Consider the following 109278-nt stretch of genomic DNA (forward strand, 5'->3'; position numbering starts at 1 on the left):
CGCGCCGGTGACCGTCCACAAGCTCGACGTGCGCGACCGCGCGGCCTGGGACGGTGCCTTGGCGGACTTCGCCGCGGAGAGCGGCGGGCGGCTCGATGTGCTGTTCAACAATGCCGGGGTTGGCGTGGGCGGCAATTTCGCGCAAACCACGGTCGAGGAGCTCGACCGCTGCGTCGACATCAACCTGATGGGCGTCGTCTATGGCGCGCATGCCGGGCACCGCTATTTGAAGGCTTCGGGCGGGTGCCTGCTCAACACCGCGTCGGCGGCGGGCATCTACGGCACCGCGGGGGTCGCGATCTACTCGGCGACCAAGTTCGCGGTGCGCGGCTTCACCGAAGCGCTCGATGCCGAATGGCATGGCGAGGGGATTCGCGTGCGCGCGCTGCTGCCGAGCTTCATCGACACCGCGATCCTCGACGGCACGCCGGTGGGCAGCAACGAGACGATGCGCGACCGCGTGCGCGCGGCGCGGCTCGAATTCACGCCCGTGGAGCAGGCGGCGCAGGCGGCATGGGATGCGGTGCATGGCGACACGCTCCACACCCTGGTCGGCAAGACCGCGCGCCACATGTGGTTCGCCGCGCGCTTCCTGCGCGGGTCGATGCGCAAGCAGGCGCGCGGCGGGGCGAAGTGACGCGCCCGCCGCGCTCCCGGGTCAGCGCGCCTGGACGCGCACCAGCGGCGGCAGCACGCCGCGCTGCAGCTTGGTGTAGGTGAGGTCGACGCTGCGCAGGTTGCGGTTGCGGCCGCGCAGGTCCTTGGCAACGGTGCAGGCCCCGCCGCGCAGGATCTGGCGGGTCTGGATGTCTTGCCGCGCGCCGTTGTTGAAGCGCACGCGGACATTCTGCAGCCCGATCGGGCGGTTGATCGAGCAGATGCGGATCTGGCGGTGCCGCTCGTTGCCGCGCACCTGGATTGAATCGCGATCGGAACCCGCGCCGACGGTGCGGAAGCCGATCGTCTCCCAGCCGCGCTGCGCCATGGCGCCGGTGGGAAGGGCAAGCATTGCGATTGCCGAAAGACCGATGAGACGCTTCATGACCGTTCCTCTCTTCTAGGCCGAGGCAGATGACAGCAAGATGCCCATCGTGCCGCGACCGCAACGAAAGACTCCGATGAAAGTTGCCCTCATTTTTTCGCTCGCTGCCACCGTCCTGTCGGGCTGCGCACCCCGCTCTGCGCCGGCCGCTCCGGCGGATGCCTTCATGGCGCGCCTCACGTCGCTGTGCAGTAAGGCGTTCGCCGGGCGCGCGGTCACCACCGACCCTGCCGACGCCGGCTTTACCGGCAAGCCGCTGGTGATGCATGTCGCGGCGTGCGAGCCGGGCCGCGTTCGCATCCCCTTCCATGTCGGGGAGGACCGCTCGCGTACCTGGGTACTGACCCGCACGCCCGCCGGCCTGCGCCTCAAGCACGATCACCGGCACGCGGACGGCACGTCCGACACGCTCACCATGTATGGCGGCGAGACTGCAGTGCCCGGCTCGGCGACGCGCCAGGAGTTCCCGGCTGATGCCGAATCGATCGCGCTGTTCCGCGCCAATGGCGCCGAGCGTTCGGTCACCAATGTCTGGGCGATGGAGGTCGACGACACCAGCTTCGCCTATGAACTGCGCCGCCCCGGCCGACACTTCCGCGTCGAGTTCGACCTCACCCGCCCGGTGGCCGCGCCGCCGTTGCCCTGGGGCTGGCGCGGCTAGGCGCGCTCGAGGCTGCCCGTCCAGGCATAGCCGCGCAACAGCGGCTCGAACGCCATCTCCAGCCCCCCGGCGGCAGCGGTATGCTTGAGCGCTACCGGCAGGTCGCGTCGCGGGGTGACGTGGAACCGCGCAAGCCAGGCGAACAGCACGCGCCGCCACCAGCCGGGCAGCCGCTCCTGTTGGCCGAAATCGACGACGCGCAGCGCCCCGCCCGGCGCCACCGCCTTGGCCGCCTGCTCGATCGCGCCAGTCCAGTCGGGGATCATCGACAGCGTGTAGCTCAGGAACACACGGTCGAACCCGTCGATGCCGAACAGGTCGCGTGCGTCGAACTTCGCCGCATCGCCCTGAACCAGCACGATGCGGTCGGACAGGCCGGCCGCCGCCACCTTGGCCCGCGCGGTCGTGAGCATGGCCTCGGAGATATCGAGCCCGTAGAAACGCGCCTGGGGCCAGCGCTTCGCCGCTGCGATCAGGTTGCGCGCGGTGCCGCAGCCGACCTCGAGCACCGTGCCTCCGACGGGTGGCGCAAGCTCTTCGATCAGCCGGTCGCGCCCCAGCAGGTAATATTTGCGCGTCAGGTCGTAGATATGCCGCTGCGCCGCATAGACGCCGTCCATGCGCTGGGCGTGCGTCTCGCTCACGGCTTCAGGCGATAGAGATGCACGCCGCCATAGATCGCCGAACGGTCGCGTGCAGTGAAGTCGAGCGACTCCGCTTCGGCATAGTCCCAGCGGTCGAGGATCGCATCGGCGACACGCCCGGGCAGCAGCGTCGGCGCGGCGGCAGTGCGGAACAGCACCCGCGCGCCCGGCTTGGCGGTGCGGGTGATCTCGCCCCACAGCCGGTTGAGCTGCGCGTCGGTCATCCAGTCCTGCGCGTCGAGCAGGATATAGCGGTCGAGCGAGGCGGCAGGCATCGACTCGAGATACTCGACGAAATTCTGGTGGCGCACCTCGACCCGCTCTGCGCGCGCGCGCACCGCGTCATAGTTGCCGACCTGCAGATAGGGCGGCAGCGGCGCGTCCGCGCCCTCGCCATAGCCGCGCCCGAACGCCTGCCATGCGAAATAATTGTCCGAAAGGTCGAAGTCGCAGGCCAGCTTCTCGAGCCGGCGGCGCAGCACTGCGCCGATCCCGCGCGGATCGTCCGCCGCCAGCGCCTCATACTGCGCAGGCGGGATGCCGAGCCCGAACAGCGAAGCGGGCTGGTCGATCAGCCAGCGCACGAATTTCTTGTCGAACACCGGAGCGAGCCGTGTCTCGAAGATCGCGCGCTGCTCCTCGGGGGTCTTCGCCGCGAGCAGCTCGCGCGGGTCGATGCGGTAGAGCTTGGCGAGCAGGTGCGCCGCGCCGATGAAGCCGCCGAGCAGCCCGCGCTTGTAGAAGCCGCCGGCAAAGCCCTTGATCCGCCGCCGCCCGGCCAGGTCGCGGCCCTCCCAGTAGCGCCGCGCCGTCTCGTCGAGATGCGGGGCGAGCAGGGCGCGATAGGCGGCGACATTCTCGGGCCGGTTCGCCTGGCCGAAGAAGCGGTGGAACGCGGCATGATCGGGCAGGTGCTGCGCGGCGGCGACCTTCAACTTGTTGAGCGCGATGTGCGCGGTGTTGAGATCGACCGCGGTGATCTTGGCGGGATCGGCGGTGAGGTAGGAGAGCACGTTGCAGCCGCCACTCGCGATCGTCACGACATGGCAGTCGGGGGTGATCGCCAGCGCCTCCATGTCCACCTCAGGGTCTTCCCAGATCTGGGCATAGACCAGGCCGCGAAAGGCGAAGGTGAAGGCGCGCTCGAGCAGGCCTTCCTTGCTCAGATGCTCGTGACGATGAACGGCGGTGCGCACCGCGCGGTTGCGCGGCTGGCTGGCAATCGAACCCATATGACGCTCCTGGGAATCCCGATCCGGGCCCATATTTCGGTCGCGTGTCAGTCCCGTGACGCCCGTTGTCACGAAACCGTCATCCTTCAGTCGCGGCAATAGCCCTCGCCGACCGTCGCGGTCAGGCAGTCCTTCTTGCCCTCGAGATATTTGAGACCCGTCGCCGCACCATCGGTGGCGCGCAGCACCCTGGCGCCGTCAGGGCGGGTGAAGGCGATGCCTTCCTCGGTCGCCACCCCGGCAAAGGTGCCCGTCGCGCCCGGATCGAGGCTGTAGGTGTTGGTCAGGCGATAGCGGCCCGGACCTGCCGGATCCTTCGCGATGGTCAGCACCAGCCCCTCGACGCCGACCCATTTACCGACCCAGCCGTCGCGATTGGGCGCCTCGGCCGCCTTCTCGGCCTTCTCCGCCTCCGCGGTCACATTCTCGGCGATCGCTTCGGCGTTCGCCACCGCATTCTGCACTAGCGCGGCCTGCTGCTCGTTGCTCATCTCGCCGCATCCCGACAGCGCCGCCAGCGCCGCGCTCACCGCCAAAAGCCGCATGATTGCCCCTCCAATTCGAACTTTCGCCGATCCGGTGTAGCCTTCCCCGCGCGAAACGCCTAGAGAGCCGCCATCCGCTCAGCTTAGGGAACGCACCGCTCTTCCAATGCGCATCGCCATCGCTTCGGATCACGCCGCCTACGAACTCAAGGCGGTCCTCGCCGAATGGCTCCGCGGCGAGGGGCACGAGGTGCTCGATCTCGGCACCGACGGACCCGCCAGCGTCGACTATCCCGATTTCGGCTTTGCGTTGGGCAAGGCGATCGCCGCGGGCGATGCCGAACGCGGCGTCGCCTTGTGCGGCTCCGGCATCGGCATCTCGATCGCGGTCAACCGCGTGCGCCACGCGCGCTGTGCGCTGGTCTCCGAGCCGCTCTCCGCCCGCCTCGCGCGCGAGCATAATGATGCGAACGTCCTCGCCATGGGCGCCCGGCTGATCGGCCCCGAAATGGCCAAGGCCTGCATCACCGCATTCCTCGCCACCGGCTTCGGCGGCGATCGACATCAGCGCCGGGTGGACAAGCTGACCGATCCGGCCCTCTGAAGGACTTAAGGCATGAGCACCAACCCGATCTCCGCCGTCCAGCCGGATGGTTTCTTCACCCGCAATCTCGCCGACGCCGATCCCGCGGTGTTTGCCGGCGTGACCCACGAGTTGGAGCGTGAACAGTATCAGATCGAGCTGATCGCCAGCGAGAACATCGTCTCCAAGGCGGTGCTCGAGGCGCAGGGCAGCGTCTTCACCAACAAATATGCCGAGGGCTATCCCGGCAAGCGCTATTATCAGGGCTGCCACCCTTCCGACGAGGTCGAGCAGCTCGCCATCGACCGGGCCAAGCAGCTGTTCGGTTGCAGCTTCGCCAACGTCCAGCCGCACTCGGGGGCGCAGGCCAATGGCGCGGTGATGCTCGCGCTGACCAAGCCGGGTGACACGATCATGGGCCTCAGCCTCGACTCGGGCGGCCACCTGACCCACGGCGCCAAGGCGGCGATGTCGGGCAAGTGGTTCAACGCGGTCCAGTATGGCGTCGACCCGGTGACGCACCTGATCGATTTCGACGAGGTCGCAGCCAAGGCGCGCGAGCATCAGCCCAAGCTGATCATCGCGGGTGGCTCGGCCTATCCGCGCATCATCGATTTCGCGAAGTTCCGCGCGATCGCGGACGAGGTTGGCGCGATCTTCATGGTCGACATGGCGCATTTCGCCGGCCTCGTCGCCGGCGGTGTGCACCCGACGCCCTTCGGCCACGCCCATGTTGTCACCACCACCACGCACAAGACGCTGCGCGGCCCGCGCGGCGGCGCGGTGTTCACCAATGACGAAGCGATTGCCAAGAAGATCAATTCGGCGGTGTTCCCCGGCCTTCAGGGCGGTCCGCTGATGCACGTCATCGCCGCCAAGGCGGTGGCGTTCGGCGAGGCGCTGCGTCCGGACTTCAAGGCCTATGCCGCGGCGATCGTCGAGAATGCCAAGGTGCTCGCCGCGACGCTGACCGAGCGCGGCGCCGCGGTCGTTTCGGGCGGCACCGACACGCATCTCGCGCTGATCGACCTGACCCCGCTCGGCGTCACCGGCAAGGACGCCGACGAGGCGCTTGAGCGCGCGGCGATCACCTGCAACAAGAACGGCATCCCCAACGACCCGCTGCCCCCGGTCAAGACCAGCGGCATCCGCGTCGGGTCGCCCGCCGGTACGACGCGCGGCTTCGGCCCGGCCGAGTTCCGCGAGATCGGCAACATGGTCGCCGACGTGCTCGACGGCCTGCGCAGCAAGGGCGAGGACGGCGATCCGGAAGTCGAGGCGAGCGTCCGCACTCGCGTCCGCGCGCTGTGCGAGCGCTTCCCGATCTACCCGGAGGCGTGAGGATTGCGCTGTCCCTTCTGCGGAAATGAAGACAGCCAGGTAAAGGACAGCCGCCCCACCGAGGATGGGGCGGCGATCCGCCGCCGCCGCCAGTGCGAGGCGTGCGCGGCGCGCTTCACCACCTTCGAGCGGATCCAGCTACGCGAGCTCACCGTCCTCAAGTCCGAGGGAACCGGCGACGCCCGGCGCGAGCCGTTCGAGCGCGACAAGCTGATCCGCTCCGTCTCGCTCGCCTGCCGCAAGCGCCCGATCACCGCCGGCCAGATCGAGAAGCTCGTCTCGGGCATCCAGCGCCAGCTCGAGACACAGGGCGAGACCGAGATTCCCTCACAGCGCATCGGCGAGCTGGTGATGGCGGGGCTCAAGGGCCTTGATTCGGTCGCCTATATTCGCTTCGCTAGCGTCTATCGCGACTTCCGCGAGGCCAAGGATTTCGAGGCGTTCGCGAGCAGCGTGAACGAGGTCGGCCATGAGAAGGCGAAGGGGGGATGACAGCGCCGGTCCCAGGGCCCGTCATCGTACTCGTCCGGCCCCAGCTCGGCGAGAATATCGGCAAGGCCGCCCGCGCGATGCTCAATTTCGGGCTGGCCGAGATGCGCCTCGTCGCCCCGCGTGATGGCTGGCCCAATCCCTCCGCCGGCCCGGCGGCGAGCGGCGCCAATATCGTGCTCGAACAGGCGCGCGTGTTCGACAGCGTCGCCGAGGCAGTGTCCGATTGCGAGCATGTCTATGCCACCACGGTGCGCAAGCGCGGTGTGACCAAGCCGGTGGTCACGCCGACCGAGGCCGCATCGGAAATCCACGCCGCGCCCGGCCGCAGCGCGATCCTGTTCGGTCCCGAACGCTCGGGACTGGAGACCGAGGATGTCGCGCTCGCCCGCGCGATCCTGACCGTTCCGATCAATCCCGAGTTCGGCTCGCTCAACCTGGCGCAGGCGGTGATCCTGGTGGCTTATGAATGGTCGAAAGGCCGCGATCTCGTCCAGCCGCCGCGCGTTGATCTCGATCCGCCTGCACCGCAGGCCGAGCTCGAAGGGCTGATCGGCCATCTCGAGGCGCTGCTCGAGGACAGCGGTTATTTCTATCCGCCCGACCGCGTGCCGACGACGAAGCTCACGCTGCGCAACCTGCTGACCAAGCCCGGCTGGACCGAGCAGGAATTGCGCACGCTCCGCGGTGTGCTCTCGGCGCTCGAGGGGAAAAAGCGCGTGCGCGGCTAGAACCGGCTTGTCGCGTGGGTTGGCGCGGCTAGAAGAACGCGTATCCAGTGGAGTTCTTCATGATCAGTCTGATTCTCGCGGTCGCCGCCTCGGTCGCGCCCATCGCCAACGATACGCCCGCCCCGGCTCCCACCCCGGCTCCCGAGCGCAAGATCTGCAAGGTCGAGAACTCGTCCGCCAGCCGTCTCGGCGCCAAGCGGATCTGCCGGACCGAGGCCGAGTGGAAGGCTGCACAGGACGCCGTCAGCCGCGACCTCGACAGGCGCGAGCGCCAGTAACCCGCGATTCCGGCCTAGCTCGCATGGCGCGCCGGGACTGCTATGCTTGACTCGCGCGTGCCACGCGGCTAGGCGCGCGCCTTCGCAATCGGCCTCGCACTCCGGTGAAGCGGCGGCCCTGCCTTGATGGCAGGCGATACCGGAATCGCGATCAGGTGAAGTTCCCGAAAGGGATTGGCGCCGGGTCAACGTCGTTAGCAGTTGTAAGGAAGTTCAAATGTCGAAGCGCTCCAGCGCCAAGTACAAGCTCGATCGCCGCATGGGCGAGAACATCTGGGGTCGTCCCAAGTCGCCGGTCAACAAGCGCGAATACGGCCCCGGCCAGCACGGCCAGCGCCGCAAGGGCAAGATGTCGGACTTCGGCATCCAGTTGCGCGCCAAGCAGAAGCTCAAGGGCTATTACGGCGACGTCACCGAGAAGCAGTTCAAGAAGGCCTATGAAGAGGCGTCGCGGATGAAGGGCGACACCGGCCAGAACCTGATCGGCCTGCTCGAGCAGCGCCTCGACATGATCGTCTATCGCGCCAAGTTCGCGCCGACGATCTTCGCCGCGCGCCAGCTGGTCAACCACGGCCACGTCAAGGTCAATGGCGAGAAGTGCAACATCGGCTCGCGCCGCATCAAGCCGGGCGAGACCGTCGAGCTGGGCGGCAAGGCGCAGGAGATGGCGCTGGTGATGGAGGCACAGAGCCTCGCCGAGCGCGACATCCCCGACTATGTCGCGCCCGACGGCGCGTCGAAGATCACCTTCACCCGCGTGCCGACCCTCGATGAGGTGCCGTATCCGGTGAAGATGGAACCGAACCTGGTGGTCGAATTCTACTCGCGCTGAGGCAAGGCATCAGCCGGACAAGCAAAAGGGCGGTCTCGCGGGGCCGCCCTTTTTCGTTGGTCCGTGCTCGGCACGTTCAATAGCCCGCGCGTGCGCAGAGCCGGTAAAGCTGCAGGACCCTCGGATCGCTCGCGCCGTAGCGCGCCCGGAACGCCGCTTTTCGCGCGCAATTGGCACGCGCACGCGTTGCGGAGCTGGCCTCGCTGGTCCTGCGGCTCGTTTGTCCAGGCGAACGCTTGCGCGCTTCGATCTCGGCAATCTGTCCCTGGGCGATTGCCGAGCCGACGATCGTCATGTCGCCCATCGCCCCGTCCTGGGCAATGGCGGGCGGCGCAAGCAGGATGCTGAGCAGGACGAGCGCTAGCTGCTTCATGCGGGGCTCCGATTCCAGCTGGATGCCGGCATCGTATAACGAGCACCGGAGCAGCCGGTTTCACGAACATGGGGCGGCCTTCAGCCCGCCCCATTCCCGTTTCAGGGGGCCTTCAGAAATGCCGCGCTCTTCTGCAGCATCTGCGTCCGCGCTTCGCTATCCTCGAGATAGTGATCGAGACCTGGGAAGATCACCAGTTCCGATTTGGCGCCGGCGGCCTTGAGCTTGTCGTGCATCAGCTGGGCGTGCCCGACCGCCACGTTGCGGTCCATGTCGCCATGGAAGATCAGCACCGGCGCCTTAATCGCGGCGGCGTGCCGCGCCGGCGATCCCTGCTCGATATGCGGTCCGCTGCCGACGAAGCGCTCGACCTCGCGATGGCTCGAATAGATCGCGCTGTCGCTCTTGAACCGGTCGAGATCGGTCACTGGCGCGACCGCGACGACGCGCTTGAACAGGCCGGGTTCGGTGGCGGCGGACTGGAGCGCCGCATAGCCGCCATAGGACCAGCCGAAGATGGCGAGCTTTGCGGGATCCGCGATGCCCTCGCTCACCAGCCAGCGTCCCGCGTCATTGACGTCCCCGATCGCGGTCTTCCAGCTCTGGAACCCGTTTTTCTGGAACCAGGCGTCGCCATAGCCGGTCGAGCCGCGGAAGTTGGGCTGGAGCACCGCGAATCCCTGGCTCGCGAAATATTGCGACAGCCAGTCGAAGCCCCAGTCGTCGCGCGCGCCCGGACCGCCATGCGGCAGCACGATGGCGCGGATCCCTTTCGTGCTCCCCTGTGTCGGCAGCGTCAGATAGGCCGGCACCATCGTACCGTCCGCGGCGCGATAGGTGATGTGCCGCATCTCGGCCAGCTTCGCCTTTTCGAGCTGGGGCCGCGCCAACGCGACCTCGTTCAGCGTCTTGGCCGTGCGGTCGAACAGATAGTAGCGGCCCGGATCGATGTCGCTCCCGGCCCAGATCAGCAGCCGGTTCTCGTCCTCGCTCGAATCGACCACGCGAATCAGCGGTAGCTTGGGCAATGCCTTGGCGAGCGATTTGACGAGCTTCGACACCGCCGGGTCGAAATATTCGACCGAGGGGATGTCGGTCGAGTAGGTCGCGCCGATGATGCGCCCGTTGCGCCCGATTCGAGCAAAGCCCGTCACATCCATCTGCGGATGGGCATAGACCAGTTTCTCGGCGCCGCTGCCGTCGAGCGCGCGGGTGTATGCCGCGAGCCTGCCGTCGACGCGCCGCAGACCATAGGCGACGTCGAGCGCGGGATCGATGCCATAGGGATCGAAGCCGGCCCGGTCGGGTCCGACGGTGCTGAGCGCCTCCCATGCCTTGCTGCCCTTGCGGCGATAGGAATAGGTGCGAACGCCGGTGGTGTATCCGTCGCGTGCCTGCACGCGCCCCATCATCCGCACATTGCCCTTGCCGTCGGTGAAGAACTCCGCGGCGTCGCGTGAGGCCAGTTCGACGGTACGCGACTGGAGCGTACGCGCGTCAACCAGGTCGACGCCGAGCCCTTCCTGCTTTTGCGCGAGCCGCGTGCCGGTGGTCGTCTCGGGAACATATTGGCGGATCATCATCACCTGCCCGTCGGTTCCCGGGTTCCAGTCGATCACCGATCCGCCGAACGTCGCATAGCCGAGCTGTTCGCCCGTCCCCCGCGTGTGGCTGAGCACCTTCATGTTGCTGCCGTCGTGATCCATCGTCGTCAGGCGCGTCGACACGATCAGCCCCTCGGGCAGGCGGACCACGCCATAGACGGTGCACAACAGCCGCGTGTTGCTCGCCCAGCGGCACCCGCTGACTCGCTCAGGCTTGCCGTCCGACGCGGCGATCGCCTTGGGTGCAGCCGATCCGTCGAGCGGAACCACGAATACGCCGGAGCCCTGTCCCTTCAGCGGCACGACATAAGCGAGCTTGGTCCCGTCGGGCGACAGGCTGGCCTGCTCGACATATTCGCGCGCGCCGAATGCGGCCGCGGCATCGAAATCCTGCGCGGCAGCTGGCGATGCGGCGGAAAGGCCGGCCAGACAAATCCAGTGCTTCACGTTGCTTCCCCCCGTTCTTCCGCAACCTGCAACGCCGGGGCGCGGTTCGCAAGCGCCGCCGCTTGCTCCCGTCGCCGCCCCCTGCCAGAAGGCGCGCAATGAAATTACCGGAGATGATGCCGATGCGCTTCGCCCTGCTGGCCCTGCTGGGGCTTGCCGCCTGCAATTCCGCGCCGTCCGCGCCGCCCGAACCCGAGCTGCCGGCAATGCCGATGGAGACGCTCAAGGAGGCGACGCGCATCCTTTCTTCCGACGAATTCGAGGGCCGCGCGCCGGGCACCGCGGGCGAGAAGAAGACGCTCGACTATCTCGTCCAGCAATTCCAGAAGGCGGGGCTCCAGCCCGGCAACCCAAATGGACCCAATGGCCCCAGCTGGTTCCAGGACGTGCCGCTGGTCGCAATCACCGCGAAGAATGTCTCGAACCTCGCCTTCGCCGGCGGCAGCCAGCCGATCAGCCTCAAATACGGCCCCGAGTTCGTCGCCGGCACCTATCGCGTGACGCCCAGGGTCGAGGTCAAGGACAGCCCTGTCGTATTCGTCGGCTACGGCATCAACGCGCCGGAAAAGGGGTGGAACGACTATGCCGGCCTCGACGTCAAGGGGAAGACCGTGGTCATCCTCGTCAACGATCCCGACTGGCAGACTCCCGAGGCCAAGGGCGAGTTCAACGGCCGCGCGATGACCTATTACGGCCGCTGGACCTACAAGTTCGAGGAAGCCGCACGTCAGGGCGCCGCCGCCGCGATCATCGTCCACCAGACCGAACCCGCCGCCTATGGGTGGAACGTTGTCCAGTCGAGCTGGACCGGTGAGCAGCAGGTCGCCGATGCCGCCAACGGCCATGCCGACCAGTCGGCCGCGATCGGCTGGATCCAGCTCGACAAGGCCAAGGCGCTGTTCGCCAGCGGCGGGCAGGATTTCGACAAGCTCGCCGCCGCGGCGAAGCAGAAGGGCTTCAAGCCGGTCGCGCTTGGCGACGTCAAAGCCTCGGTCAGCTTCGACAACGACATCCGCAAGCATGCCTCGAAGAACGTGATCGGCATCCTCCCCGGCAAGACTCGGCCGGACGAATATGTCCTCTACACCGCGCACTGGGACCATCTCGGCCGCTGCGAGGCGGCGCCCGACGGCGACGACATCTGCAACGGCGCGATCGACAACGCCACCGGCACCGCCGCTTTGGTCGCGCTGGCCGAGGCCAACGCCAAGGCCGGCGCGCCCGATCGCAGCCTCGTCTTCATCGCCGTCACCGCCGAGGAATCGGGCCTGCTCGGTTCCAAATATTATGGCGACAACCCGGTCTATCCGCTCGCCAAGACCGTGGGTGGCGTCAACATGGACGCGCTCAATCTGACGCCCCCGGCGAAGAATGTGATCGTCGTCGGCAAGGGCAAGTCGGGCCTCGACGCCTATCTCGATCGCGCGCTGGCCAAGCAGGGCCGCGTCGCCAGCAACGAGCCGACGCCGGAGAAGGGCTTCTACTACCGCTCGGACCACTTCATGCTCGCCAAGCACGGCGTGCCGATGCTCTATTTCGACGCGGGCGACGATCTGGTCGAGGGCGGCACCGCGGCGGGCAAGGCCGCGGCGCAGGATTATGAGAAGAACCGCTACCACGGCCCCAAGGACGAGTTCGACCCGAACTGGAACTGGGCGGGCGTGGAGAAGGATCTCCAGATCTACTATGCCGTCGGCCGCGCGCTGGCCTCGACCACCGACTGGCCCAACTGGGTCGAGGGCGACGAGTTCCGCGCCGCCCGCGACAAGAGCCGCCAGGGAGCCAAGTAAGCGCGATGAAGCCGACGCCGCCGCCCGAATGGTCCAGGCACAAGGCCGTATGGATCGGCTTTCCCAGCCATCCCGAGCTGTGGGAGTCGCTCGGCGCCGCGCGTGCCGAGGTCGCCGCCTTCGCGCGCGCGGTCCATGCCGGTGGCGCAGGCGAGCAGGTGCTGCTGGTCGCCGCGGACGAGGAAGCGGCGGCCGCGGCGCGGCTGCTCGCGGGGGACTCGGCGAAGGTGGTGGTCACGCCGTTCGGCGACATCTGGCTACGCGATACCGGGGTGATCCTCGACAATCAGGGTGTCGGCCACGACTTCGAGTTCAACGGCTGGGGCGGCAAGTATAATTACGAGGGCGACGAGGAGGTCGGCGCGCTGCTCGCCGAGAAGCGCCGGATCGAGGTGCAGCCTCACGACTGGGTGCTCGAGGGCGGCTCGATCGACTGGGACGGCACGGGCCTCGTCGTCACCACCGAGCAATGCCTGCTCAACCGCAACCGCAACCCCGCCATGTCGATGCGCGAGGCGGAGGAGCGGCTGTACGCGGATCTCGGTTTCGATCGCGTGCTGTGGCTCGGCAATGGCCTGGCGATGGATCACACCGACGGCCATGTCGACAATCTCGCGCGCTTCGTCGGGGAGAATCGCCTCGCGATCCCGGTGCCCGAGGAGAACGACCCCAACTGGCTGGTCTATGCTGACGCCAGGCGCCGCGCCGAGGCGTTCGGGGTGGAGGTCGTCCCGATCCCGTCACCCGGCCGCGTGATGCACGGCGACGAGGTGGTCCCGGCGAGCTACATGAACTTCTACATCGGCAATGCCGCAGTGGTGATCCCGGTCTACGGCCAGCCCAACGACCGCAAGGCGGTCGAGGTCATCGGCGCGCTCTTCCCGGGACGCGAGGCGGTCGGCCTGCGCGCCGACCATATCCTGACGGGTGGTGGGAGCTTCCACTGCATCTCGCAGCAGATTCCGAAGTAGCGACGTGCCGATGCCCTCATTCTTTACCGTCGCGCCTGAGAATGAAGCCGAGACCGTCGCCCATCTGACCGCGAAGGGATTCCCACCCTCTCGCATCGACAAAGATGAAGAAGGCGAGGTCGTCCTCGTCTTTGCGGACGTCCCCGACGAGCAAATGCACAAACTGGCGCAAGCGCTGCCAGTCCACCTGAGCACGAAGCTTGGAATCGTGATGGGCGATCGGCCGCCCTTCGGCACCTAAGCCCTTACCCTAGTCACCCCGGCCTTGTGCCGGGGTCCGCCGTGCCGCCGGCACTGACCCCTCCCCCTCATACCACATCGCTCGCCGATCCGTGGACCCCGGCAAAAGGCCGGGGTGACGGAGCGGAGCCGCTCCCCTAAATAGCGCCGCATGACCCAGATCACCGTCGCCGCGCTCCAGCTCGCGTTCACCAGCGACACCGCGCAGAACATCGCCAACGTCGCCGACCTCGTGCGCGAGGCGGCAGGGAAGGGCGCGCAGGTCGTGCTGCCGCCCGAGCTGTTCGAAGGCGAGTATTTTTGCCGGGTCGAGGATGAGGCGCTGTTCGCTTCGGCCAAGCCTGTCGCCAGCCACCCCGCGGTCACCGCGATGCAGGCGCTCGCCGCCGAGCTGCAAATCCACATCCCCACCAGCTTCTTCGAGGCCGACGGGCCGCATTTCTACAACAGCCTCGCGATGATCGGCCCCGACGGCAAGGTCGCAGGGGTCTATCGCAAGAGCCACATCCCCGATGGCCCTGGCTATGAGGAGAAATTCTACTTCCGCCCCGGCAACACCGGCTTCAAGGTGTGGGACGGCCCCGCGGCGGATGCGACGCTCGGCGTCGGCATCTGCTGGGACCAATGGTATCCCGAAACCGCGCGCACGATGATGCTGATGGGCGCGGAGCTGCTTTTCTACCCCACCGCGATCGGCTCGGAGCCCTATGACGCCGATCTCGACACCAGCCGCATGTGGCGCCGCGCGATGGTCGGCCATGCCGTGTCCAACGTCGTGCCCGTGATCGCATCGAACCGCATCGGCACCGAGGGCGGCCAGCTTTTCTACGGCCACAGCTTCATCTGCGACGAATGGGGCGACATCCTCGCCGAGTTTGGCGCGGAGGAGACTGGCGTGCTCACCGCCACGCTCGACCTCGATCGTGTGCGCAAGCACCGGGCCGGCATGGGCTTCTTCCGCGATCGCCGGCCCGAGCTTTACCGGCGGATGGTCGAGGACATCTGACGCGCCACGCGCGCGCCGGCGATCCCCAGCAACGGCGCGAGCCCGAACAGCAGCAACGCGCCCAGCAGCGCGGGCGACCCCAGGTCGTCCAGGCTGCTCAGATGCGCCAGCCGGTCGCCCGCCAGCGTGTAGAACAGGATCGACGGCGCGAGCCCGATCGCGGTCACCGGAACGAACGCGCGCAGCCGCATCCCCGAAAGCCCCGCGAGCAGGTTGGCCGACCAATAGGGGACAAAGGGAAGGAGGCGCAGCGCGAACAGATAGGCGGCGCCGTGCCGCGCGATCCCCGCTTCATGCCGCGCAAGCAGCGGCGCGAGCCTTGCGCGGACCGCTTCGCGCAGCATGTGCCGGGCCGCCAGCTGCGCGATCGTCGACCCGGCCACGCTTGCGGCGAGAGTGAGCACGAATCCGGTGACCGGCCCGAACAGGCTGCCCGCGGCGACGCCGATCAGCGGCGCGACGGGAAAGCAGAGCGCGGTCAGCACCAAGATGACGAGGAAGGCCAGCGCCAGCGCGGCCAGGGGGTGCGCCGCACTCGCCGCGTCCAGCGCGCCGTTGAGCCGCTGCACCGCATCGATCGACAGCCACCCCGCGGCAAAACCGGCAAGGCCCCCCGCGACCATGATGATCGCGAGCAGCAGCCACAGCCGTCCCAGCCGGTCGATCCCGCGCATCCCGCTTCCCGTCGCGTGTCCAGCGGGTGCCGAATAGGCGCGGCGTATGACAGCAGCGAGTCAGCGGCGCCGCTTGCAATGTTGGAACGGGTTTGCTCCACCCTGGTCGATGGAACGGCCTTCCCCGCCAGCCGCGCGCGCCTGCAACCGCCCGATCGCGGCCCCGGTGCGTCAACCTCGTCGACCGCCGCCGTTCGCGCGCGCGTGGCAGTGTGACTTTTGGGACTTTACGTCCCTCATACCGTCCCGCGCAGCTCGAGCGCCCGCGCGAACACTGCCTCGAACATCGCCGCGGTCAGCCGGCCGGTATTCTGGTTGTAGCGCGAGCAGTGATAGCTATCGATCAGCACGCGCCCGTCGGGCATGCGATGCTCGGCAAGATGCGCGAAGCGGCATTTGGGCAGCTTGCCGCCCAATATCTTGACCGCGCTCTGGTGCGCGATCTGGCCCAGCGCCATGAAGATGCGCGCGGGAATCACATTGGCCTGCGTGTCGGCGAAGGGGCGGCAGTTGCGCGCCTCCTCCGGGGTCGGCTTGTTCTCGGGCGGCAGGCATTTGACCGAGTTGATGATGATCGCGCCCTTGAGCTTGAGGCCATCGTCGGGCCGCGCCTCGTACATCCCCTCGGTCAGGCCGAACTTGGCGAGCGTCGCGAACAGGAGGTCCCCGGCATAGTCGCCGGTGAACGGCCGCCCGGTGCGGTTGGCGCCGTGCTTGCCCGGCGCAAGGCCGATGATGCCGAGCCAGGCCTCGGGGTCGCCGAACGCGGGCACTGGCGCATTCCACCAGCCGGGATGCTCGGCGCGCAGCTCGTGCCGCAGCGCCACCAGCCGCGGGCAGCGCGGGCAGTCGTGCGGCGGCTCGGTATCGGGCAACGGGCTTGGCGGGACCATGCGGGAGCGATAGGCCGTGCGGCGTGACAAGCTCAACCCCGGCGCAGCTCTATGTCGTCGCCCTCGGCTCGAACCGCCGCGGCCGCCACGGTGCGCCCGAGGCCGAGCTGCGCGCGGCGCTCGCCGCGATCGGCGGGGTGGTGAAAGCTTCGCCGATCATCGCCACCGCCCCGCTTGGTCCCGCGCGCCGCCGCTTCGCCAATGCCGCGGCGCTGGTCGAGAGCGCGGAGAGCCCGCCGGCGCTGCTTGCTCGCCTCAAACGAATCGAGCGTGATTTCGGCCGTCGGCGCGGCCGCCGGTGGGACATGCGGGTGATCGATCTCGACATCATCCTGTGGTCGGGCGGTGCATGGGCGAGTCCGGGGCTGGTGATCCCGCACCCGCAATTCCGCCGTCGCGGGTTCGTGCTCCAGCCGCTGAACGCGATCGTACCGGACTGGCGCGACCCGCTCAGCGGGCGCACGGTGCGCCAGCTCGCCGCGCGAGGGGCCATATAAGGAGAGTCCAATGCCACTGATCCTGTTGCCTCTCGCGTTGGTCACGTTGCAGACCGCCGAGACACCTCCGCCGCCGCAGGCCAGCGCCGGCATCTATCGTCTGCCCTATGCCGACGGCACGCAGCTTCGCGTGTTCGACGATACCCGCACGCACCGGCCGCGCGCGCGCATCGACCTCGTCGCCATGGGCCCGCGCAAACCCTACCGCATTGTCGCCGCGGCGGCGGGGACTGTGATGGCGATCCAGGACAGTTACGGCGAGCGCCAGAGCGGCCGCGCGGCGAGCGAATGCCGCAACAATTTCGTGTGGATCGCGCACCCCAATGGCGAGTGGACCGGCTATTCGCACATGGCCAAGGGCTCGGTGACCGGCCTCGCGAAGCTCAAGGTTGGTCAGAAGGTCCGCGCCGGGCAGCTCCTCGGGATTGAGGGCGATGTCGGCTGCGCGATGCTCGAGCATCTCCATTTCGAGGTCGCTGTGCCCGATCCGGCAAGGCCCGTCGATGCCGGCGGATTCCTCACCGGCAATGACGGGAGCAAGCGCAATCGTGAGCCGCGCTTCTGCGGCATTTCCGGAACGATCAACAAGGAGGAGGTCCATACCGCCAAACGCTGCGCCGGTTGACCGCAAGGGATCGCGCCCCTAGGTGCAGCGGCCTGACCCGCCCCGAACAAGGGCGGTACGGGCCCTTAGCTCAGTCGGTAGAGCAACTGACTTTTAATCAGTAGGTCGATGGTTCGAATCCATCAGGGCTCACCACTCCTTCAGGCCGGAACCAGCCCTGCCCGCGCCGCCGCGGCGAAATAGCCGCGCATTCCCGCCGCCGCCCGCTCGGTCAGCGTGATGTGCGCGCGGCGCTTGTCGGTCGGGTCGGGATCGCGGCCGAACAGCTCGGCGTCATGCATCGTCCCGATCCAGCGCAGCGCGGTGGTCGGCGGTACGGCGGCGGCGATGCACAGGCTGGAGACCGACACGCGCCGCCCCTCGAGCCGCGCAGCATAGAGGTCGAGCAGCATGTCCCAGGCCGGATCGGCGAACAGCTCGGCCGCGAAGAACTGGTCGCGCAGCCGCCGCGCGCGGATCGTGGCACGTACGGCGCGCGGATCGGCATCGGGCTCCTCCGCCGGCTCGCTGCGATAGCCGGGGGTACGGTCACGCACGGCGGGCTGCTCGGCGGTGAGCTGGCTCAGCACTTCGGCGAGCCGGGCAACCTCCTCGTTGAGCAGGCGCAGCCGCTCGGCCTCGCGCTCGCGGGTCGCGTCGTGCAGGCGCATGCTCGGCGGCAACAGCGCGTGCGCCACCGCTGCCGCCTGCTCTCCAGGGCTCGCGCCGCAGAGCAGCACGGCACCAGTGCCCAGCATCGGACCGGCGATCGCATCGATCGCCTCCGGGTCGAGCAGCACGACGGCCCGGCAATCGCGCTCCACGATCGGCCCGGCGAGCGATTCCGCCAGCTCCGCTGCCGCCTCCGGCGAAAGTCCGCCGGCATCGACGAGCAGCAGGTCGAGGCTGGCCTGGGCCGCGATCCGCGCCCCCGCATGGTCCGGGGTGACCAGCCCGAGCGCGCGGGCGCCCGTGGCTTCGATCAGCCGTTCGAGCGATGTGAGGCGCTCGGACGTACCCACGGCCAGCGCCCCGGGGGGACCGGCCAGGTCATTCAGGGAAGAGCGGGTGAGCGTCTCAAGCATCCGAAACCTCCGCTTTGCAGTGCATTGCGGATGTTTCCCCGGTTTGTGCCAAGGACGTAAGCAAAAGTGCCTCCGTTCTCAATCCGTTTCGGAGGAGTTATCTCCGGAACGGATCAAGAACGCAAGCGGTATCTCAGCCGAACACTTCTTCGGCGTCGTCGAACTCGTCCTCGACGAGCAGGCGCGCCGCGGCCGCGGCGCTGCCGCCGCTCAGCGCGACCCACACCGCCGCGACCACGGCGCCGCCGACCGACTGCAGGATCATCATGACGCTGAAGCTGCCCAGCCGCTCGGCCTGGCGCTCGGCGGCGAGCATGGTCGCGTCGGGATTGCCTGCGGCGGCCAGGATGTCGGCGAAATAGCTCCCCATCGAGAAGATGCCGACGATCATGCTCAGGATGAAGCCGATCACCACCACCACCAGCGCGGCGCCGAACAGCGTCCAGAAATGGCCGCGGCTCAGCCGCCATGCCTCGCCGATCACGAACTCGCCGCGATGCAGGGTGAGCGGGAAGGCGAGCGAGAAACGGATGATGAAATAAATGGCCAGCCCGAACACCACGAGGCCGATCAGGAGCGAGACGAGGAAGGTGAGCGCCGGCGATTCGCTGCCCATCGCGACCCCGGCGCCGAACAGGCCCAGCACCAGGCTGGCGAGGAAGAACAGGATCACGCTGCCGATGAAGAACAGAATCGTGAGGACGATCATGCGCAGTTCGTCCATCCCGACGCGCAGGAAGGCGAGGCCGCCCGCGTCGGGGCGCAGCACCGAGCGCATCGCCGCGGTGTAGAGCACCACGCCGACCAGCGCGAGCACCAGGTTGAGCAACCACACCGGCCCCATCGCCGCCATCACGGCGTTCGGATCCGCAGCCGTCGCCGGGTCCATCGCCGCCGTCATCATCGGCGCCATCGTCAGCAGCATCGCGATATTGCCGGCAAGGTAGATGCCCGCCCAGATCGCCACGGCGGTGAAATGCTCGCGGAACACGCCGAATGCGCCTTCCAGAATCCGTCCGACACTGATCATCGTCCAGCCCCCTATTTGGCTGGCCAGTCCCGCCGAATCAGTCGAGCGACTTGACGATTTCCTCGACCATCTTCTTGGCGTCGGCCAGCAGCATCATCGTGTTGTCCTGATAGAAGACGTCGTTGTCCACCCCTGCGTAACCGACGCCGCCCATCGAGCGCTTGATGAACAGCACGGTCTTGGCCTTATTCACGTCGAACACGGGCATGCCGTAGATCGGCGAGGACTTGTCGGTCTTGGCCGCCGGGTTCACCACGTCGTTGGCGCCGATGATGAAGGCGACGTCAGTCTGGCTGAACTCGCTATTGATGTCCTCGAGCTCGAACACCTCATCATAGGGGACGTTGGCCTCGGCGAGCAGCACGTTCATGTGCCCCGGCATGCGGCCCGCGACCGGATGGATCGCATATTTGACGCGCACGCCATGTTCCTTGAGCTTGTCGGCCATCTCGCGCAGCACGTGCTGCGCCTGCGCCACCGCCATGCCGTAGCCGGGAACGATGATGACCTGTTCGGCCTGCTGCATCAGGAACGCCGCGTCCTCGGCCGAGCCCCGCTTCCACGGCCGGTCGGTCACAGCCGCCGCCGCGCCGCTGCCGCTGTCGCCGCCGAAGCCGCCCGCGATCACGCTGATGAAGCTGCGATTCATCGCGCGGCACATGATGTACGAAAGGATCGCACCCGAGCTGCCGACCAGCGCGCCGGTGATGATCATCGCGGTGTTGCCGAGCGTGAAGCCCATCGCCGCCGCCGCCCAGCCCGAATAGCTGTTGAGCATCGACACTACGACCGGCATGTCCGCGCCGCCGATCGGGATGATCAGCAGGAAGCCGATCAGGAACGAAAGGCCGGTGACGGTCCAGAACACCCAAGGCGATTGGTCGGTCACCAAATAGCCGATCAGGCCGAGGATCGCGGCCAACGTGCCGAGGTTGATGAGATGCCGGCCGGGCAGCATGATCGGCTTGCCCGACATGTTGCCGTTGAGCTTGGCGAAGGCGATGACCGAGCCGGAGAAGGTGATCGCGCCGATCGCGACGCCCAGCCCCATCTCAATCAGGCTGACCGCGAAGATCTGCCCCGACGAGTCGGCGATGTGGAACGCCTCCGGGTTGAGGAAGGCGGCCGCCGCCACCAGCACTGCGGCGAGGCCGACAAGGCTGTGGAACGCCGCGACGAGCTGCGGCATTGCGGTCATCGCAATCTTGCGCGCGATGACGAAGCCGATGATCCCGCCGATTGCGATGGCGGCGCCGATCTCGGGCAGCGACGCGACCTCATGCGTGACCAGCGTCGTCACCACCGCGATCGCCATGCCGAACATGCCGAAACGGTTGCCGCGGCGGCTGGTCGCGGGCGAGGACAGGCCGCGCAGCGCGATGATGAAGCACACGCCCGCAATCAGATAGGCGAGCGCAACCCAGGGGTTCAGCGGAGCAAGCTCGTGCATCGGCTCAACCCTTCTTCTTGTACATGGCGAGCATGCGCTCGGTCACGGCGAACCCGCCGAAGATGTTCACGCTGGCGAGTGCGACCGCGATCAGGCCGAGCCATTTGGCGATCGGGCTGCCCGCCGCGGCCGCCGCGATCAGCGCGCCGACGATGATCACCGAGGAAATGGCATTGGTGACGGCCATCAGCGGCGTGTGCAGCGCCGGGGTGACCGACCACACGACATAATAGCCGACGAAGCACGCCAGCACGAAGATCGACAGGATCGAGATGAAGTCCATGTCAGCGCTCCCCTTTTCCGGCGCGTCGTGTCACCGCGCCAGCCGCTCGGTCAGCAAAGTGACGAGTCCGGGCACATCGGCGCCGCGGCTCAGTTGAAGCTCGATCGGCGGCGACCCCGAGATCGTCAGGGTGAGCTCGGAATCGAGGTCGAAATGCCCCGCGCTTTCGATCGTGAACGTGGTGATCGCGCGATAGGGAATGGTGAGATAGCGCTTCTTGGTGCCGGTCAGGCCCTGAACGTCGATCATCAGGATGCGTTTGTCGGTGAACAGGATCGTGTCGCGGATCAGCCGGAACGCGAAGCGCACCTGCTCGCCCTGCGCCAGCGCATGCGCGAAGTCGCTCGCGGCGTCGGCGGGGTCATGCACGGTGGCGTTGACGAACCCCATGCCTCAGCCCTCCAGCAGCCGCGGATTGACCACCTTGCCCTCGCGGGTCAGCCGGATCGCATCGCCGATCTCCTCGTCGAGCACCGGCTTGCCGGCTTCCTTGTCCCAGAAGGCGGAGAGGAAATTGTAGAGGTTGCGCGCGAACAGCGCCGAGGCGTCCGACGCGAGGCGCGAGGGCACATTCTTGTGCCCGACGATCTTCACGCCGTGCTTCTCGACCACTTCGCCCGCGACCGCGCCCTCGACATTGCCGCCGCTCTCGACCGCGAGGTCGACGATGACCGAGCCCGGCCGCATGGACGCGATCTGCGCGTCGCTGATCAGGCGCGGTGCAGGGCGCCCCGGGATCAGCGCGGTGGTGATGACGATGTCCTGCTTGGCGATGTGCGACGAGACGAGCTCGACCTGCGCCGCCTTGTACTCGTCGCTCATCTCGGTCGCGTAGCCGCCCGAGCCCTCGCCCTCGATCCCCGCGACCTTCTCGACGAAGATCGGCTTGGCGCCGAGCGAGAGGATCTGCTCCTTCGTGGCCGAGCGCACGTCGGTCGCCGAGACCTGCGCGCCGAGGCGCCGCGCGGTGGCGATCGCCTGAAGCCCGGCGACGCCGACGCCCATCACGAATACTTTGGCGGCCGAGACGGTGCCCGCCGCGGTCATCATCATCGGGAAGGCGCGGCCATATTCGCCCGCCGCGTCGAGCACTGCCTTGTAGCCAGACAGGTTTGACTGCGAGGAGAGGATGTCCATCGACTGCGCGCGGGTGATGCGCGGCATGAACTCCATCGCCAGCGCTTCGATCCCGAGCGCGGCATAGGCATCGACTCGCGCCCGCTCCCCGAACGGGTTGAGGCCCGCGGCGAGCCAAGCACCGGGCTTGATCCCCTTGAGGCTCGCCGGATCCGGCCCAGCCACGCCGAGCACGATGTCGGCGTCCGCCAGCACCTCGGCGCGCGAGCCGACCGTCGCGCCAACGGTGGAAAAGGCGCTGTCGTCCAAGGAAGCGGTGTCACCCGCCCCGCTCTCGACCGCCACTTCGGCGCCGAGCGAGACGAACTTCTTGACCGTTTCCGGCGTCGCGGAGACGCGCCGCTCGCCGGCGGCGGTCTCCTTGAGGACCGCGATCTTCACCTCAGGATGCGATCAGGAAGATCACGATTACGGCGATAATGACGGTGACCAGCGTGCCGATCTTCATCATCCGCATGAAGCCGCCATAGGTGTTTTCATGTGCCTTCATGTCGCCGGACTGGGCCATGCGTAGCTTCCCCTCTAACGCGTTGTTGGCCGCCTCATTAGACGCGACGCCCCCGCCTCTCAAGCCCCGCAGCCTTTCGAACGCTTAAGCCGGTCTTTACCGACTGGCGCTATCGCAGGTGACCGATTTAGGGACACTGGGGACAAAAGGATGACGCGCAACGGCCAGCGCCTCCTGATGCTGATCGATGACGAACCCGCGCAGCGGCGGCTGGTGGCGGCGATCGCCGCGCGCCGCGGCTGGCGCACGGTGTTCGCGGGCGACGGCGAGACCGCGCTGGCGACGCTCGGCACGCCCGACGGCATGGCGCTGGACGCGATCGTGCTCGATCACTGGGCGCCGGACTTCGACGCGGCACGGCTGATCGCCGAGCTGCGCGCCAACCGCCCGATGCTCCCCATCCTGTTGCTCACCGCCAATGGCTCGGTCGCCGCCGCGGTCGCCGCGATGCGCGCCGGGGCGACCGATTTCCTGGTCAAGCCGCTCGCGCCCGAACGCCTGCTCGCCGCGCTCGACACCGCAGTGGGCGCCAAGGTCGCGGGCGAATTGCGCCCGCTGACCGAAAAGATGGGCGCACACCTCGCCTTCGACGAGATCGTCGGCTCGGCGCCGCAGTTCCGCGCCGCGCTCGCCATCGCGGCGAAGGCGGCGCGCGCGCGCGTGCCCGTGCTGATCGAGGGCGAAAGCGGCGTCGGCAAGGAAGTGGTGGCCGAGGCGATCCACGCGGCCAGCCCGCGCCACGCCAAGCCGGTGGTGCGGGTCAATTGCGGCGCGATCCCCGCCAACCTCGTCGAATCCGAGCTGTTCGGGCACGAGAAGGGCGCCTTCACCGGCGCGTTCGAGCGCAAGATCGGCCGCTTCCAGGAGGCCGATGGCGGGACCATCCTGCTCGACGAGATCGGCGAGATGCCGCTCGAGGCGCAGGTCAAGCTGCTGCGCGTGCTGCAATCGGGCGAAGTCCACCCGATCGGCGCGCGGCATGTCAGCGAGGTCGACGTCCGCGTGATCGCCGCGACCAACAAGACGCTGGCGACCGAGGTCGAGGAAGGGCGCTTCCGCGAGGACCTCTATTACCGGCTCAACGTCGTGCAGGTGACGATCCCGCCGCTGCGCGAGCGCGCCGGCGACATCGCCCCGCTCGCCCGGCATCTGCTCGCGCGGATCGCCGAGCAGCCGGGCCTGCGCCCGCTCGGCATCACCGACGATGCGATCGCGCTGCTCGCCAGCTATGACTGGCCGGGCAATGTCCGCCAGCTCCAGAACGCGCTGTTCCGTGCCTCGGTGCTGTGCGACGGCGACGCGCTGACGCGAGCCGATTTCCCGCAGATCGCGCAGCTTTCGGGCGGACGTCCGGCGGGGAGCGGGGCAAATGGCGGCGCGGCATCGGGTGCCGGGATCACGCTGTTTCGCGCCGACGGCAATCTGCGTGCGCTCGACGAGATCGAGGCCGATGTGATCCGCCTCGCGATCGGCCATTATCGCGGGCGGATGACCGAGGTCGCGCGGCGGCTCGGCATCGGTCGCTCGACGCTCTACCGCAAGCTCGGCGAGCTCGGGATCGACCAGAACGCGGCCTGACGCCTGCTAGATCTCGTCGTCCAAATGGCTTTGCCGCAGGCTGGGCAGCATGCGGTGGAACACCACATCCTCGTCAAAGAATTGGTGCTTGAGCGCGCCACAGGCGTGGATGACGATCAGCAGCAGCAGGAGATAGACAGCCGCTTCGTGCACTGTGGCCAGCCAGTCCCGCAGTTCGGCGGACTTTCCGATCGGGAGGTCGAACCATTGGATGCTGCCGAAAATCTTGCCCGTGCCGCCCCCCGCCGACATCGTTGCCCAGCCGATCAGCGGGATTGCGAGCAGCAGAAAATAGAAACCAAAATACACGCTGCGCGCAAAGATGCGCTCCCACTTCGGCACGCTATCGGGAAAGCGTGGCCAGGGATGGGCGAGCCGCCAGCCGATCCACAGGATGGTGAGCAGCAGCACGGCGATGTTGATCGACTTGTACCATGGAAACAGATCGCGATCATTTGGCATGGTGACGGCGATCACGATGTTGGCGATCACCAGCACCGCCACGGTCCAGTGGATCAGGATCGATACGTTCGAATAACGGTCATAGGCTTCGCGCATGGCTCCTCTCCTGACGACCTTATGGTCGTCAAGCGCGCGAAACGGCGGATTGTTCCGGCGGCGGTACGCCTGATCTGGCGAAACCCGGACGGCTTCCCATATACTGTCCGCGATGCTTCGATTCCTGCTCGTGATCGCCGCGCTGGCGGCTCTCGCATTCGTCGCCGTCACGCTGTTCGCGGTCGGTGCGGCTGGCCTCGCCTTGTTCTTCGGGGCGCGCAAGCTGCGCCAGCGCATCGCCGGCGCCAAGCTCAAGCGGATGAAGCAGGCGCGGCCCGCCGATCCGCTCGAGGCGGCCTGGGCGAGCGCCGCGGGCGAGGCGGACTGGGCGGTCAGCCGGATTTCCGCCGCGCGCACCAGCTGCGCGCGGCTGATCGCGATTGCCGACGCCGAGCCGCTCGCCGCCGACGTGATCGACTGGGCCAATGTCGTGCGCCGCCGCGTGCCCGATCTGGTCACGGCCTGCCTGGCGGAAAGCCGCGACGCGACCGCAGCCGAGCGCCGTCGCAACCTCGAGGACCTGGTCGAGAGCCTCGAGAAGATCGGCGCCGAGGCCGAGCGCCGCCGCGACCGCTTCCGCGAGGCGCGGGTCAGCCCGTTCGCGGTGCAGCGCACCTATGTCGAGCAGCGCACCCGGCCCGATCCGCTGGGCTGATGATCCCGGTCCTCGCCCTGATCGCTGCGGCGATGTTCAGCGGGGCGGCAATCTATGTTCTGGTTGCGGAACACCCGGCGCGAGGCGTGCTCGCGCCGCGCGACCAGCTTGCCCAGTGGAAGCCTTCGTACGCGCGGGGCGCGGTCATGCAGGCGTCGCTCGCGCTTCTGGCGGCCGTCCTCGGCATTGTCGCCGGACTCGCGCAGGGACCAGCTAGCCTTGCTTCGAGCTGGCTCTGGCTCGCGGGCGGCGGATTCATGCTGGGGGCGATCGTCTGGACCTTCGCGCTGATGTGGACGCTCAATGGACGCATCAAGGCGACGCCGCTCGATCAGGCCTCGGACGAGACCGTGGCGATGCTTCGGCGCTGGGGCCATCTGCACGGCGGACGAACCGCATTGGGCGTCGCCGGATTGCTCTGCTACGCGATCGCGCTCGTCGGATTGCCGGGGTTCAGCGCGACGTAAGCGCCGCGTCGCGCATCCCGCGCCATACCCTCAACGCCTGCACTGTTTCCGGTACGTCGTGCACGCGCAGCAGCTGCACGCCGAGCTCGGCCCCCTTGAGCGCGAGCGCGAGCGAACCGCCGAGCCGCTGCTCCGCGGGCGCTTCGTTCGACAGCGCGCCGACGATGCGCTTGCGGCTTGCGCCGAGCAGCAGCGGTACGCCCAGGCCATGGAACAGCGCCAGGCCGTTGAGCAGCGCGAGATTGTCGGCGAGCGACTTGCCGAAGCCGATGCCGGGATCAGCGAGGATGCGGGTGCGGTCGACGCCGGCCGCGACCACCGTTTCGATCCGCGCCTCCAGCCAGTCATAGATCTCGACCAGCGGATCGCTATAGCCGCGCCCGCCATCGGCGCCCTGCTTGGGATCGCCGGCATGCATCAGCACCACCGGGCATTGCGCGCGGACCACGATATCGAGCGCGCGGTCGTCCCATAGCAGCGCCGAGACGTCGTTGACGAGATGCGCGCCAGCGGCGAGCGCTGCCTCCATCACGCTGGCCTTGCGCGTGTCGGCCGAGACCAAAGTGCCGCTGCGCGCCAGCCGCTCGATGACGGGGACGACGCGCTTGATCTCGTCGCCTTCCCACACTTCCTGCGCGCCCGGCCGGGTGGATTCGCCGCCGACGTCGATCAGCGCCGCGCCCGCTGCCGCCATATCGACCGCCGCGGCTGCCGCCGCCTCGGCATCGTCGAGATGCTTGCCGCCGTCGGAGAAACTGTCGGGCGTCATGTTGAGGATGCCCATCACCTGCGGCTGGTCGAAGCGCAGCACGCGCTCGCCGAGCTGGAGCGGCGGGCGGGGCGCGGTGATGCGCGCGGCGAGCGCCTGCAGCCGTGCGTCGTCCGGCAGATCGCCGACGGGGATGGTGCGCTGGAGCACGCGCTTGCCGTTCTCGACCGCGATCAACTCATAGGCCGAGAACCACAGCAGCCCGCCCGCCAGCCGCGCCACCTCGCCGTCGCGCTCGATCGGCGAATCGGCGAACTGGACCGGGCGGAGATAGAGCCGGGCGTTGGTGGGAAGCTGCACGAAAATTTCCTGCTCTGGTTTCGTATGCGCGCTCGATTCCACCTTCGTGATTCGGGTGGGAAAGCGGGAGCTAGTTTAACCTAATTGGTTCGCGTAGGAAAGCTGTGCGGGTTTTTGGCGGATTTGCGCGGGTTTCGAGCGACGGGGTGGCACGGCTCCGGGCGCCGGCGCGCCGTATCGGGGCGAGCCGAAGGGATGGCGCAACGGAACATGTCGCGTCCGATGTTCGCGATTGCGCTCGGCGCAATTCCGCTTGGCGGGCGGGGGTGGCGAACATGTCCTCGACTTGGATTTGATCGCTCTCGCCCCCTTTTCGTCACCCCGGCCTTGTGCCGGGGCACGGCTCCCCGCGCAACGGACGCGAGCCTTATGTCCAGCGCTCGCCTCCCGGTGGACCCCGGCACAAGGCCGGGGTGACGGCAGGTGGTTACGGCTGGGTCGCGAGAATATAGGTCTGGCGCAGCGCGTCGATCGGCTTGAGGCCGTCCTCCGCCTCGTAATGCCAGAAGGTCCAGCCGTTGCACGAGGGCGCGCCCTGCAGCGTCGCGCCGACCTTGTGGATCGAGCCGGCAGTGCCGCAGTCGCTGAGCAGCGAGCCGTCGGCCTTCACTACCGCGCGCCAGCGGCGCTTGGTGTCCGAAAGCACCGCGCCGGGCGTCAGATAACCGGTCTCGATCAGGGTGCCGAAGGCGACGCGCGGCGCCTGGCGCGGGGCCATCATCGTGGTGACGGCGCTCTCGTCGAGCGGCAGCGCCGCGGCGATGCGCTCCTGCGCCGCCTCGACATAATTGCCCTCGCGCTCGATGCCGATCCAGTGGCGGCGCAGGCGCTTGGCCACCGCGCCGGTGGTACCGGTGCCGAAGAAGGGGTCGAGGATGACGTCGCCGGGTTTGGTGCAGGCGAGCATCACGCGATAGAGCAACGCCTCGGGCTTCTGGGTCGGGTGGACCTTGGTGCCGTTCTTCTTCAAGCGCTCCTGCCCGCCGCAGATCGGGAATTCCCAGTCGCTGCGCATTTGCAGCTCGTCGTTGAGCGTCTTCATCGAGCGATAGTTGAAGGTGTATTTCGCCTTCTCGCCCATCGACGCCCAGATCAGCGTCTCGTGCGCGTTGGTGAAGCGCGTGCCCTTGAAATTGGGCATCGGGTTGGCCTTGCGCCAGATGATGTCGTTGAGGATCCAGAAGCCGAGGTCCTGGATCGCCGAGCCCACCTTGAAGATATTGTGGTAGCTGCCGATCACCCAGATCGTGCCGTTGGGCTTGAGGATGCGGTGCGCCTCGGCGAGCCAGGCGCGGGTGAAGGCGTCATAGGCATTGAGCGAATCGAACTTGTCCCAGTCGTCGGTCACCGCATCGACGAAGCTGCCGTCGGGGCGATTGAGGTCGCCGCCGAGCTGGAGGTTGTAGGGCGGATCGGCGAAGATCATGTCGATCGAGGCGGCCGGCAGGGCGCGCATCGCCTCGATGCAATCCTGCTGGATGATCGAATCGAGCGGCAGCACGTCGACCCAGCTGCGGGTGCGAACCTCCGTCCCCTCGCGCTGGCGCGCAATCTTTGGCGCGACCTTCTCGATGACCCCCATTAACTACTCCCGAACCCGTTGAGCGGGCGAAACGCCATGAAAGGGCGGACTCCGTCAAGCGAACAATAGTTAACGGAAAGCCTTGGGATTCCGTTAACTTGGCGGAACATTTCGCGACCGGCCCAGATGTTGAGTCTGCGGGTTATCCACAGGCCCAAGGGATGGGGTGTGGCGCGGAGGACTCATTTTGCAAGAACCGATGTGCGGCAGGTTGTCATAAATTTACATGATCACAGCATCGGAGTGCCTACTGCTAACCCATCAACCTCAGGGCTTCCCAGATTTAAGCGCCGGACGCGTGTAAACGTGAATAGATGCGCCTTATCGAAGCGAGGTGCCAATGACTTACCAGGACGAGATCGCCCGGGCCAATGCGCCCATCGCCGCCGAGAATGGCCGCTGGGACGGGATCGATGCCGAATCCGTGGTGCGGATGCGGCTGCAGAACCGCTTCCGCACCGGGCTCGATATCGCACGCTACACCGCCGGGATCATGCGCCGCGATATGGCGGCGTACGACGCCGATCCCGCGGCCTACACCCAGTCGCTGGGCTGCTGGCATGGTTTCATCGGCCAGCAGAAGCTGATCGCGATCAAGAAACATTTCGGCACCACCAAGGGGAAGTACCTCTACCTCTCGGGCTGGATGATCGCGGCGCTGCGCAGCGACTTCGGGCCGCTGCCCGATCAGTCGATGCACGAGAAGACCAGCGTCCCCGCGCTGATCGAGGAACTCTACACCTTCCTCAAGCAAGCCGACGCCCGCGAGCTCGGCATGATGTTCCGCGAGCTCGACGCCGCGCGCGATGCCGGCAACGCGGTCGAGGCGGCGCGCATCCAGAATGCGATCGACAATTACGAGACGCATGTCGTGCCGATCATCGCCGATATCGATGCGGGCTTCGGCAATGCCGAGGCGACCTATCTGCTGGCGAAGAAGATGATCGAGGCGGGCGCCTGCGCGCTGCAGATCGAGAACCAGGTCTCAGATGAGAAACAGTGCGGGCACCAGGACGGCAAGGTCACCGTGCCGCACGAGGACTTCCTGGCGAAGGTGCGGGCGTGCCGCTACGCCTTTCTCGAGCTCGGTATCGACGACGGGATCATCGTCACGCGGACCGATTCGCTGGGCGCGGGGCTGACCAAGCAGATCGCCTATTCGAAGGAACCGGGCGATCTCGGCGACCAGTACAACGCCTTCCTCGATTGCGAGGAGGTGACCGATCTCGCCAGCCTGCGCGGCGGCGTGCTGATCGAGCGCGACGGCAAGCTGGTGCGGCCTAAGCGGCTGCCCTCGAACCTGTTCCAGTTCCGCGAGGGCACCGGGGCGGACCGCTGCGTGCTCGACTGCATCACCTCGCTCCAGCACGGCGCCGACCTGCTGTGGATCGAGACCGAGAAGCCGCATATCGAGCAGATCGCGGCGATGGTCGACCGCATCCGCGCGGTGATCCCCAACGCCAAGCTGGTCTACAACAACTCGCCGAGCTTCAACTGGACGCTCAACTTCCGCCAGCAGGTGTTCGATGCCTGGGAAGCGGCGGGCAAGGACGTTTCGGCCTATGACCGGGCCAAGCTGATGAGCGTGGACTATGACGGCACCGAGCTCGCGGCGGAGGCGGACGAGAAGATCCGCACCTTCCAGAAGGACGCGGCGGCGCGCGCCGGCATCTTCCATCACCTGATCACGCTGCCGACCTATCACACCGCGGCGCTCTCGACCGACAATCTCGCCCGCGAGTATTTCGGCGAGGCCGGGATGCTGGGCTACGTCAGGAACGTGCAGCGGCAGGAAATCCGGCAGGGCATCGCGTGCGTCAAACACCAGAACATGTCGGGCAGCGACATCGGCGATGACCACAAGGAATATTTCGCGGGCGAGGCCGCGCTCAAGGCGGGCGGGGTCCACAACACGATGAACCAGTTCGCGGCCTAGGCCGCGCGGCAAGTTTCCTGGGGAGGAAAGGAGGCCCGTCGTCACGTTCCAGCGTGGCGGCGGGCCTTTTCCGTTCGATCCTCCCCCCGGCGGGGGAGGATAAACGCTTCTTATCCCTCGAACTCGATGCTCACGGACGGCGCGCTGCGCTTCGCCTCGCCGTGATAGACCGCCTCGATATTGTTGCCGTCGGGATCGAGCAGGAAGGCGGCGTAATAGCCCGGATGATAGGGCCGCTTGCCCGGCGCGCCATTGTCGCCGCCGCCAGCGTCGAGACCGGCCTGGTGGAACGCTTCGACCTGCGCGCGGCCGGCCGCCTGGAAGGCCAAGTGGTGACGGCCGGTGAGCTCGCCCAGCGCCGCCTCGCTGTCGGGGGTCGAGACGAACAGCTCGTCATACCAGAAGGCCTTGTCCATCTCGCCGCCGAGCGGGATGCCGAGCACCTCGAACACGGCGTCGTAGAAGCGGCGGCTGGCGTCGAGGTCGCGGACGACGAGCTGGATGTGATCGATCAGACGGCCGCGGTGAAGCTGCTGGGTTTCCATGGGGGCATCCTCCTATTCCGCAGCGGCAACCCCCGGGCCGAAATCGAGTTCCGCCTGCGCCACGCGCCAGAAGCTGCGGCGATGGTGCGGGGTGGGGCCATGGATGCGCAGCGCCTCCTGGTGGACCTTGGCCGAATAGCCCTTGTTCGAGCGCCAGCCATATTGGGGATGGAGCGCGTCGAGCTCGTCCATCATGCAGTCGCGGCGGTGCTTGGCGACGATCGAGGCGGCGGCGATCGACAGACACAGCGCGTCGCCGCCGACCACCGCCTGGCTCGCATGCGCCCAGTCGGGGCAGCGATTGCCGTCGACCAGCACGAAGGCGGGTGGCACGTCGAGCGCCGCGACCGCGCGGGTCATCGCCAGCATCGTCGCCCAGAAGATGTTTAGCTGATCGATCTCCTCGACGCTCGCCATCCCGACACCGACGCGCGCACATGCGAGAATCCTGGCGTGAAGGTCGGCGCGCTTGGCGGCGGTGAGCACCTTCGAATCGTCGATGCCGTCGGGGATGCAGCGCGGGTCGAGCACCACCGCGGCGGCGACCACCGGCCCGGCGAGCGGCCCGCGGCCCGCCTCGTCGACGCCCGCCACCGGCCCCTTGTGGAGGCGGGTGTAGCGGCGTTCATATTTGAGGTCGGGCATCCCCTTATCCCTCGATCTCGTCGAACGGCACGACGCCCAGCGCGTGTCCGATCGGGCCATGACCTTGGCCCAGACCGGGGGCGCTGAGCAAGGCGATGCGGACGAACCGGACCGCCTGTTCGAACGCTTCGGCGACGGACAAGCCCGCGCCGAGTCCGCAGGCGAGCGCGCTCGCGAAGGTGCAGCCGGTGCCATGGGTATCGTCGGTATCGAAGCGCTTGGCGATCAATTGGGTGACGCGCTCGCCATTGGGGGCGAAGAGCTGGTCGTGGATCTGCGGGCCCTCGGCATGGCCGCCCTTCTCGGCGAGGTGGCAGCCATGGGCGAGCACCGCCTCGCGGCCGCCCAGCACGGCGAGCTCGTCGAGATTGGGTGTGACCACCGAGGCGAGGTCCATCAGCCGCTCGAACGCCGCGATCGTCTCCGCATCCGCGAGCACGGAGCCGCTGGTCGCGACCATCACCGGATCGAACACGATCGGCACGTCGAGCGCTTCGAGCCGCCCGGCGACCGCGTGCGCGGTATCGGCCGAGCCGATCATGCCGATCTTCACCGCATCGACGCCGATGTCGGAGACCACCGCGTCGATCTGCGCCAGCACCATCTCGACCGGCACCGCGTGGACGCCGGTCACGCCGAGCGTGTTCTGCGCGGTGATCGCGGTGATCGCGGTCATGGCGTGGCCGCCGAGCATGGTGACCGTCTTGATGTCCGCCTGGATGCCCGCGCCGCCGCCCGAGTCGGACCCGGCGATGATGAGGATGCGGGGGATGCTCATTCCTTGAATCGCCGCTCCGTGCTCGCGGGATGTTTCTTCAGCGCCGCGCCTACCCGCGCCGGGCGATCGAGCAGCTCGCCGCCGCAATTGGGGCAGACCTCGTCCATGGCGTCAGCGCAGTCGGCGCAGAAGGTGCATTCGAACGAGCAGATGAACGCGCCGCCCTGATCAGCGGGCAGGTCCACGCCGCAGCGTTCGCAGTCAGGGCGCATTTCGAGCATCACGCCGCCGCCTTGCGCACCGCGTCACAGATGCGATCCACGACCGCCTCGACCTGTGCCTTGTCCTCGCCCTCGGCCATCACGCGGATCACCGGCTCGGTGCCCGAGGCGCGGATGAGGACGCGGCCGGTGCCATTGAGCTCGGCCTCGGCGGCGGCGATGACGTCCTTGACCGCGCCGTTCTCGAGCGGCTTGCCGCCGGCGAAGCGGACATTCTTGAGCAGCTGCGGCAGCGGGTCGAAATGGTGGAGCACCTCGCTTGCGGGCGCGCCGGCGCGGACCAGCTCGGCAAGCACCTGAAGCGCCGCGACCAGGCCGTCGCCGGTGGTGGCATAGTCCGAGAGGATGATGTGACCCGACTGCTCGCCGCCGACATTGTAGCCCGAAGTGCGCATCTTCTCGAGCACATAGCGGTCGCCGACGGCGGTGCGGACGAGGCCGAGGCCCTGGCTCGCGAGGTGGCGCTCGAGGCCGAGATTGGACATCACCGTGGCGACGAGGCCGTTGCCCTGCAGCCGCCCCTGGCGCGCCCAGCCGCCCGCGATCGTCGCCATCAGCTGGTCGCCGTCGACCACCTCGCCATGCTCGTCGACCACGATCAGCCGGTCGGCGTCGCCGTCGAGCGCGATGCCGATATGGGCGCCCGAGGCGACCACCGTCTCGCAGAGCGTCAGCGGCGCGGTCGAGCCGACCTGGTCGTTGATGTTCTTGCCGTTGGGATTGACGCCGATCGCGACAACTTCGGCGCCGAGCTCCCACAAGGCCGAGGGCGCGACCTGATAGGCGGCGCCATTGGCGCAATCGACCACGACCTTGAGCCCGTCGAGCCGCAGATCCTCGGGAAAGGTCGATTTGGCGAAGTGGATGTAGCGGCCGCGCGCATCCTCGATGCGCTTGGCGCGTCCGATATCGGCGGCGGGGGCGAGCGGGATCTCGCTGTCGATCAGCGCCTCGATCGCCAGCTCGTCGGCGTCGGACAGCTTGTAGCCGTCGGGGCCGAACAGCTTGATGCCATTGTCGGCATAGGGATTGTGGCTGGCCGAGATCATCACGCCCATGTCGGCGCGCATCGAATGGGTGAGCATCGCGACCGCCGGGGTGGGCATCGGGCCGAACAGCACCACGTCCATGCCGACGCTGGTGAAGCCGGCGACCAGCGCATTCTCGATCATATAGCCCGACAGGCGCGTGTCCTTGCCGATCACCACGCGGTGCCTGTGGTCGCCGCGGCGGAAATGCGCGCCCGCCGCCATGCCGACCTGCATCGCCATCGCCGCGGTCATCGGCGCGATGTTGGTCTTGCCGCGAATTCCGTCGGTGCCGAAATATTTTCTTGCCATATCCGTGCGCTTTGCGGCCTTGTCGCTGAATCCTGCGGGGCGTGATAGCGCCGCTTTCGAATAAGGGCGAGTATGTCGCAACCCGCAATCAATCTTCCGGCACGGATCGCCACCTTCCTGCTCGGGCCGGCGAACCGTGCCCAGCCGATGCGGATCCTCGTCGCGTTGGTCGCGGCGCTGGCGATCGGCGTCGCCGCGGCGGCCTCGGCGCCCGAACGCGCTCTCGCGGCGGCCGACTGGATCGCGCCGGTCGGGACGATCTGGCTGCACGCGCTGCAGATGACGATCATCCCGCTGGTCGTGTCGCTGCTCATCACCGGCATCTCGGCCACCGCGGAGAAGGCGCGCGCGGGGCGGCTGGCAGGGCGGGCGTTCGTCACCTTCATCGTGCTGCTGTGGGTCTCCTCGGCGCTCGGCGGGGCGCTGACGGTCTTCTATCTCGACCTGTTTCCGCTGGCTTCGAGTTCGGCGCAGGCGCTGCAGGGGGCGTTGGCCGAGAAGACGCCCGAGATCGGCACGGTGCCGCCGTTCATCGACTTCCTCGTCGCGATGGTCCCCTCGAACCCGGTGACCTCGGCGGCGAACGATGCGTTCCTGCCGCTGATCCTGTTCACCACGGTCTTCGCCTTCGCGCTCACCCGGCTCCCCCCGGAGCAGCGCGAGACGCTGACGCGCTTCTTCGAGGCGCTGGGCAATACGATGCTGGTGGTGATCAACTGGGTGCTGTGGCTGGGGCCGATCGGCGTCGCCGCGCTCGCCTATGTCGTCGGCGCACGCGCCGGGACGGCGGCGTTCGGCGCGCTGCTCCACTATGTCGCGATCCTGTGCGGTGTGGGGCTGGTGATGTGGCTGCTCGCCGCGCCGTTCGCGGTGGTCGCGGGCCGCGTCTCGCCGCTGCACTATATCCGCGCGGTGGCGCCGTCGCAGGCGGTGGCCTTCTCGACCCAGTCATCGCTCGCCAGCCTGCCGGCGATGCTCAAGGCGACCGAGAAGCTCGGCGTGCCCGCGGCACATTCGGGCGTGGCGCTGCCGATCGCGGTGGCGATCTTCCGCTGGACCGGGCCGGCGATGAACTTCGCGGTGGCGATCTATGTCGCGCACCTGCTCGGCATCGAGCTCGGGCCGAGCCAGCTCGCCGCGGGCTGGGTGGTGGCGGCGATCACCACGATGGGCGCGGTCGGCCTGCCCGGCACGATCAGCTTCGTGAGCTCGATCGCGCCGATCGCGACGGCGATGGGCGTGCCGATCCCGATGCTCGGGCTGCTCGTCGCGGTCGAGACGATCCCCGACCTGTTCCGCACGCTCGGCAACGTCGCGATGGACGTGAGTGCGACGCGCGTAGTGAGCCTGCGCACCGGCGGCGAGGAGGGGCTGGACGACGAGTCGGACCGGCTGCTCCGGGACGAGGGCTAGGTCCCGGGCGCGTCGACCCGCACCATGCCCGCGTCGCGATGCTCGAAGGTCAGATTGACGCTGCGGTCGCCGACCGGCGCGGTGCGATGCGGCACGCCACGCGGGACGGTATAGAGCTGACCCGGGGCGAGTTCGACGACATGATCGGCGAACTCGATCCGCAGCCCGCCTTCGAGCGAGAGGAAGCTTTCGTCGGAATCGGGATGCACATGCCAGTAGAAGGGCTCGAACATCGTCGAGATCCGGACGACATGGTCGTTGACGTCCGCAACCGGGTGATTGTTGTACGTGTCGCTACGGGCTTCGGCAGCAAGATCGATCGGTTCGCGGACAGGCATCGGACGGCTCCTATTTCATCAGGACGAGTTCCTCGGCCATCGAGGGGTGAAGCGCCACCGTCTGGTCGAAATCCGCCTTGGTCAGCCCCGCCTTCACCGCGACCGCGGCGGCCTGGAGGATCTCCGGCGCGTCGGGGCCGATCATGTGGAGGCCGAGCACCTTCCCCGTGTCCGGCGTGCACACCATCTTGTAGAGCGCGCGCTCGTTGCGGTTCGCCAGCACGTTCTTCATCGCCCGGAAATCCGAGGTGTAGACGCGCACCGATCCGTATTTCTGCTTGGCTTGGCTCTCGGTCAGCCCGACTCCAGCGATCGGCGGGTGGCTGAACACGGCCGAGGGGATGCAGTCATAGTCCACCGTCGTGGGCTTGCCGCCGAACACCGAGTCCGCGAACGCCTGCCCCTCGCGGATCGCGACGGGGGTGAGCTGGACACGGTTGGTGACGTCGCCCACGGCGTAGATCGTGTCGACCGAGGACTTGTTGTCGGCGCCGACCACCACCGCGCCCTTGGCGTCGAGCTCGACACCCGCCTCGGCGAGGCCGAGATCCCCGGTGTTGGGGACACGGCCGGTGGCGAACAGGACGCAGTCGACCTCGAGGTCCTCATGGTTGGTCGTCGACACCTTGAGGCTGCCATCGGGCTGCTTCTCGATGCCCTTGAACTCGGCGTGGAAGCGGAAGTCGATGCCCTTGGTCATGCTGATCTGGAGCAGCCGGTCGCGGATCTGCTCGTCATAGCCGCGCAGGATCACGTCGGTGCGGTTGATCAGGGTGACCTTCGAGCCGAACTCGTTGAAGATGCCGGCGAACTCGTTGGCGATATAGCCGGCGCCCGCGATCAGCACGCGCCTGGGCAGCGATTCGAGATGGAACACCTCGTTCGAGGTGATGCCATGCTCGCTGCCCGGGCAATGCGGCACCGCGGGGTGCGCGCCGGTCGCGATCAGGATTTTGCCCGCGCTGATCGTGCGGCCGCTCGCCAGTGTTATCTCGTTCGGGCCGGAGACGGTGGCGCGCTCGTGGATGATCTCGACGCCATGGCTGTCGAGCGTGCTGATATAGGCCTTGTTGAGCCGGTCGACCTCGGCGAGGACATTGTCGCGCAGCACGGCCCAGTCGAAGCCGCAATCGGGGACGTTCCAGCCGAAGCGGCGCGCGTCCTTCAAATCCTCGGCGAAATGCGCGCCATAGACGAGCAGCTTCTTGGGCACGCAGCCGCGGATCACGCAGGTGCCTCCGACGCGATACTCCTCGGCGATCGCGACCTTCGCCCCATGCGCCGCCGCCACGCGCGAGGCACGCACTCCGCCCGAGCCCGCGCCGATGACGAAGAGGTCGTAGTCGTACTCAGCCATTCACTTGCTCCCGCTCATCGCGCCGGAGCCGCAGATAGGCGTGCGCCGGCAAGATGCCAACGGAGCCGTTGCCGCGCCCCGGGCGTTGTCGTGCGAACAAGGAGAGACGCCATGCACATCATCCTTGGGGGCACGGGCAATGTCGGGTCGGCGGTGGCGGACACGCTGCTCGCCGCGGGGGAGCCGGTGACGATCGTGAGCCACGATCCGGCCAGGGCGGGCGAGTGGAAGGCGAAGGGCGCGACGGTGGCGATCGCCGACATCCTCGACGTGCGCGCGCTGACCGATGTGTTCTGCACCGGCACGCGCGCCTTCCTGCTCAATCCGCCCGCGGTGCCGCACACCGACACCGACGCGCAGGAGCGCCGCACGGTCGAGGCGATCCTGACCGCGGCCGAGGGCTCGGGGCTTGAGAAACTGGTCGCCGAGTCGACCTATGGCGCGCAGCCGGGCGACCGCTGCGGCGATCTCAACACGCTGTGGGAGCTGGAGCGCGGGCTGGCCGAGCAGCCGATCCCCTATGCGGTCAATCGCGGCGCCTATTATTTCAGCAACTGGGCGATGAACCTGGAGGAGGTGCGCGAGACCGGCGTGCTGCGCACGATGTTCGACCCCGATTTCGAGTTGCCGATGGTCGCGCCGGCGGATCTGGGGAAGCATGCGGCGGCGCTGATGACCGACGACCGTACCGGCATTTTCTTTGTCGAAGGGCCTGGCCGCTACACGCCGCAGGACGTCGCCAATGCCTTCGCCGCGGCGCTCGGCCGCAGCGTGCGAGTCGAGACCACGCCGCGCGAGCAATGGGTGCCCGCGTTCAATGCGATCGGCTTCTCGAGCCCCGCGGCGGAGAGCTATGCGCGGATGACTGGGGCGACCGTGGACGGCCCGGCTTTTCCGAGCGATCCGGTGCGCGGCGTGGTGCGTCTGGAGGATTATATCTCGGCGCTGGTGATGCGGGAGCCGGAGCCGGCCTAGGACACCGGTATCCACGCGCACTCCCCGTCACCCCGGCCTCCTCGTGCTGCCCGGCCGCTGCTAGCGCATCACCATCAGCGCAGAAGTGCTGGATCGCTTCACCGTTGAGGGCAGTTCCGTAGTGTCCATATTCAAATGATAGTCGGGAGCGTCCTCCGTCTCAACGCTTCCGGACGAACTCCGCGCGCAGCACCAGGCCCTTGATGCCTTCATACTTGCAGTCGATTTCCTGCGGGTCGCCGGTAAGTCGGATCGACTTGATGAGGGTGCCGCGCTTCAGCGTCTGGCCCGCGCCCTTGACGGTGAGGTCCTTGATCAGCGTAACCTGATCCCCGTCCGCGAGGAGGTTGCCGACCGAATCGCGAACCTCGACCACGTCGTCGGCCGGGGCGATGGCGAGCTGCGAGGCGGGAACCCACTCGCCGCTCGCTTCGTCATAGACATAGTCCTCGCCGGGCATCAGCCGAACGCTCGGCGGATGAGGTCGTCGGTCGAAGGATCGAAATCCTGCCCGCCCTTGTCCGCCGCCTTGGCCATCTCCTTGCCCAGCTCGACGCCGAACTGGTCGAACGGGTTGATGCCGAGCAGGGCGGCGTTCACGAAGGTGCGCTGCTCGTAGAAGGCGATCAGCGCGCCGAGCGTGCGCGGGTCGAGTTCGTCGAGCAGGATCGTGGTCGAGGGGCGGTCGCCGGGATAGGCGCGCGCGGCGTCGTCATTGGCGCGGCCGGCCATCAGCGCGGCGCCCTGGGCGAAGGCATTGATGAGGAGCTGACGGTGATGGTCCTCCGCCTGGCTGTCGCCGGGCTCGATCACCGCGACAAATTCGAGCGGGACGAGATGCGTGCCCTGATGGAGCAGCTGGAACACCGCATGCTGCGCATCGGTGCCGATCCCGCCCCAGGTGATCGGCGCGGTGGCGCGGCCGACCGGCTCGCCCGCGGCGGTGACGCCCTTGCCGTTCGATTCCATCTCGAGCTGCTGGAGATAGGGCGGGAGCAGCCGCAGCCGCTCGTCATAGGCGAACACCCCGCGCGTCTCGCAGCCGCGCACCTGCGTGTAGTAGAGGTCGGCGAAGGCGGCGAGGACCGGGGCGTTGCTCCTGAGATCGGTCAGGCGGAAATGGCGGTCCATCTCGGCCGCGCCGTCGAGCAGCGCTTCGAATGCGTCCCAGCCGAGCGCCAGCGCGGCGGGGAAGCCGATCGAGGACCACAAGGAATAGCGGCCGCCGACGCTCTCGGCGAAGGGCAGCACGCGCGTCTCGTCGACGCCCCACTCGATCGCCTTGTCGGGCGCGGCGGTGAGCGCGATCACCCGGCCATAGGGATCTTCGACGCCATGCTCGCGCATCCAGTCGAGCGCGCTTGTCGCATTGAGCAACGTTTCGGTGGTGGTGAAGGTCTTGGACGCGACCGCGATCAGCGTGGCGTGCGGGTCGAAGCTCGCGATCGCTTCCTCGAGCGCGCTGCCGTCGACATTGGAGACGATGGCGACGTCGTAGCGCGCGCCGTCACGGCCGAGCGCGTCGATCAGCAACTCGGGGCCGAGGGCCGAACCGCCGATGCCGATGTGCAGGATATGGGCGACGGGCCCCAGCGCCTCGGCCTCGATCGCGTCGATCAGGCCGCGCATGCGGGCGTGGAAGGCGGCGGCGCGGGCGACGCTGTCCCCGGCGCCCTCGCCGCGCTCGGCGGTGTGCTCGGCGGCGCGGCCTTCGGTGACGTTGACCGCCTCGCCCGCGAACAGCGCGTCGCGCTTGGCGGCGAGCCCCGCCGACTTGGCGAGCGCGGCGAAGGCGTCGAGCGCGCCGGCGTCGAGATGCGTCTTGGAGAAGTCGAAATGGATGCCGGCGACATCGGCGGTGAGCAGCGCCAGGCGGCTCGAGTCGGCGGCGAACAGCTGCTTGAGCGGGGTGCGGGGCAGGCTTTCGATCGCGGTCCAGTCGGGGGTGGTCATCGCCTGTCTCCTGTAATGTCGCGGGCCATGTAGCGTGCCGTTTCGGGCATCGCCAGCGGAGTAGGTCGCCATTTGCGCCATACGGGCCTGCAAAGCGCGATTCTCTGCGCTCCGGTGCTCACGTACCTTTAGTACGCTGCGCTCCGGTGCTCGATAATCACGCTTTTCGGCTCCGTCTGGCACAAATGGCGACCTACTCCGGCGCCGATCGCCTTGACGCTGCGACACGGCCCGCGCAGAGCAGGCGTCCATGGACGATACCGCCACCGCCGAGTCCGGCACCAGCCCCGCCCGCCCCAAGCCCCGCTCCGAATGGCGCGATACGCTGAGCTTCCTGGTCAAGCTCGCGATCCTGGTGTTCGTGGTGCGCAGCTTCGTGTTCGCGCCGTTCAGCATCCCCTCGGGGTCGATGCTGCCGCGGCTGCTGGTCGGGGACTATCTGTTCATCACCAAGTGGAATTACGGCTATTCCAAACACTCGCTGCCGTGGAGCCTGCCGCTGATCCCCGGCCGTATCTTCGCCGAGGACCCGACGCGCGGCGACGTGGTGGTGTTCAAGGCGCCGCCGAGCAACGACACCGACTGGATCAAGCGCGTGATCGGCCTGCCCGGCGACACGGTGCAGATGCGCGGCGGGCAGCTGATCCTCAACGGCCAGCCGATCGCCAAGCAGCGCATCGCCGACTTCGTGCTGCCGATCACCCCCAATTTCCCGGTCGAGGGGCTGGGCACCGGCGGCGGCTGCGACGTCGATTTCGTCGAGCAGGGGCCGAACGGCACGCAGGTCTGCCGCATCCCGCGCTATCGCGAGACGCTGCCGGGCGGCAAGACCTATGAGGTGCTCGACGAAGGCACGACCATCGCCGACGACACCGAGGTCTTCACCGTGCCGGCGGGCCATGTGTTCCTGATGGGCGACAACCGCGACGATTCGGCCGACAGCCGCTTCCCGCAGCCGCCCGAGGGCAACGGCATCCGTTTCGTGCCGATGGAGAACCTCCAGGGCAAGGCAGTGGTGAGCTTCTGGTCGACCGACGGCAGCGCGAGCTGGGTGCTGCCCTGGACCTGGTTCACCGCGGCGCGCTGGAGCCGCATCGGGGACGGTTTTTGAGCGAGGCGCTGGCCGACTGGCTGGCGCGGGTGCTCGGCGAGACCCCGGCGGCGCTGGCCGGCTATGAGCGCGCGCTGACCCATGGCAGCCAGGGCGCGGCCAATTACGAGCGGCTCGAATTCCTGGGCGACCGGGTGCTCGGGCTGACCGTCGCCGAATGGCTCTACCAGCGCTTCCCCGAAGAGCCCGAGGGCAAGCTGTCGCGCCGCTTCAACTCGCTGGTGACCGGGCAGGTCTGCGCCGAGGTGGCGCGCGAGATCGGTGTGCCGGCGCATCTGCGGCTCGGCAAGCAGGCGCGCGACGACGGCGCGGCGTCGAGCGACAATGTGCTGGGCGACGTGATGGAGGCGCTGATCGGCGCGTACTTCGTCGAGCGCGGGTTCGATGCCGCGAAGGCGCTGGTGCGGCGGCTGTGGGACAGCCGGATCGACGCGCAGGCGGCGGCGCCCAAGCATCCCAAGTCGGCGCTGCAGGAATGGGCCGCGGCGAACAACCGGCGCGCGCCTGAGTATGAGCTGCTCGACCGTTCGGGGCCGGGGCACGCGCCGCGCTTCAGGGTGCGCGCGGTGATCGGCAAGCTTGCCGAAGCCGAGGGCGAGGGCAGCTCGAAGCAGGAAGCAGAGACCGCGGCCGCGGCGGCGCTGCTGGAGAAGCTGGGCTAATCGACCAACTTGCGGCCGGGTTCGTCGCCAAACATCTGTCGCCAGCCGCTGCGCGTATCCATATATTCGCGCACCTGGGTGATGCGTCCTCCGGCAACCACGAAGACGAAGCAATAGGGCAGGTCGTAGCTGCGGCCGTTGACCAATGTGGCGCGCATCCGCTCCTCCACCGTGACGAGATCGCCGGCCGCGGCCATGGTGCGAAAGTCGATCACGACATCGGCGACGAACAGCCTGCCGAACTCGGTGGCGATGAACCGGGCGATCTCCTCCGCACCGCGCATGTGGTACGGATAGTCCAGCGCGACGGCAGTGGCGTTGCCCGGCGGGGCGATCCATTCGGCCTCCGGGGCGAAGCAGGCGGCGATCCGGTCCGCATCGCGCGAGGCGAACGCCTCCCATGCCGCGGCGACGATGGCTGCGTTGTCCATGAGCCTCCCTTTCGGGACCGGTCCTAGCGGGGTGCCGGGCGCCGTGCCTTCCGAAAGTTGCGGCCAAGGTTGCGCGCCGGTAGGAGCTGGCGATGAACATTGAACAACAACGCTGCGGCCTGGTCGCCGTGGTCGGCGCCCCCAATGCGGGCAAGTCGACGCTGGTGAACGCACTGGTCGGGCAGAAGGTGGCGATCGTCAGCCCCAAGGCACAGACGACGCGCGCGCGGCTGATGGGGATCGCGATTCAAGACGATGCGCAGCTGCTGCTGGTCGACACGCCGGGTATCTTCGATCCCGCGCGGCGGCTCGACCGGGCGATGGTCGCGGCGGCGTGGGAAGGCTCCGAGGGCGCTGACCTGATCGCTTTGGTGGTCGACGGCAAGGGCGGGATCGGGCCCAAGGTGCGTAGCGTTGCCGAAGGGCTCAAGGCGCGGCGCGAGAAGAAGCTGCTGGTGCTCAACAAGGTCGATGTCGCGGACAAGCCGCGGCTGCTCGGGCATGCCGCGACGCTCAACGAACTGGTCGAGTTCGACGACACCTATTTCGTCTCGGCGACCACCGGCGACGGGGTGGCGGAGCTCAAAGCGGCGCTGGCGAGCAAGATGCCCCCGGGGCCGTGGCATTTCCCCGAGGACCAGGTGTCCGACGCGACCGACCGCATGCTGGCGGCGGAGATCACGCGCGAGCAGCTCTACCACCAGCTCCATGCCGAGCTGCCCTATGCCACCGCGATCGAGACCGAGCAGTACAAGGAACGCGAGGACGGGTCGGTCGAGATCTACCAGCAGATCCTGGTCGGCCGCGAGAGCCAGCGCGCGATCGTGCTCGGCAAGGGCGGGACGCGGATCAAGCAGATCGGCGCGAATGCACGCGCCGAGCTGATCAAGCTGCTCGGCGTGAAGGTGCACCTCTACCTCCACGTCAAGGTGCGGCCGGGCTGGGAGGACGATCGCAGCCTCTATCGCGAGATCGGGCTGGACTGGGTCGACTAGTCGAGCAGTGAATCCACCCATTGCGGGACGAGCGTACCTGCGGGGCCGAGGCGGCTCTGCGCGAACCAGGCGCTGCCTTCGGAGCGCTCGAGGTTGAGCTCGAGCGTGTCGGCGCCGTGATAGCGCGCGGTGCGCACGAAGCCCGCGGCGGGATAGACCGCGCCCGAGGTGCCGATCGAGACAAACAGGTCAGCGCGGGAGATCGCGGCGTCGATCGCCTCCATCCGGTACGGCATCTCGCCGAAGAACACGATGTCGGGACGCAGCGACGGTGCGCCGCATCCCGTGCAGCGGGCGCGTGGCGGGAGTGAATCGGTCCAGGCTGCGCGCGCGTCGCAGTCGGCGCAGAGCGCGGACTTGAGCTCGCCATGCATATGGATCAGGCGTTTCGATCCCGCGCGCTCGTGCAGGTCGTCGACATTCTGGGTGACCAGCAGCAATTCGCCAGGCCATTCGGCATCGAGCCGGGCGAGCGCGTGGTGCGCGGCATTGGGCTCGACGGTGGCGAGCTTGGCGCGGCGTTCGTCGTAGAAACGGTGGACCAGCTCGGGGTCCCGGGCGAGCGCCTCGGGCGTGCAGACGTCCTCGACGCGATGGCCTTCCCAGAGGCCGCCCGGACCGCGGAAGGTGGCGACGCCGCTCTCGGCCGAGACGCCGGCGCCGGTGAGGATGACGATGCTGCGGATGTCAGGCACTGGCGCTCCTCGGCCCGAACAGGATGATCGCAGTGCCGGCGAGCGCGACCGCGCCGCCGATCAGGTCCCAGCGGTCGGGCCGCGCGCCCTCGACCGCCCAGAGCCACAGGATCGCGGCGGTGATGTAGACCCCGCCATAGGCGGCATAGGCACGGCCGGCATGGCTGGTCTCGATCCAGGTCAGTGCCCAGGCGAACAGGATCAGCGCGACGACGCCGGGGATCAGCCACAGGGGCGACTTGTCGAGCCGCAGCCACGCCCAGAAGGCGAAGCAGCCGGCGATCTCGGCAAGGGCAGCGACGATGTAGGCGAACAGGGTCATGCCGCGCGCCCGCCCTTGCGAAAGTTGACAAAGTTCCGCGAAACGCGCGCCAAACTGTCACCTTTGTCGCCTCCGTCCGACGCCGTCGAGGAGCAGCTGGGCGAGAGGATGCGCATGCCCGGAGGCAAGCAAATCAGTTCCAACATTACAAGGCGCTAATCGTCCTCGTCCTCATAGCCCGCGAGCTCCAGCGCACGGGCCTTGATCTGGTGCTCGCGGCACCAATGGACCAGCGCATCCTCGCGGCCGTGGGTGACCCAGACTTCGCGCGGGGCGATCTCGCGCAGCGTGCGGGTGAGCTCATCCCAGTCGGCATGGTCGGAGAGGATCAGCGGCAGCTCGACATTGCGCTGGCGCGCGCGCTGGCGGACGCGCATCCAGCCCGAGGCCATCGCGGTGACCGGATCGGGCAGGCGGCGCGACCAGCGATCGTTGAGCGCGCCGGGCGGGCAGAGGATGATGCGGCCCTGAAGCTCCTTCTTGGGCACCCCGGTGGCGGGGCGCAGCTCGCCGAGCGCGACGCCATGCTCGGCATAGAGGTCGCACAGCCGCTGGAGCGCGCCGTGGATGTAGATCGGATCGTCGAAGCCTTGTCCGCGCAGCTCGGCGATCACGCGCTGCGCCTTGCCCAGCGCATAGGCGCCGACCAGCACGCAGCGCTCGGGCTCGGCGCGCAGCGCAGCGAGCAGCTTGTCGATCTCGTCGCTGGTCTCGGGGTGGCGGAAGACGGGGAGCGCGAAGGTCGCTTCGGTGACGAACACGTCGCACTTGACCGGGCGGAAGGGCGCGCAGGTGGGATCGGGGCGGCGCTTATAGTCGCCAGAGACGACGATGCGCTCGTCGCGGTGATCGAGCACGATCTGCGCGGAACCCAAGACGTGGCCCGCGGGGACGAAGCCGATCTCGACTCCGTCCATTGTCACCGTCTCGCCATAGGCGACAGGGCGGCCGGTCTGCGGGCCGTAGCGCGTTTCCATGATCGCCAGCGTCTCGGGCGTCGCCCACACCTCGCCATGCCCGCCGCGCGCGTGGTCGGCATGGCCGTGGGTGACGAAGGCGCGGGGCTTGGGCTGCGAGGGGTCGATCCAGATATCGGCGGCGGGCACGTAAATGCCCTCGGGGTGCGGTTGCAGCCAGTCGCCGAGCTTCGCCATGCCGACTATATGAGCGGGATGGCCCATGGTTCCCACCCTGGATGAGCGAACTCCCTGAAATCCTTGCCGACTGGTTCGCCTCGCGCGGCTGGGCGCCGCGGCGGCACCAGCTCGACATGCTTGCGGCGGGGCGCGCGGGACGGCACGCGCTGCTGGTCGCGGCGACGGGAGCGGGCAAGACGCTGGCGGGGTTCCTGCCGACCTTGGCCGAGCTGACCCTTCGACAGGCTCAGGGCGATCGGGCCGAAGGATTGCACACGCTCTACATCTCGCCCTTGAAGGCGCTGGCGGTGGACGTGCAGCGCAATCTGCTGACCCCGATCGAGGAGATGGGGCTCGACATCCGGGTCGAGACCCGGACGGGAGATACCCCGCACGAGCGGAAAGTGCGGCAGCGCGCGCGGCCGCCGCAGATCCTGCTGACCACGCCCGAATCGCTCAGCCTGCTGCTGTCCTACGAGGACAGTTTCCTGATGTTCGCGGGGCTCAGAACGGTGGTGGTCGACGAGGTGCACGCCTTCGCCACCGGCAAGCGCGGCGACCTGCTGGCGCTGGCGCTGGCGCGGCTGCAGACGCTGGCGCCGGGGATGCGCCGGGTGGCGCTGTCGGCGACGGTGGCGGACCCCGACGGCTATCGCGCCTGGCTTGCGCCGCATGGCGAGATCGATGCGGTCGAACTGGTGACGGGCGAGAAGGGCGCCGATCCCGACATCGCGATCCTGCTGCCCGAAGGCCGCGTGCCGTGGTCGGGCCATTCGGGCATCTATGCGATCCCGCAGGTGATGGCCGAGATCGAGACGCACAAGACCACGATCATCTTCTGCAACACGCGCGGGCTCGCCGAGCTCGTCTTCCAGAATCTGTGGAAGGTGAACGAGCTCAAGCTGCCGATCGGGGTGCATCACGGGAGCCTCAGCCTCGAGGCGCGGCGGCGCGCCGAGCAGGCGATGGCCGACGGCAAGCTGCGCGGGCTGGTCGCGACCGCCAGCCTCGACCTGGGCGTCGACTGGGGCGATGTCGATTGCGTGATCCAGATGGGGGCGCCCAAGGGCTCGTCGCGATTGCTGCAGCGGATCGGGCGCGCCAACCACCGGCTCGACGAGCCTTCCGAGGCGGTGCTCGTGCCGGGCAACCGCTTCGAATATCTCGAGGCGCGCGCAGCATTGGATGCGGTCGAGGCGGGCGAGCTCGATCCCGATATCTTCCGGCCCGGCGCGCTCGACGTGCTGGCGCAGCATGTCATGGGGGTGGCGTGCGCGGCGCCGTTCGATGCTGCGCAATTGCTGCGCGAGGTGCAGGGCGCGCTGCCCTATTCGGCGCTCACCGAAGAGACGTTCGAGCGGGTTCTCAACTTCATTGCCGATGGCGGCTATGCGCTGCGGGCGTACGACCGGTTCAAGCGCCTGACGCGCGACAGGGATGGTCTCTGGCGGGTGACCAAGCCGGCGTTCGTCGCGCAGCATCGGCTCAACGCCGGAATCATCGTCGAGGCGCCGATGCTGGAGGTGCGCTTCAGGAACGGGCGGCGGCTGGGCAAGGTCGAGGAGGCGTTCGGCGCGACGCTCTCACCCGGCGACACCTTCACCTTCGCCGGCATGGCGCTTGAGGTCGAGCGGGTCGAGCTGACCGACATCATCGTCCGTGCGACGGCGAAGAATGCGCGCTTCGTCTCGTATATGGGCGCTCGGCTGGCGATCACCTCGACGCTCGCCGCGCGCGTGCGGCGCTTCTTCGCCGACCCGGCGGAGTGGGCGCGCTTCCCCGCGGATGTGCGCGAATGGCTGGAGGTGCAGGCCTATCGCTCGCGCCTGCCCGAGCCGGGCAGGCTGCTGGTCGAGACCTTCCCGCATGAGGGACGGCACCACATGGTCGTATACAGCTTCGAAGGGTGGAATGCGCACCAGTCGCTCGGCATGCTGGTGACGCGGCGGATGGAGGCGCTGGGGCTCAAGCCGATCGGGTTCGTCGCCAACGACTATGCGCTGGCGGTGTATGGGCTCGAGAAGATCACCGATCCCGCGCCGTTGTTCTCGCCCGATATCCTCGAGCATGAGTTCGTCGACTGGGTACAGGGCTCGGCGCTCTTGAAGCGCGCGTTCCGCGAGGTGGCGATCATCGGCGGGCTGGTCGAGCGCCAGCAGCCGGGCAAGAAGAAGACCGGGCGGCAGGTCACCTTCTCGACCGACCTGATCTATGACGTGCTGCGCAAATATGAGCCCGATCATCTGTTGCTGCGCGCCGCCTGGGCCGATGCGCGCGCGCGGATGACCGATGTCGGAAGGCTCGCGCACTTGCTCGACACCGCGGCGGACGCGATCGAGCATGTCGATCTGGCGCGCGTCAGCCCGATGGCGGTGCCGGTGCTGATCATGATCGGACGCGAGACAGTGGCGCAGGGCGCGGTCGAGGACGCGATGCTGATCGAGGCCGAGGCACTGGCGGCGGAGGCGATGCGGCTCGACTGATCGCAAATATGCTTCGATCAACAGCAATTGCTGCGCAGCATGAACAGGCGTATCATGGCTTTGCCATGCAGCTACGCCTGTTGACGCCCCTGCTCATCGCGCTCGCCGCGGCCCCTGCGGCGACACAGGAAACTGCGGCGCCACTCGCGGCGGGCGCGGTGGAGGATGGAACCGGTACGCTGGCACTGGGCGATGTTTCCGACCGGATGACCGTGCCGGTCTCGATCAATGGCGCCGCGCCGCAACCCTTCATCATCGATACCGGCGCCGAGCGCTCGGTGGTCTCGCGCCAGCTCGCCGGCAATCTGGGGCTTTCGCCGGGCCCGCAGATCACGCTGACGACGATGACGGGCAGCACCCGGGTACCGACCGTGGTGGTGCCTTCGCTCAGCATGGGGCCGCTGCGCGACCAGCGCGCGTTCAACGCGCCCGCGCTCGAAGCGCGGCATATGGGTGCGCACGGCCTGCTCGGCATCGAGCAACTGCGCACGCACATGGTTTCGATCGATTTCGACAAGAGCCAGATGGCGGTGCGCCCGTCGCGCCGCGCGGGTGGCAAGCGCAGTATCGTGCCGCTGGGCTCCGACGAGATCGTGATCACGGCCAAGAACCGTCTTGGACAGCTGATCGTCACCGAAGCGACGTTCGAGGGGGTGAAGATCACCGTGGTGCTCGACACCGGTTCGCAGATCAGCATCGGCAATCTCGCGCTGCAACGGAAGATGCGGCGCATCCGCCTCAAAGGGCCGATCGTGATGACGAGCGTGACCGGCGAGAAGATGACGGTGAACTATCATATCGCCAATCGCGTGCGGCTCGGCGGCGTCTCGCTGGGCAGCGTCCCCGTGGCGTTCGCCGACATTCCGCCGTTCGAGCATTTCGGCCTGTCCGGGGAGCCCGCGCTGATGCTGGGCATGGATGCGCTGCGCGCCTTCCGCCGGGTCGAGATCGATTTTCCGGACCGCAAGGTGCGCTTCTTGCTGCCGCGCCAATATGCGGTCGCGAGCCGGCTTAGTTGACCCGCGCGTCCCGCGCGGCGATAGCGAATGCATGGTTCCCTTTTCGTTCGCCGGCCGTGACCTGCGCGTGCTGCCCGAGGGCGCGCTCTACTGGCCTGCGCGGCGGGCGCTGATCGTCGCCGACCTGCATTTCGAGAAGGCGAGCTGGTTCGCACTCAAAGGCCAGATGCTGCCGCCCTATGATTCGATGGCGACGCTCGCCGCGCTGACGGTGCTGGTCGAGCGGACGGATGCGCGCGAGCTGTGGTGCCTGGGCGACAGCTTCCACGATTCGGAAGGGTGCGAGCGGCTGCACGAGTCGGCGCGCACGGCGCTGACGGCGCTCACAGGCGCGCTGCGCTGGGTGTGGATCACCGGCAATCACGATGCCGCCCTGAACGAACAGCTCCCCGACCATTGCGGCGGCGAGATCGTCGAGGAAGCCGAGGTCGACGGGCTGCTGCTGCGCCACGAGGCGATCCCGGGCGAACCGCGGCCCGAGCTGTCGGGCCATTTCCACCCCAAGCTGCGCGTGCGCCTGCGCGGGCGGCAGGTCGCGCGGCGCTGCTTCGTCGCGACCGGGACCAAGCTGATCCTGCCGGCGTTCGGCACGCTGACCGGGGGGCTCGACGCGCATCATCCGGAGATCGTCCGCGCGGTCGGCCGCGGGGCGGAAGCGCTGGTGGCGCTCGAGGACCGGCTGCTGCGCTTCCCGATCGCGGCCTAGGGTGTCTTGCTCCCGCAGCTCGCCGGGCCGGGGCCGGCGATCTTGCACGCCGCGTTGCCCGCGACGCGCACCGCGCCGGTGCCGAGCACCGAGAGCGAGGCGGTGAAGCGCGCGGTGAAGCTGCCGTCGCCCGCGCTTTGCGAATGCACGGTGAGGTCGTTGACGGCGAGGCCCGCGGCATCGATCGATCCGGCGCCGTAGTTCATGAAGCGGGCGTTGCGCGCGGTGCCACCGCCGAGCCGGATCAGGCCGGTGCCGGTCAGCGTGGTGACCAGTTGATCGGCGGTGACCTGCGCCACGCTGAGCGATCCCGCACCGTTGACGCCGAGCTCGACGCGCTGACCCTCGATCCGGTCGATGTCGAGCTTGCCTCCGCCGTTGATGTTAGCGGTGCGCAGCCGCGGTACCGCGACGGTGACGGTCGCCATCGCCTCGTTGCCGCGCCAGCCCTCGGAAGTCTGGGTGCTGCGCGAGACCACCAGCATGCCGCCCTGGTTGCGCACACTCACCCGCTCGACCGCGCGCCGGTCTCCGCTGACGATGGCGGACGGCGAACCCTCGACGACATGCACCGCGAACGGCCCGTCGACGCGGATCCGGTCGAAGCCAGTGAGCAGGACACGGCGCTCCTCGGGCGCGGGGGCGGCCCCGGCGGCGAGGAGGAAGGAGATCAGCAGAACACGCATGGGCTAGGCATCGCATCGATGCCCCATCCCGCGCAAGCATCCGCGGTCAGCTACAACGCGCCTCGCCCGACCCCATCTTGCTGACCGAGCATTTGGCGCCGCCGGTCAGCTCGACATTGCCCGAACCCACGATCGAGATGTCGGCCTCGCCGGTCACCTGCGCGCGGATATTGCCCGAGCCGGCGATCGACAGGTCGCCGCGGGCAGCGCGCACCGTGAATATGTCGATGTCGCCCGACCCGGCGATCGAGGCGTCGATCTCGCTCGCCTGGCCGGCCGCGATCCGCAGGTCGCCCGAGCCGGCGATCGACAGGTCCGCCTTGCCGCCGCGCAGCTGCGCGATGCTGAGATTACCCGACCCGGCGATCGAGCCGCCGAAATCGCCCTCGGCGCGATCGACGGTCATGTTGCCCGAGCCGGCAACGTCGGCGTTGACCAGCCGCGGCATGGTGACGGTGACCTTGGCGCCCTTGCCGCCGCCCCATTTCCAGTCGCCGTCCTTGCGCCCGACGCGCAGCGTGTTGCCGTCCTTGCGGATCTCGAGCCGGTCGAGCAGCGCGCTGTCGCCCTCTGCGGTGACGGTGAAGGTGGGGCCGGTCCTGACCTCGACATCGTCGGCGCCGCGCAGCGACACGCCGGTGAAATCGGCGACCTGGAAGCTGCGCGTGCCGCCCGATCCGCTCGGCTGGACGACGTCGCCGCTCATGCCGTTGGCAAAGTTGCATGCGGCGAGCGGCAGTACCGCGGCGGTGATCGCAAGAGCGAGTTTCATCACGACTCTCCTGTGTGTATTGGTTGTCTAATACACTTGTCGCGAAGCCGAGGCAAACAAAAAAGAGCGGCCGTTGCGGGCCGCCCTCTTCGCTTCGACGTGTCGCCGGACTCTGGGCCGGCTCAGGCGGTCACCTTGTCCTTGTTGTAGATCGCCGCGGCCTTGCGCAGGATGTCGAGCAGCTTCTCGAGCGCGGCCTTCTCGTCGATCTCCTCCATCGCGGCGAGCTCGCGCGCGAGGCGCGACGCCGCCGCTTCGAAGATCTGGCGCTCCGAATAGCTCTGCTCGGGCTGGTCGTCGGCGCGGAACAGGTCGCGCACCACCTCGGCGATCGACACGAGGTCGCCCGAGTTGATCTTCGCCTCATATTCCTGCGCGCGGCGCGACCACATGGTGCGCTTGACCTTGGGCTTGCCCTTGAGCGTGTCGAGCGCTTCCTTGAGCGTCTTGTCGCTCGACAGCTTGCGCATTCCCACGCTCTCCGCCTTGTTGGTCGGAACGCGGAGCGTCATCTTCTCTTTCTCGAAGCGGAGCACGTACAGCTCGAGCTGCATGCCCGCGATTTCCGATTTCTGGAGCTCGATCACACGGCCAACACCGTGCTTGGGGTAAACGACATAATCGCCGACATCGAAGGACAGCGCCTTGGCAGCCATGTGGGGGAAGCCTTTCTAATCACCATGGCCCCTTTGGGATTGCGTCAGCCGCCCGGTGCGTTTACCGGGGAGATGACGCCGATCGGGGCAAATCAACAACGGTCTCCAGTACCGAAACGCGAATCCTCGCGTCCGACGCGCTGTTTAACATAGATGAAATAAAATTACCACCCCGGAATACGTAGGATTCCGGATGCTGCGTTGCGGCAGATAACGTTGTCGATCGCGCCGCGGAAACCGGTTGCCGGGCCGGCTGCGAAACGAGCAACCGGTCAGTCGCCGGTGCCGGGCTCGGGCGAGAAATATTTGTCGTACTTGCCTTCCTCGCCCTTGTGCGCGTCGGCGTCTTCGGGAGTCTGGCCGGCGTTGCGCGTGACGTTGGGCCATTGCGCGGAGAAGGTGTTGTTGAGCTCGAGCCACTGTTCGAGGCCGCTCTCGGTGTCGGGCAGGATCGCCTCGGCCGGGCATTCGGGCTCGCACACGCCGCAATCGATGCACTCGCTGGGGTTGATGACGAGCATGTTCTCGCCCTCGTAGAAGCAATCGACCGGGCAGACCTCGACGCAATCCATATATTTGCAGCGGATGCAGGCGTCGGTGACGACATAGGTCATGGCAGATACGGCCCTTAGCAACGCCCTTCGCAGGCGGTGAACCCCTTCCTGCTATGCCCGCGTTCCGGGCGCGTCAATCAAGAGACGCTTTCTGCGATACATTCTCAATTTTCAGGCTTTTCCGCGGGCGCGGCGGGGCCGGGGAGCAATTCCTGGTAGAGCGCGGCGGCTTCGGGCGCCGGGCCGCGGCGGCGCGGCAGCGCCTCGACGCGCAGCACGCGCACGCGGCCGCGCAGCGGGAAGGCGATCACCGAGCCGATCCGGACTTGTGCCGAGGAGCGTTCGATCCGGCGCCCGTCGAGCCGCAACGTGCCCGCCTCGGCCATGTCCTGCGCGGCGCCCCGCGTCTTGACCAGGCGCGCGAACCACAGGAAGCGGTCGAGGCGCATCGCCCCATTTGCGCCATCAGCGCCCGGATCAGTCATCGACGAGCTCTGCGAGCCTGGCGAAGGCCCGGCCCATTGAGGTGTCGCGCGGCGGCGCCTTGGGCTTGGCGAGCGGAGTCAGGCCTTTCCACACCCAGCGCTGCGGCTCACCCTTGGGAGTGCGCACGCTCTGGAAGCCGATCTGCGCCATCAGCCGCGCCAGCGTGTCGGCGGTGAGCCCCATCGAGGTGGCGAGTGCGGGATCGGGGGTGAAGGGGGTGCGCCCCTTGCGAGCGTCGTGGGCGGCGCGGGCGATGCGCTCGGCAAGGTCGATGCGCACCGCCTGCGCGCCGAAGGGCCGGAAGCCATGCTCCAGCTCGGCGCCGGGCGCGGCGCGGGGGAGTACGGTCGCCCCCTCGGGCGGTGCGCCGTCGAGGCCGAGCAGAGCGCGGCGCGCGGCGGCGGGGCGCGGCTTGAGCAAGGCGGGCGCGAAGATATCGAGCGTGCCGATCGCGACCCCGGCCTTGCGCAACCGCTTGCGATCGTTCGGGTCGAGCGCCTCGACCAGCGCGCCGGCGGCCCGGCGCGGGACCAGCCCGCCTGCCTCGACCAGCAGCCCGGCGAGCGCGCGGACCCGGCCGCCCGCCGCGGCATCGCGGCTCAGCGCATCGAGCGTGGCGAGATCGGGAAGGCTGGCGGCGATGCGGTCGGCGAACCAGCGCTCGATCCGCTCCTGCGCGGCGGCGCGGACGCGGGCGTCAAGCACGTCGAGCGTGCGGTCGAGCCGGATGCGCGGACGGACGGGATTGCCGGTGGGTTCGAGCGTGGCGACGGGCACGCTGCGCCACGTCACGGCGGAATCGAGCGCGAATTCTTCGTCTGGCGCGGCGAGCAGTGCATCGCCACGCTGCCGCAACTCGCCTGCCAAGCCTCTCTCCGCAGCGGCGAGCAGCATGCGCTTGTCGGCGGCGCGCGCGTCGGGCTCGACCACGAAGCGGAAGCCGTGGAGATGGCCGAGCACATGTTCCTCGACGCTGACCTCGCCTTCCGGGCCGACCATGACGGGGAGGTGCGAGGCGCCGGCGCCGATCTGGCGCAGCAGCACGGTGGTGCGCTTGTCGACGAAGCGCTGCGTCAGGCTGGCATGGAGCGCGTCGGAGAGCTTTTCCTCGAGCGCCTGGGTGCGCTCGGCCCAATGCGCGGGATCGGCGAGCCAGTCGGCGCGCTGCGCGATATACGCCCAGCTGCGCGCCGCGGCGATGCGCCCGGCGATCGTCTCGACATCGCCGTCCATCCGGTCGAGCCGAGCGATCTCGTCGGCGAACCACTGGTGCGGGATATGCCCCGTGCCTTCGCTCAGGTGCCGGAACACGCGCGCGACGAAGCGCGCATGCGGATCGGCGCCGAGCTTGCGGAAATCGGGCAGGCCGCAAGCCGCCCAGAGCCGGCCGACCGCCTTGGGGGAGCGCACCCGCTCGCGCACCCAATCCTCGACCGCGAGGCGCTTGAGCACGCTGAGATCGACTGCTTCCGGCGCGGCTCGCAGCACGGGGGAATCGGGCTTGCGCTCGAGGCTCGCGATCAGCGCGTCGATGCTGGCTAGATCGGGCTCGCCCTCGCGCCAGAACAGGTGATCCAGCGCCGGGACGCTGTGATCTTCGATCGCCGCGATCTCCTCGGGCGTGAACGCGCCGGGGCCTTGCTCGACCAGCGCGCCGAACGTGCCGTCGCGCTGGTGGCGGCCGGCGCGGCCGGCGATCTGCGACATCTCGGCGATGGTCAGGCGGCGCTGGCGCTTGCCGTCGAACTTGGAGAGCGAGGCGAAGGCGACATGGCCGACATCGAGGTTGAGGCCCATGCCGATCGCGTCGGTGGCGACGAGATAGTCGACCTCGCCCGACTGGAACATCGCGACCTGCGCGTTGCGGGTGCGCGGGGAGAGCGCGCCCATCACCACCGCCGCCCCGCCGCGCAGCCGGCGCAGCGCCTCGGCCACGGCATAGACCTCCTCGGCCGAGAAGGCGACGATCGCCGAGCGCTTGGGCAGGCGCGAGAGCTTCTTGGCGCCGGCATAGCGCAAGGTCGAGAAGCGCGGGCGCGAGACGATCTCGGCCTCGGGCACCAGCTTGCGCAGCACCGGGCGGAGCGAATCCGAACCCAGGATCATCGTCTCGTCGCGGCCGCGTGCGCGTAAAATACGGTCGGTGAAGACATGGCCGCGCTCGGGATCGGCGCCAAGCTGGCCCTCGTCGATCGCCAAAAAACCTACTTCGCGATCGGTGGGCATGGACTCGGCGGTGCACAGGAACCAGCGTGCGCCGGGGGGCACGATGCGCTCCTCGCCGGTGACCAGCGCGACTTCCTTCGGGCCTTTCACTGCGACGACGCGGTCATAGACCTCGCGCGCCAGCAGGCGCAGCGGGAAGCCGATCATCCCGCTCGAATGGCCCATCAGCCGCTCGATCGCGAGATGCGTCTTGCCGGTGTTGGTTGGCCCGAGCACCGCAGTGACCGGGCTGTTGGAGAAACGGCTCATTTCGCTCTCCAAGATCGGGCGATGGCGCGACCGGCGCAAGTGCCTGCGTTAGTTGTTCCGGCACCGGTGCGCGAAGTCGAACGCTCCACCCCCGCCCCCGCACGACTCGCCGCAACTACCCATATCGAGCGGCCTGCTTAATTTGACTTTAGGGACTTGGTTCCACAACGATTCCTCCCGGTGCCGGGGGTCGGCGCACAGTATTGGCTTGGGGGGCAGCGCACCTTGTTCTTGCGCGGCGATCATGGGCTTGAGCAGGCGGGCGGCACCAGTGCGCGCTCGTTCGGTCGTGCGCTCGCCATCCGCAAGCCGACCATCGCCGACAAATTGCGCGAGCGCTTTCCCGATCTCGACCTCGTTCCCGATCTTGGATCGCGGATCGGCAGCGGCGAATGGTTCCGCGGCGCGGCGACCTGCGCGGGCCTGTGCGCGGCGGTGCTGTTGCTCGCGCCCGGCTTCGAACGCCCGATCTATGCCAGCGTGCCCGGCGCGCTGACCGGGACCGACGCCGATATCGCACGCGCGCAGGCGATCGCGCCGCTCGCCGCCGGATCGACCACGGGCACCAAGCTCGGCGCGACCAGCCTCGTCGCCAATCTCACCGACACGCCCGAACGCCCGATCCTGCAGCATACCGTGACCTTGGGCAGCGGCGGCGCGTTGCAGACTGCGCTGATGCGCTCGGGCGTCGGCAAGGGCGATGCGGCGCGCGCCGCCGACCTGGTGGCGGAGGCGGTGTCGCTCGGCGATCTCAAGTCGGGCACGCAGCTCGACCTGACGCTCGGCCGCCGCATCGACAAGTCGCAGCCGCGCCCGCTCGAGAAGCTGGCGTTCCGCGCGCGCTTTGACCTCAGCCTCGAACTGGTGCGCAGCGGTAGCGCGCTGGCGCTCAACGAGATTCCGATCGCGATCGACCACACCCCGCTGCGCGTGCGTGGCCGGGTGGGCGACAGCCTCTACCGCTCGGCGCGCGCCGCGGGCGTGCCGGCCAAGGCGGTCGAGGCCTATATCCGCTCGGTCGCGACGCGCGTGCCGATCGGCCGCGTCGGTGCCGACAGCGAGTTCGACATCATCGTCGAGCAGGCCAAGGCGGCGACCGGCGAGGTGCAGATGGGCAATCTCCTCTATGCCGGCCTCAATGGCGACGCGGGCAAGCTCCAGCTGGTGCGCTGGGAAGAGGATGGCCGCACCACCTGGTATGACGGCAAGGGCACCGGCGAGCGCAAGGGGCAGATGGCGATGCCCGCGTCGGGCCGGATCAGCTCGGGTTTCGGCCTGCGCCGGCATCCGGTGCTCGGCTTCTCGCGCATGCACAAGGGGCTCGACATCGCCGCGGGTTACGGCTCGCCGATCCGCGCGGCCAATGACGGCACGGTGGCGTTCGCCGGGCGCAATGGCGGCTATGGCAATTTCGTGCGCCTCAATCACAGCGCGGGCATGGGGTCGGGCTATGGCCATATGAGCCGGATCGCGGTGCGCTCGGGCCAGCGCGTCACGCGTGGCCAGGTGATCGGCTATGTCGGGTCGACCGGCATCTCGACCGGTCCGCATTTGCACTACGAGCTCTACCGCAACGGCGTCGCGATCAACCCGCGTTCGGTGTCCTTCTCGGTCGTCCAGGCGCTGAGCGGCGGTGACCTGCGCGAGTTCAAGGCGAAGCTCGCGCGGCTGCTCGCGGTGCCGGTGGGCGGCACGCGGGTGAAGAAGGCCGAGAGCGACGGCGCTGGTGAAGACTGACCGCCGCAGTTTGCTGATCGGCGGGAGTGCGTTGCTGGCCGGCCTGTCCCTCGCCCGGGCCAAAGGGCGCGATACCGAAATCTGGACCTTCGATTCACTGACGCGGATCGGCGGTTTGACGCCGCTGATCGAAGGCGCGCCGAAGCTGATCGACGGCCCGCTGGGCAAGGCGGTCGCGTTCGACGGCGCGAACGATGTGCTGTTCCTCGACCGGCACCCGCTTGCGGGCGCGGCACGCTTCACCTTCGAGGCGTTGTTCCGCCCGGATGGCGGTGCGTTCGAGCAGCGCTGGTTCCATCTTGAAAGTGGCGAGGACCCGGATCCGACCGCGAAGACCGGGACGCGGATGCTGTTCGAGATCCGGGTGGTCGAGCGCGAATGGTATCTCGACACCTTCATCCTCGGCCCCGGCTATCGCCAGCCGCTGATCGTGCCGGAGAAGCGCTTTCCGGTCGGCCGCTGGCACCATGTCGCGCAAAGCTATGACGGAACGACCTATTGTGCCTTCGTCAACGGCGCGCTGCAGGCCGAAGCGGCGCTGGCGTTCACGCCGCAAGGGCCGGGCCGCGCTTCGGTCGGCATGCGGATGAACAAGGTCAGCCCGTTCCGCGGCGCGGTGCGGCAGGTGGCGTTCACCCGGGGCGAAGCGCTGGCACCGGACCGTTTCGCGCTGAAGATTCCCCGCTAACGTCCCTGTGCGCGCCAGCGGCGGATGGTGCGCTCGAGGCTCATATCCTCGCCGCCGCCATGCTTCCACAGCTCGGAGAACACCGGGTCGCTCGACGCGGGCCGCTTCGCCTCGTCGAGCGAGTCGAACGCGACGCGCACCGGCGTCGCCACACCCTCGCCGACCATGATGCACTCGCGATTGCGCAGCGCCGGGATCGAATCGAGGAAGCCGCGCGCCCCTTCGGGCATCGCCGCGCGCACGAATGCCTGGTCGCGATCGTTGTTGAGGCGCATCGCGATGATCGTGCCGCACTGCGACAGCACGCCCTCGGCAAGGTCCGACGGACGCTGGGTGATCAGGCCGAGCGAGACGCCGTATTTGCGGCCTTCCTTGGCGATGCGGCTGAGGATGCGGCCGACCGAGGAGCCGTCGGCATTACGCTCGTTGGGGACGTAACGGTGCGCTTCCTCGCACACCAGCAGGATCGGCCGCTGCGCTTCGCCGCGCGACCAGATCGCATAGTCGAACACCATCCGGCTCAGGACGGCCACGACCACTGACGTGATCTCGCTCGGCACGCCCGACACGTCGATGATCGAGATCGGCTTGCCGTCGCCGGGCAGACGGAAGATGCGGCTGATGAAGTTCGCCATCGTGTCCGCCACCAGCATGCCCGAGAACATGAAGGCGTAGCGCGGATCGGCCTTGATCTCGTCGATCTTGCCCTTGAGGCGCAGATACGGGGCGGTGTCGGTCGCCTTGTCCATCTTGCCCATCTCGTTCTGGAGGATCGTGGTGAGATCGGACAGGAGATAGGGGATCGGCGCATCGACGGTGAGCTTGCCGAACTCGGCGGCGAGCCGGTTCTTCTGCTTGGCCTGCAGGATGCACTTGGCGAGGATGTCGGCGTCGATCTGGCGGTCCGAGCCCTCGGTCGTGACGAAGACCTCGCAATGCTCCTCGAAGTTCATCAGCCAATAGGGCATCTGCAGGTTCGACACGTCGAACAGCGCGCCATTGGTCTGGAAGGCAGCCGAATATTCGCCATGCGGGTCGATCATCACGATATGGCCGCGCGGCGCGAGATCGCAGATGCGGTGCAGGATCAGCGCGGCGCTGGTCGACTTGCCGGTGCCGGTCGAGCCCAATAGCGCGAAATGCTTGCCGAGCATCGCGTCGACATAGAGCGCGGCGCGGATGTCGCGCGTCGGATAGACATTGCCGACCTCGATATGCGGGCGATCGTCGGCGGCGTAGATCTGCTTGAGGTCCGCGGTCGAGACCGGGAACACCGCGGTGCCCGGGGAGGGGTAGCGCGTGACGCCGCGGCGGAAGCCGTAGAGCTTGCCGGTCAGCTTCTCCTCGACGCCTTCGCCGAGGAAATCGACCTGGGCGAGGATGCGCCCGCTCGCGTCGTCGGAGCGGAGCGAGCGGACATTGGCGACGAGCCAGGTGGCGCCGGCGCGGATCTTGACCTGGCTGCCGACCGTACCGGCATTGGCCACCGCCGGATCGGCGCTGCCCGAGAGCGATTCGAGCGCGACCGGATCGAGTACGACCTCGCTCGACGCGCCGCCGATCGCGAACACCGCGCCGATGCCGGTCAACGGGTTGGTCGCGGCCGGCAGCACCGCATCGGAGGCGGGGCGGATATGATCGAAATGCTGCCCGCCCAAATCCTCGGTCATCAAGGCACGTTGCTCCCCGGTTCAAACCGGACCGATATGGAGCATTCAAGGTAAAGATTGGGTTCGCGTAGGGATCAGAATCTCCTCCAGATCGCACCTGCCGCCCAGCCGAAGAAGACCGAGAGCAAAACCGCCGCCATGCCGTAGAGCACCGAGGAGCGCTCGGCGGCGCGCGCGATCCAGCGCTCGAACCCGGACTTGCGGATATCGATGTCGCGGACCGCCGCGGCGAGCACGCGGCCGTCGCGGATCAGGAAGGTCTCGGCGGTGAACCGGCCGACGGGCACGCGTGCGGGGATGTTGATGCGCGCGCGGTAGAGCACCCCGTCCGAAATCTCGACCGAGCCGGGCGCCTCGTAATAGAGGCCGGTGCGCTTCTTGAGATCGACCAGGCCCGAATCGAACCGCGCCTGCACCGCCGGCACCGCGCCCGAGGCGGGGGAGAGCTGGAGGCTGTCGAGCCCGAGCTCGTAGATCGCGCGGGTGCGCGGGTCGACGATGTCGCGGATCGGCCGCGACGAGGCGATGGCGTAGAAGGACGGCGCCGAGCGGTAGCGGGTGCGATCGGCGTTGACCCAGATGCCGGCGATCTTCTGCTTCTCGCGCACCAGCACCGATTCGGTCGGCCCCTTCACGACCACGACGATGTCGGCGGGCGGCTCGCCGGGCACCGCCGCGCTGCCGCTCGCATGGACGATCGCGCCGAACAGCAGCAGATCGGCGCCGGTGAACGAATAGGCGATCTCGATCTCGCGCTGCGAGACATCGGGGACGAGGACCGGCTCGGCCTGGCCGAGCAGCAGCGGCGTGGCGAGCGCGAGGAGGAGTGTTGTTCGTGGTGCGGCGCCGGCCCGCTCCCCCACCCGGCCACCCATATCATACTGCCGTTGGGTGGCCGGGTGGGGGAGCGGGCCGGCGCCGCGTTTCAGCAAAGCTGAAACCAGGGCAAGCATGCGCCTCACCCCAATTGCACCGTGTAGATCTCGTCGGGGCGCCAGGCGAGGCCGAGCAGCATGCGCAGCGCGACGAGCAGCACCATCAGCGCGAGGGCGAGGCGGAGATATTCGGGCTTGGCGCGCGCGGCGAAACGCGTGCCGAGCTGGGCGCCGACCACCGAGCCGAGCAGCAGCAGCACGGCGAGGACGATGTCGACCGCCTTGGTCGTCACCGAATGCACCATCGTCGCCGCGGCGCTGACGAACAGGATCTGGAACAGCGAAGTGCCGACGACGACCTGGGTCGGCATGCCGAGCAGGTAGAGCATCGCCGGGATCAGGATGAACCCGCCGCCGACGCCGAGCAGCATCGTCAATATGCCGGTCACGAAGCCGAGCAGCAGCGGGGCGATCGGCGAGATGTAGAGCCCCGAGCGGTAGAAGCGCCAGCGCAGCGGCAGCGCAGCGACCATCGGGTGATGCCGCCGCCGCCGGGCGCGTGGCGCGGCGCCGTCGCGCGCGGCACGGATCGCGCCGATCGATTCGGAGAGCATGAGCCAGCCGATCGAGCCGAGCATCAGGACGTAGAGGATGGCGATCACGGTATCGATCTGCCCGCTCGCCTGGAGCAGCCGGAACAGGATCGCGCCCGCCCCTGATCCGAGCACGCCACCAGCGATCAGCACGAACCCCATATGGAGGTCGACGCCCTGGCGCCGCAGATGGGCGAACACGCCCGATACGCTCGCGCCGGTCACCTGGCTCGCGGCGGAGGCGGCGGCGACGGTGGGCGGGATGCCATAGACGATCAGCAGCGGCGTGGTGAGGAATCCGCCGCCGACCCCGAACATGCCCGAGAGCAGCCCGACGCCCAGCCCCAGCATCACGATCACGATCGCGTTGACCGAGAGATTGGCGATGGGAAGGTAGAGATCCATGGGCAGTTTCATGCCTAGCCGCTGATGAGGGCGCGCGGAAGGCAGGCGCATAGAGTTTGTTTGGAAATGCGCCGGAGGCGCATTTCGCTGCTGCCGCTTTTCAAGCAGACTCTTAGAAGTCGGCGCCGAGGCTGAGCGCGGGCCCCGAGCCGGGCCGGGCATCGCCCGCGACGCGCTCCCGCCAGTCGAGCGCGACGCGGATCGCGCTGTCGCCGACGGGCACGGTGGCGATGGCGCTCGGACCGACATCGAGCCGCGCGGCCTCGCGTTGTGCCGCGCCCCAGGCGCCGGCGCCCACATCTAGCCTGGCGTCGCCGGCCCGGGCGACCTCGCGCGTCACGCGCAGCGCGCCATCGGCGAACGGATCGATCCGCTTGCGGACGACCGCACCCGCCTGGCCATAGGCTTCGAGGCGGAAATCGAGCGGGAGCGACACGCCATAGACGCCGGCGACGAGGCCGAGCGCAGGCCCGCCCGGCGTGCCGTCGAGGCCCGCGCGATATTCCGCGATGACGCGCACGGGGGCCGCGGTCGGCTGCCAGTCGACGCCGGCGGCCGCTTCCTTGCCGCGCCCCGCGAGCGGCGCGGTCAGACGCGCAAACAAGGCGATGCGCCCGCTTCCCGGATGATAGGCAATGCGCAGGCCCGCCTGGTCGCCGCCGAGCATCGCGCCGCCCGATGCCGCGCCCCGCCGCGTGACGAACCAGGCGCTCGCCGACCAGCGAGCGGGCTGGGCGGGCTCGGGAAGCATCGCCGGCGGTGGACGCCGGGGGAGCGGTCCCGGCGGTATGCCGAGCGCTTCCTCGCGCCCGAACGCGACGAGGCCGAGCATGGCGAGGTTGATCCGCGCCGGATCGCCGCGCGCCACGACCGACTCGCGCGCGAGAAGCGCGGGGTTGGCGGGCATCCGGGCCGCAACCGGCATCGTCCGGATTGCCGGTTGCGCGGACTCCGTCAGCTGCGGCGTCGCGGCCGCGGCGGGGCGGAGGGGAAAGGCGACCTCGATCGCCTCGGGAAGCGATGCGCCCTCCGGCCAGAGCATGACTGTGCGCGCGCTGGCCCAGCCGAAGGCGACCACCGCGACGAAGCGCAACGGCCGTCCGCGCCCGCTCATGCCGGGGTGCTTCCCTCGGTTTCGGGGAAATGATGCGCGGTCTTGTCCCACACCGGCCGCTGACCGCGCAGCGTGGGAAGGTAGATGACGATCGCCCGCCGCGCGGCGAGCAATGCGACGAGATTGGCGACGAACAGGCGCGGGATCGACAGCATCGCCTCGACCGGGCCGAACGCGCGGGCGGTGAACAGCATCCGCATCGCGATCCGCCAGCCGAGCAGCGCGAGGTTCGCCGCGAGCAGCGTCCGCAACATGCCCTCGGGCGCGGGCAGCGGTGTTCCGGCGGCCAGATGCGCGCCGAGCGACACGCCCCAGGCGACGAGCGCGAGATAGGCGATGGCGAGCACGGGGATCGCCAGCGTCGCGCGGCGGTCGCGCATCCGCATCCAGTGCTCGCCGGCCGAACCGCCGCGCGCCCAGCCGGTGCGGTCCCAGCCGGCGAGCGCGATCCCGGTCATCCAGCGTGCCTTCTGGCGCACCGCGGCGCCCAGCGAGGCCGGGAAATAGGCGCGGACCGCGACCAGCCTGCCGTCCACATCGCGGGCCCGCGCGAGCCGGGTCCGCCCGCCCATCATCGCGACGGTGAGGCCAAGCTCATAGTCCTCGGTTAAGCTCGACTCGTCGAACGGCACGCCGTCGCGCGCCTCGGCGATCCGTCCGAGAAGCGCGCGATCGATCGCGCAGCCCACCCCCGCAAAGGGCAGGGCGGCGCCCAGGGCTTCGCGCACGGCGAGGGTTTTCGCATGCGCTTCCGCGAATTCGTCGAGATAGTGGCCGGCGATCAGCGGAGAGCGCGGATCGGGGAGCGGGAGCACGGGAATCTGCACTGCTGCATGATCCGTCAGCCATGCGGCCATCACGCCAAGCTCGTCGGGATGCACCACATCCTCGGCGTCGTGCAGCACGATCGCGCGCGCCGGTCCTTCCTCCGCTTCGTCGCGCAGCAAGGCGCGCCAGATGGCGTTGAGGCAATCGGCCTTGGTCGTCCCGCCCGGCCGTTCGTTGATCACGATGCGGACGCGGGCATCCTCGGCGGCGACGGCGCCGGCCGCGGCGAGCGTCGCGGGATCGTTGGGATAGATGCCGACATAGAGCCGGTAGTCGGCGTAGGCGTAGCGCGCGAGCGCGGTACGCAGCATTTGGCCGATCACCGCGGACTCGTCCCAGGCGGGAATGAACACCGCGAGACGGCCGCCGTCGCGGACCGGCGCGCGGCGCGGTGCGGGCTTCAGCCACGTGGTGGCGCGCGACCAGAGATAGACCAGGTCGACGGCGAGATCGTCGATCCCGCCGATCAGGAATCCGATCGCCGCGAACAGCATCGCTTCGCGCGCGACGGCATCGATCGCCATAATGACCGCATCGATGCCCAACGGCATTCCCCCCGATTCGGATCAGCGATTGTCCGATTCGGAGCGGAGGCGATCAAGTGCTTGTTTCGACTCGTGAAAATAAGAAAACGCCGGCATCCCAAGGGGATACCGGCGTCTAACTTCGCGATCGGGTCCGAAACGGATCAGCCGTCGTAATCGGCGCCCAGATTCTGGTTGCGCGGCGGCGCGGCGGCGGTGAGGCGCAGCGCCTCGGCCGAGGCGGCGAGCGAGCCGACCTCGTCGGGCGCTTCCTCGTCGTCGATCTGCACGCGCTGCAGGCTGCCGACCAGCGACTCCTCGAGATTGTCGGGACGGACCGTCTCCTCGGCGATCTCGCGCAGCGCGACGACCGGGTTCTTGTCGCGGTCGCGCTCGAGCGTGAGCTCGGCACCGCCCGAGATCTGCCGCGCACGCTGTGCGGCGAGCAGCACCAGATCGAACCGGTTGGAGACCTTGTCGACGCAATCCTCGACTGTGACGCGCGCCATGAAACGCTTCCTTTGGACAGGGAATACAGGAAAGGGGGCGACTTAGGGACGCCCCCTGCAAGAGTCAAGGAAATCGGGGCCAAGGTGGTGACGTAGTTTGATTCTCCGGGTTGTGAAATTTCCCCGAGCCGCCGAGCGATGGGCCTCAATCAGAGGAGTCTCATCATGCTCGAACCCAAGGACACGTTCACCCTATCGATCGGCTCTCGCCGCCTGACCATCCTCCCCTGCGAGAGAGGTTCATTGGTCTGATCGATGGGAGCTACTATGTAAACGCGGAAAGCGCAGAGGCGGCGGTCGCCGCACTCATTGGCATTGCACTGCACCGCCCGGATCGTGTCGAAATGAAGAAGCGTCTTACTGACAGTGCCGAGGTTGTTCGAGCCGCAAGGGCGGTGGTCGGCGACGACGCACAGGATGCGGGCCTTACAGACGCGGAGCGGGCTGTCATCGAAGAAATCCGGAACGAACTAGCGCGCCCGACAAAGAGTGACATCAAGGCAATGGCACGCCGGCTTGCAGGACAGAATTAATCTTAACAGACGCCTTGTTCCTGCATCGTAACAAGTAGCTAAAATCCGTCCATATTGCAACGCAGCATTGCTCTGCGTTGCTCCAAATTTCCAATTTTGCTTCCTGTCGCCGCTCGATCTCTACGGCCGCCAGCGCGGATGTTCTGCGCCAGCCAAGGAGATCGACATGAAGAACATTTGCAACGACAGGACTGCCCGCCACCGGTCAGACTCGGGACCGGGTGAATAGGCTCGATGCACAACTACGCGCATATATTCTTCAATCACTTTGCGAAGGAATGTCGCAGCGCTCCTGCGAGCGCGTCTTCAAGGTTAGCAACAAGACCGTTGCCAAGCTGTTCGAAGAGGCTGGCGACATGGCGATCATGCACGTCGCCTCGCTTCGCGATCTGACGCCTAAGCGCATTCAGGCCGATGAACTTCATGCCTTCGTCGCCGCGAAGGACAAGAACATCGACCGCTTGTTTGAGCCTGACGAGGACGCCGGAACGGTTTGGGGCTATCTGGCGATGTGCGCCGATACGAAGCTGATCTTCTCCTATCATCTCGGTGAAAGGGGTCTTCCGGACGCGACAGCTTTTGCGCGTGACATCTACAGGAAGCTGAAACGCACCGAGCGGAATGAGTTCACCGGACGGGATGAGTTCGCCGTCCGACCGCTGATCGTCACCGATGGCCTCCCTTCCTACAAAGAAGCTTTCGAGGTGGTGTTCGGTGACGAAGCCGATCGGGCTGCGATGGTCAAGAAGTATGCCGACACCGATCGAGAAGGCCGACCGATCAAGAAGAAGCGCTACGCAGGGGCTGATCGGGAGGTTCGCGTTGGTCAACCCAATGAGAGCGACATACATACCAGCTACATCGAACGTCAGAACCTGAATCTCCGGATGGGCAATCGCCGCTACAATCGGAAGACCAACGCTTTCTCCAAGACCCCGATCAACCACGAACGCCACCTCGCGCTCTGGATCATGTATCACAATCTTTGCTGGGTTCCGTGTCCCGGCCGTCCGCGCGATGGATCAAGGCAATGGGTGAAGCGGTTGCCGGCCGCTATCGCGGCGGGGATAACCGACAAGCTCTGGGAGATCGAAGACCTGCTTGCCCTGACCGACGAGTTCACCTCTCAGCGTAAGGCTCGGCAGCAAACGCCACCTATCCAGTTTGTCGGTCCGGTTATCACGCAGACCTTTGAGACCAAGCCGACGCATTGGGTGTTTCGTCACTTTCTCCAGCGCACGACCAAGATTCACAAAGCGGATTGCACCAATTGCCGCGATGGGCGTGGCAAGACGGATGGCGCGAAGGTCACTGGTGAATGGCTGCCGTTTCGCTCGCTGGAGACCGCGAAGCAGGCTGCCGAGACATTGGAGCCTGATCGCAATTCTATCTGCAAGATGTGCATCGGTGAGTATCAGACGCTTGGTTATCGCCATGCAGGTTCGTCGCGACAGTCGCCGTCCTAAGCGGTAGACCGATAAAGGCACCCGATAGTCTAGGCCGTAGACTCATAAAAGCGGCCTGTCGGCTTCCGACCCCATTGCGGACACTGGAGGTGCTTGATAGCCCAGTTGAGTGAAGAGGAAATCTGGACATAGCGTCTTTAAGGGGCTGATGGCGCTTGGGGTTCTGGCGAGTATCCTCGCCTTTCCTCTAATCTCTATCGGATACATGGCGTGGGTGGAGCACCAGCGACGTGTCGAGGTTCTGAGCGCCGGCCTTTCATCTTCGGCAATTGTCACCCAATCATCTGACGGATGGTCCTCAAGGGGGTGCAGCTTTACGTACCGCTTCCGCTTCGGCGGAAGATTGTATGAAGGCGGAGAAGGGGGCTGTTCTCTCGTAGAGGGGCACCCTGTGGGTAGCACCTTGAGCATTCGGTTTGACCCGAACGATCCCGAAAACTCTGTTGCCGTCGGGGCAGATCTCTGGCCGGGGTGGGCGATTGTTCCTGTCTTGATCGCTGTGTCACTGCTTCCCCTCGGTGGGGTCTTCGCATATGCCCTGATCACAGGTGCACCACGCTCGAGACGGCGAAAGGTGTCGCTCCCTAAGTACTACGCGCGATCCGAGGTTAGCGCCCGCGACCGCTTTCCACCCATTTGAGGCCGTTCGGCGGTGACGATGCTGCGCTGAACGTAGACGGGCAGCAAACGCCCCAGTTGCGGACGTTTGAGCCACGTCCTATCAAGCGCTTCCGGATGTGATGCCGGACTAACTTGGACGCGATTATGCCGTTGTTCGCGATCACTGCTTTAGCATTCGGTCTCGGCGGGCCGACAAACGCCACTGCACAACTATCCTCCGCCTTGGCGCGCCTTGGCACGACATCCTACACTTTCAAAGACTACGAGGTTCTTGACCGGCAACGCTGCGATGCGCTGCCGTTGATCGTCAGAGAACTGCTTCGACTTCCAGCGGTTCAGCCCGGTAAAGTAGGTGGGAATCAAGGGCGGCCAGATAGCTGGTTGTCGAACCGTACCAGCGATCTTCTACGCGCCCTGCGCATCCTTACGAACCACGATGTGTATGGCCCGATTAGCCGGAAAGCTTACGCGGCTCTGCCCCGCTATCCTGAGCCGCCGGGGGTGGGTTACGTCATGCAGCGCGTCGATTTGATCCGCGATTTGGAGAGGGGGACGAGCCGTTACTACGCATACCGGCTATCACATGGCGTCAGTTTTTATGCCCCGGTAGCCACGCAGCGCGCGATTAAGGCCAAGTGGAAAACTTACATAAGAACGTTTGATTGTCGCAAGAAGCTGCCAGAGGGCAGATGGGACGCTACTTTCTTCAACGGCTAACGGCAGCTAACCACCCATTTGACGCCGTTCGGCAGTGACGACGCCGCGCCAGCAGCGGACGGGCAGCAGACGACCCCATTGCGGACATGATCGCGGGCTATCGAGGTCGCCCTCAGATCCGTGAGAATATTGATCAATGAGTGTCCTGACTGGCCTTCTTGTCACTGTTGGCGTGCTCCAAGTCCAATCTTCGGATGGCCGGGCGGCGCTTCGCTTAGTCGAGGAGTTCGCGAGTGTGGTGCAGCGTGATCCCCGGCGGGCTAGAAATTTTGCGGCTGCCGACGCTTCGATCGACTTTGGCGACTTCGTGGGCGGGTGGAGCATTGACCGCTTTGCCAGTGAGGCGAGCAAATGCCGGCTTGAGTCGATCTCCCAGCCGCCCATTCCGAGGAACTGGAAGCTGGATGGTGCGCGCTATTTCAGGGTGCAATGGCGATGTCCGCCGCCCTTCGGTCCGCGGCGAGGTCCTACAATGTCCGTTGCTCTGTTTGTGAAACAGAAAATTGTAGCAGGTAGCGGACATTTCGAGTGACCGACTAGCGAATGGAGTCCGCTTCCTATTCGGATTGAACTGATCCGCGGTGATGAGGCGGAGCCTAGAGCGGACGGTCTGCTCACGACCCCATTGCAGACGTTCGTTTACGACGCGATATTCAGGCTATGGCTCGATTTCTTCTAACTGCTCCCGGCCCGCGCCCACCCTACTATCGGGTGGCAGAGCATCTCTGGGGTCGAATGACAATTTTCGATAGCGATGGCGACAGCATTACCCCGGACGCAACTGACTGGACTGAGCTAACGTTGGCTCTGCGCGATGATGACGGAAGGTCCTCCGATTTCGAGCGCATCGACATTGACCCCGTCGATAGGGAGCCGCTGGTTCTTGCCATCGTTTCGGAGAACACAGAACTTGCGCATAAGGCTGCTGAGTTCTTGCGCAGTGCGTGTGGCGGCGACCTCACGCAGTAAATGGCAGCTTTCCACCCCTTTTCAGCCGTTCCACGGTGAGGACGCGGCGCCGAAAGCGGTCAGTCTGCTCACGACCCCGTTGCTGCCGTTCTTCGTCGCAGCTAACCTTATCCGAAAGCAGTCGGAGCTCCTCGATGGCAACGCTTGATGAGCTAATTGCTCAGGTCAACGAAGGCATAGCGATGCACCAACAGGGGGAGGACGGCCCATTCTCGGAGGCGCTCCTCCAGCGGATTGTCGGGGAGCTTGAACGCATGAGACAATCGGCTGACTACGAACCGATCTACCCCCGCTTTGTCCTTGACTGGCCCGATGTGTCGGCTGAGCTCGGGAAAGCCCTAATGAGAAGCGCTTATGAGCGCAGTCAAGCGCTCAAGCGGAGAGCGTGATCGTCCGCTTTTCCAGCGCTGATGGCGTAAGCTGCCGGTCCGTAAACCACCCAATAGCAGCCGTCAGCGAAGCAGGGTCGGATGCCCGACAAATCGCCTTTAGAGACTGCGACCGCGCCTTGCGCGACGCCGCGCTAGAAGCGTCGCATCTGCCTCGGTCGGCGAAGGCAACGGGCGATCAGTTCTCACGAGGTGGAATGCGCCACAGTTGTCGTCCGGGCAGCCGCACGGAACAGTATCTACGTGATACCGTTCCTTGCCCTCGCGGGCCTGCATGCTGTTCACCTTCTCTGCGCTCCTGAGCGTATCGATGATCGCATTGCGCTTGAGAAACTTTCCGGACATCCGATTTTCCTTCGGATATATCTTGCCATAGCGCGATGCCGCCTGCAACGATCACTGGCCAACAGCTATCGCCGTTCCGTGGTCCTCCGACCACGCTTACGGTACATTGCTCGGATGACGCGAATGGCTTTCCGACATCTATTCGCGCTTCTTTTATTGCCTAGCTGCTCCGTCGCGCCGACCAACGAGCTTGTAACAGCCACGGACGATGGCCCTCCTGCCGCGCTTGTCGCGAATATCGAGAGGGAACTGGCGGACGATCCCTGCCTATCTGAGATAGCGACTAAGCGGCGCGAATATCGCTACAGTTCACGCGACGGAAAAATCGACCGGAATCTTGTCGATATAAAGGTGCAAGAAGCCGGGATCGACGGTCTTGCAGCAGGCCGCTTCATCTTAGCGCCTTCCACGTCGGGCACATTCGACAACAGAAGCTATTTGTGGCTTTCGCGACCTACAAAATCAGCCGCGCTGCTTTGGATCTGTGGGCTTGCGGTCAAAATGTAGGGGGCAGCGTTCGACATGAGCCCGTCTACTGAACGGCAGATTCCCACCCAGTTTCCGCCGTCCCGGCGCTGACACCGGCATCCGATAGCGGACGGTCCGCAAACGACCCACTGGGACCTTGGCCAGCTGCTAGCTTGGCAGCGCTTCGGCGGCTACCATGATATCCAGAGCCGATCTTTGAGAAGAAAGCGCAACATCTTGAATCCACGCAGGATGATCGGGGCTGCCGCGCTTGGTGCCCTACTGCTTCTGGCACTAGCCGTCCGCTACATTGCTGGCATTCGACAGGAGAATTGGGGCTTCTGGTGGAGCCTCGCCTTCGGACTGGGCATTTGCGTTACATTCTTCATGGCAATCTATGATCCGAAAAATTGCCCGAAAACGAACTGGGATTTCAATCCTAAACGAGGTTTTCTGTACTTCTTGCTTGGGTGGATGATCTTTCCCCTGGGCCTAGCCATCCGCACCGCAATGGGGGGCAGCTTCACGTTGGGTGCTATGTTCGTCTTCACCTTCGCAATGTCGGTTTTGATCGGGATCGTCGGGACTTTCACGAAAGATGTGGGAGTTTAACGCTGTCGTCGGCGGAGCTACGCATCGCATCGTGCCCGAACGACAGCTAACCACCCCTAGTCGGCCGTTCAGGCCTCCTGCCGAAAGCGGCCGTTTATGAGTTCACGACCTAATCCTCGCCGCCGCCATCGCTATTGATATATGTCTTCATTCCACTAAACAGATGATACATAAAGTCAGCCATAATGAGCATATTTATTGAGTTTTGAAATGTCGCGTATGACACTAGGCCATGGATACTTGCGTGTCGGTTAGGAACAGGGTCTTTCTCATACCTTCTTATATGCTTTGGCTTGCTTCCAATGTTCTTATAAAGATGTTCATCAAGCTTATGGTAAAGGTTCAGACCGAAATCGAATCCTACCACTTCGTGCAACGGTAGTTCTCCAATTGCCTTCCTAAATCCCGTTAGATTCGTGATTTGTTTGGCTTGTTGTCCCTCTTCCTCCGGTTCTTCGTACTGTTTTCCCCCGTAGATTTCCTTGCAGGCGATGCGCTCAATCTCTGGGAACATGAGGCGAACGACAGCGCGGTAGTAGCCGCTTTCATGAGCCTCTAGCGCCTCAAGGAAGGTGGCTTTAGCCTCTTCATCCAGATCATATTGGGCGATGTGTTCGGTGATTTCGGCCTTAATGGAAGCCCAATTGTCTCGGTAATGCGTATTAACCAGTAGGCCAATATCGCTCTGTGCGACCTCCTTTGTTATCAGATGAAATGGCGAGGTCGAATGCGGGAGCCATCCAGCAGATTCCAGCCTACTAATCTTCTTAGCGTCGCCAAACGCCTCGATGAGTGCGCCTTGCAGCTTGAGCATGCTGCGGCCGAGATTCTCACGAAATTCACGAAATACCCTACCAATTTCAATCGAGCTATTTGTGAAAGGTTGGTCGATTTTTATCGGCTGGAAGCCGATGTTGCTCCATTTATCAAGGTCCAGAGTGAACTTCTGGCGTTTGGAATTATCAGGCAACCGCATCACTCCAAGGCTCCTCCAAGATGTAGTGACGGGACTGTTATGAGCAATGCCTCGCTCTGCTCAACTTCGATAGCGGCTACCCGTGGAATATGCTTCGCTTGGCGACTTTAGTAGCCACCCTTCGCGCAGGCACGCTCGACGATCATCGATAGCAACGGGTCGCTGGATTGGACGGCAGGGTCCGTTGCCGAGGTGATCTTGCCCTGCCGGTCTCGAACGAGCAGGACTACGAAGCGCTTGTAACCGACGTAGCCGCCGAACCCATTCTTCGAGTTGACCCGTCCGCAATAACGGTCGGAACTGACGATCACCGGCGGCAGGTCAAACTTGGCGCTGTCTGGATCGCGAAGTTTACTCACTACCGCGCGCTGGATCACCGCACTCTCCACAGGTTGCAGCATTCGAACAGGCTCGCCTGTGGCCGCCTGCAATCCAAGAAACATCATTAGCATCGATTGCCTCCCTGTTGAGGGGGCCTGATTAGCGGGCAAAGGTTAACAACGGGATTCATACGCCGTGGACCGATAGTCACCTATCCCGCTCATTGTCTGAGTGAGCGATCCCTTCCTCGATATCCTTGGCCAACGCATTCGCGCCCGCAGGCGCGAGCTAGGCTTGTCGCAGGAAGGGTTGGCGCACGCGGCTGGCCTCGACCGCAGCTATGTCGGGCGGATCGAGCGTGGGGAGCATAACCTGACGTTCGTGTCGTTGGTCAGATTGGCGCGGGCGATGGAGTGCGATGTGGCGGCGCTGACGGTAGGATTGCCTCCCGCCCGCTAACTCCAGCATGTCTACAGCGCAGCCGATTGAGGACGGGGACCTGTAGGGTTGAAAGGCGATATAAAGCGCAATAAGCTCATTTCTGAGCAAATTGAGGGTGGTTATGAGCAACATGGGGGCCGGTTTCCGGCCGGCGACCACAGATGACTGGATGGCGCTGCGTGCAGAAGTGCTGGAGCTATTCACTCCAGGCGCGCCGATCGATGAAGTAACTCTATTTGCAGGACGCCAGAGCCAAATACAGAAGCTGCGCGATACCCTCGTATCTAAGGGGCGTCACGCAGTCGTTTTTGGAGAAAAAGGCGTTGGAAAAACCTCGATTGTTAGTATTTTTCATTTGGGTGTAACGCGTACATCTCGTGTCCATCGCATCTATGTTCAGTGCAGCAAGCGTGACGAATATAAGGATATCTGGATTAAGGCGTTTAAAAGAATAAAGTTTATCATAGACGGCAATGAGATATTTGGTGACTTAGTAAATTCTAATCCTCAATCCCCAGACGATGTAGAAATGGTCCTATCTTATTTTGGACAAAACGACATACCGGTTATTATATTCGATGAGTTTGACAGAGTCGTTAGCGAGGATGCTAAAGCTCTAATGAGCGAGACCATCAAGCACTTGTCGAACGCACCGATACCCGGAATAATAATATTGGTAGGTGTTGCGGGCTCCGTTCCTCAATTAATTTCTCATCATCATTCCATCTCTAGAACCTTGGTTCAGGTAGAGATGCCGCGCATGACTGTGGATGAGCTTAGGGAACTTGTAACAAGCCGCCTACAGCGAACGCCTCTTAAAATAAGTGATGACGCCTTATGGCGTATCACTCATCTAGCAAGTGGCTTACCATTCTACGCTCACGCACTTGGTCAGGCGGCGGCATTGGTCGCCGTCGAGGGTAAAACTCTAAATATCACCGAAAGCACCGTTGAGAAGGCAATTCCGCGTTGCTTTGCCGATCTCGATCAATCGTTGATCGATGCCTATGTCAAAGCTACCGTAGAAACAAGAAAAGGCAATATATTCAAACAGGTACTGGCAGCCTGCGCTCTAGCGGAACAAGACGATCTTGGTCGATTCGCTGCTGCGGATGTGGAAACAACACTGACAGAAATCATGGGCAGAGAAATGAAGGCACCAGCTTTTTCATTTCACTTAAACGACCTCTGCACATCCGAACGGGGACTTATTCTGGAAAAGACCGGGACTCGAAGCCATTTTAGATTTCGATTCCGCGAACCGATGATGCAGCCATTCGTGATTATCAAAAGCCTGTCCACGGAGGTGATCGATCTGGATCAGCTTCAGAGATTCGGTCCAAGCCGACAACGGTCCCTCGGTATATGACGGTGAAATCGATGCGGTGTGGCTCGTCACGCATGCCAAGTGTCAGGTTTTCCTAACCTCCAATTAAATTACGTCACCACCGGGGCCAATGGGTTGAGGGGCTGGCGATGCGCGCGCGCTTGGTGCAATCCGGGCGGGATGCAGCAGGCCGATCCGACCCGACCCGCAATCGCGCCCGGCCTGCCGCCCGAGCCGCCGCCGCAGCCGGTATTCGCGGTCGAGGGCAACCGGCTGACCTTGCTCGACACCGGCCCGCGGCGGCTGGGTGCGCTGCTCGAGCTGATCGAGGGCGCGCGCGTCTCGCTGCGGCTGCTCTACTATATCTACACCGACGATGCCGTTGGCGAACGCGTGCGCGATGCCATGACCGCGGCGGTCGCGCGGGGCGTGGACGTGACACTGATCGTCGACGGGCTGGGCAGCGATCCCGCTTATGACAACGACTTCTTCGCGCCGCTGCGCGAGGCGGGGGGCAATGTCTGCTTCTTCGTGCCGCGGCTTGGCCGCCGATACCTGCTGCGCAACCACCAGAAGGTCGCGCTGGCCGATGCCGAGACGGCGGAGGCGCGCGTCATCATTGGCGGGTTCAACATCCAGGACGATTATTTCGGCGCGCCGGGCAGCGATGGCTGGCGCGACCTGGGGTTGCTGGTGGAAGGGCCTGCGGCGGCGCGGCTCGGCGGCTATTTCGACGCGCTGTGGCGCTGGGCGAAGCGGCCGCGCGCGCCGTTGCGCGTGCTGCGCAAGGCGCTGGCGGACTGGAGCGAGCCCGAGGGCAAGTTGCGCTGGCTGATGGGCGGGCCGACGCGGCGGCTGTCGCCCTGGGCACGCGCGGTGCGGCGCGACCTCAAGCATGCGCGGCGGATCGACATCCTCGCCGCCTATTTCTTCCCGAGTCCCGCGATGCTGCTGCGCCTCGGCCGCGCGGCGCGGCGCGGCGGGCAGGTGCGGGTGGTGCTCCCGTCGATCACCGACAATGCGCTGACGATCTGGGCGGCGCGCTTCACCTATCGCGGGCTGCTGCGGCGCGGGGTGCGGATCTTCGAGTATCTGCCGACCAAGCTGCACACCAAATTGTTCGTGATCGACGACGCGGTACAGATCGGATCGGCCAATTTCGACATGCGCAGCCTGTTCCTCAACCTCGAGGTGATGCTGCGCATCGAGGACCGCGCCTTTGCCGCGCATGTCCGCGCCTATGTCGATGCCGAGGTGGGGAGGTCCCTCGAAGTGACGCCCGAACTGCATCGCGCGCGCACGGGTCTCTGGACCCGGATCAAGCAGGCGGCGGTGTATCTGGTGGTGGGCGTGCTCGACTATCGTTTGACGCGATTGCTCAATTTCGGGCCGCGCGACTGACCCCGGACGCACGCGCCCGGGGCCGATCGGGTCACTTGACCTCGGCGAGCGCCTTCTCGGTCTTGGCGAGCACCTCGGGGGTCAGCTTGTCGGCGGCATAGCCCGACAGCTGGTTGAGGCTCATGCCCTTGAACATCTCATAGGATTCGTGGGTGGTGAGGCCGGGCAGGTTGGCTTCGAGCGCCGCCTTCGCCTTGGCGTCCGCGACGATATCCTGGATCGGCGTATCGAGGTTGAACTTGGCGGCTGCGGCGGGCGCCGCGGGCACTGCAGGCGCAGCCGGTGCGGCCGGCGGGTTGCCGGTCTGGGCGGCGGCCATGGGGGCGAGCGTAACGGCCGCGAGGGCGGCGCACAGGGCAGTCTTCATCGGGGTAAAATCCCTCCCAACGGCACGCGGGAATCGCGGCCGACCCATCGGGCGGCGCGGAGCCTAGCGCGGCGCGGCGGCCGGCGCGAGAGGGCCCATGGTGACGATCCAGAAATCGGGCGGCGCGCCGAAGCGCAGCGGCAGCACGCTGGTGCCGATCCCGCCCGAGATGATCGTGGTGCGACCGGGTTCGCGAATCATGCCGCAGGCGTAGCGCTCGCCATGGTGCGAGGCGGTGGCGAGATAGCCGATCACGGGAAGCACGATCTGGCCGCAATGCGTGTGCCCGGCGAGGACGAGCCCGAAACGCGGCGGCAGCAGCGGCGCGATGTCCGGGCTGTGGCTCAGCGCCACCGTGGGGCCGGGCAGCGCTGCGGCGGCGCGGGTGAGCGCTGCGACATCGGCGTTGCGGGTATGGATGTCGTCGGCGCCGGTAATGGTGAGCGGCCCGGCACGCACCGCCTGATTGACGAGAACCGGGATGCCCGCCGCTTCCACCGCGCGCCGCATCGCCGGGCCGTCGCGCCAGTGATCATGGTTGCCGAGCACGGCATAGACGCCGAGCGGTGCCCGGAGACCTTTGAGCGAACCGGCGATCTCGGCCTCCGAATAGAGGCGCGTGCTGAGTGCGCGGTCGCCGCTGAAATCCCCCGCGATCAGGATGAGGTCGGGCTTCTGCGCGCTCACCTGCGCGGCGATGCGCGCCATGCGTTCCGGGCTGAGATCGGGGCCCTGGACATGGATGTCGGCAAGCAATGCGACGCGGATCGGCGGTGTGTTCGCGGGCCAGCTCTGGAAGCCGATATTGGCGTGGCGCACGATCGGATCGGCGGTGGCGTTGCGATAGCCGATGAGCGGCACCGCCAGCGCGAGCAGCAGCAGGACGGCGAGCACGCGCTTCATGGCGTCCGTCTAGCGGAACCGTTGCGGCTGCGCCATGTTCAGCCGTCATGCGCGCCTTTGCCGACCTGCTCGACCGGCTGATCTACACGCGCTCGCGCAACGCCAAGTTGCGGCTGATCGGCGCGTATTTGAAGGCGACACCCGATCCCGATCGCGGCTGGGCGCTGGCGGCGCTGACCGGAAACATCGACCTGCCCGCGGTCAAGCCCGCGATCATCCGCGCACTGGTGAACGAGCGCGTCGATCCGGTGCTGTTCCAGCTGAGCCGCGATTTCGTGGGCGACACCGCGGAAACGGTCGCGCTGATCTGGCCCGAACCCGCGGTGCCGCCGCTCGCGGACGAACCGCTGACGGTGAGCGCAGTGGTTGACCGGCTCGGCAGCCTGTCGCGATCCGACGCGCCCGCCGCGCTCGGTGCGATGCTCGACCGGCTGGAGGCAGACGAGCGCTATGCCTTGCTCAAGCTTGCCACCGGCGCGTTGCGCGTCGGGGTGTCGGCACGGCTCGCCAAGACTGCGCTGGCCGAGGCGTTCGGGCTCGACGTCGACGCGGTGGAGGAGGTGTGGCACGGGCTGCAGCCGCCCTATGCGCCGCTGTTCGACTGGGCCGAGGGGCGCGGCGCGCAGCCGACCGCGGCGGACGTGCCGGTGTTCCGCCCGTTCATGCTCGCGCATCCCCTCGAAGAGACTGAGGTCGATCTCGCCGACTACGCGGCCGAGTGGAAATGGGACGGCATTCGCGTCCAGCTCGTCCATGTCGCGGGCGAGACGCGGCTCTACAGCCGCGCGGGCGACGACATCACCGGGAGCTTTCCCGAGGTCGCGGCGGCATTCGCGACGCCGGGCGTGCTCGACGGCGAGCTGCTGGTGAAGGGCGAAGCGCAGGGGGGCGAAGGCGGCGCGGCGAGCTTCAACGCGCTCCAGCAGCGGCTCGGGCGCAAGCAGGTGCCGGCGAAGATGCTGGCGGACTATCCCGCGTTCGTGCGGCTCTACGATATCCTGTTCGACGGGGCCGAGGACTTGCGCGAGCTCGGCTGGAGCGAGCGGCGCGCGCGGCTCGAGGCGTTCGCGGCGCGGCTCGATCGCGAGCGGTTCGACGTCTCGGCGCTGATCGAGGCGGAGGATTTCGCCGCGCTGGAGGAATTGCGCGCGGGCGCCCGCGACGCAGCGATCGAGGGGGTGATGCTCAAGCGGCGCGACTCCCCCTATGTCACCGGGCGGCGCGCCGGGCTGTGGTATAAATGGAAGCGCGATCCGCTGATCGCCGACTGCGTACTGATGTACGCGCAGCGCGGGTCAGGGAAGCGCTCGTCCTTCTATTCGGACTATACGTTCGGCGCGTGGACCGGCGATCCTGCTCTTGGGGCAGAGCTGCTGCCGGTGGGCAAGGCCTATTTCGGGTTCACCGACGAGGAGCTGAAGTGGCTCGACCGCTTCGTGCGCAATCACACGGTCGCGCGGTTCGGGCCGGTGCGTGAGGTCGAGAAGACATTGGTGCTGGAGGTGGCGTTCGACTCGATCCACGTCTCGAAGCGGCACAAGTCGGGCCTGGCGATGCGCTTTCCGCGGATCAGCCGCATCCGCACCGACAAGCGCGCAAGCGAAGCCGACACGATCGCCGGCCTCGAACGTCTCGTTACTTAGGGACGTTGGCCTCCAGCTCGTCGAGCCACGGCTTGGCGGTGCCGTCGGACGGTGCGCGCCAGTCGCCGCGCGGGGAGAGCGCGCCGCCCGACGAGACCTTGGGCCCGTTGGGGATCGCGCTGCGCTTGAACTGGCTGGTCACGAAGAAGCGGAACAGGAACTTCTCCAGCCAGTGGCGGATCGTCGCGAGGTCGTACTGCGCGCGCGCCTCCGCCGGGATGCCGAGCGGCCATTCGCCTGCGCTCGCGTCCTTCCAGGCGTGCCAGGCGAGGAAGGCGATTTTCGACGGCGCCAGGCCGTGGCGCACGGTATAGTGGAGGAAGAAGTCGTTGAGCCCGTACGGCCCGACCTTGTCCTCGGTGCTTTGCAGCGCGCCATTGGCATCGGCGGGGACGAGCTCGGGCGAGATTTCCTGCGCGAGGATCGCTTCGAGTACCTTGTCGGTTTCCGCGTCGAACTGGCCGGTCGCGACGCACCAGCGGATCAGGAACTGGATCAGCGTCTTGGGCACGCCGGCATTGACCGCATAGTGCGACATATGGTCGCCGACGCCATAGGTGCACCAGCCGAGCGCGAGTTCGCTGAGGTCGCCGGTGCCGACGACGAAGCCGCCGCGCTGGTTGGCGAGGCGGAAGAGATAGTCGGTCCGCAGGCCCGCCTGCACATTCTCGAAGGTGATGTCGTAGACCGGCTCGCCATCGGCATAGGGGTGGCCCATGTCGGTGAGCAGCTGGCGCGCGGCGGGGCGGATGTCGATCTCCTCGCCGGTGATGCCGAGCGCCTTCATCAGCGCCCATGCATTGGACTTGGTGCCTTCGCCGGTCGCGAAGCCGGGCATGGTGAAGCCGAGGATGTTGGCGCGCGGCAGGCCGAGCCGGTCCATCGCCTTGGCCGCGACGATCAGCGCATGGGTGGAGTCGAGCCCGCCCGAGATGCCGATCACCAGTTTCTGCGATCCCGTCGCCGCGATACGCTTGCGCAGCCCCTCGACCTGGATGTTGAAGGCCTCGTAGCAATCCTCGTCGAGCTTGCCGGGCGTGTTGGGAACGAAGGGATAGCGGCGGATCTTCCGATGCAGGCCGATGTCGTCGAAGCCGGCATCGTGGCGAAAGCAGATGCGGCGGAACTCGGTTTCCGGGTGCCCGAGTGCAGCGGCACTGTCGTTGAAGGTGCCGAAGCGCATCCGCTCCTGGCGGATCCGCGCGACGTCGATATCGGCGAGGACGATCTCCGCCTCGACATCGAACCGGCCCGAGGCGGCGAGCAGCTCGCCGAGCTCGTAGATCAGGCTCTGCCCGTCCCAGGCGAGGTCGGTGGTGCTCTCGCCCGGGCCGGCGGCGGAGAAGACATAGGCGCCGACGCCGCGCTCCGACTGCGCCGCGCACAGCATGGCACGCTGGCGCGCCTTGCCGATCAGGACGTTGGAGGCCGAGAGGTTGCAGAGGATCGTCGCGCCGGCGAGCGCGCCATAAGTCGAAGGCGGGATCGGCGCCCAGAAATCCTCGCAGATCTCGGCATGGAAGACGAAGTCCGGCAGATCCTCGGCGGCGAAGATCAGGTCGGTGCCGAACGGCGCAGTTTGTCCGGCCAGCTCGATCTCGCCCGAAAGGCCGGCGCCCGAGGCGAACCAGCGCTTCTCGTAATATTCACGGTAATTGGGGAGGAAGGTCTTGGGCACCACGCCCAGAACCCGCCCCCGCGCGATCACCACGGCGCAATTGTAGAGGCGGTTGTTGCGCTCGAGCGCGGCGCCGACGACCAGCACGGGCTTGAGCTTGGCGCTCGCGGCGACCAGTTCGGCGAGACCCTGCCGGGTCGCACGCAGCACCGCGTCCTGGAGATGCAGGTCGTCGAGCGCATAGCCGGAGATGCCGAGCTCAGTGAAGACCAGCAGGTCCGCGCCGGCGGCGTCGCCCTGTTTCGCGAGCTCGATATGCGACGCGGTGTTGGCGGCGATGTCGCCCGCGCTCGCGCTCGGGGTGCAGGCGCCGACGCGCACCAGCCCGTGCGCGTGAATCGAATGGAAACGGTGCTTCGCCATTAGCGGATCGCCTCCCCCAGCATCTCCAACGCCACCCGCATGCATTCGATCCGAGTCGGTCCGCGCCCGATATCACCGAAATGCTTCTCGCGATGCACGGTTTCACGGCCATCGCGCGCGCAGGCGAAATGGACCAGGCCCGGCTCGTCGTCAGGTCCGCCAGGCCCGGCGAAACCTGTGATCGACAGCGCGACATCGGCATGGCTGCCAGCCAGCGCGCCCTCGGCCATCGCCACCGCCACTTCGCGGCTCACCGCGCCGCAGCTTTCGACGAAGTCACGCGCCAGGCCGAGCAGCTCGCACTTGGCCTCGATCGAGTAGGTGACGAAGCCGCGTTCGAAGGTCGAGCTCACCCCTTCGACATCGGTGAGCAGCGAGGCGAGCATGCCGCCGGTGCAGCTTTCGGCAGTGGCGAGGCTGAGGTCTTTCGCGCAGGCGGCTTCGAGCACGTCGCGTGCGGCGCGGTCCACTTCGTCGGGCAGGACCGGAGAAAGGGTTTCGGTCATCGCCCCGGCTTTAGCCCCGCCGGAACGCGGATGCCACTAAAGCGATCAGGCGCTCTTTTCGGCGTAGATCATCCGGCCTTCGCCGAGCAGGCTGAAGACCTTGTCCAGCTCCCGCTCGCCCACCGCGAAGCAGCCCTGGCTGCGGCCGAGCTTGCCATGCTTCGCGATCATGTCGGAATTGGAATACCAGGCGGCGTGGATCACGATGGCGCGGTCGAGCGCATTGTTGTTGGTGGCATCGAGGCCGATCAGCCGCTGCGAGAGCTGGTGCTGGCCGACATAATAGTTGGCGGCGAGGAACGCGCCCTCGCACGTCGCTTCGGAATTCACCTCGTTCGAGAAGCGCTGGAGCATGCCGGTATGCTCGGGATCCGAGCCGATGCCGTGCGCGACGAGCATCGAGCGCGTCAGGCCGTTGTGCAGGTCGACGAGGTGGAAGCGCAGCCGCGACGAGGGCATCGAGAAATCGGCGATCGCGATGCGGTCCTGCTGGCGGATTCGGCTGCCATGGCGCTGCAGCGCGGCCATCGCGCGCTGGAACAGCTCGGGCCGGATGCCGCGCGGAGCGACGATGGTGGGCGTGGCCTGTGCCACGGGCGTCGCGACCGGCGGCGGCGTGGGGACGGGAACCGGCGGGGCTGGAACCGCGGCGGTCGAGACGGTGCGCGCGGCGCAGCCGGCAAGCAGCCCGGTGCCCGCGACCGCAGCCGCCGATTTCAAAAACGCGCGGCGCGTGGCCACGGCTTCCATCATCTCACTCATGCGCTCACTGCGCCCCGACAAAACTCGCTCTCTCCTAGGAATATAGCAAATGATCGTCGCGATTCGCCTGAACAAGTTCCGGCTTTGGCACCGTTTCACCCCGCCTGCGGCCCGGTTTGTCGTGGTTGGACGGCCCGGAACGGGACCATACGGATCACGGATTCAGCTTTGAATCGATGCACCTGCATGGCACGAATTCGGTGAATCGCCGTTAACCATGGGCGAGTCGAGGTGGAGAATTGCGTAGTGCGGGCAAGGTTGCGGGCGGCGCTGGCGAGTGGACTTGGGCTCGCGCTCGCCGCCGCCGCGCCCGCCGCCGCGCAGCAGGTTCGCGCCACCGGGACCGACGAGGTGCTGCTGCGCAACGGGCAATGGGCGTGGCTCGACGAAGCAACCTACCAGAAGGCCGGCGGGCCCGGCGCGATCTCGATCCTGATCAGCCTGCCGGGCCAGATCGCCTATGTCTATCGCGACGGGGTGCTGATCGCCGCGTCCACCGTCTCGACCGGCAAGCGCGGCAAGTCGACCCCGCCGGGCGAGTTCACCATCCTGCAGAAGCGCGTGTTCCACCGCTCCAATCTCTACAGCAACGCGCCGATGCCGTTCATGCAGCGGCTGACCTGGACGGGGATCGCGCTGCATGCCGGACATCTGCCGGGCTATCCCGCCTCGCACGGCTGCATCCGCTTCCCGCGCGAGTTCGCGAAGCGGCTGTTCGAGATCACCGAGCTGGGCGGGCAGGTGTCGGTCGTGGACTATGAGATCGTCGATCCGCGCGTGCGGCGCGGCGTGCCGCGGCTGGTGCCCGAGCAGATCGCCAAGGCGGCCGAGCCGCCCTTCCTGCGCGCCGACCTCGCCGCATTCCGCACCGTCGGGTTCGACGTCGTCACCGCGAGCAACGACGTGATCATCCCCGGGGTCGAGCTGCGCGACGTGGTGAGCGACGGCGGCGTCCCCTACGCCCCGCTGAAGCCGGTGCTGCAGAAGTCGCCACAGCGACGGCGTTAGTCCGTCGCAGGCGGCGGTCCCGCATAGTTCACCGGCGCGACCGTCCAGGCGAAGGGGCGCAGCGGCCCGCCGAGCGCGGCGACGAGCGCGTCCTCGATGCGGCGGCGGCTTTCCGCGGCGATCGCCTTACGGCCGGGGAAATCGCGCGGATCGAAGGGTTCGAGGAAGGTGATGCGCAACGGGAAGCTGTGCTTGCGCGCGAGCACGCGGCGGGCATTGTTGAGGCCGCCTTCCTCACCGATCCAGCCGATCTCCTCGCCGACCTCGCCGTAATCGAGGAGGACGGGCTGGACCATCACCCCCGGCGGCGGCGGCTCGAGCACGCGCAGCATCGGCGTCTTGAACGGCAGCAGCGACTTGCCGTCGGTGGTGGTGCCTTCGGGAAACACGGTGATCGCCCAGTTCTCGGCAAGCGCATCGCGCAGCTCGTTGATCTGCTCGGCCACGCCCATGCGGTTCTCGCGCTTGACGTAGACGGTGCGGTTGAGGCTCGCGAGCCAGCCGACCACCGGCGCCGTGCCGATCTCCGCCTTGGCGACGAACGCGGTGCCGCTGGCGCCGCCCAATGCGAGGATGTCGATCCAGGAGAGGTGGTTGGAGATGTAGAATACGTCGCGGCGGAGCGGGGTGCCGATGGTCCGCACCCGCGCGCCCGCGATCCGCGCGGCGCGGCCGAGAAACCAGCGCGGCCACGGCGATGGCAGGCGCAGCAGCCGCCACAGATAGTGCATCGGCACATGGATGAGCACCGCGAGCAGGAGCAGCCCGACGCGGCGCCAGAAGCGAAAGGATTCGGATGGCGAGAGGGCGGTCTTCTCACCTTGCGCAGCGGCCAGGCGGCGATTGTCGATCTGCGAACCCACCACTGCCCCCGTTTATCCCCGGACCCGATCCGGAATGTCGAAGTGCCGGCCTTCTACCGCGGCGCCGGGCAGAAGGAACAGTGCTTCGACATTCCGGATCGGGTCGGGCAGCGATCAGGTCCGGGGTCGAAAGGAGAGCGGAGGATGGCGGCCGGCATAACGGTCGGGGATGCGCGGCGAGCGGTGGATGCGGTCGAAGATCACATGCTGCCGGTCGGACTTCGCCGTGGCGTCCTCGGGCGGCTGATCGTCTTTCATCATGCGTCTCGCGTCGCCATGCGGAACAGCGTCCCCGCGGTCACCCACAGGCCGGCGAAGAAGGCGGTCAGCACGATCACGTCGCGCGGCCAGATCGGCCCGTCGGCGCCCAGATCGCCCGCCACCGCGATCACGCCCACCACGAGCTGGACCGCTGCCGCAGTCAGCAGCGCGCGGCCCATCCCCGCAGGCTTGAACCGCGCAATGCACGCGCCGCCGACGATGATCGCGATCACCGCCGCAAACATCAGATTGGCATCATTGTTCTCGCTGCCGATGACGCCGACCGCGAGGTTGATCCAGATCAGCAGGAACAGCCCCAGCGTGGTCAGCACCGATGCCGCGCGATAGGCGAAGCTCGGCGCGCGGCTGGCGAGGAAATCATAGGCGCCAAGGATGCTGGCGAACAGCATGCCCATCACCACGAAGTCCGACGCGGTCCAGTCGACCTCGCTGGTGAAGCGCATCGCGATCGCCGGCACGCACAGCAAGACGGCCGCCGCGCTCCAGCGCGCCACGCGCCACCAGTTGATCTGCTTCGTCTGTGTGATCGCCGTCATGCCGCAAACCCCATCGTGATGAGGCCGCTTCTCCTGCGCGCCGCTGGTGAGCGTCATGAGCGAAGTCTGAGGCTTCGCTGAAAAGCGGCGGGTGCGGCCTAGAACAGCCGCCCGCCATTGGGCACTGCGACGCTCGGGTGGAACAGCACCACCTTCCCGTCCGCATCCGGGAAACCGAGCGTCAGCACCTCGGAGCGCATCGGCCCGATCTGGCGCGGCGGGAAGTTGACCACCGCCGCCACCTGCCGCCCCGGCAGCTCGTCGAGGGCATAATGTTCGGTGATCTGCGCCGAGGAGCGTTTGACCCCGATCGCCGGGCCGAAATCGATCGTCAGCTTGTAGGCCGGCTTGCGCGCTTCGGGAAACGGTTCGGCGGCGATGATCGTGCCGACGCGGATGTCGACCGCGAGGAACTGGTCGAAGCTGATTTCCGCCGCGGCCGGCGCCGTGGCGTCGTGGCTCATGTGCATGGCCTAGAGGCTCGCCCCGTCGAACTTGTGGATGGTCAGCGAATCGAGATCGATATCGTCGGCGCAGCGCAGGTTGATCGCCGCCATCGCCTGGTCGTCCGGCCCGACGCCGCCGCCATAGGGCGCGCAGCCGCAGATCTTGCAGAAGGTGTGGCGGATATTGTGGCGGTTGAACTGGTAGATCGTCGTCGCATCGGGATCGCCATGTGCGGTGAACTGGTCGGCGGGCGCGAAGTGGAGCAGATAGCCCTTGCGGCGGCACATCGAGCAGTTGCACGCCAGCGCCGCGGTCGGCGCGTCGCCCTCGAGCGTATAGCTCATATCGCCGCAATGGCAGCTTCCGGTGACGGGCATTTCGGCTCTCCCTCGTTGACAGGCTCGCCGTGGTTCGCACAGTCGCGCCCGGAAGGAAACCGCATGGCCGTGAAGCTGCATCCCGACTGGCTCGAGCCGCTCCAGCGCGAGTTCGACGCCCCCTATATGGCGTCGCTCCGCCAGTTCCTGGTCGACGAGAAGGCGGCGGGCAAGCGCATCTTTCCCAGGGGCGGCGACTGGTTTCGCGCGCTCGACCTGACCCCGCCGCAGGATGTGCGCGTCGTGATCCTGGGACAGGACCCCTATCATGGCGAGGGGCAGGCGCATGGCCTGTGCTTCTCGGTCCAGCCTGGCGTGCGCGTGCCGCCGAGCCTGGTCAACATCTACAAGGAGCTGGAGAGCGACCTTGGCATCCCGCCCGCGCGCCACGGCTTTCTCGAACATTGGGCGAAGCAGGGGGTGCTGCTGCTCAACAACTGCCTGACGGTCGAGATGGGCCGCGCCGCCTCGCACCAGGGCCGCGGCTGGGAGAAGTTCACCGACGCGGTGGTGGCGCACGTCAACGCCAGCGAGAAGCCGGTGGTGTTCATGCTGTGGGGCAGCCACGCGCAGCGCAAGGCGCCGTCGGTCGCGCCGCGCCACCTCGTCCTCAAGTCGGTCCACCCTTCGCCGCTGTCGGCGCATGGCGGCTTCTTCGGCTGCCGCCATTTCTCGAAGGCGAACGAGTTTCTGGAAGCGAACGGCCGCGGCACGATCGACTGGGCGTTGCCCCCATTATGAAGTGAGGACAACGCCAGCCGGGAGGACCCTCAGAAGCTGATCCGCGCCGCCACGCGGATGTCGCGCCCGGCGAGCGGCACGAAATCCTTGGTGAACGATGCATGCCGCCGCGCCTCGACGTCGAAGATGTTGTTGGCGGAGAGGATGAGGGCGGTCTCGCGCTTCTCGCCGAACGGGTGCCAAGTGAGCGAGGCGTTGACCAGCGTGAAGGCCGGCGTCTCGGTCTCGAACGTGGCGACGCGCGACTGGCGGGTGGAATGCTCGACCTCGACCCGGCCGCCGAACTGGCCCTGGCTCGCGTCGAGCCCGGCGAGCACGCGGAACGGCGGGATGCGCGGCACCGGGCTGCCGTCGTCGAGCTCGGCATTCACATAGTCGGCGACGAGGTTGCCGGAGAGCGAGAAGGAACCCGACCGCAACAGGGTCGCCGAAATCTCGCCTTCGATCCCGTAATAGCGCGCGTCAGCCTGCAGATACTGGAAGATCGGCAGCTCGAACTCGTCGCTCTCGAACATCTCGCCGGTGTCGGTTTCGTAGATGTAGTTGTCGAACCAGTTGGCATATCCGCTGATCTGGAACCGCACCGGCCCGGCGCGGCCGCGCGCATAGAGTTCGAGACCCCAGCTCTTCTCCAGCGCGAAATCGGGATTGCCGACCTCATAGGCCTGAGTCGCGACGTGCGGGCCGTTGGAGAACAGCTCCTCGCCCGACGGCGCGCGCACCGCGCGCGAGCCGTTGATCCCGATCTTGACCTCCGGCGCCACCTCATAGGACAGCCCGACCGCGCCCGAAAAGGCGTCGAAACCGCGGTCGACCCGCACCAGCGGCGCATCCTCGTCGAGCCCGATCTTGACCGCGTTGGAGCGGACATCGGTATGTTCGTAGCGCGCGGCGAACTCGAGCCCGAGCTTGCCGAGATTGACCTCCTGCAGCGTGAACAGGCCATATTGGTCGGTGGTGTTGGGCGGTACGAACGCCTCCTCGCCCACCGCGGAGAAGTTGCGGGTCAGGCCCTGGAAGCCGATCACGCCGCGCCACCCGCCACGGTCCGCCTGGACCAGCTCGAGCCGCCCTTCGAACGCTTCGGAATTGAACACCGTGCCGACGTCGGGGCCCTCGAACTCGGTATGCTCATAATCGGCATAGCCGGCACGCACGCGGATCTTGTCGAGGAAGCCGCCGCCGACATTGACTTCGCCGCGCATGTCGGCGCGCCACTGCTTCATGCCGATCGTCACGGCGCCATGGTCGTGGCCCTCTTCCTCTTCGCCTTCCTCATGATCATGGCCAGCGGCCGGGCGCTCGGGCACGCCATATTTGGTGTCGTAATAGCCGACCGAGAAACCCAGGCTGCCGCCATCGTTGATCAGCGCGACGCCGCCGCCCAGCGTATAGGTTTCGGTGCCACTGTTGGGCAGCCGTCCGCGGCTGTTGGCGAGCGCGGTCGCCTCCGCCGCTTCCTCGGTATGGCCTTCTTCGGTCTCTTCCGCGGCGATCGCCAGCTGTTCGGCGCGCAGCGGCGCGCTCAGGATATAGCCGCCGGTGCGCAGATCGTCGGTCTTGCGATAGGTGCCGTCGAGATGGAGCACGATCTGCGGCGTCAGCGCGACATCGGCCGCCGCGCCGCCGCTGCGCTCGTCCGCCGCCGAGCCATAGGTGCCGATCGCGTCGACATGGTATCCATTCTCGGGCACCGCGCGCGGGATGCGGCGGTCGATCACGTTGACCGCGCCGCCGATCGCCTGGCTGCCGAACAGCAGCACCGCGGGGCCGCGCAGCACCTCGATCCGCTCGGCGGTGAGCGGGTCGATCGTCACCGCATGATCGGCCGAGGTGTTGGAGACGTCGAGCGAGCCGAGCCCGTCGGTCAGCACGCGTACGCGCTCGCCCTGGAAGCCGCGCAGCACCGGCCGCGACGCGCCCGGACTGAACGAGGTCGCCGAGACGCCCGGCACGCGGGTCAGCGTGTCGCCGATCTGCCCGCGGATATCGCGCACCAGCTCGTCGCCCGACACCACCGAGGTGCCCGCGAGCAGGTCGAGATCGGCGACATAGGGGGCGGTGATCACGACATCGGCGTCCGCGTCGCCATGCACGGTGCTGCGACTCGTGCGATCCTGCTCCTGATGCTCGCTGGTCTGCGCGAGCGCGGGAAAGGCAAAGGCGGTGGTGGCGAGGAGGAGAGTGAGACGCTTCATGATACGCGGTCCTTCGACATGAACCGCGCCGCTCTAATTGCTATGTTACACCATCACAAGCCTTGATCGGCGGATCGGCGCCGTTATTGCCGCAGTGCGGCAATTATAACGCAGCTGCGTCCAGCGCCAGCCCTGCGCGGCGATGCGCGGCGACCAGCGTGTTGCGCAGCAGGCAGGCGATCGTCATCGGCCCGACGCCGCCCGGTACCGGCGTGATCGCACCGGCGACCGATGCCGCGCTGTCGAATTCGACATCGCCGGTCAGTGCGCCGTCGACGCGGTTGATGCCGACATCGATCACGCAAGCGCCGGGCTTGAGCCACTCGCCCTTGACGAAGCCGGCGCGGCCCACTGCCGCGACGACGATGTCGGCGCGCGCGACATGCCCCGGCAGATCCTTCGTGCGCGAATGCGCCAGCGTCACGGTGCAGCTCGCCTGAGTCAGCAATGCCGCCATCGGCTTGCCGACGATGTTCGAGCGCCCGATCACGATCGCGTCGAGACCCGAAAGGTCGCCGAGCTGATCCTTGAGCAGCATCAGGCAGCCGAGCGGGGTGCAGGGGACGAAGCCCTCGATCCCCGCCGCTAGGCGGCCTGCATTGACCGGGTGGAAGCCGTCGACATCCTTGTCGGGGTCGATCCGCAGCAGCACTGCCTGCTCGTCGAGCTGCGCGGGCAGCGGGAGTTGGACGAGGATGCCGTCAACTTGCGCGTCGGCATTGAGCTGGTCGACGAGCGCGATCAGTGTCGTCTGGTCGGTGTCGGCGGGCAGGCGATGCTCGAAGCTCGCCATGTTGGCGGCGAGCGTCGCCTTGCCCTTGCTGCGGACATAGACCGAAGAGGCCGGGTCCTCGCCCACCAGCACCACCGCGAGCCCGGCCTTGCGCCCGGCCTGCGCCTCGAATGCCGCCGCCGCCTCGCCCACCCGGGCGCGCAGGCGTTCGGCGAATGCCTTGCCGTCGATGATCTCAGCCGTCATGCGCCGCCCCATATAGTTTCGCCGCGATTCCCGCCAGCACCGACGCGTCGCCGGTGATGTTCAGCCGCTTGAGCCGGGCGGTCTCGCCTGCGATCAGCTTCACGTCGCGCTTCGCCACGCCAAAGGTCTTTGCGACCAATTCAGTCAATGCCGCGTTGGCCGCTCCCTCGACCGGCGGCGCGGCGAGCCGGGCGGCGAAATGCTCGGACGTGCCGGCCAGGAACGCGTTCTTCGAGGCACGCGGCGTCACGCGCACCGCAATGCGGATGCCGTCGGCAGTTGCCTGCCAGGGCCGCGTCAAAGCCCCGGGCTGACCAGCGCCGCGTCGAGATTCGGGATCACCGCATAGTTGATCACGGCGATCAGGATCAGCACCACGAACGGCGCGAAGTCCATCGGGCCGGTATCGGGCAGGACGCGGCGGATCGGGCGGTAGATCGGTTCGGTCAGCGTGTTGAGCCCGCGCCACAGCGCGCTCACAAAGTCGTTATAGGTATTGATCACGTTGAACGCGATCAGGATCGACAGGATCGCCTGGACGACGATGATCCACCACAGCACGTTCAGCAGGATCTGGACGATGTCGAAGGTGATCGCGAGAGCGGTATCCAACAGGGGCCTCCGGAGTTTTCTTGGCGCTTCTACCGGAAAGCCCGGCACAGCGGCAACCGTGTTAGCTATATAATACGGCTCAGCGATGAACCAAGGTGCCCGCGCCCTGCGTGGTGAAGATTTCGAGCAGCATCGAATGCGGCACGCGTCCGTCCAGAATGACTGCGGCGTCGACTCCGGCATCGACCGCGGCGACGCACGTCTCGACCTTGGGGATCATTCCGCCGCTGATCGTGCCGTCGGCCTTGAGCGCGGCGATGCGGCCGGGATCGAGATCGGTGAGCAGCTCCTTGTCCTTGCTCAGCACGCCCGGCACGTCGGTGAGCAGGAAGAAGCGCGACGCGCCCAGCGCGCCCGCGATTGCGCCCGCCATGGTGTCGGCGTTGATGTTGTAGGTGTGCCCGTCCGCACCCAGCGCGATCGGCGCGATCACCGGGATGAAACCCTGCGCCGAGAGCGTCGTCAGCACGCTCGCATCGACCGCCACCGGCTCGCCGACGAAGCCGAGATCGACATGCCGCTCGATCCCTTGCAGGGGATCGGCCTCGCTGCGCGAAACCTTCTTCGCGGTGACGAGGCCGGAATCCTTGCCCGAGATGCCGAGCGCCTTGCCGCCCGCGGCGCTGATCCAGGAGACGATCTCCTTGTTGATCGATCCGGCGAGGACCATTTCGGCGATCCGCGCGGTCTCGGCGTCGGTGACGCGCAGGCCGCCCACGAACTGCGATTCGACGCCGAGCCGCTTGAGCATCTGCCCGATCTGCGGCCCGCCGCCATGCACCACGACCGGGTTGATGCCGACCGCCTTGAGCAGCACGACATCCTCGGCGAAGTCGCGCGCCAGCTCGGGATCGCCCATCGCGTGGCCGCCATATTTCACGACGAAGGTCTTGCCCGCGTAGCGCTGCATATAGGGCAGCGCGTCGGTCAGCGTCTCCGCCTTGGCGAGCATCTTGGGGTCGGGGGCATGATCGGTCATGCCGCGCCCTTAGCGTGAGTTGCCGGGATGCGAAAGCGAGCGGAGGGGGCGGCATTCGAAAGCTGTCGGCACCGCCGCGAAGTTGACGATGTTACGCGGAACGCGATTCATTCTGTCAACTTCGTCGCCTTTGTCTCGCAGGTGTCAGTCGGGCAAACCGTGCGGATCGACGAAATCAAAGAGCGGTGCTGGGCACCGAACGACGCAAGCAAATGAGTTCCAACATTGCAAGCGGGGTCGCTAATGGGTGGAGAGCGGATAGGCAGCTTGGGCTTGGCAAACCGCGAGAGCTGACGATCAGATCAGAGTGAACGAAACGTCCGCGTCGAACTCCCGTCGCGCATCCGCAAACACCTCCGCCACTCCGGAGAATAGTGGAGTGAACCTCGAATCGAGATTGCCAGTGTTGCGCACCGTCACAGAAAACGGCGGCTCCAATTTGTTGATCCCGCCCGACAGACTATCATAAAGCGCGTTCAGATTGTGGCCGTGCCAGGAGGGGGCGCCAAGTTCGGGCAGAAGGGCTGCGAAGAAATCGTCCGTCGCAATCCACCCTGTGGCATCAAGTGTGATCGCCTTCATCTTTTTAAGGTGCCAGCGCATCCGAATGTCCGCAATGGCGCGTTAGCGGCCGTACCCGTCCTCGTTAGTCCGTCCCTGTGCCGGGATGGCGGACGAGGAGATGGCGCGGCCAGCGATTAGGGCGTCTTCTCAGGCGCTGCGGTCCAGACTCCGCCCGATCGCGACGAAGCCAGCGATCAGCGCCGGGATCAGCACGATCGACAGCACGACCTTGGCGAGCATCTGTCCCGCCAGCAGATGGCCGATCGGGAATTCGCCGTAGAAAGCGACGGTGATGAAGATCAGCGTGTCGACGATCTGGCTGAGCACGCCGGCGATCGCGCCGCGCAGCCACATCATCTTGCCGCCCTCGCGCTTCAACGCACTGAAGATGGTGACGTTGAGCAGCTGCGACGCGCCATAGGCGGTGATCCCGCCCAGCCAGATGCGCCAGGTGCCGCCCATCATCATGTCGAACGCGGCGCGGCGCTCGGCGGGCATGTCGGTGGCGGGTGGCAGCGTCAGCACCAAAGCGGTCAGCGCGATCGAGGCGAGCAGGGGGATGAAGCCGAGCAGCACCAGCCGGTTCGCGACCGCGCGCCCGTGCATCTCGGCGACCGCGCTCGACACGGCGACGAGCAGCAGGAAGGCGAAGATCCCCGCTTCCACCGCGAGCGGCCCCAGCGCCACCTGCTTGTTGCCGAGCACGCCCGCGATGCAGACCATGCCGCCGTAGAAGATCGAAAGGGTGAAGAGCGAGCGCGAGAGCGGAGCCGGTGAAGTCATGGCCGTTGCTAACGCGGTTTGTCCCGGCACGGAAGATGCGAGCTCGGGTCAGACTCATTCCTCCCCCTGAGGGGGAGGGGGACCGCCGCGAAGCGGTGGTGGAGGGGTAGGTCGCCGCAAACGAAGCGGCTCGCTTGTGGAGACTACCCCTCCACCAGCTGCGCTGGTCCCCCTCCCCCTCCGGGGGAGGAATGGAAATCGTACTGCTCCGCTTGCAATGTTGGAACTGGTTTGCTTGCCTGCTCCGAATGCGCTTCCGCTCGCCCCGCCCGGATCGTTCGCTCCGCCGTTCCGGCATGCGGGGAAGGGCGAACCGGGGGAGACGTGGCGTGAACTTTGACAACTTCCGGCGCGGCTCGCCCGCGAATCACCCCACACTGGCGGTCCCCGCGCACGGCGCTATGCTGCACTCCCGTACGCCGTGCGACAGACGCGGCTCTTGGGGGCCTTCCATTTGAACAATCTTCCGATCGGCATTCTCGGTATCGCCGCGATCATCGGCATCGCCGTCCTGCTCTCGTCCAATCGCCGCGCGATCCGGCTGCGCGTGGTCGGCGCCGCCTTCGCGCTCCAGGCGGGGATCGCGGTGCTCGTGCTCTACGTTCCCGCCGGCCGCTCGGTGATCGAGGGGATGGCGCGCGGCGTGTCGGCGCTGCTCGGCTACGCCCAGGCCGGCACCGACTTCATCTTCGGCCCGCTCGCCAAGCCCGAGATGGGCGGGCACAGCTTCGCGATCGCGGCGCTGCCGGTGATCATCTTCTTCGCCAGCCTGGTCTCGATCCTCTATTATCTGCGCATCATGCCGCTGGTGATCCGGTGGATCGGCGGCGCGATCGAGAAGGTGACCGGGGTCAGCAAGGTCGAATCCTTGTGCTCGGCCGCCAACATCTTCGTCGGCCAGAGCGAATCGCCGCTCGTCATCCGCCCCTATCTCGCGGGCCTTCAGCCGGCACAGCTGTTCGCGGTGATGAGCGTGGGCATGGCCGGTGTCGCGGGCACGATCCTCGCAGCGTACGCGGCGATGGGGATCGACATCCAGTATCTGCTCGCAGCATCCTTCATGGCCGCGCCCGGCGGACTGCTGATGGCCAAGATCATCATGCCCGACGAGCCGGTGAAGCAGCCCGAATTGCCGCTCGACGGCGAAGCCGCGGCGGAGCCCGAGGAGGCGGCGATCCGCGCGGTCGAGCATGACATCGAGGAAGAGCGCCCCGCCAACCTCATCATGGCCGCGGCGATGGGCGCGCAGACCGGCGTCAAGATCGCGGTCGCGGTGGGCGCGATGGTGCTCGCCTTCGTTGCCTTGGTCGCGCTCGCCAACGGCCTGCTCGGCGTAGTCGGCGGCTGGTTCGGCTATCCCACGCTCACCTTCCAGGGGATCATCGGCACGATGTTCGCGCCGATCATGTTCCTGATCGGCATCCCATGGGCCGAGACCGGCGCGGCGGGCAGCCTGTTCGGCACCAAGATGGTGCTCAACGAATTCGTCGCCTTCCTGAACCTCGGCACGACCGCGGGGCTGAGCCAGCGCAGCGTCGCGATCATCACCTTTGCGCTGTGCGGCTTCGCCAATTTCAGCTCGATCGCGATCCAGATGGCGGCGACCGGCAGCCTCGCCCCCAACCAGCGCCCGGTGATCGCCAAGCTCGGGATCAAGGCGCTGGTCGCGGGCAGCCTCGCCAATTTGATGAGCGCGGCGCTGGCGGGGTTATTGCTGCCGTGAGCGAGCGGCTCGTCGCGCACGTATCGAAGGGCAAGACGCTCGGGCTCACGCTGATCTCGGTCGGCTTTGTCGCGATTGGCATTTGGCTCGTTGTGAGCCCGGAGGAAGCCGCCAGCCGTCGTCTTAGCGATCCGGCGATGGTCTGGGGCTTGGGTTGGCTTGTGATTCTGATCTTCGGCGGGTTCGGCGTCGTCGGTGCGCGGCAGCTATTCCGGGCCGGTCCCGTGATGGAGGTCGATTCCCGGGGCATCCTCTGGCGGCGGTGGTCGGATCAGGTGATCCCCTGGAGCGCCATCGTCCGTGTCGAACAGCAGGCGATCCAGTACAACAAATTTCTGTGTCTGTGGCTCGATGTGCCTGAGCGCTATCCCGGGCGGTCAACGCTCGGCAAGCTGGCGGGCCTGAGCAAATTCATGGGAAGCGGTGACGTCACGCTCTCCGTGGCGGGCACCGACCAGAGCTTCAAGCGGCTGGTCGAAGTGGTCGATGCCCATATGCGTACGCACGATCAGCGCGTCGGCACCGGCTCCGCGCCCGAATAGTCGTAGAAGCCGCGCCCGCTCTTCCGCCCGTACCAGCCGGCCTCGACATATTTGACGAGCAAAGGCGCGGGGCGGAACTTGGGGTCGCCGGTGCCCTCGAACAGCACGCGGGTGATCTCGAGGCAGGTGTCGAGCCCGATGAAGTCGGCGAGCGTGAACGGCCCCATCGGGTGGTTGAGGCCGAGCTGGATCGCGGCGTCGATGTCGGGGATCGTCGCCACGCCCTCGCCGAGCGCGAAGCACGCTTCGTTGAGGAACGGCATCAGCACGCGGTTGACGATGAAGCCCGGCGCGTCGTTGGCATGGACGATGCGCTTGTTCAGCGTCTTGCCATAGGCCTCGACCGCGGCGACCGTCGCGTCGCTGGTGGCGAGCCCGCGGATCAGCTCGATCAGGCCCATCACCGGTACCGGGTTGAAGAAGTGCACGCCCATGAAGCGCGCCGGATCGGGTGAGGCCTGCGCCAGCCGCGTGATCGGGATCGAGGAAGTGTTGCTGGCGAGGATCGCGTCCTTGCCCAGCACCTTGCCGACCTGGGCGAAGATCTCGCGCTTGATCGCCTCGCGCTCGGTCGCCGCTTCGATCACCAGGTCGCACGGGGCGAAGGCGTCGGTGCCCGCGACGCACTCGATGTTGGCCAGCGCCGCGTCCATTGCCTCGGCGGTGATCTTCTCCTTCTCCACCGCCCGCGCCAGCTGCTTGGCGATTCCGGCCTTGCCCTTCTCGGCGCGTGCCTGGTCGACGTCGGACAGCAGCACGCGATAGCCCGCCTGCGCCGAAACCTGGGCGATTCCCGCCCCCATCTGCCCCGCGCCGATCACGCCAACCGTCTGCATGTCATCCTCCGAAAATCTGATATGCAGGCGTCCTACCGACTCGCTTGCGAAACGGCTAGAAGGGGGTTTCATGCTGACGATCGCGTTGCTCGCCTTGGCCCAGGCGGCTGCCCCGCAACAGGGACCGATCAAGTCCTTCGGCGCCTGGGTGGTGGCCTGCGACAACGCCAAGCGTTGCGAGATGACCTCGATCTGGCCCGACGACAACCAGCCCGAAGAGGGCTCGGTCTACGATCAGATTTCGGTCTCGATCGATCGCGCGGCCGGGCCGGCGGGTGGCTTCACGGTCGAGATCCAGCTTGTCGGCAATTCGGGGAGCGACCCGGTGCTGGTGAGCACCGCGGAGGGCTTCAGCATCCGAGCTGTGCCGAAGAACGATCTGCTGCGGTTCACCGGCGCCGATGCCGCGCGAATCATCGCGGCAATGGTCGAGGGCGACGATCTGCGCGTCGGCTCCGAGGTCGATGTCACCGGCATGGTCTCGCTCAAGGGATCGTCGGCCGCGCTGCGCTTCATCGATGCCGAGCAGGGCCGTGCCGGCACCGTCACCGCGGCGGTGGCGAAGGGGGCGAAGCCGGCGAGCGCGGTGCCGGCACCGCCCGCGCTGCCGAAGATCGGCTATGTCCGGCCGGCGGGCGCTGCCGCACCCTTCACTCCGGCAATGCGCAAGGCACTCGACAAGGCGAGCGAATGCGGCAGCGTCTATGAGGGCGGTACCGGCGAACTGCCCGGGGCCGAGACGCACGCGCTCGGCGGCGGCAAGACGCTGGTGCTGCTGCCCTGTGGCAGCGGCGCGTACAACTTCTCGACCGCGCCCTACATCCTCGCCGCCGGTGCCGCGCCGGTGCGTGCGCGGTTCGACGTCCCGCCGGGCATGATCGCGGAGGGGCCGCAGGAGCTGGTCAATGCGAGCTTCGACGCCAAGACCGGGCGGCTCGAAAGCTACAGCAAGGGCCGCGGCATCGGCGATTGCGGGAGCGCGGAGGCCTATGTCTGGGACGGGGCGATGTTCCGCCTGGTCGAGGCGCGCTCGATGCCCGAATGCCGCGGATCGGTCGACTGGCTCACCACCTGGCGCGCGCAGGCAGTGGCGAAGTGAAACGCTATCGCGCGGGCCATGCCCAATCGGGTCGGCCGGCTTGATCGACGATCGTTTCGCCCAGCTCCTTGCGAAGTTCGATGCGGAAGGTTTCGGCATGCCGGTCGAGCGCGTCCACCAGCCTTGAGGCGTGCGAGACGACGATGATCTGGCACCGCTCGGACGCCTTGATCAGCAGCCGGGCGAGTGGATCGAGAAGGTCGGGGTGGAGGCTAGATTCGGGCTCGTTCAGGATCATCAGCTCCGGCGGCCGCGGTGAGAGCAGCGCGGCGGCAAGCAGCACATAGCGGAGCGTGCCGTCAGACAGTTCCGACGCGAGCAGCGGGCGGAGAAGCCCATATTGCTGCATCTCGATCTCGAACCGTTCGCCGACCGACAAGGTCGCGCCGTCAAAGGCATCCGCGATGGCGTTCTCCAGGCTATCGACGTCGCCGATCTCGATGATGGTCTGCAGAGCGGCGCCGATGTTCGATCCGTCGCTCGCCAGGATCGGGGTGAAGGTCCCCACCTGGGCATGTCGCGCGGGGGCGTCCCGGTCGGTGCGGAGATCGTCGTAGAAACGCCAGTTCCGCATGCGCTCGCGCAGGTGCAGCAATTCGAGGCCATCGGCGGCATCGGCACAATGCGTCATCATGCTGTCGAAGGCGGAGAGGTTGCCGAAGCTGTTGCGCCATGCACCCGATTCGCTGCTTCGGACGCGGACCAGCGGGCCATGGCGATCCGCAACCAGGTTGGCCCGGCCCAGCGTCGGTCCCATCCATAGCGCTTCCACCTTGATCTCGGGATCGTGGCTGAACCGGGTGCGCGACGGGATGGGCAATCCCAGATCGACGGCATAGCTCAGGTCTTCCGTGGCGAAGCCCAATTTGAGGCTGACCGGCCCGCTTCGAACCGTTCCCTGCACGGGCTGCGCGCCGAGGCGCATCTCCCGGCTGAACTTCTCCGGACCCGCCCACAGTGTCGATGCCAGCCCCCCTTCCGCAGCCAGCGATGCGATGGCGCGGCCTTGGGCAACTTCGGAGAGCAGCCGCAATGCCCGATACAGGCTCGATTTGCCGCTGCCATTCGCACCGGTAACGACATTGAGCCTCCCCAAGGCGAGCTTCACGTCCCGAAGCGAACGATATCCCGATACGGCGAGGCAGGTGATCATCCCGTGACGCTGCTTCCCTCGGGCAGCGCGATCTCGAACAGCTTGGGCCAGCGCTTGCCGGTGACGTAGAGCTTTCCGGCCTTGTCGTCCCAGGCGATGCCGTTGAGCACCGCCTCGCCGTCCGGCGTCGCGACCGAGGCCGCGACGACGTTGAGGTCGATCGCGCCCTTGATCACGCCCGTCGCCGGGTCGATCCGTGCGATCAGGTCGCTGTGCCAGATATTCGCCAGCACCTCACCGCGCACATATTCGAGCTCGTTGATCTGCCCCACCGGCCGCCCGCGCCAGGTGACCGTCACGCGCCGCCGTTCGGCGAAGGTCGCGGGGTCGAGGAAGCGCAGCTCGGGGGTGCCGTCGGAGAGGATCAGGCTCTCGCCATCCTGCGTCAGCCCCCAACCTTCGCCGGGATAGCTGAATTCGCCGAGCTTGCGGAACGTCTCGCGATCCCAGCGAAAGCCCTTGCCGTGCTGCCAGGTGAGGCTGACGATCGAGCTGCCCCAGCCAGTACTACCCTCGCCGAAATACTCCGCGGGCAATCGCACCTCGCGTTTCACCTTGCCGGTGGCGAGATCGACTTCGCGGATCGCCGACGCCCCGCGCTGGCCGGTGCTCTCGAACAGACGCCCGTCGTGGAAAAACAGGCCCTGGGTGAATGCGCGTGCGTCGTGCGGATAGGTCGCGATCACCCGCACTGCCTCGATCGGCGGTACGGCGTCCTGCACTGCGAGGGGAGCGACGGGGCCGGAATCGACAGGGCCAGAATCAGCAGGGGCTGCCGCGGCCGTGATGGCCAGGGCAGCCCCCGCGATCATTCCCCGCCCGGCAACAATCAGCCGGCGCATGGAAAAAGCCTTACTGGGCCGGCTGGAGGTTCACCGCGGCGTACTTGCCGCGACGGTCCACCTCGAGCTCGAACTCGAGCCGGTCGCCCTCGTTAAGCGTCGGCATGCCGGCGCGCTCGACGGCGCTGATGTGCACGAACGCATCGGGCTGGCCATCGTCGCGCTGAATGAAGCCGAAGCCCTTCATCGCGTTGAAGAACTTGACCGTGCCGGTCGCCTTCTCGCCGGTCAGCTGGCGCTGCGGGCCACCGGCACCGCCGGCGCCGCCACGCGGACCGTCGCGGTCGCGCGGCGGGCCGCGATCCTCGACCGGAAGCGGCTCGCCGTCGATCTTGAGCTCGGTCGCGCTGATGCGCCCGCCGCGATCGACCAGCGTGAAGCCGAGCGGCTGGCCCTCGGCCAGGCCGGTCAGGCCCGCCTGCTCGACGGCGCTGATATGGACGAACACGTCCTCGCCGCCATCGTCGCGAACGACGAAGCCGAAGCCCTTCTGGCTGTTGAAGAACTTGACCACGCCGGTGCCTTCGCCAACGACCTGCGGGGGCATGCCGCGACCGCCGCCGAAGCCGCCGCCACCACCGCCACCGCCGCCGAAGCCGCCACCACCGCCGCCGCCGCGATAGCCACCGCCACCGCCGCCGCCGAAGCCGCCGCCACCGCCGAAGCCGCCGCGGTCACCGAAACCGCCACCGCTGAAGCCGCCGCGATCACCATAGCTGCTGCTGCCGCCGAATTCGTCGCCGCCGAAACCGTCGCGCTTGTCTCTGCCGCGCCCGCCGCGATCCCCGCGGCGCCCTCGATCAAAACTCATTGCCCTGTTCGTCTTCCCGGTCGCCCAACTCAATCTCGAAAGCCGTGCGCCGGACGAAGACGCAGACATTCCGGCGCTCTAACGACACGCCCATGGAATCGGGTCATAGCCGAGAACGGGACAAGAGGCGAACGATTTCGTCGCGATTCCAGCACTGCTCCAACACATGCTTGCGCCTGCGTTGCAGGGACGGCAGAGCAAATGTCCATGGATATCGCTGCTTTGCTCGCCGACCCGGCCGCCTGGGCCGCCCTCATAACCCTGATCGTGATGGAGGTGGTGCTCGGCATCGACAACCTCATCTTCATCTCGATCCTCACCAACAAATTGCCCGAGCATCAGCAGCAGCGCGCGCGCCGAATCGGCATCGGCCTGGCATTGGTGATGCGCATCCTGCTGCTCTCGATGATCTGGGTCATCGTCTCGCTGACCACGCCGGTGTTCGACCTCGGCCTCCAGGGCGCGCCCGGCGCGCATGGCGAGCCGAGCTTCGAGACCGCCTTTTCGTGGCGCGACCTGATCCTGATCGCGGGCGGCCTGTTCCTGTTGTGGAAGGCCACCAAGGAAATCCACCACACGATCGATCCCGTGCCGAGCGACGACGAGATCCTCGACAAGAAGCAGGTGGCGGGGCTGAACTTCGGGTCGGCGATCGTTCAGATCATCCTGCTCGACATGGTCTTCTCGGTCGATTCGATCCTGACGGCGGTCGGCATGACCGACGAGATCGCGATCATGGTCACCGCGGTGATCGTCACCGTCGGCGTGATGCTGGTCGCGGCCGATCCGCTGGCGAACTTCATCAAGCGCAACCCGACCGTGGTGATGCTCGCGCTCGGTTTCCTGCTGATGATCGGCGCAGTGCTGATCGCCGACGGCTTCGGCGTGCACGTGCCCAAGGGCTATATCTATGCCGCGATGGCCTTCTCGGCGCTGGTCGAGGGGCTCAACATGGTCGCACGCAGGTCCAAGACGAAGCGGGAGGGCGCCGGGGAACCGCCGCGAGCCCCCTAAGCTTGGCATTGAGCGTTCAGGCTTAAACGGCTAGGCGCAGACGATGGCCGTTTTCCTGCACGAAGAAGATATTCCCGAAGGGCTGTTCGCCCCCGGCGCCGACATCGCCGTCGATACCGAGACGATGGGGCTGATCACCCCGCGCGATCGCCTGTGCGTCGTCCAGCTCTCCGACGGCGGCGAGGACGAGCATCTCGTGCGCTTCTCGCCGGGCAGCGACTATGCCGCGCCCAATTTGCGCGCGCTGCTCGCCGACCCGGCGCGGGTGAAGCTCTATCACTTCGCGCGCTTCGATCTCGCGGCGATCCGCCACTATCTCGGCGTCACCGCGGCGCCGGTCTATTGCACCAAGACCGCCTCGCGGCTGGTGCGCACCTATACTGACCGGCACGGCCTCAAGGACCTGGTGCGCGAGCTGCTCGGCCAGGAGATCTCGAAGCAGCAGCAATCGTCCGACTGGGGCGGGCCGGTGCTGAGCGACGCGCAGAAGGACTATGCCGCCTCGGACGTGCGCTATCTCCACGCGATGCGCGAGGAGCTCGACCGCCGCCTCGCGCGCGAGGGACGGGTGACGCTGGCCCAGGCCTGCTTCGATTTCCTGCCCCACCGCGCCGAGCTGGATCTCGCCGGCTGGCCCGAAGTGGATATCTTCGCGCATGTCTGAAGCTGTGCCGCACCAGCCCGCTCCCCCACCCGGCCACCCAACGCCAGTATCCTGTGGGTGGCCGGATGGGGGAGCGGGCTGGTGCCGCTCTCCCGGCGAGAACGCGCATGTCTGAGATCGCCGTCCAGGAACGCTCGCGCCGCAAGCGCTGGGCGCGCCCGGGCAGCAGTCACGACCATATCGTCCGCACCGTGCTGCTGATCCTGCCCGCCGGGATCGGCGTGCTCGGCGCGTTCCTGGTGATGGCGCCCTTGTTCATGGGCGGCGACGTGTCGTTCGTGCTCGACAAGAACAAGGTCGATGTCGCGACCGAGCGGCTGCGCATCCAGTCCGCGCGCTATCGCGGCGCCGACGCCAAGGGCCAGCCCTTCGTGCTGCGCGCAGGCTCGGCGGTACAGAAGAGCTCGGCCGAGCCGGTGGTGCAATTGAACGATCTTGCTGCCGGCATCCGCCTGTCCGACGGCCCGGCCGAGGTCCGCGCCGAGCGCGGCCGCTACGACATGGACAGCGAGCAGGTCGCGGTCGACGGCCCGATCACCTTCCGCAGCGCCGACGGCTATCAGCTCGACACGCGCGATTCGACGATCGACCTTAAGACCCGCCGCCTGACCGGCACCGGGCAGATCGACGGCCGCACGCCGCTCGGCACCTTCAGCGGCAACAAGATGACCGCCGATCTCGACAAAAGAACCGTGCGGATCGAGGGCAATGCCCGCTTGCGGATCGATCCCAAGCGCGCAAATAGGTGATCATGGCCCGCCTGCTCCTCATCGCCGCGCTCGCCGCCACTGCCACGACCGGGGTGCTCGCCACCTCGGCGCTGGGCCAGGCGCGCCACGACTCGAACGCGCCGATCGATTTCGCCGCGCAGAGCATCGACCTGCAGGACCGCGCGAACCGCGCCATCCTGTCGGGCGGGGTCCGGATCACCCAGGCCAACATGACGCTCACCGCCTCGCGCGTCACCGTCACCTATACCGGCCAGGTCACCGACGGCTCGCCCTCGGTGTCGCGCTTCGACGCCTCGGGCGGGGTCACCGTCACGCGGCCCGACCAGACCGCGCGGGCGCAATATGGCGTCTACGACATCAACCGGCGCGTGATCACGATGCTCGGCAACGTCACGCTGACCCAGGGCAGCAACCGGGTGAGCGGCGGGCGGCTGACGATCAACCTCGATACCGGCCGCGCGTCGATCGACGGTTCGGGTGCCGGCGCGACCAAGGCGCCCGACGGGAGCGTGATCCGCTCGGGCGGCCGCGTCACCGGGCGTTTCACCGTCCCCAAGCGCGATTGATCGCAGGCGGGGTTTCGCTCCGCCATGTTCGATCCTAGCTTCGCTCCGCGGCTTGCCATGCATGAAACTTGCGCCCGCATGGGCTTTGCCCATGCATGAAACTTGCCAAGTGACTGCACGGCAAGGAATCGCTAAGCATCGCCTGCGACCAGAAAGGGCATCATGGCAGACGTCGAAACGCTGGAACCGGTAACCGCCGCTGGGACGGGCAGCCCGCCCGCCTCGGGCCTCGCCGTGGTCTCGATCGCCAAATCCTATGACAAGCGCGTCGTGCTGTCCGACGTCTCGCTGTCGGTCGGCAAGGGCGAGGTGGTCGGGCTGCTCGGCCCCAACGGCGCGGGCAAGACGACCTGCTTCTATTCGGTGATGGGGCTGGTGAAGCCCGATGCCGGTCGCATCATGCTCGACGGGCAGGACATCACGCCGTTGCCGATGTACCGCCGCGCGATCCTCGGCCTCGGCTACTTGCCCCAGGAAACCTCGATCTTCCGCGGGCTGACGGTCGCCAGGAACATTTCGGCCGTGCTCGAGCTCGCCGAGCCCGACCGCGCGGCGCGCGAGGCGCGGCTCGAGCGGCTGCTCGAGGAGTTCGGCCTGACCCGGCTGCGCGATGCGCCGGCGATGGCGCTGTCGGGCGGCGAGCGGCGCCGTGCCGAGATCGCCCGCGCGCTCGCCGCCGATCCCTCGATCATGCTGCTCGACGAGCCCTTCGCGGGCATCGATCCGATCTCGATCTCGGACATCCGCGACCTGGTGAAGGAGCTCAAGACGCGCAACATCGGCGTCCTGATCACCGACCACAATGTCCGCGAGACGCTCGACATCGTCGACCGCGCCTCGATCATCTATGACGGGCGCGTGCTGTTCGCGGGCTCGCCGGCCGATCTGGTCGCCGACGCGAACGTACGCCGCCTGTATCTCGGCGAGGGCTTCTCGCTCTGATCTTATGAGCCTCGCCCCCCGCCTCGATCTGCGGCAGTCCCAATCGCTGGTGATGACGCCGCAGTTGCAGCAGGCGATCAAGCTGCTGGCGCTGTCCAACCTCGAGATCGAGACCTTCATCGCCGAGGAGCTCGAGAAGAATCCGTTGCTCGATTCGAGCAGCGGCGAGGAGCGCGAGCCTGGTGATGCGCCCGAACCCGAGCCGGCGGCCGAACGCGATGGCCCGGCGGATTCGGCCGAACTGCTCGACGCCGGCGCGGCCACCGGCGAAGCCTCGCTCGACGTCGATTTCACCGCCGAGACTTTCCACCACGACAGCCCCTCGGATTCGATCGGCGGGCTTGATGGCGGGTTGGGGCTCGGCGGTACGGGAGCGGGCGGGGGCAGCGAGGACGGGCCGGACTTCGACAGCTTCTCGGGGCCCGATCTCAGCCTCGCCGATCACCTGCTTGCCCAGGCCGGCGCGGCGGTGGATGGCGCCGACCTGTTCATCGCCCAGCATTTGATCGACCAGATCGACGAGGCGGGCTACCTCACCGCGTCGCTGCTCGACGTCGCCACTCGGCTCGGGGTGTCGCTGGCGCGGGTCGAGGCGGTGCTGGCGACCATCCAGACCTTCGACCCCACCGGCGTCGGCGCGCGCGATCTCGCCGAATGCCTAGCGCTCCAGGCGAAGGAGGCCGACCGCTACGATCCCTGCATGGCCGCGCTGGTCGCCAATCTCGACCTGCTCGCGCGCGGCGAGCTGGCGCGCTTGAAGCGCATCTGCGGAGTCGATGACGAGGATATGGCGGACATGATCCGCGAGCTGCGCGGCTATGATCCCAAGCCCGGCTGCCGCTTCGGCGGTGAGCCGATGCTGGCCGTTACACCCGACATCTTCGTCGCGCCGCGCGGACAGGGCTGGGCGGTCGAACTGAATAGTGCGACGCTGCCGCGCGTGCTCGTCAACCGCGCTTATTATGCCGAGGTGTCGGCCGGGCCGCAGGACAAGTCGAGCAAGGCGTGGCTCTCGGACATGCTCGCCAGCGCCAACTGGCTGGTCAAGGCGCTCGACCAGCGCCAGCGCACGATCATCAAGGTGGCGAGCGAGATCGTGAAGCAGCAGGAGGCATTCTTCCGCCACGGCGTTTCGCATCTCAAGCCGTTGACGCTGCGCCAGATCGCCGACGCGATCGAGATGCACGAATCGACGGTCAGCCGCGTCACCTCCAACAAATATCTCTCCTGCGCGCGCGGGCTGTTCGAGCTGAAGTACTTCTTCACCTCGGCGATCCAGTCGGCCGATGGCGGCGACGCGGTCTCGGCCGAAGCGGTCAAGAGCGCGATCCGCGCGCTGATCCAGGCCGAGGACCCGCGGAAGATCCTCTCGGACGACACGCTGGTCGAGATGCTCAACTCGAAGGGGTTCGATATCGCCCGGCGCACCGTCGCCAAATATCGCGAGGCGATGGGCATCGGCAGCTCGGTCCAGCGGCGGCGGCAAAAGGCGCTCGAGGGCGCTTGACAGAAAAGCGCTGTTTGCCCGCCGCGTCATCCGTGCCAAAGCAACTGGCATGACCAGCATCGGCATCTACGGCAGCCTCGGTCGCATGGGCGTGGCGATCCGCGACATCCTGGCGGAGCAGGGCGTGAAGTTCGCGGGCGGCGCCGATGCGGGCGACGATCCCGCCGCGCTCGCCGCGGCGGCGGATGCGCTGGTCGATTTCTCGACTCCCGCCGCGCTCGAGGCGCATCTCGCCGCAGCACGCGCCGCAGGCACGCCGATCGTGATTGGCACCACCGGCCTCGCCGCGCAGCACCATACGGCGATCGACGAGGCCGCGCGCGACATTGCGGTGCTGCAGACCGGCAACACTTCGCTCGGGGTCGTGCTGCTCGCCCGGCTGGTGCGTGAGGCTGCGGCGCGGCTCGGGCCCGACTGGGACATCGAGATCGCCGAGATGCACCACCGCCAGAAGGTCGATGCCCCCTCGGGCACCGCGCTGATGCTCGGTGAGGCCGCGGCGGCAGGGCGCGAGGTTGCGCTGGGCGACGTGCGCGTCGCCGACCGCGCGGGCCTCACCGGCGCACGCGCGGAAGGGACGATCGGTTTCACCTCGCTGCGCGGGGGCACCGTCATCGGCGATCATATGGTGATCCTCGCCGGCGCCGGCGAGCGGATCGAGCTGACTCACCGCGCCGAGGATCGCGCCATCTTCGCGCGCGGCGCGGTCAAGGCGGCGCTGTGGCTCGCGGGCAAGCCCGCCGGCCGCTACACGATGGACGCGGTGCTCGGCCTTTGAAGAGGGCTGACATCTTCCGCTTCTTCGAGCGGCTGGCCGAAGCCAATCCGCACCCGGAGACCGAGCTCGAATCGGTCAACGACTATACGCTGCTCGTCGCCGTGGTGCTCTCGGCGCAGGCGACCGATGCGGGGGTCAACAAGGCCACGCGGCGGCTGTTTCGGGAAGTGGACACGCCCGAGAAGATGGTCGCGCTGGGCGAGGATGGCCTCAAGCAGCACATCAAGACGATCGGCCTGTTCAATGCGAAGGCCAAGAACGTCATCGCGCTCAGCGAGGCGCTGATCGCCGAGCATGGCAGCCAGGTTCCCGCCGATCGCGACGCGCTGGAGAAGCTGCCTGGCGTGGGCCGCAAGACCGCCAACGTCGTCATGAACGTGGCATTCGGGCAGGAGACCTTCGCGGTCGACACGCACATCTTCCGCATCGGCAACCGCACCGGCCTCGCGCCGGGCAAGACGCCGCTGGCGGTCGAGAAGCAGCTCGAGAAGAAGGTGCCCCAGCCGTTCCGCCTCCATGCGCATCACTGGCTGATCCTGCACGGCCGCTATGTCTGCAAGGCGCGCACCCCTGAATGCTGGCGCTGCATCGTCGCCGATCTGTGCGCCTACAAGCCCAAGACCCCGCCGCCCAAGGGCTGGAAGCCCGCCGCGGTTTAGCGCTGGCGCGGGCCGCCGCGCTTTGCTAGGCGCTGCTTCCCACGCACCCGTAGCTCAGCTGGATAGAGCGCTGCCCTCCGAAGGCAGAGGCCACAGGTTCGAATCCTGTCGGGTGCGCCAAAGACTTCCGCCACTCTTGTCACTTCTCAATGGCCTTTTGCTCCGGTGAACTTCCGGTGCCGGCGGGTGGAACATCGCTTACGCTCGCTCCCCAAGCAAATGCCGGAGCCTCCTTGAGCAGCCAGATGTGTCGCATGTTGGCAACGTTCACCACGGCCGACTCGGGCGGATAGACCTCAACGGCCCAGCAAGCGGGAAAGCGGGCCCCGATTAGCCGTGGATCACACTAAAATATTGTTAGCCACGTTTCTTGCGGTGGGCGAATGACAAGCATCCGATTGGGCCTGAAAACGCTTGTGCGCCCGGCACGCAGCCGGGCGCTAACTGATTGCAGGTCACTCCGGTTCGGCGGCGTCCTTCACGTCGCCCTTGCTCATCACTGAGACGAGCACGTCGCCGCTGGCGCTGAAATTGCCGACGGGCAGTGTCGCCACCTTGCGGCCGACCAGCACGTCGAGCGATTCGATGCGCCCACGGGCATTTCGGTTGACCTGCTGGAGCTTGCCGATCAGGCGCCCCCGCGCATCCTCGACCCGGGCACCTGGTTTCAGCGCCGCGGCCGGGTTGCCGGTGGCGGATGCCATGCCCGACCCTTCCGCCGAGCCAAAGGCGCTGCCGCCATCGGCCGAACCGCTCGCGGAGCCGCCACCCGAACCGCTGCCAGTGACCGAGCCGCCAAGGCCGCTGGTGGCATTGCCCGCCGCGCCCCGCGCGCGGTCCACAACGCCGCGGCCGCGCTCGACCGTCCCGGCGGCGGTGCCGCGCGCGGTGCCGATGGCGCTGCCCGCACGCTCGCGCATGCGACTGGTGGCGCCGCGGATGTCATCGGTGCCGATCAGGTCAGCCGACGCTCCACCCGATGCGCTGCCCGACGCGTCGCCGCTGCCCGACAGGCCGGCGCGGCGGCCGAGCGCACTGGTCTGGTTGTCCAGCGTACCGCCGATGCCGCCGTCGGCACGGCCGCTGGCGCTCGCCTTGCCGCTGCGGCGGTCGATGCTGCGTTCGATATCGGCCGATCCGCGCGCCTTCTTGGCGGCGCGGGTGGTCTGCTCGACCGGTGCGTCGAGCCGGTCGAGCGGAACGCGCTCCAACGGACGGCTGATCGGGCGATCGATCGTGCCGCCGATGCGGCCGCCAAGGCCGCCGGTGATGCCGCCGGTCAGACCGCCGCCATTGCCGCCAAGCAGCTGGGCCGATGCTGGTACCGAAATCGTGAGGGCCGCAACCGCGGCGGCCGAAAGGAACAGGGTTTTCATCGCTTCCTCCATCGTCCGCGCGCCGGGCTGGCGGCGCGCTTCAGATGGGGAACGGATGCGGTTGCGGGTTTAATCCGCGGAAATTGTCAGCGCGGCCTTGTCGCGCACTCGCCGCAGATCAGCCCGCGGCCGAACTGTTTGTCGGTGCCGCGCTTGCCCATGTCGCGCGCTTCGCCGTCGAGCCCGCGGATCGCCGCATCGATCCCGCCGCTCCCCAGATGCGCCGAAAGCCGCGCCGCGACGAAGGGCGCGGCATAGGATGTACCCCGCACCCGCGTAGCTCGCCCCCCGGCATCCGCCGCCAGCAAGTCCGCGCCCGGCGCGGCGTAGTCGATTTTGAGTGCACGCCCAGCCTCAATTAGTGGGCGCGCTCGCGCGTCTGTGCCAGTCACCGCAATCGCCTGCGCGTAGGATGCGGGGTAGGCCGGCGGGGCAGCGGGACCGTCATTGCCCACCGCGGCAACCACCACCGTGTCCAGCCGCCGCGCTGCGGCGATCACGCGCGCGAGCAGCGGGTTGGGCGGGCCGGTCAGGCTCACCACCACCACCGGCACCTTCTGGCGCACCATCCACGCCAGCGCCTGTCCCAACGCCGCCGCGCTGGCACCCGCCGGATCGGAGCCATAGATATCCGCGACATGAAGCTGCGCGCCCGGCGCGCTCGCCCGCACCTCGCTGCCGCCGGTCAGCAGCGACGCGATCGCTGCCGCATGATCGTTCGGTCGCGGGGCACCCGCTGCGAACCCCTGTTGCGCGGCCAGCCCCGGCGTTCCCGCGCGCACGCCGCCATCGATGATCCCGATCCGTCCCGCCACGCCCGCCTGCGCCGCAACCGGCACCGGCGCGGCCGGCGCGCTGCCACTCCCGCTCGCGAAATAGAGCGGGTCCGCACTCACCTCGCGCCCGCCCGCAACCTTGCGCAGCGCACGCAACGCGCGCTCGAGTCCCACGCCGCGCGGCGTCTCGAACCGCGCATAGCCGACGCCCAGCCCGTCGAGATCAACCTGCTCGATCAGCCGGAATCCCCGTGCCGCCGCCGCGTCGATCACCCCGCGGTCGGCGTCGAGCATCACCAGCTCGCGCGCGCGGACCGCATTACCCTCGGGGTCGATCGCAATACGGTCCGGATGACGGCGGACCAGCTCGCGCATCCGCTCGACCCGCTGCATCGCCAGCGACCGGGCATCGTCCAATGTGCGGTCGAGCCCCCCTGTCACGCGGTCCACCACCCCGCCCACCTGCGGTACGGACGGCAGCTGCGGCAGCAGCTGCGCGCTTCCCGGCAGCGCGAGCAGCAACACGCCTCCGGCAATGATCCGCGCGATCCACATGCCCGCCATCCTAGACTTGCGATTTTTCTGCGTCATGCTGGATGAAACGTGCAGCGGCGTCCGTTTCATCCCGGCAAGCGAGAGGCTCCACGGATTGCGCTTCGAGGACGAATTGCTGGGTCACCTGCCGCGTTTGCGTCGCTTCGCGCATGCGCTCGCCCGCAGCGCAGCGGACGCGGACGACCTGCTGCAGGCATCGGTCGAGCGCGCCCTCATGAAACGCGACCGATGGGAGCCGGGAACGCGACTGGATAGCTGGATGTACCGACTGATGCGCAATCTCTGGATCGACACCGTCCGCGCCGAAACGCGCCGGGGCGAGACCTTCCTCCCGCCTGAGGCCGGCGAGGCGGTCGGCACGGCTGGTAGCCAGGAAATGGCGGTCGAGCTTGGGAAGGTCGCGCAAGCGATGCACACCCTCCCGCCCGAACAGCGCGAAGCGGTGGCGCTCGTGGTGATCGAGGGGTTCGCCTATAAGGAGGCGGCCGAAATCCTCGACATTCCGATAGGCACGCTCACCTCGCGCCTCGTGCGCGGGCGGGAGGCGCTGATGATGCGGCTGGGAGAAGCGGCATGACGATCGATCCTGAAACGCTCATGGCCTATGCCGATGGCGAGCTCGATCCGCTCGCCGCGAAGGGCGTCGAAAAGGCAATCGCCGCCGATCCCGCGCTCGCCGCACAGGTCGATCAGCACCGCAAGCTCGCCGCTTCGCTGCGCGCGGCATTCGATCCGCTCGCCGCCGCCCCGGTTCCCTCCGCGGTCGAAGCGATGCTGCGCGACTCCGCCAGGGTGGTCTTTCTCGTTCCCCGGCCCGCGCGCCGCGAGCGCTCATTCTGGATGGGCGCGGTCGCCGCGAGCCTCGTCGCGGGCCTATTCACCGGGCCGCTGCTCTTGCCGCGTGATCCTGGCGGCGTCGCGCTGAGCAGCGGCACGGCGATCGCGAGCGGCGATGTCGCAAAGGCACTCGGCGCGCAGCTCGCTTCGGTGCAGGCTGGCGACGCGCCGGTCCGCGTGGGCATCACCTTCCGCGACCGCGCGCAACGCTGGTGCCGCACGTTCGAGGCTGGCACGA

The 109278-nt window shown here is 67.1% G+C and carries 122 protein-coding genes and 2 tRNA genes (2 of these 124 only partly in view); 56 read left to right on the forward strand and 68 right to left on the reverse strand.

Features of this window, described 5'->3' with window-relative positions; translation table 11 throughout:
* Window positions 1-637: the 3' portion of an SDR family oxidoreductase gene (locus OK349_RS12790; RefSeq protein ID WP_265118180.1), read on the forward strand. The gene continues 140 nt to the left of window position 1, outside the view; only the last 637 of its 777 coding nucleotides appear in the window; its start codon lies beyond the left edge, outside the window; it ends in the stop codon at window positions 635-637.
* 21 nt (window positions 638-658) lie between these two features.
* Here OK349_RS12790 and OK349_RS12795 read toward each other — a convergent pair whose 3' ends face one another.
* Window positions 659-1042 carry a hypothetical protein gene (locus tag OK349_RS12795; protein ID WP_265118181.1) on the reverse strand — a complete coding sequence of 128 codons (384 nt, stop codon included), beginning with the start codon at window positions 1040-1042 and terminating at the stop codon, window positions 659-661.
* Between the two features lie 166 nt (window positions 1043-1208).
* Between OK349_RS12795 and OK349_RS12800 the strand changes: the two genes are divergently transcribed.
* The gene (locus OK349_RS12800; RefSeq protein WP_265118182.1) at window positions 1209-1703 is read left to right on the forward strand and encodes a hypothetical protein; all 495 of its coding nucleotides are present in this window, start codon (window positions 1209-1211) and stop codon (window positions 1701-1703) included.
* Here the strand turns inward: OK349_RS12800 and OK349_RS12805 are convergent.
* The 3 genes from OK349_RS12805 to OK349_RS12815 form a co-directional block, all read right to left on the reverse strand.
* Window positions 1700-2323 carry a class I SAM-dependent methyltransferase gene (locus OK349_RS12805; RefSeq protein WP_265118609.1) on the reverse strand — a complete coding sequence of 208 codons (624 nt, stop codon included), beginning with the start codon at window positions 2321-2323 and terminating at the stop codon, window positions 1700-1702. The two genes, OK349_RS12800 and OK349_RS12805, sit on opposite strands and share 4 nt — an antisense overlap.
* Window positions 2324-2343: 20 nt before the next feature.
* Window positions 2344-3579 (reverse strand): BtaA family protein, encoded by a 1236-nt coding sequence (locus OK349_RS12810; RefSeq protein WP_265118183.1) that lies wholly within the window; start codon window positions 3577-3579, stop codon window positions 2344-2346.
* Between the two features lie 86 nt (window positions 3580-3665).
* On the reverse strand, window positions 3666-4124 hold the full coding sequence (locus OK349_RS12815) for a hypothetical protein (protein WP_265118184.1): 459 nt from the start codon (window positions 4122-4124) through the stop codon (window positions 3666-3668).
* 106 nt (window positions 4125-4230) lie between these two features.
* On the opposite strand from OK349_RS12815, the gene rpiB reads away from it, so the two are divergent.
* From rpiB to rpsD, 6 genes are all read left to right on the forward strand, one after another.
* Window positions 4231-4668, forward strand: coding sequence for a ribose 5-phosphate isomerase B (gene rpiB, locus OK349_RS12820; RefSeq protein WP_265118185.1), 438 nt, complete (start codon window positions 4231-4233; stop codon window positions 4666-4668).
* A 12-nt stretch (window positions 4669-4680) separates the two neighbouring features.
* Complete coding sequence (gene glyA, locus OK349_RS12825; protein WP_265118186.1) at window positions 4681-5988, forward strand: serine hydroxymethyltransferase; 1308 nt, start codon at window positions 4681-4683, stop codon at window positions 5986-5988.
* 3 nt (window positions 5989-5991) lie between these two features.
* Complete coding sequence (gene nrdR, locus OK349_RS12830; protein WP_265118187.1) at window positions 5992-6480, forward strand: transcriptional regulator NrdR; 489 nt, start codon at window positions 5992-5994, stop codon at window positions 6478-6480.
* On the forward strand, window positions 6477-7208 hold the full coding sequence (locus OK349_RS12835; RefSeq protein ID WP_265118188.1) for an RNA methyltransferase: 732 nt from the start codon (window positions 6477-6479) through the stop codon (window positions 7206-7208). Before nrdR ends, OK349_RS12835 begins: the two co-directional genes overlap by 4 nt.
* Window positions 7209-7267: 59 nt before the next feature.
* Entirely contained in the window at window positions 7268-7486 is a 219-nt protein-coding gene (locus OK349_RS12840; RefSeq protein WP_265118189.1) for a hypothetical protein, read from the forward strand.
* A gap of 217 nt (window positions 7487-7703) precedes the next feature.
* Window positions 7704-8318 carry a 30S ribosomal protein S4 gene (gene rpsD, locus OK349_RS12845; RefSeq protein ID WP_265118190.1) on the forward strand — a complete coding sequence of 205 codons (615 nt, stop codon included), beginning with the start codon at window positions 7704-7706 and terminating at the stop codon, window positions 8316-8318.
* A 76-nt stretch (window positions 8319-8394) separates the two neighbouring features.
* On the opposite strand, the gene OK349_RS12850 is transcribed toward rpsD, so the two are convergent.
* Both OK349_RS12850 and OK349_RS12855 read right to left on the reverse strand, forming a co-directional pair.
* Window positions 8395-8691, reverse strand: a complete 297-nt coding sequence (locus OK349_RS12850; protein ID WP_265118191.1) for a hypothetical protein — start codon at window positions 8689-8691, stop codon at window positions 8395-8397.
* A gap of 101 nt (window positions 8692-8792) precedes the next feature.
* Window positions 8793-10742: an alpha/beta hydrolase family protein gene (locus OK349_RS12855; protein ID WP_265118192.1), complete on the reverse strand. Its 1950-nt coding sequence runs from the start codon at window positions 10740-10742 to the stop codon at window positions 8793-8795.
* A 122-nt stretch (window positions 10743-10864) separates the two neighbouring features.
* Here OK349_RS12855 and OK349_RS12860 point away from each other — a divergent pair, with 122 nt between their 5' ends.
* From OK349_RS12860 to aguB, 4 genes are all read left to right on the forward strand, one after another.
* Complete coding sequence (locus tag OK349_RS12860; protein ID WP_265118610.1) at window positions 10865-12532, forward strand: M28 family metallopeptidase; 1668 nt, start codon at window positions 10865-10867, stop codon at window positions 12530-12532.
* A gap of 5 nt (window positions 12533-12537) precedes the next feature.
* Window positions 12538-13503, forward strand: coding sequence for an agmatine deiminase family protein (locus OK349_RS12865; RefSeq protein WP_265118193.1), 966 nt, complete (start codon window positions 12538-12540; stop codon window positions 13501-13503).
* A gap of 10 nt (window positions 13504-13513) precedes the next feature.
* Entirely contained in the window at window positions 13514-13744 is a 231-nt protein-coding gene (locus OK349_RS12870) for a hypothetical protein (protein WP_265118194.1), read from the forward strand.
* Between the two features lie 150 nt (window positions 13745-13894).
* Entirely contained in the window at window positions 13895-14749 is an 855-nt protein-coding gene (aguB, locus tag OK349_RS12875; protein ID WP_265118195.1) for an N-carbamoylputrescine amidase, read from the forward strand.
* On the opposite strand, the gene OK349_RS12880 is transcribed toward aguB, so the two are convergent.
* Entirely contained in the window at window positions 14722-15423 is a 702-nt protein-coding gene (locus tag OK349_RS12880; protein WP_265118196.1) for a TVP38/TMEM64 family protein, read from the reverse strand. The genes aguB and OK349_RS12880 overlap by 28 nt on opposite strands.
* Before the next feature lie 236 nt (window positions 15424-15659).
* Window positions 15660-16316: a uracil-DNA glycosylase gene (locus tag OK349_RS12885; protein WP_265118197.1), complete on the reverse strand. Its 657-nt coding sequence runs from the start codon at window positions 16314-16316 to the stop codon at window positions 15660-15662.
* Between the two features lie 23 nt (window positions 16317-16339).
* On the opposite strand from OK349_RS12885, the gene folK reads away from it, so the two are divergent.
* The 3 genes from folK (at window position 16340) to OK349_RS12900 (ending at window position 17573) form a co-directional block, all read left to right on the forward strand.
* On the forward strand, window positions 16340-16813 hold the full coding sequence (folK, locus tag OK349_RS12890; RefSeq protein ID WP_265118198.1) for a 2-amino-4-hydroxy-6-hydroxymethyldihydropteridine diphosphokinase: 474 nt from the start codon (window positions 16340-16342) through the stop codon (window positions 16811-16813).
* 10 nt (window positions 16814-16823) lie between these two features.
* Window positions 16824-17438: a M23 family metallopeptidase gene (locus tag OK349_RS12895; protein WP_265118199.1), complete on the forward strand. Its 615-nt coding sequence runs from the start codon at window positions 16824-16826 to the stop codon at window positions 17436-17438.
* Between the two features lie 59 nt (window positions 17439-17497).
* Window positions 17498-17573 (forward strand) — tRNA-Lys (locus OK349_RS12900).
* Window positions 17574-17578: 5 nt separating this feature from the next.
* Here OK349_RS12900 and OK349_RS12905 read toward each other — a convergent pair.
* The 7 genes from OK349_RS12905 to OK349_RS12935 all read right to left on the reverse strand — a co-directional run bounded on the left by OK349_RS12905 (window position 17579) and on the right by OK349_RS12935 (window position 22910).
* Window positions 17579-18439 (reverse strand): helix-turn-helix domain-containing protein, encoded by an 861-nt coding sequence (locus OK349_RS12905; RefSeq protein WP_265118200.1) that lies wholly within the window; start codon window positions 18437-18439, stop codon window positions 17579-17581.
* Between the two features lie 196 nt (window positions 18440-18635).
* Window positions 18636-19532, reverse strand: a complete 897-nt coding sequence (locus OK349_RS12910; RefSeq protein ID WP_265118201.1) for a hypothetical protein — start codon at window positions 19530-19532, stop codon at window positions 18636-18638.
* A 37-nt stretch (window positions 19533-19569) separates the two neighbouring features.
* Entirely contained in the window at window positions 19570-20982 is a 1413-nt protein-coding gene (locus OK349_RS12915) for an NAD(P)(+) transhydrogenase (Re/Si-specific) subunit beta (RefSeq protein WP_265118202.1), read from the reverse strand.
* Window positions 20983-20986: 4 nt separating this feature from the next.
* Window positions 20987-21265, reverse strand: coding sequence for a proton-translocating transhydrogenase family protein (locus OK349_RS12920; RefSeq protein ID WP_265118203.1), 279 nt, complete (start codon window positions 21263-21265; stop codon window positions 20987-20989).
* Between the two features lie 30 nt (window positions 21266-21295).
* Window positions 21296-21655 carry a PH domain-containing protein gene (locus tag OK349_RS12925; protein ID WP_265118204.1) on the reverse strand — a complete coding sequence of 120 codons (360 nt, stop codon included), beginning with the start codon at window positions 21653-21655 and terminating at the stop codon, window positions 21296-21298.
* Window positions 21656-21658: 3 nt separating this feature from the next.
* Window positions 21659-22783 (reverse strand): Re/Si-specific NAD(P)(+) transhydrogenase subunit alpha, encoded by a 1125-nt coding sequence (locus OK349_RS12930; protein ID WP_265118205.1) that lies wholly within the window; start codon window positions 22781-22783, stop codon window positions 21659-21661.
* A gap of 1 nt (window position 22784) precedes the next feature.
* Window positions 22785-22910: an aa3-type cytochrome c oxidase subunit IV gene (locus tag OK349_RS12935; RefSeq protein ID WP_265118206.1), complete on the reverse strand. Its 126-nt coding sequence runs from the start codon at window positions 22908-22910 to the stop codon at window positions 22785-22787.
* A gap of 150 nt (window positions 22911-23060) precedes the next feature.
* Here OK349_RS12935 and OK349_RS12940 point away from each other — a divergent pair, with 150 nt between their 5' ends.
* A complete protein-coding gene (locus tag OK349_RS12940; protein WP_265118207.1) occupies window positions 23061-24488 on the forward strand; it encodes a sigma-54-dependent transcriptional regulator in 1428 nt (475 codons plus the stop codon).
* A gap of 6 nt (window positions 24489-24494) precedes the next feature.
* Here OK349_RS12940 and OK349_RS12945 read toward each other — a convergent pair whose 3' ends face one another.
* Entirely contained in the window at window positions 24495-25046 is a 552-nt protein-coding gene (locus tag OK349_RS12945) for a cytochrome b (RefSeq protein ID WP_265118208.1), read from the reverse strand.
* A 112-nt stretch (window positions 25047-25158) separates the two neighbouring features.
* Between OK349_RS12945 and OK349_RS12950 the strand changes: the two genes are divergently transcribed.
* Both OK349_RS12950 and OK349_RS12955 read left to right on the forward strand, forming a co-directional pair.
* Window positions 25159-25701, forward strand: a complete 543-nt coding sequence (locus OK349_RS12950; RefSeq protein WP_265118209.1) for a hypothetical protein — start codon at window positions 25159-25161, stop codon at window positions 25699-25701.
* Complete coding sequence (locus tag OK349_RS12955) at window positions 25701-26168, forward strand: anthrone oxygenase family protein (RefSeq protein WP_265118210.1); 468 nt, start codon at window positions 25701-25703, stop codon at window positions 26166-26168. The genes OK349_RS12950 and OK349_RS12955 overlap by 1 nt, the downstream gene beginning before the upstream one ends.
* Here OK349_RS12955 and folP read toward each other — a convergent pair.
* Together folP and OK349_RS12965 are read right to left on the reverse strand one after the other, a co-directional pair.
* On the reverse strand, window positions 26155-27237 hold the full coding sequence (gene folP / locus OK349_RS12960) for a dihydropteroate synthase (protein ID WP_265118211.1): 1083 nt from the start codon (window positions 27235-27237) through the stop codon (window positions 26155-26157). The two genes, OK349_RS12955 and folP, sit on opposite strands and share 14 nt — an antisense overlap.
* Window positions 27238-27664: 427 nt before the next feature.
* Window positions 27665-28819 (reverse strand): site-specific DNA-methyltransferase, encoded by a 1155-nt coding sequence (locus tag OK349_RS12965; protein ID WP_301531117.1) that lies wholly within the window; start codon window positions 28817-28819, stop codon window positions 27665-27667.
* A gap of 340 nt (window positions 28820-29159) precedes the next feature.
* Between OK349_RS12965 and OK349_RS12970 the strand changes: the two genes are divergently transcribed.
* Entirely contained in the window at window positions 29160-30755 is a 1596-nt protein-coding gene (locus OK349_RS12970; protein WP_265118212.1) for an isocitrate lyase, read from the forward strand.
* A 110-nt stretch (window positions 30756-30865) separates the two neighbouring features.
* On the opposite strand, the gene OK349_RS12975 is transcribed toward OK349_RS12970, so the two are convergent.
* The 5 genes from OK349_RS12975 to glmM are packed head-to-tail and all read right to left on the reverse strand — an operon-like array spanning window position 30866 to window position 34284.
* A complete protein-coding gene (locus OK349_RS12975; RefSeq protein WP_265118213.1) occupies window positions 30866-31300 on the reverse strand; it encodes a VOC family protein in 435 nt (144 codons plus the stop codon).
* A 12-nt stretch (window positions 31301-31312) separates the two neighbouring features.
* A complete protein-coding gene (locus OK349_RS12980; RefSeq protein WP_265118214.1) occupies window positions 31313-31945 on the reverse strand; it encodes a ribonuclease HII in 633 nt (210 codons plus the stop codon).
* Window positions 31946-31949: 4 nt separating this feature from the next.
* Window positions 31950-32723, reverse strand: a complete 774-nt coding sequence (thiD, locus tag OK349_RS12985) for a bifunctional hydroxymethylpyrimidine kinase/phosphomethylpyrimidine kinase (RefSeq protein ID WP_265118215.1) — start codon at window positions 32721-32723, stop codon at window positions 31950-31952.
* Window positions 32720-32944 (reverse strand): DUF1272 domain-containing protein, encoded by a 225-nt coding sequence (locus OK349_RS12990; RefSeq protein ID WP_265118612.1) that lies wholly within the window; start codon window positions 32942-32944, stop codon window positions 32720-32722. Before OK349_RS12990 ends, thiD begins: the two co-directional genes overlap by 4 nt.
* Window positions 32944-34284, reverse strand: coding sequence for a phosphoglucosamine mutase (glmM, locus tag OK349_RS12995; protein WP_265118216.1), 1341 nt, complete (start codon window positions 34282-34284; stop codon window positions 32944-32946). Before glmM ends, OK349_RS12990 begins: the two co-directional genes overlap by 1 nt.
* Before the next feature lie 72 nt (window positions 34285-34356).
* Here glmM and OK349_RS13000 point away from each other — a divergent pair, with 72 nt between their 5' ends.
* Complete coding sequence (locus OK349_RS13000) at window positions 34357-35697, forward strand: dicarboxylate/amino acid:cation symporter (RefSeq protein WP_265118217.1); 1341 nt, start codon at window positions 34357-34359, stop codon at window positions 35695-35697.
* Here OK349_RS13000 and OK349_RS13005 read toward each other — a convergent pair.
* The gene (locus OK349_RS13005) at window positions 35694-36035 is read right to left on the reverse strand and encodes a cupin domain-containing protein (RefSeq protein WP_265118218.1); all 342 of its coding nucleotides are present in this window, start codon (window positions 36033-36035) and stop codon (window positions 35694-35696) included. The genes OK349_RS13000 and OK349_RS13005 overlap by 4 nt on opposite strands.
* A 10-nt stretch (window positions 36036-36045) precedes the next feature.
* Window positions 36046-37392 (reverse strand): glutathione-disulfide reductase, encoded by a 1347-nt coding sequence (gorA, locus tag OK349_RS13010; RefSeq protein WP_265118219.1) that lies wholly within the window; start codon window positions 37390-37392, stop codon window positions 36046-36048.
* A gap of 111 nt (window positions 37393-37503) precedes the next feature.
* On the opposite strand from gorA, the gene OK349_RS13015 reads away from it, so the two are divergent.
* Complete coding sequence (locus tag OK349_RS13015) at window positions 37504-38367, forward strand: NmrA family NAD(P)-binding protein (RefSeq protein ID WP_265118220.1); 864 nt, start codon at window positions 37504-37506, stop codon at window positions 38365-38367.
* A gap of 160 nt (window positions 38368-38527) precedes the next feature.
* Here OK349_RS13015 and OK349_RS13020 read toward each other — a convergent pair whose 3' ends face one another.
* Complete coding sequence (locus tag OK349_RS13020; RefSeq protein ID WP_265118221.1) at window positions 38528-38827, reverse strand: alkylphosphonate utilization protein; 300 nt, start codon at window positions 38825-38827, stop codon at window positions 38528-38530.
* Window positions 38827-40320: a glucose-6-phosphate isomerase gene (gene pgi, locus OK349_RS13025; protein WP_265118222.1), complete on the reverse strand. Its 1494-nt coding sequence runs from the start codon at window positions 40318-40320 to the stop codon at window positions 38827-38829. Before pgi ends, OK349_RS13020 begins: the two co-directional genes overlap by 1 nt.
* A gap of 250 nt (window positions 40321-40570) precedes the next feature.
* On the opposite strand from pgi, the gene lepB reads away from it, so the two are divergent.
* Together lepB and rnc are read left to right on the forward strand one after the other, a co-directional pair.
* Window positions 40571-41431 (forward strand): signal peptidase I, encoded by an 861-nt coding sequence (lepB, locus tag OK349_RS13030; protein ID WP_265118223.1) that lies wholly within the window; start codon window positions 40571-40573, stop codon window positions 41429-41431.
* On the forward strand, window positions 41428-42093 hold the full coding sequence (gene rnc / locus OK349_RS13035) for a ribonuclease III (protein ID WP_265118224.1): 666 nt from the start codon (window positions 41428-41430) through the stop codon (window positions 42091-42093). Before lepB ends, rnc begins: the two co-directional genes overlap by 4 nt.
* Here rnc and OK349_RS13040 read toward each other — a convergent pair.
* Window positions 42090-42524, reverse strand: coding sequence for a nuclear transport factor 2 family protein (locus tag OK349_RS13040; RefSeq protein WP_265118225.1), 435 nt, complete (start codon window positions 42522-42524; stop codon window positions 42090-42092). The two genes, rnc and OK349_RS13040, sit on opposite strands and share 4 nt — an antisense overlap.
* Before the next feature lie 92 nt (window positions 42525-42616).
* On the opposite strand from OK349_RS13040, the gene era reads away from it, so the two are divergent.
* Entirely contained in the window at window positions 42617-43519 is a 903-nt protein-coding gene (gene era / locus OK349_RS13045; protein WP_265118226.1) for a GTPase Era, read from the forward strand.
* Here the strand turns inward: era and OK349_RS13050 are convergent.
* From OK349_RS13050 to OK349_RS13060, 3 genes are all read right to left on the reverse strand, one after another.
* The gene (locus OK349_RS13050; RefSeq protein ID WP_265118227.1) at window positions 43516-44214 is read right to left on the reverse strand and encodes an NAD-dependent deacylase; all 699 of its coding nucleotides are present in this window, start codon (window positions 44212-44214) and stop codon (window positions 43516-43518) included. The genes era and OK349_RS13050 overlap by 4 nt on opposite strands.
* Entirely contained in the window at window positions 44207-44536 is a 330-nt protein-coding gene (locus OK349_RS13055; RefSeq protein WP_265118228.1) for a YnfA family protein, read from the reverse strand. The genes OK349_RS13050 and OK349_RS13055 overlap by 8 nt, the downstream gene beginning before the upstream one ends.
* Window positions 44537-44691: 155 nt before the next feature.
* Window positions 44692-45690, reverse strand: a complete 999-nt coding sequence (locus OK349_RS13060) for a ligase-associated DNA damage response exonuclease (RefSeq protein ID WP_265118229.1) — start codon at window positions 45688-45690, stop codon at window positions 44692-44694.
* 41 nt (window positions 45691-45731) lie between these two features.
* On the opposite strand from OK349_RS13060, the gene OK349_RS13065 reads away from it, so the two are divergent.
* The 3 genes from OK349_RS13065 to pdeM all read left to right on the forward strand — a co-directional run bounded on the left by OK349_RS13065 (window position 45732) and on the right by pdeM (window position 49880).
* Entirely contained in the window at window positions 45732-48155 is a 2424-nt protein-coding gene (locus tag OK349_RS13065) for a ligase-associated DNA damage response DEXH box helicase (RefSeq protein ID WP_265118230.1), read from the forward strand.
* Between the two features lie 80 nt (window positions 48156-48235).
* On the forward strand, window positions 48236-49174 hold the full coding sequence (locus OK349_RS13070; RefSeq protein ID WP_265118231.1) for an aspartyl protease family protein: 939 nt from the start codon (window positions 48236-48238) through the stop codon (window positions 49172-49174).
* Window positions 49175-49205: 31 nt separating this feature from the next.
* Complete coding sequence (gene pdeM, locus OK349_RS13075) at window positions 49206-49880, forward strand: ligase-associated DNA damage response endonuclease PdeM (RefSeq protein WP_265118232.1); 675 nt, start codon at window positions 49206-49208, stop codon at window positions 49878-49880.
* Here pdeM and OK349_RS13080 read toward each other — a convergent pair.
* From OK349_RS13080 to OK349_RS13105, 6 genes are all read right to left on the reverse strand, one after another.
* On the reverse strand, window positions 49877-50566 hold the full coding sequence (locus OK349_RS13080) for a DUF2807 domain-containing protein (protein ID WP_265118233.1): 690 nt from the start codon (window positions 50564-50566) through the stop codon (window positions 49877-49879). The genes pdeM and OK349_RS13080 overlap by 4 nt on opposite strands.
* A gap of 46 nt (window positions 50567-50612) precedes the next feature.
* Window positions 50613-51338: a head GIN domain-containing protein gene (locus tag OK349_RS13085; RefSeq protein ID WP_265118234.1), complete on the reverse strand. Its 726-nt coding sequence runs from the start codon at window positions 51336-51338 to the stop codon at window positions 50613-50615.
* Between the two features lie 122 nt (window positions 51339-51460).
* Complete coding sequence (locus OK349_RS13090) at window positions 51461-51994, reverse strand: CarD family transcriptional regulator (protein WP_265118235.1); 534 nt, start codon at window positions 51992-51994, stop codon at window positions 51461-51463.
* Between the two features lie 272 nt (window positions 51995-52266).
* A complete protein-coding gene (gene fdxA, locus OK349_RS13095) occupies window positions 52267-52608 on the reverse strand; it encodes a ferredoxin FdxA (RefSeq protein WP_265118236.1) in 342 nt (113 codons plus the stop codon).
* Window positions 52609-52712: 104 nt separating this feature from the next.
* The gene (locus OK349_RS13100; RefSeq protein WP_265118237.1) at window positions 52713-53033 is read right to left on the reverse strand and encodes an RNA-binding S4 domain-containing protein; all 321 of its coding nucleotides are present in this window, start codon (window positions 53031-53033) and stop codon (window positions 52713-52715) included.
* Window positions 53026-55509 (reverse strand): helicase-related protein, encoded by a 2484-nt coding sequence (locus OK349_RS13105; RefSeq protein WP_265118238.1) that lies wholly within the window; start codon window positions 55507-55509, stop codon window positions 53026-53028. Before OK349_RS13105 ends, OK349_RS13100 begins: the two co-directional genes overlap by 8 nt.
* Before the next feature lie 225 nt (window positions 55510-55734).
* Between OK349_RS13105 and OK349_RS13110 the strand changes: the two genes are divergently transcribed.
* The gene (locus OK349_RS13110) at window positions 55735-57246 is read left to right on the forward strand and encodes a M23 family metallopeptidase (protein WP_265118239.1); all 1512 of its coding nucleotides are present in this window, start codon (window positions 55735-55737) and stop codon (window positions 57244-57246) included.
* Window positions 57236-57934: a LamG-like jellyroll fold domain-containing protein gene (locus OK349_RS13115; RefSeq protein ID WP_265118240.1), complete on the forward strand. Its 699-nt coding sequence runs from the start codon at window positions 57236-57238 to the stop codon at window positions 57932-57934. The genes OK349_RS13110 and OK349_RS13115 overlap by 11 nt, the downstream gene beginning before the upstream one ends.
* Here the strand turns inward: OK349_RS13115 and OK349_RS13120 are convergent.
* The 6 genes from OK349_RS13120 to rpoZ form a co-directional block, all read right to left on the reverse strand.
* Window positions 57931-59604, reverse strand: a complete 1674-nt coding sequence (locus tag OK349_RS13120) for an ATP-binding protein (RefSeq protein ID WP_265118241.1) — start codon at window positions 59602-59604, stop codon at window positions 57931-57933. The two genes, OK349_RS13115 and OK349_RS13120, sit on opposite strands and share 4 nt — an antisense overlap.
* A 74-nt stretch (window positions 59605-59678) precedes the next feature.
* Window positions 59679-60467: a TIGR02186 family protein gene (locus tag OK349_RS13125; protein ID WP_372340559.1), complete on the reverse strand. Its 789-nt coding sequence runs from the start codon at window positions 60465-60467 to the stop codon at window positions 59679-59681.
* A 95-nt stretch (window positions 60468-60562) separates the two neighbouring features.
* Entirely contained in the window at window positions 60563-61477 is a 915-nt protein-coding gene (locus OK349_RS13130; RefSeq protein WP_265118614.1) for a sulfite exporter TauE/SafE family protein, read from the reverse strand.
* A gap of 112 nt (window positions 61478-61589) precedes the next feature.
* Window positions 61590-62591: a hypothetical protein gene (locus tag OK349_RS13135; protein WP_265118242.1), complete on the reverse strand. Its 1002-nt coding sequence runs from the start codon at window positions 62589-62591 to the stop codon at window positions 61590-61592.
* Complete coding sequence (locus OK349_RS13140; protein ID WP_265118243.1) at window positions 62588-63970, reverse strand: glycosyl transferase family protein; 1383 nt, start codon at window positions 63968-63970, stop codon at window positions 62588-62590. The genes OK349_RS13135 and OK349_RS13140 overlap by 4 nt, the downstream gene beginning before the upstream one ends.
* 137 nt (window positions 63971-64107) lie before the next feature.
* Window positions 64108-64452 carry a DNA-directed RNA polymerase subunit omega gene (gene rpoZ / locus OK349_RS13145; RefSeq protein WP_066578961.1) on the reverse strand — a complete coding sequence of 115 codons (345 nt, stop codon included), beginning with the start codon at window positions 64450-64452 and terminating at the stop codon, window positions 64108-64110.
* Window positions 64453-65263: 811 nt separating this feature from the next.
* Between rpoZ and OK349_RS13150 the strand changes: the two genes are divergently transcribed.
* The 7 genes from OK349_RS13150 (at window position 65264) to OK349_RS13175 (ending at window position 70572) form a co-directional block, all read left to right on the forward strand.
* Entirely contained in the window at window positions 65264-66451 is a 1188-nt protein-coding gene (locus OK349_RS13150) for a hypothetical protein (protein WP_265118244.1), read from the forward strand.
* 148 nt (window positions 66452-66599) lie between these two features.
* A complete protein-coding gene (locus OK349_RS19545; protein WP_372340560.1) occupies window positions 66600-67091 on the forward strand; it encodes a DUF3592 domain-containing protein in 492 nt (163 codons plus the stop codon).
* A gap of 131 nt (window positions 67092-67222) precedes the next feature.
* Complete coding sequence (locus OK349_RS13155; protein ID WP_265118245.1) at window positions 67223-67789, forward strand: hypothetical protein; 567 nt, start codon at window positions 67223-67225, stop codon at window positions 67787-67789.
* Between the two features lie 735 nt (window positions 67790-68524).
* Complete coding sequence (locus OK349_RS13160; RefSeq protein ID WP_265118246.1) at window positions 68525-68758, forward strand: hypothetical protein; 234 nt, start codon at window positions 68525-68527, stop codon at window positions 68756-68758.
* Between the two features lie 134 nt (window positions 68759-68892).
* Entirely contained in the window at window positions 68893-69147 is a 255-nt protein-coding gene (locus OK349_RS13165; protein WP_265118247.1) for a hypothetical protein, read from the forward strand.
* 468 nt (window positions 69148-69615) lie between these two features.
* Window positions 69616-69999: a hypothetical protein gene (locus OK349_RS13170; protein ID WP_265118248.1), complete on the forward strand. Its 384-nt coding sequence runs from the start codon at window positions 69616-69618 to the stop codon at window positions 69997-69999.
* A 213-nt stretch (window positions 70000-70212) separates the two neighbouring features.
* Window positions 70213-70572 carry a hypothetical protein gene (locus OK349_RS13175; RefSeq protein ID WP_265118249.1) on the forward strand — a complete coding sequence of 120 codons (360 nt, stop codon included), beginning with the start codon at window positions 70213-70215 and terminating at the stop codon, window positions 70570-70572.
* Window positions 70573-70681: 109 nt separating this feature from the next.
* Here OK349_RS13175 and OK349_RS13180 read toward each other — a convergent pair whose 3' ends face one another.
* Together OK349_RS13180 and OK349_RS13185 are read right to left on the reverse strand one after the other, a co-directional pair.
* Window positions 70682-71548, reverse strand: a complete 867-nt coding sequence (locus OK349_RS13180; RefSeq protein ID WP_265118250.1) for a hypothetical protein — start codon at window positions 71546-71548, stop codon at window positions 70682-70684.
* A 107-nt stretch (window positions 71549-71655) separates the two neighbouring features.
* Complete coding sequence (locus OK349_RS13185) at window positions 71656-72000, reverse strand: hypothetical protein (protein ID WP_265118251.1); 345 nt, start codon at window positions 71998-72000, stop codon at window positions 71656-71658.
* A 100-nt stretch (window positions 72001-72100) separates the two neighbouring features.
* Between OK349_RS13185 and OK349_RS13190 the strand changes: the two genes are divergently transcribed.
* The 3 genes from OK349_RS13190 to OK349_RS13200 all read left to right on the forward strand — a co-directional run bounded on the left by OK349_RS13190 (window position 72101) and on the right by OK349_RS13200 (window position 75038).
* Entirely contained in the window at window positions 72101-72328 is a 228-nt protein-coding gene (locus tag OK349_RS13190; RefSeq protein ID WP_265118252.1) for a helix-turn-helix domain-containing protein, read from the forward strand.
* Window positions 72329-72431: 103 nt separating this feature from the next.
* Window positions 72432-73679: an ATP-binding protein gene (locus OK349_RS13195; protein WP_265118253.1), complete on the forward strand. Its 1248-nt coding sequence runs from the start codon at window positions 72432-72434 to the stop codon at window positions 73677-73679.
* A gap of 138 nt (window positions 73680-73817) precedes the next feature.
* Complete coding sequence (locus OK349_RS13200) at window positions 73818-75038, forward strand: phospholipase D-like domain-containing protein (protein WP_265118254.1); 1221 nt, start codon at window positions 73818-73820, stop codon at window positions 75036-75038.
* 31 nt (window positions 75039-75069) lie between these two features.
* On the opposite strand, the gene OK349_RS13205 is transcribed toward OK349_RS13200, so the two are convergent.
* Window positions 75070-75405 (reverse strand): hypothetical protein, encoded by a 336-nt coding sequence (locus OK349_RS13205; RefSeq protein WP_265118255.1) that lies wholly within the window; start codon window positions 75403-75405, stop codon window positions 75070-75072.
* Window positions 75406-75468: 63 nt separating this feature from the next.
* Complete coding sequence (locus OK349_RS13210) at window positions 75469-76308, reverse strand: metallophosphoesterase (protein ID WP_265118256.1); 840 nt, start codon at window positions 76306-76308, stop codon at window positions 75469-75471.
* 47 nt (window positions 76309-76355) lie between these two features.
* Between OK349_RS13210 and OK349_RS13215 the strand changes: the two genes are divergently transcribed.
* On the forward strand, window positions 76356-77951 hold the full coding sequence (locus OK349_RS13215; RefSeq protein WP_265118257.1) for a cisplatin damage response ATP-dependent DNA ligase: 1596 nt from the start codon (window positions 76356-76358) through the stop codon (window positions 77949-77951).
* On the opposite strand, the gene OK349_RS13220 is transcribed toward OK349_RS13215, so the two are convergent.
* Genes OK349_RS13220 through OK349_RS13230 form a run of 3 tightly spaced genes read right to left on the reverse strand, consistent with a single transcriptional unit; the run spans window position 77944 to window position 81260 of the window.
* Complete coding sequence (locus OK349_RS13220) at window positions 77944-79992, reverse strand: NAD(+) synthase (RefSeq protein ID WP_265118258.1); 2049 nt, start codon at window positions 79990-79992, stop codon at window positions 77944-77946. The two genes, OK349_RS13215 and OK349_RS13220, sit on opposite strands and share 8 nt — an antisense overlap.
* Window positions 79992-80498, reverse strand: coding sequence for a CinA family protein (locus tag OK349_RS13225; protein ID WP_265118259.1), 507 nt, complete (start codon window positions 80496-80498; stop codon window positions 79992-79994). Before OK349_RS13225 ends, OK349_RS13220 begins: the two co-directional genes overlap by 1 nt.
* A 45-nt stretch (window positions 80499-80543) precedes the next feature.
* On the reverse strand, window positions 80544-81260 hold the full coding sequence (locus OK349_RS13230) for a murein L,D-transpeptidase catalytic domain family protein (protein ID WP_265118260.1): 717 nt from the start codon (window positions 81258-81260) through the stop codon (window positions 80544-80546).
* Window positions 81261-81506: 246 nt separating this feature from the next.
* On the opposite strand from OK349_RS13230, the gene OK349_RS13235 reads away from it, so the two are divergent.
* Entirely contained in the window at window positions 81507-82268 is a 762-nt protein-coding gene (locus OK349_RS13235; protein ID WP_265118261.1) for a L,D-transpeptidase family protein, read from the forward strand.
* Here the strand turns inward: OK349_RS13235 and OK349_RS13240 are convergent.
* From OK349_RS13240 to OK349_RS13260, 5 genes are all read right to left on the reverse strand, one after another.
* Entirely contained in the window at window positions 82265-82999 is a 735-nt protein-coding gene (locus OK349_RS13240; RefSeq protein WP_265118615.1) for a lysophospholipid acyltransferase family protein, read from the reverse strand. The two genes, OK349_RS13235 and OK349_RS13240, sit on opposite strands and share 4 nt — an antisense overlap.
* 246 nt (window positions 83000-83245) lie before the next feature.
* Window positions 83246-83392, reverse strand: coding sequence for a hypothetical protein (locus OK349_RS13245; RefSeq protein ID WP_265118262.1), 147 nt, complete (start codon window positions 83390-83392; stop codon window positions 83246-83248).
* Window positions 83389-83949 carry a hypothetical protein gene (locus tag OK349_RS13250; RefSeq protein WP_265118263.1) on the reverse strand — a complete coding sequence of 187 codons (561 nt, stop codon included), beginning with the start codon at window positions 83947-83949 and terminating at the stop codon, window positions 83389-83391. The genes OK349_RS13245 and OK349_RS13250 overlap by 4 nt, the downstream gene beginning before the upstream one ends.
* A 98-nt stretch (window positions 83950-84047) precedes the next feature.
* Window positions 84048-84419, reverse strand: a complete 372-nt coding sequence (locus tag OK349_RS13255) for a tRNA-binding protein (RefSeq protein ID WP_265118264.1) — start codon at window positions 84417-84419, stop codon at window positions 84048-84050.
* A 3-nt stretch (window positions 84420-84422) separates the two neighbouring features.
* Complete coding sequence (locus tag OK349_RS13260; protein ID WP_265118265.1) at window positions 84423-84773, reverse strand: GFA family protein; 351 nt, start codon at window positions 84771-84773, stop codon at window positions 84423-84425.
* A 63-nt stretch (window positions 84774-84836) separates the two neighbouring features.
* Here OK349_RS13260 and ung point away from each other — a divergent pair, with 63 nt between their 5' ends.
* Window positions 84837-85514, forward strand: a complete 678-nt coding sequence (ung, locus tag OK349_RS13265) for a uracil-DNA glycosylase (protein ID WP_265118266.1) — start codon at window positions 84837-84839, stop codon at window positions 85512-85514.
* Window positions 85515-85543: 29 nt separating this feature from the next.
* Here the strand turns inward: ung and OK349_RS13270 are convergent, their stop codons facing one another.
* From OK349_RS13270 to OK349_RS13300, 7 genes are all read right to left on the reverse strand, one after another.
* A complete protein-coding gene (locus OK349_RS13270; RefSeq protein WP_265118267.1) occupies window positions 85544-87712 on the reverse strand; it encodes a TonB-dependent receptor in 2169 nt (722 codons plus the stop codon).
* Between the two features lie 103 nt (window positions 87713-87815).
* Entirely contained in the window at window positions 87816-88691 is an 876-nt protein-coding gene (folD, locus tag OK349_RS13275) for a bifunctional methylenetetrahydrofolate dehydrogenase/methenyltetrahydrofolate cyclohydrolase FolD (protein WP_265118268.1), read from the reverse strand.
* A complete protein-coding gene (locus OK349_RS13280; protein WP_265118269.1) occupies window positions 88681-88992 on the reverse strand; it encodes a DUF167 domain-containing protein in 312 nt (103 codons plus the stop codon). Before OK349_RS13280 ends, folD begins: the two co-directional genes overlap by 11 nt.
* Window positions 88989-89303 carry a YggT family protein gene (locus OK349_RS13285; protein ID WP_265118270.1) on the reverse strand — a complete coding sequence of 105 codons (315 nt, stop codon included), beginning with the start codon at window positions 89301-89303 and terminating at the stop codon, window positions 88989-88991. Before OK349_RS13285 ends, OK349_RS13280 begins: the two co-directional genes overlap by 4 nt.
* Window positions 89304-89382: 79 nt before the next feature.
* Entirely contained in the window at window positions 89383-90282 is a 900-nt protein-coding gene (gene argB, locus OK349_RS13290) for an acetylglutamate kinase (RefSeq protein WP_265118271.1), read from the reverse strand.
* Window positions 90283-90579: 297 nt separating this feature from the next.
* Entirely contained in the window at window positions 90580-90885 is a 306-nt protein-coding gene (locus tag OK349_RS13295; protein WP_265118272.1) for a barstar family protein, read from the reverse strand.
* Between the two features lie 108 nt (window positions 90886-90993).
* Entirely contained in the window at window positions 90994-91629 is a 636-nt protein-coding gene (locus tag OK349_RS13300; RefSeq protein ID WP_265118273.1) for a queuosine precursor transporter, read from the reverse strand.
* Window positions 91630-92083: 454 nt separating this feature from the next.
* Here OK349_RS13300 and OK349_RS13305 point away from each other — a divergent pair, with 454 nt between their 5' ends.
* Entirely contained in the window at window positions 92084-93352 is a 1269-nt protein-coding gene (locus OK349_RS13305; protein ID WP_265118274.1) for a NupC/NupG family nucleoside CNT transporter, read from the forward strand.
* The gene (locus OK349_RS13310; RefSeq protein ID WP_265118275.1) at window positions 93349-93894 is read left to right on the forward strand and encodes an STM3941 family protein; all 546 of its coding nucleotides are present in this window, start codon (window positions 93349-93351) and stop codon (window positions 93892-93894) included. The genes OK349_RS13305 and OK349_RS13310 overlap by 4 nt, the downstream gene beginning before the upstream one ends.
* Here OK349_RS13310 and OK349_RS13315 read toward each other — a convergent pair.
* Complete coding sequence (locus OK349_RS13315) at window positions 93861-94730, reverse strand: 3-hydroxybutyryl-CoA dehydrogenase (protein ID WP_265118276.1); 870 nt, start codon at window positions 94728-94730, stop codon at window positions 93861-93863. The genes OK349_RS13310 and OK349_RS13315 overlap by 34 nt on opposite strands.
* A gap of 70 nt (window positions 94731-94800) precedes the next feature.
* Between OK349_RS13315 and OK349_RS13320 the strand changes: the two genes are divergently transcribed.
* Entirely contained in the window at window positions 94801-95829 is a 1029-nt protein-coding gene (locus OK349_RS13320) for a DUF1176 domain-containing protein (RefSeq protein WP_265118277.1), read from the forward strand.
* Between the two features lie 4 nt (window positions 95830-95833).
* On the opposite strand, the gene OK349_RS13325 is transcribed toward OK349_RS13320, so the two are convergent.
* From OK349_RS13325 to OK349_RS13335, 3 genes are all read right to left on the reverse strand, one after another.
* Window positions 95834-96937 (reverse strand): AAA family ATPase, encoded by a 1104-nt coding sequence (locus tag OK349_RS13325; RefSeq protein WP_265118278.1) that lies wholly within the window; start codon window positions 96935-96937, stop codon window positions 95834-95836.
* Between the two features lie 41 nt (window positions 96938-96978).
* Window positions 96979-97704 (reverse strand): glutaminyl-peptide cyclotransferase, encoded by a 726-nt coding sequence (locus OK349_RS13330; RefSeq protein ID WP_265118279.1) that lies wholly within the window; start codon window positions 97702-97704, stop codon window positions 96979-96981.
* A 130-nt stretch (window positions 97705-97834) separates the two neighbouring features.
* Complete coding sequence (locus OK349_RS13335) at window positions 97835-98635, reverse strand: cold-shock protein (RefSeq protein ID WP_301531118.1); 801 nt, start codon at window positions 98633-98635, stop codon at window positions 97835-97837.
* Window positions 98636-98842: 207 nt separating this feature from the next.
* On the opposite strand from OK349_RS13335, the gene OK349_RS13340 reads away from it, so the two are divergent.
* The 9 genes from OK349_RS13340 (at window position 98843) to OK349_RS13380 (ending at window position 105616) form a co-directional block, all read left to right on the forward strand.
* On the forward strand, window positions 98843-99649 hold the full coding sequence (locus OK349_RS13340) for a TerC family protein (protein WP_265118280.1): 807 nt from the start codon (window positions 98843-98845) through the stop codon (window positions 99647-99649).
* A 43-nt stretch (window positions 99650-99692) separates the two neighbouring features.
* Window positions 99693-100313 (forward strand): ribonuclease D, encoded by a 621-nt coding sequence (locus OK349_RS13345; protein ID WP_265118281.1) that lies wholly within the window; start codon window positions 99693-99695, stop codon window positions 100311-100313.
* A 107-nt stretch (window positions 100314-100420) separates the two neighbouring features.
* Complete coding sequence (gene lptC, locus OK349_RS13350) at window positions 100421-101062, forward strand: LPS export ABC transporter periplasmic protein LptC (protein ID WP_265118282.1); 642 nt, start codon at window positions 100421-100423, stop codon at window positions 101060-101062.
* A 2-nt stretch (window positions 101063-101064) separates the two neighbouring features.
* Window positions 101065-101610 (forward strand): LptA/OstA family protein, encoded by a 546-nt coding sequence (locus OK349_RS13355; RefSeq protein ID WP_265118283.1) that lies wholly within the window; start codon window positions 101065-101067, stop codon window positions 101608-101610.
* Window positions 101611-101772: 162 nt separating this feature from the next.
* Window positions 101773-102552, forward strand: coding sequence for an LPS export ABC transporter ATP-binding protein (lptB, locus tag OK349_RS13360; protein ID WP_265118284.1), 780 nt, complete (start codon window positions 101773-101775; stop codon window positions 102550-102552).
* 4 nt (window positions 102553-102556) lie between these two features.
* Window positions 102557-104059 carry an RNA polymerase factor sigma-54 gene (rpoN, locus tag OK349_RS13365; protein ID WP_265118285.1) on the forward strand — a complete coding sequence of 501 codons (1503 nt, stop codon included), beginning with the start codon at window positions 102557-102559 and terminating at the stop codon, window positions 104057-104059.
* A gap of 49 nt (window positions 104060-104108) precedes the next feature.
* Window positions 104109-104837 (forward strand): 4-hydroxy-tetrahydrodipicolinate reductase, encoded by a 729-nt coding sequence (gene dapB / locus OK349_RS13370; RefSeq protein ID WP_265118286.1) that lies wholly within the window; start codon window positions 104109-104111, stop codon window positions 104835-104837.
* A complete protein-coding gene (gene nth / locus OK349_RS13375) occupies window positions 104834-105496 on the forward strand; it encodes an endonuclease III (protein WP_265118287.1) in 663 nt (220 codons plus the stop codon). The genes dapB and nth overlap by 4 nt, the downstream gene beginning before the upstream one ends.
* A gap of 43 nt (window positions 105497-105539) precedes the next feature.
* A tRNA-Arg gene (locus tag OK349_RS13380) sits at window positions 105540-105616 on the forward strand.
* Window positions 105617-105951: 335 nt separating this feature from the next.
* Here OK349_RS13380 and OK349_RS13385 read toward each other — a convergent pair.
* Together OK349_RS13385 and OK349_RS13390 are read right to left on the reverse strand one after the other, a co-directional pair.
* Window positions 105952-106872 carry a hypothetical protein gene (locus tag OK349_RS13385; protein WP_265118288.1) on the reverse strand — a complete coding sequence of 307 codons (921 nt, stop codon included), beginning with the start codon at window positions 106870-106872 and terminating at the stop codon, window positions 105952-105954.
* Between the two features lie 86 nt (window positions 106873-106958).
* Complete coding sequence (locus OK349_RS13390; protein WP_265118289.1) at window positions 106959-108203, reverse strand: S8 family serine peptidase; 1245 nt, start codon at window positions 108201-108203, stop codon at window positions 106959-106961.
* Between the two features lie 94 nt (window positions 108204-108297).
* On the opposite strand from OK349_RS13390, the gene OK349_RS13395 reads away from it, so the two are divergent.
* Together OK349_RS13395 and OK349_RS13400 are read left to right on the forward strand one after the other, a co-directional pair.
* A complete protein-coding gene (locus tag OK349_RS13395) occupies window positions 108298-108780 on the forward strand; it encodes an RNA polymerase sigma factor (RefSeq protein WP_265118617.1) in 483 nt (160 codons plus the stop codon).
* On the forward strand, window positions 108777-109278 hold the 5' portion of the coding sequence (locus OK349_RS13400; RefSeq protein ID WP_265118290.1) for an anti-sigma factor family protein. It continues 197 nt past the right edge of the window; only the first 502 of its 699 coding nucleotides appear in the window; it begins with the start codon at window positions 108777-108779; its stop codon lies beyond the right edge, outside the window. The genes OK349_RS13395 and OK349_RS13400 overlap by 4 nt, the downstream gene beginning before the upstream one ends.

Source organism: Sphingomonas sp. BT-65, assembly GCF_026107375.2.
GTDB lineage: Bacteria > Pseudomonadota > Alphaproteobacteria > Sphingomonadales > Sphingomonadaceae > Sphingomonas.

What these genes read in the sequence shown, in the direction of transcription:
- rpoZ (WP_066578961.1), bottom strand. Translation starts at nt 64,452, where the DNA reads ATGGCGCGCGTCACAGTCGAGGATTGCGTCGACAAGGTCTCCAACCGG.
- glyA (WP_265118186.1), top strand. Translation starts at nt 4,681, where the DNA reads ATGAGCACCAACCCGATCTCCGCCGTCCAGCCGGATGGTTTCTTCACC.
- OK349_RS12815 (WP_265118184.1), bottom strand. Translation starts at nt 4,124, where the DNA reads ATGCGGCTTTTGGCGGTGAGCGCGGCGCTGGCGGCGCTGTCGGGATGC.
- OK349_RS13195 (WP_265118253.1), top strand. Translation starts at nt 72,432, where the DNA reads ATGAGCAACATGGGGGCCGGTTTCCGGCCGGCGACCACAGATGACTGG.
- OK349_RS12940 (WP_265118207.1), top strand. Translation starts at nt 23,061, where the DNA reads ATGACGCGCAACGGCCAGCGCCTCCTGATGCTGATCGATGACGAACCC.
- fdxA (WP_265118236.1), bottom strand. Translation starts at nt 52,608, where the DNA reads ATGACCTATGTCGTCACCGACGCCTGCATCCGCTGCAAATATATGGAT.
- OK349_RS12920 (WP_265118203.1), bottom strand. Translation starts at nt 21,265, where the DNA reads ATGGACTTCATCTCGATCCTGTCGATCTTCGTGCTGGCGTGCTTCGTC.
- OK349_RS13080 (WP_265118233.1), bottom strand. Translation starts at nt 50,566, where the DNA reads ATGCGTGTTCTGCTGATCTCCTTCCTCCTCGCCGCCGGGGCCGCCCCC.
- OK349_RS12955 (WP_265118210.1), top strand. Translation starts at nt 25,701, where the DNA reads ATGATCCCGGTCCTCGCCCTGATCGCTGCGGCGATGTTCAGCGGGGCG.
- OK349_RS13300 (WP_265118273.1), bottom strand. Translation starts at nt 91,629, where the DNA reads ATGACTTCACCGGCTCCGCTCTCGCGCTCGCTCTTCACCCTTTCGATC.
- OK349_RS13215 (WP_265118257.1), top strand. Translation starts at nt 76,356, where the DNA reads ATGCGCGCCTTTGCCGACCTGCTCGACCGGCTGATCTACACGCGCTCG.
- OK349_RS19545 (WP_372340560.1), top strand. Translation starts at nt 66,600, where the DNA reads ATGGCGCTTGGGGTTCTGGCGAGTATCCTCGCCTTTCCTCTAATCTCT.
- rpsD (WP_265118190.1), top strand. Translation starts at nt 7,704, where the DNA reads ATGTCGAAGCGCTCCAGCGCCAAGTACAAGCTCGATCGCCGCATGGGC.
- OK349_RS13105 (WP_265118238.1), bottom strand. Translation starts at nt 55,509, where the DNA reads ATGAGCCGTTTCTCCAACAGCCCGGTCACTGCGGTGCTCGGGCCAACC.
- OK349_RS13140 (WP_265118243.1), bottom strand. Translation starts at nt 63,970, where the DNA reads ATGCCGTTGGGCATCGATGCGGTCATTATGGCGATCGATGCCGTCGCG.
- OK349_RS13335 (WP_301531118.1), bottom strand. Translation starts at nt 98,635, where the DNA reads ATGAGTTTTGATCGAGGGCGCCGCGGGGATCGCGGCGGGCGCGGCAGA.
- OK349_RS13230 (WP_265118260.1), bottom strand. Translation starts at nt 81,260, where the DNA reads ATGAGTGAGATGATGGAAGCCGTGGCCACGCGCCGCGCGTTTTTGAAA.
- OK349_RS13260 (WP_265118265.1), bottom strand. Translation starts at nt 84,773, where the DNA reads ATGCCCGTCACCGGAAGCTGCCATTGCGGCGATATGAGCTATACGCTC.
- OK349_RS12850 (WP_265118191.1), bottom strand. Translation starts at nt 8,691, where the DNA reads ATGAAGCAGCTAGCGCTCGTCCTGCTCAGCATCCTGCTTGCGCCGCCC.
- OK349_RS12945 (WP_265118208.1), bottom strand. Translation starts at nt 25,046, where the DNA reads ATGCGCGAAGCCTATGACCGTTATTCGAACGTATCGATCCTGATCCAC.
- OK349_RS12975 (WP_265118213.1), bottom strand. Translation starts at nt 31,300, where the DNA reads ATGGAAACCCAGCAGCTTCACCGCGGCCGTCTGATCGATCACATCCAG.
- OK349_RS13090 (WP_265118235.1), bottom strand. Translation starts at nt 51,994, where the DNA reads ATGGCTGCCAAGGCGCTGTCCTTCGATGTCGGCGATTATGTCGTTTAC.
- OK349_RS12895 (WP_265118199.1), top strand. Translation starts at nt 16,824, where the DNA reads ATGCCACTGATCCTGTTGCCTCTCGCGTTGGTCACGTTGCAGACCGCC.
- lptC (WP_265118282.1), top strand. Translation starts at nt 100,421, where the DNA reads ATGTCTGAGATCGCCGTCCAGGAACGCTCGCGCCGCAAGCGCTGGGCG.
- OK349_RS13355 (WP_265118283.1), top strand. Translation starts at nt 101,065, where the DNA reads ATGGCCCGCCTGCTCCTCATCGCCGCGCTCGCCGCCACTGCCACGACC.
- OK349_RS12795 (WP_265118181.1), bottom strand. Translation starts at nt 1,042, where the DNA reads ATGAAGCGTCTCATCGGTCTTTCGGCAATCGCAATGCTTGCCCTTCCC.
- argB (WP_265118271.1), bottom strand. Translation starts at nt 90,282, where the DNA reads ATGACCGATCATGCCCCCGACCCCAAGATGCTCGCCAAGGCGGAGACG.
- OK349_RS12800 (WP_265118182.1), top strand. Translation starts at nt 1,209, where the DNA reads ATGGCGCGCCTCACGTCGCTGTGCAGTAAGGCGTTCGCCGGGCGCGCG.
- folD (WP_265118268.1), bottom strand. Translation starts at nt 88,691, where the DNA reads ATGACGGCTGAGATCATCGACGGCAAGGCATTCGCCGAACGCCTGCGC.
- OK349_RS13315 (WP_265118276.1), bottom strand. Translation starts at nt 94,730, where the DNA reads ATGCAGACGGTTGGCGTGATCGGCGCGGGGCAGATGGGGGCGGGAATC.
- rpoN (WP_265118285.1), top strand. Translation starts at nt 102,557, where the DNA reads ATGAGCCTCGCCCCCCGCCTCGATCTGCGGCAGTCCCAATCGCTGGTG.
- OK349_RS13165 (WP_265118247.1), top strand. Translation starts at nt 68,893, where the DNA reads ATGGCAACGCTTGATGAGCTAATTGCTCAGGTCAACGAAGGCATAGCG.
- OK349_RS12990 (WP_265118612.1), bottom strand. Translation starts at nt 32,944, where the DNA reads ATGCTCGAAATGCGCCCTGACTGCGAACGCTGCGGCGTGGACCTGCCC.
- OK349_RS13085 (WP_265118234.1), bottom strand. Translation starts at nt 51,338, where the DNA reads ATGAAACTCGCTCTTGCGATCACCGCCGCGGTACTGCCGCTCGCCGCA.
- OK349_RS13270 (WP_265118267.1), bottom strand. Translation starts at nt 87,712, where the DNA reads ATGAAGCGTCTCACTCTCCTCCTCGCCACCACCGCCTTTGCCTTTCCC.
- OK349_RS13205 (WP_265118255.1), bottom strand. Translation starts at nt 75,405, where the DNA reads ATGAAGACTGCCCTGTGCGCCGCCCTCGCGGCCGTTACGCTCGCCCCC.
- OK349_RS13160 (WP_265118246.1), top strand. Translation starts at nt 68,525, where the DNA reads ATGACAATTTTCGATAGCGATGGCGACAGCATTACCCCGGACGCAACT.
- OK349_RS12910 (WP_265118201.1), bottom strand. Translation starts at nt 19,532, where the DNA reads ATGATCAGTGTCGGACGGATTCTGGAAGGCGCATTCGGCGTGTTCCGC.
- OK349_RS12865 (WP_265118193.1), top strand. Translation starts at nt 12,538, where the DNA reads ATGAAGCCGACGCCGCCGCCCGAATGGTCCAGGCACAAGGCCGTATGG.
- era (WP_265118226.1), top strand. Translation starts at nt 42,617, where the DNA reads ATGAACATTGAACAACAACGCTGCGGCCTGGTCGCCGTGGTCGGCGCC.
- OK349_RS13060 (WP_265118229.1), bottom strand. Translation starts at nt 45,690, where the DNA reads ATGGCGAAGCTCGGCGACTGGCTGCAACCGCACCCCGAGGGCATTTAC.
- dapB (WP_265118286.1), top strand. Translation starts at nt 104,109, where the DNA reads ATGACCAGCATCGGCATCTACGGCAGCCTCGGTCGCATGGGCGTGGCG.
- OK349_RS13255 (WP_265118264.1), bottom strand. Translation starts at nt 84,419, where the DNA reads ATGCACATGAGCCACGACGCCACGGCGCCGGCCGCGGCGGAAATCAGC.
- OK349_RS13320 (WP_265118277.1), top strand. Translation starts at nt 94,801, where the DNA reads ATGCTGACGATCGCGTTGCTCGCCTTGGCCCAGGCGGCTGCCCCGCAA.
- OK349_RS12980 (WP_265118214.1), bottom strand. Translation starts at nt 31,945, where the DNA reads ATGCCCGACCTCAAATATGAACGCCGCTACACCCGCCTCCACAAGGGG.
- OK349_RS12835 (WP_265118188.1), top strand. Translation starts at nt 6,477, where the DNA reads ATGACAGCGCCGGTCCCAGGGCCCGTCATCGTACTCGTCCGGCCCCAG.
- OK349_RS13175 (WP_265118249.1), top strand. Translation starts at nt 70,213, where the DNA reads ATGATCGGGGCTGCCGCGCTTGGTGCCCTACTGCTTCTGGCACTAGCC.
- rpiB (WP_265118185.1), top strand. Translation starts at nt 4,231, where the DNA reads ATGCGCATCGCCATCGCTTCGGATCACGCCGCCTACGAACTCAAGGCG.
- OK349_RS12860 (WP_265118610.1), top strand. Translation starts at nt 10,865, where the DNA reads ATGCGCTTCGCCCTGCTGGCCCTGCTGGGGCTTGCCGCCTGCAATTCC.
- OK349_RS13345 (WP_265118281.1), top strand. Translation starts at nt 99,693, where the DNA reads ATGGCCGTTTTCCTGCACGAAGAAGATATTCCCGAAGGGCTGTTCGCC.
- OK349_RS13390 (WP_265118289.1), bottom strand. Translation starts at nt 108,203, where the DNA reads ATGTGGATCGCGCGGATCATTGCCGGAGGCGTGTTGCTGCTCGCGCTG.
- OK349_RS13385 (WP_265118288.1), bottom strand. Translation starts at nt 106,872, where the DNA reads ATGAAAACCCTGTTCCTTTCGGCCGCCGCGGTTGCGGCCCTCACGATT.
- OK349_RS12950 (WP_265118209.1), top strand. Translation starts at nt 25,159, where the DNA reads ATGCTTCGATTCCTGCTCGTGATCGCCGCGCTGGCGGCTCTCGCATTC.
- OK349_RS13130 (WP_265118614.1), bottom strand. Translation starts at nt 61,477, where the DNA reads ATGGATCTCTACCTTCCCATCGCCAATCTCTCGGTCAACGCGATCGTG.
- OK349_RS12935 (WP_265118206.1), bottom strand. Translation starts at nt 22,910, where the DNA reads ATGGCCCAGTCCGGCGACATGAAGGCACATGAAAACACCTATGGCGGC.
- ung (WP_265118266.1), top strand. Translation starts at nt 84,837, where the DNA reads ATGGCCGTGAAGCTGCATCCCGACTGGCTCGAGCCGCTCCAGCGCGAG.
- gorA (WP_265118219.1), bottom strand. Translation starts at nt 37,392, where the DNA reads ATGGCTGAGTACGACTACGACCTCTTCGTCATCGGCGCGGGCTCGGGC.
- OK349_RS12840 (WP_265118189.1), top strand. Translation starts at nt 7,268, where the DNA reads ATGATCAGTCTGATTCTCGCGGTCGCCGCCTCGGTCGCGCCCATCGCC.
- OK349_RS13135 (WP_265118242.1), bottom strand. Translation starts at nt 62,591, where the DNA reads ATGAGCGGGCGCGGACGGCCGTTGCGCTTCGTCGCGGTGGTCGCCTTC.
- glmM (WP_265118216.1), bottom strand. Translation starts at nt 34,284, where the DNA reads ATGGCAAGAAAATATTTCGGCACCGACGGAATTCGCGGCAAGACCAAC.
- OK349_RS13005 (WP_265118218.1), bottom strand. Translation starts at nt 36,035, where the DNA reads ATGCCTGTCCGCGAACCGATCGATCTTGCTGCCGAAGCCCGTAGCGAC.
- OK349_RS13225 (WP_265118259.1), bottom strand. Translation starts at nt 80,498, where the DNA reads ATGACCGAAACCCTTTCTCCGGTCCTGCCCGACGAAGTGGACCGCGCC.
- OK349_RS12925 (WP_265118204.1), bottom strand. Translation starts at nt 21,655, where the DNA reads ATGGGGTTCGTCAACGCCACCGTGCATGACCCCGCCGACGCCGCGAGC.
- OK349_RS12880 (WP_265118196.1), bottom strand. Translation starts at nt 15,423, where the DNA reads ATGCGCGGGATCGACCGGCTGGGACGGCTGTGGCTGCTGCTCGCGATC.
- OK349_RS13170 (WP_265118248.1), top strand. Translation starts at nt 69,616, where the DNA reads ATGGCTTTCCGACATCTATTCGCGCTTCTTTTATTGCCTAGCTGCTCC.
- OK349_RS13340 (WP_265118280.1), top strand. Translation starts at nt 98,843, where the DNA reads ATGGATATCGCTGCTTTGCTCGCCGACCCGGCCGCCTGGGCCGCCCTC.
- OK349_RS12885 (WP_265118197.1), bottom strand. Translation starts at nt 16,316, where the DNA reads ATGGTCCCGCCAAGCCCGTTGCCCGATACCGAGCCGCCGCACGACTGC.
- OK349_RS13240 (WP_265118615.1), bottom strand. Translation starts at nt 82,999, where the DNA reads ATGCACTATCTGTGGCGGCTGCTGCGCCTGCCATCGCCGTGGCCGCGC.
- OK349_RS12915 (WP_265118202.1), bottom strand. Translation starts at nt 20,982, where the DNA reads ATGCACGAGCTTGCTCCGCTGAACCCCTGGGTTGCGCTCGCCTATCTG.
- OK349_RS13020 (WP_265118221.1), bottom strand. Translation starts at nt 38,827, where the DNA reads ATGCCCGGCGAGGACTATGTCTATGACGAAGCGAGCGGCGAGTGGGTT.
- OK349_RS12965 (WP_301531117.1), bottom strand. Translation starts at nt 28,819, where the DNA reads ATGGGGGTCATCGAGAAGGTCGCGCCAAAGATTGCGCGCCAGCGCGAG.
- OK349_RS12810 (WP_265118183.1), bottom strand. Translation starts at nt 3,579, where the DNA reads ATGGGTTCGATTGCCAGCCAGCCGCGCAACCGCGCGGTGCGCACCGCC.
- OK349_RS12805 (WP_265118609.1), bottom strand. Translation starts at nt 2,323, where the DNA reads ATGGACGGCGTCTATGCGGCGCAGCGGCATATCTACGACCTGACGCGC.
- OK349_RS13100 (WP_265118237.1), bottom strand. Translation starts at nt 53,033, where the DNA reads ATGACTGATCCGGGCGCTGATGGCGCAAATGGGGCGATGCGCCTCGAC.
- OK349_RS13040 (WP_265118225.1), bottom strand. Translation starts at nt 42,524, where the DNA reads ATGGACAACGCAGCCATCGTCGCCGCGGCATGGGAGGCGTTCGCCTCG.
- OK349_RS12970 (WP_265118212.1), top strand. Translation starts at nt 29,160, where the DNA reads ATGACTTACCAGGACGAGATCGCCCGGGCCAATGCGCCCATCGCCGCC.
- OK349_RS13120 (WP_265118241.1), bottom strand. Translation starts at nt 59,604, where the DNA reads ATGACCGAGGATTTGGGCGGGCAGCATTTCGATCATATCCGCCCCGCC.
- pgi (WP_265118222.1), bottom strand. Translation starts at nt 40,320, where the DNA reads ATGACCACCCCCGACTGGACCGCGATCGAAAGCCTGCCCCGCACCCCG.
- OK349_RS13210 (WP_265118256.1), bottom strand. Translation starts at nt 76,308, where the DNA reads ATGAAGCGCGTGCTCGCCGTCCTGCTGCTGCTCGCGCTGGCGGTGCCG.
- aguB (WP_265118195.1), top strand. Translation starts at nt 13,895, where the DNA reads ATGACCCAGATCACCGTCGCCGCGCTCCAGCTCGCGTTCACCAGCGAC.
- OK349_RS13220 (WP_265118258.1), bottom strand. Translation starts at nt 79,992, where the DNA reads ATGGCGAAGCACCGTTTCCATTCGATTCACGCGCACGGGCTGGTGCGC.
- OK349_RS13180 (WP_265118250.1), bottom strand. Translation starts at nt 71,548, where the DNA reads ATGCGGTTGCCTGATAATTCCAAACGCCAGAAGTTCACTCTGGACCTT.
- OK349_RS13150 (WP_265118244.1), top strand. Translation starts at nt 65,264, where the DNA reads ATGTCGCAGCGCTCCTGCGAGCGCGTCTTCAAGGTTAGCAACAAGACC.
- pdeM (WP_265118232.1), top strand. Translation starts at nt 49,206, where the DNA reads ATGGTTCCCTTTTCGTTCGCCGGCCGTGACCTGCGCGTGCTGCCCGAG.
- OK349_RS13200 (WP_265118254.1), top strand. Translation starts at nt 73,818, where the DNA reads ATGCAGCAGGCCGATCCGACCCGACCCGCAATCGCGCCCGGCCTGCCG.
- OK349_RS13250 (WP_265118263.1), bottom strand. Translation starts at nt 83,949, where the DNA reads ATGACGGCGATCACACAGACGAAGCAGATCAACTGGTGGCGCGTGGCG.
- OK349_RS12870 (WP_265118194.1), top strand. Translation starts at nt 13,514, where the DNA reads ATGCCCTCATTCTTTACCGTCGCGCCTGAGAATGAAGCCGAGACCGTC.
- OK349_RS13185 (WP_265118251.1), bottom strand. Translation starts at nt 72,000, where the DNA reads ATGCTAATGATGTTTCTTGGATTGCAGGCGGCCACAGGCGAGCCTGTT.
- OK349_RS13000 (WP_265118217.1), top strand. Translation starts at nt 34,357, where the DNA reads ATGTCGCAACCCGCAATCAATCTTCCGGCACGGATCGCCACCTTCCTG.
- lepB (WP_265118223.1), top strand. Translation starts at nt 40,571, where the DNA reads ATGGACGATACCGCCACCGCCGAGTCCGGCACCAGCCCCGCCCGCCCC.
- thiD (WP_265118215.1), bottom strand. Translation starts at nt 32,723, where the DNA reads ATGAGCATCCCCCGCATCCTCATCATCGCCGGGTCCGACTCGGGCGGC.
- lptB (WP_265118284.1), top strand. Translation starts at nt 101,773, where the DNA reads ATGGCAGACGTCGAAACGCTGGAACCGGTAACCGCCGCTGGGACGGGC.
- OK349_RS13055 (WP_265118228.1), bottom strand. Translation starts at nt 44,536, where the DNA reads ATGACCCTGTTCGCCTACATCGTCGCTGCCCTTGCCGAGATCGCCGGC.
- OK349_RS13245 (WP_265118262.1), bottom strand. Translation starts at nt 83,392, where the DNA reads ATGATGAAAGACGATCAGCCGCCCGAGGACGCCACGGCGAAGTCCGAC.
- OK349_RS13065 (WP_265118230.1), top strand. Translation starts at nt 45,732, where the DNA reads ATGAGCGAACTCCCTGAAATCCTTGCCGACTGGTTCGCCTCGCGCGGC.
- OK349_RS13015 (WP_265118220.1), top strand. Translation starts at nt 37,504, where the DNA reads ATGCACATCATCCTTGGGGGCACGGGCAATGTCGGGTCGGCGGTGGCG.
- OK349_RS13295 (WP_265118272.1), bottom strand. Translation starts at nt 90,885, where the DNA reads ATGCGCTGGCACCTTAAAAAGATGAAGGCGATCACACTTGATGCCACA.